Origin of the sequence: Chromobacterium sphagni (genome assembly GCF_001855555.1) — a bacterium.
Classification (GTDB): Bacteria; Pseudomonadota; Gammaproteobacteria; order Burkholderiales; family Chromobacteriaceae; genus Chromobacterium; species Chromobacterium sphagni.
This window is the reverse complement of sequence record NZ_MKCT01000083.1, coordinates 57,672-150,180: the sequence shown is the minus strand read 5'-3', so window position 1 is coordinate 150,180 and position 92,509 is coordinate 57,672. Positions and strand designations below refer to the sequence as shown.

The 92,509-nt window shown below is 65.1% G+C and carries 76 protein-coding genes and 3 pseudogenes (1 of these 79 running past the window's edge); 49 read left to right on the top strand and 30 right to left on the bottom strand.

What is annotated here, in order from left to right; all coding sequences use genetic code 11:
- The 6 genes from BI344_RS21725 to BI344_RS21700 all read left to right on the top strand — a co-directional run.
- Positions 1 to 319 (top strand): carbohydrate porin (locus tag BI344_RS21725; protein WP_139167109.1); only part of this gene is annotated, 319 nt, incomplete at its 5' end.
- Positions 320 to 375: 56 nt separating this feature from the next.
- The gene (locus BI344_RS21720) at positions 376 to 1,500 is read left to right on the top strand and encodes an NHL repeat-containing protein (RefSeq protein WP_071114875.1); all 1,125 of its coding nucleotides are present in this window, start codon (positions 376 to 378) and stop codon (positions 1,498 to 1,500) included.
- Positions 1,497 to 2,777 (top strand): iron uptake transporter deferrochelatase/peroxidase subunit, encoded by a 1,281-nt coding sequence (gene efeB / locus BI344_RS21715; protein ID WP_071114874.1) that lies wholly within the window; start codon positions 1,497 to 1,499, stop codon positions 2,775 to 2,777. The genes BI344_RS21720 and efeB overlap by 4 nt, the downstream gene beginning before the upstream one ends.
- A gap of 48 nt (positions 2,778 to 2,825) precedes the next feature.
- Entirely contained in the window at positions 2,826 to 3,827 is a 1,002-nt protein-coding gene (locus tag BI344_RS23495; RefSeq protein WP_071114873.1) for an iron ABC transporter substrate-binding protein, read from the top strand.
- On the top strand, positions 3,828 to 5,414 hold the full coding sequence (locus BI344_RS23490) for an ABC transporter permease (protein ID WP_095210856.1): 1,587 nt from the start codon (positions 3,828 to 3,830) through the stop codon (positions 5,412 to 5,414).
- A 31-nt stretch (positions 5,415 to 5,445) separates the two neighbouring features.
- The gene (locus tag BI344_RS21700) at positions 5,446 to 6,573 is read left to right on the top strand and encodes an ABC transporter ATP-binding protein (protein ID WP_071114872.1); all 1,128 of its coding nucleotides are present in this window, start codon (positions 5,446 to 5,448) and stop codon (positions 6,571 to 6,573) included.
- A gap of 65 nt (positions 6,574 to 6,638) precedes the next feature.
- Here BI344_RS21700 and BI344_RS21695 read toward each other — a convergent pair whose 3' ends face one another.
- Positions 6,639 to 9,272 (bottom strand): family 20 glycosylhydrolase, encoded by a 2,634-nt coding sequence (locus tag BI344_RS21695; protein WP_071114871.1) that lies wholly within the window; start codon positions 9,270 to 9,272, stop codon positions 6,639 to 6,641.
- Between the two features lie 580 nt (positions 9,273 to 9,852).
- On the opposite strand from BI344_RS21695, the gene BI344_RS21690 reads away from it, so the two are divergent.
- From BI344_RS21690 to BI344_RS21670, 5 genes are all read left to right on the top strand, one after another.
- Positions 9,853 to 10,977 (top strand): isochorismate synthase, encoded by a 1,125-nt coding sequence (locus BI344_RS21690; RefSeq protein ID WP_241499434.1) that lies wholly within the window; start codon positions 9,853 to 9,855, stop codon positions 10,975 to 10,977.
- Positions 10,974 to 12,578, top strand: a complete 1,605-nt coding sequence (locus tag BI344_RS21685) for a (2,3-dihydroxybenzoyl)adenylate synthase (protein ID WP_071114870.1) — start codon at positions 10,974 to 10,976, stop codon at positions 12,576 to 12,578. The genes BI344_RS21690 and BI344_RS21685 overlap by 4 nt, the downstream gene beginning before the upstream one ends.
- A 7-nt stretch (positions 12,579 to 12,585) precedes the next feature.
- Positions 12,586 to 13,467: an isochorismatase gene (locus tag BI344_RS21680; protein ID WP_071114869.1), complete on the top strand. Its 882-nt coding sequence runs from the start codon at positions 12,586 to 12,588 to the stop codon at positions 13,465 to 13,467.
- A gap of 3 nt (positions 13,468 to 13,470) precedes the next feature.
- Positions 13,471 to 14,232 carry a 2,3-dihydro-2,3-dihydroxybenzoate dehydrogenase gene (gene dhbA / locus BI344_RS21675; RefSeq protein WP_071114868.1) on the top strand — a complete coding sequence of 254 codons (762 nt, stop codon included), beginning with the start codon at positions 13,471 to 13,473 and terminating at the stop codon, positions 14,230 to 14,232.
- Positions 14,233 to 14,374: 142 nt separating this feature from the next.
- Positions 14,375 to 15,481, top strand: a complete 1,107-nt coding sequence (locus tag BI344_RS21670) for a 3-deoxy-7-phosphoheptulonate synthase (RefSeq protein WP_083370331.1) — start codon at positions 14,375 to 14,377, stop codon at positions 15,479 to 15,481.
- A gap of 44 nt (positions 15,482 to 15,525) precedes the next feature.
- On the opposite strand, the gene BI344_RS21665 is transcribed toward BI344_RS21670, so the two are convergent.
- The 8 genes and pseudogenes from BI344_RS21665 to rimP all read right to left on the bottom strand — a co-directional run bounded on the left by BI344_RS21665 (position 15,526) and on the right by rimP (position 25,427).
- The gene (locus tag BI344_RS21665; protein WP_071114867.1) at positions 15,526 to 15,909 is read right to left on the bottom strand and encodes a hypothetical protein; all 384 of its coding nucleotides are present in this window, start codon (positions 15,907 to 15,909) and stop codon (positions 15,526 to 15,528) included.
- 377 nt (positions 15,910 to 16,286) lie between these two features.
- The gene (gene pnp / locus BI344_RS21660) at positions 16,287 to 18,431 is read right to left on the bottom strand and encodes a polyribonucleotide nucleotidyltransferase (RefSeq protein WP_071114866.1); all 2,145 of its coding nucleotides are present in this window, start codon (positions 18,429 to 18,431) and stop codon (positions 16,287 to 16,289) included.
- Positions 18,432 to 18,626: 195 nt separating this feature from the next.
- A pseudogene (gene rpsO, locus BI344_RS21655) lies at positions 18,627 to 18,895 on the bottom strand (30S ribosomal protein S15).
- A gap of 93 nt (positions 18,896 to 18,988) precedes the next feature.
- Positions 18,989 to 19,912 carry a tRNA pseudouridine(55) synthase TruB gene (truB, locus tag BI344_RS21650; protein WP_071114864.1) on the bottom strand — a complete coding sequence of 308 codons (924 nt, stop codon included), beginning with the start codon at positions 19,910 to 19,912 and terminating at the stop codon, positions 18,989 to 18,991.
- A complete protein-coding gene (rbfA, locus tag BI344_RS21645) occupies positions 19,909 to 20,325 on the bottom strand; it encodes a 30S ribosome-binding factor RbfA (protein ID WP_071114863.1) in 417 nt (138 codons plus the stop codon). The genes truB and rbfA overlap by 4 nt, the downstream gene beginning before the upstream one ends.
- 170 nt (positions 20,326 to 20,495) lie before the next feature.
- Complete coding sequence (infB, locus tag BI344_RS21640) at positions 20,496 to 23,432, bottom strand: translation initiation factor IF-2 (RefSeq protein ID WP_071114862.1); 2,937 nt, start codon at positions 23,430 to 23,432, stop codon at positions 20,496 to 20,498.
- A 39-nt stretch (positions 23,433 to 23,471) separates the two neighbouring features.
- A complete protein-coding gene (gene nusA, locus BI344_RS21635) occupies positions 23,472 to 24,950 on the bottom strand; it encodes a transcription termination factor NusA (protein ID WP_071114861.1) in 1,479 nt (492 codons plus the stop codon).
- 51 nt (positions 24,951 to 25,001) lie between these two features.
- Positions 25,002 to 25,427 carry a ribosome maturation factor RimP gene (gene rimP, locus BI344_RS21630; protein ID WP_071114860.1) on the bottom strand — a complete coding sequence of 142 codons (426 nt, stop codon included), beginning with the start codon at positions 25,425 to 25,427 and terminating at the stop codon, positions 25,002 to 25,004.
- Positions 25,428 to 25,732: 305 nt separating this feature from the next.
- Between rimP and BI344_RS21625 the strand changes: the two genes are divergently transcribed.
- The 5 genes from BI344_RS21625 (at position 25,733) to BI344_RS21605 (ending at position 30,909) form a co-directional block, all read left to right on the top strand.
- On the top strand, positions 25,733 to 27,412 hold the full coding sequence (locus tag BI344_RS21625; protein ID WP_071114859.1) for a long-chain-fatty-acid--CoA ligase: 1,680 nt from the start codon (positions 25,733 to 25,735) through the stop codon (positions 27,410 to 27,412).
- A 112-nt stretch (positions 27,413 to 27,524) separates the two neighbouring features.
- Positions 27,525 to 28,655 (top strand): PilT/PilU family type 4a pilus ATPase, encoded by a 1,131-nt coding sequence (locus tag BI344_RS21620; RefSeq protein ID WP_071114858.1) that lies wholly within the window; start codon positions 27,525 to 27,527, stop codon positions 28,653 to 28,655.
- Positions 28,656 to 28,663: 8 nt separating this feature from the next.
- Positions 28,664 to 29,014, top strand: a complete 351-nt coding sequence (locus BI344_RS21615; RefSeq protein WP_071114857.1) for an ArsC family reductase — start codon at positions 28,664 to 28,666, stop codon at positions 29,012 to 29,014.
- The gene (dapE, locus tag BI344_RS21610; RefSeq protein WP_071114856.1) at positions 29,011 to 30,144 is read left to right on the top strand and encodes a succinyl-diaminopimelate desuccinylase; all 1,134 of its coding nucleotides are present in this window, start codon (positions 29,011 to 29,013) and stop codon (positions 30,142 to 30,144) included. The genes BI344_RS21615 and dapE overlap by 4 nt, the downstream gene beginning before the upstream one ends.
- A gap of 135 nt (positions 30,145 to 30,279) precedes the next feature.
- Positions 30,280 to 30,909 (top strand): MarC family protein, encoded by a 630-nt coding sequence (locus BI344_RS21605; protein WP_071114855.1) that lies wholly within the window; start codon positions 30,280 to 30,282, stop codon positions 30,907 to 30,909.
- Positions 30,910 to 30,915: 6 nt separating this feature from the next.
- Here BI344_RS21605 and BI344_RS21600 read toward each other — a convergent pair whose 3' ends face one another.
- Positions 30,916 to 31,266 (bottom strand): DUF4180 domain-containing protein, encoded by a 351-nt coding sequence (locus BI344_RS21600; RefSeq protein WP_071114854.1) that lies wholly within the window; start codon positions 31,264 to 31,266, stop codon positions 30,916 to 30,918.
- 217 nt (positions 31,267 to 31,483) lie between these two features.
- On the opposite strand from BI344_RS21600, the gene BI344_RS25930 reads away from it, so the two are divergent.
- Complete coding sequence (locus tag BI344_RS25930; RefSeq protein WP_277620473.1) at positions 31,484 to 32,797, top strand: methyl-accepting chemotaxis protein; 1,314 nt, start codon at positions 31,484 to 31,486, stop codon at positions 32,795 to 32,797.
- Positions 32,798 to 32,856: 59 nt separating this feature from the next.
- Here BI344_RS25930 and BI344_RS21590 read toward each other — a convergent pair whose 3' ends face one another.
- Complete coding sequence (locus tag BI344_RS21590; RefSeq protein WP_071114852.1) at positions 32,857 to 33,396, bottom strand: hypothetical protein; 540 nt, start codon at positions 33,394 to 33,396, stop codon at positions 32,857 to 32,859.
- Between the two features lie 288 nt (positions 33,397 to 33,684).
- Between BI344_RS21590 and ccoG the strand changes: the two genes are divergently transcribed.
- Together ccoG and BI344_RS21580 are read left to right on the top strand one after the other, a co-directional pair.
- Complete coding sequence (ccoG, locus tag BI344_RS21585) at positions 33,685 to 35,025, top strand: cytochrome c oxidase accessory protein CcoG (RefSeq protein ID WP_071114881.1); 1,341 nt, start codon at positions 33,685 to 33,687, stop codon at positions 35,023 to 35,025.
- 20 nt (positions 35,026 to 35,045) lie between these two features.
- The gene (locus tag BI344_RS21580) at positions 35,046 to 36,428 is read left to right on the top strand and encodes an aminotransferase-like domain-containing protein (RefSeq protein ID WP_071114851.1); all 1,383 of its coding nucleotides are present in this window, start codon (positions 35,046 to 35,048) and stop codon (positions 36,426 to 36,428) included.
- Positions 36,429 to 36,469: 41 nt separating this feature from the next.
- On the opposite strand, the gene BI344_RS21575 is transcribed toward BI344_RS21580, so the two are convergent.
- Positions 36,470 to 37,807, bottom strand: a complete 1,338-nt coding sequence (locus BI344_RS21575) for a glutamine synthetase family protein (RefSeq protein ID WP_071114850.1) — start codon at positions 37,805 to 37,807, stop codon at positions 36,470 to 36,472.
- Positions 37,808 to 38,170: 363 nt separating this feature from the next.
- Here BI344_RS21575 and BI344_RS21570 point away from each other — a divergent pair, with 363 nt between their 5' ends.
- The 8 genes from BI344_RS21570 (at position 38,171) to BI344_RS21535 (ending at position 51,464) form a co-directional block, all read left to right on the top strand.
- Positions 38,171 to 41,476 (top strand): DUF748 domain-containing protein, encoded by a 3,306-nt coding sequence (locus tag BI344_RS21570; RefSeq protein WP_071114849.1) that lies wholly within the window; start codon positions 38,171 to 38,173, stop codon positions 41,474 to 41,476.
- A 165-nt stretch (positions 41,477 to 41,641) separates the two neighbouring features.
- On the top strand, positions 41,642 to 44,497 hold the full coding sequence (locus tag BI344_RS21565) for an adenosylcobalamin-dependent ribonucleoside-diphosphate reductase (protein WP_071114848.1): 2,856 nt from the start codon (positions 41,642 to 41,644) through the stop codon (positions 44,495 to 44,497).
- A gap of 886 nt (positions 44,498 to 45,383) precedes the next feature.
- Positions 45,384 to 45,569 (top strand): hypothetical protein, encoded by a 186-nt coding sequence (locus BI344_RS24195; RefSeq protein ID WP_139167108.1) that lies wholly within the window; start codon positions 45,384 to 45,386, stop codon positions 45,567 to 45,569.
- Positions 45,570 to 45,648: 79 nt separating this feature from the next.
- Positions 45,649 to 46,650 carry a thiaminase II/PqqC family protein gene (locus BI344_RS21555; RefSeq protein WP_071114846.1) on the top strand — a complete coding sequence of 334 codons (1,002 nt, stop codon included), beginning with the start codon at positions 45,649 to 45,651 and terminating at the stop codon, positions 46,648 to 46,650.
- Positions 46,647 to 47,660 carry an iron-containing redox enzyme family protein gene (locus BI344_RS21550; RefSeq protein WP_071114845.1) on the top strand — a complete coding sequence of 338 codons (1,014 nt, stop codon included), beginning with the start codon at positions 46,647 to 46,649 and terminating at the stop codon, positions 47,658 to 47,660. The genes BI344_RS21555 and BI344_RS21550 overlap by 4 nt, the downstream gene beginning before the upstream one ends.
- Positions 47,657 to 49,006: an aspartate aminotransferase family protein gene (locus BI344_RS21545; protein WP_071114844.1), complete on the top strand. Its 1,350-nt coding sequence runs from the start codon at positions 47,657 to 47,659 to the stop codon at positions 49,004 to 49,006. Before BI344_RS21550 ends, BI344_RS21545 begins: the two co-directional genes overlap by 4 nt.
- Before the next feature lie 48 nt (positions 49,007 to 49,054).
- Entirely contained in the window at positions 49,055 to 50,539 is a 1,485-nt protein-coding gene (locus BI344_RS21540) for an aldehyde dehydrogenase family protein (protein ID WP_071114843.1), read from the top strand.
- 1 nt (position 50,540) lies between these two features.
- Positions 50,541 to 51,464, top strand: coding sequence for a hypothetical protein (locus BI344_RS21535; protein ID WP_071114842.1), 924 nt, complete (start codon positions 50,541 to 50,543; stop codon positions 51,462 to 51,464).
- 29 nt (positions 51,465 to 51,493) lie between these two features.
- Here BI344_RS21535 and BI344_RS21530 read toward each other — a convergent pair whose 3' ends face one another.
- Both BI344_RS21530 and BI344_RS21525 read right to left on the bottom strand, forming a co-directional pair.
- Positions 51,494 to 52,066 (bottom strand): peroxiredoxin, encoded by a 573-nt coding sequence (locus tag BI344_RS21530; RefSeq protein WP_071114880.1) that lies wholly within the window; start codon positions 52,064 to 52,066, stop codon positions 51,494 to 51,496.
- Between the two features lie 178 nt (positions 52,067 to 52,244).
- Positions 52,245 to 53,171 (bottom strand): LysR family transcriptional regulator, encoded by a 927-nt coding sequence (locus BI344_RS21525; protein ID WP_071114841.1) that lies wholly within the window; start codon positions 53,169 to 53,171, stop codon positions 52,245 to 52,247.
- 96 nt (positions 53,172 to 53,267) lie between these two features.
- Here BI344_RS21525 and BI344_RS21520 point away from each other — a divergent pair, with 96 nt between their 5' ends.
- On the top strand, positions 53,268 to 54,281 hold the full coding sequence (locus BI344_RS21520; RefSeq protein ID WP_071114840.1) for an MBL fold metallo-hydrolase: 1,014 nt from the start codon (positions 53,268 to 53,270) through the stop codon (positions 54,279 to 54,281).
- 63 nt (positions 54,282 to 54,344) lie between these two features.
- On the opposite strand, the gene BI344_RS21515 is transcribed toward BI344_RS21520, so the two are convergent.
- Both BI344_RS21515 and BI344_RS24190 read right to left on the bottom strand, forming a co-directional pair.
- Positions 54,345 to 54,905 (bottom strand): murein L,D-transpeptidase catalytic domain-containing protein, encoded by a 561-nt coding sequence (locus tag BI344_RS21515; RefSeq protein ID WP_071114839.1) that lies wholly within the window; start codon positions 54,903 to 54,905, stop codon positions 54,345 to 54,347.
- 44 nt (positions 54,906 to 54,949) lie between these two features.
- On the bottom strand, positions 54,950 to 55,240 hold the full coding sequence (locus BI344_RS24190) for a hypothetical protein (protein WP_139167107.1): 291 nt from the start codon (positions 55,238 to 55,240) through the stop codon (positions 54,950 to 54,952).
- Between the two features lie 230 nt (positions 55,241 to 55,470).
- Here BI344_RS24190 and BI344_RS21510 point away from each other — a divergent pair, with 230 nt between their 5' ends.
- Positions 55,471 to 56,550: an MBL fold metallo-hydrolase gene (locus BI344_RS21510; RefSeq protein WP_241499433.1), complete on the top strand. Its 1,080-nt coding sequence runs from the start codon at positions 55,471 to 55,473 to the stop codon at positions 56,548 to 56,550.
- Between the two features lie 269 nt (positions 56,551 to 56,819).
- On the top strand, positions 56,820 to 58,166 hold the full coding sequence (locus BI344_RS21505; RefSeq protein ID WP_071114837.1) for a chitinase: 1,347 nt from the start codon (positions 56,820 to 56,822) through the stop codon (positions 58,164 to 58,166).
- A gap of 123 nt (positions 58,167 to 58,289) precedes the next feature.
- Here BI344_RS21505 and BI344_RS25580 read toward each other — a convergent pair whose 3' ends face one another.
- The 4 genes from BI344_RS25580 to aptA form a co-directional block, all read right to left on the bottom strand.
- Positions 58,290 to 58,442 carry an SRPBCC family protein gene (locus BI344_RS25580; protein ID WP_239690876.1) on the bottom strand — a complete coding sequence of 51 codons (153 nt, stop codon included), beginning with the start codon at positions 58,440 to 58,442 and terminating at the stop codon, positions 58,290 to 58,292.
- Between the two features lie 174 nt (positions 58,443 to 58,616).
- A complete protein-coding gene (locus tag BI344_RS21495; protein WP_083370330.1) occupies positions 58,617 to 59,201 on the bottom strand; it encodes a GNAT family N-acetyltransferase in 585 nt (194 codons plus the stop codon).
- 114 nt (positions 59,202 to 59,315) lie between these two features.
- Entirely contained in the window at positions 59,316 to 60,809 is a 1,494-nt protein-coding gene (locus BI344_RS21490) for a CoA-acylating methylmalonate-semialdehyde dehydrogenase (protein ID WP_071114836.1), read from the bottom strand.
- A 42-nt stretch (positions 60,810 to 60,851) separates the two neighbouring features.
- Positions 60,852 to 62,195, bottom strand: a complete 1,344-nt coding sequence (gene aptA / locus BI344_RS21485; RefSeq protein WP_071114835.1) for an omega-aminotransferase AptA — start codon at positions 62,193 to 62,195, stop codon at positions 60,852 to 60,854.
- 101 nt (positions 62,196 to 62,296) lie between these two features.
- Between aptA and BI344_RS21480 the strand changes: the two genes are divergently transcribed.
- On the top strand, positions 62,297 to 63,211 hold the full coding sequence (locus tag BI344_RS21480) for a LysR family transcriptional regulator (protein ID WP_071114834.1): 915 nt from the start codon (positions 62,297 to 62,299) through the stop codon (positions 63,209 to 63,211).
- A gap of 37 nt (positions 63,212 to 63,248) precedes the next feature.
- Here the strand turns inward: BI344_RS21480 and BI344_RS21475 are convergent, their stop codons facing one another.
- The 3 genes and pseudogenes from BI344_RS21475 to BI344_RS21465 form a co-directional block, all read right to left on the bottom strand.
- Positions 63,249 to 63,605, bottom strand: coding sequence for a DUF1304 domain-containing protein (locus tag BI344_RS21475; RefSeq protein WP_071114833.1), 357 nt, complete (start codon positions 63,603 to 63,605; stop codon positions 63,249 to 63,251).
- A gap of 70 nt (positions 63,606 to 63,675) precedes the next feature.
- Positions 63,676 to 64,143 (bottom strand): GNAT family N-acetyltransferase, encoded by a 468-nt coding sequence (locus tag BI344_RS21470; protein WP_071114832.1) that lies wholly within the window; start codon positions 64,141 to 64,143, stop codon positions 63,676 to 63,678.
- Positions 64,144 to 64,336: 193 nt separating this feature from the next.
- Positions 64,337 to 64,753, bottom strand: a pseudogene (locus BI344_RS21465) (NADPH-dependent FMN reductase).
- Here BI344_RS21465 and BI344_RS26230 point away from each other — a divergent pair.
- From BI344_RS26230 to BI344_RS21435, 6 genes and pseudogenes are all read left to right on the top strand, one after another.
- Entirely contained in the window at positions 64,703 to 65,104 is a 402-nt protein-coding gene (locus tag BI344_RS26230) for a MarR family winged helix-turn-helix transcriptional regulator (protein ID WP_083370329.1), read from the top strand. The pseudogene BI344_RS21465 and the gene BI344_RS26230 sit on opposite strands and share 51 nt — an antisense overlap.
- A 162-nt stretch (positions 65,105 to 65,266) precedes the next feature.
- Positions 65,267 to 65,778, top strand: a pseudogene (locus BI344_RS25925) (methylated-DNA--[protein]-cysteine S-methyltransferase).
- A gap of 339 nt (positions 65,779 to 66,117) precedes the next feature.
- Positions 66,118 to 67,845, top strand: coding sequence for an ABC-F family ATP-binding cassette domain-containing protein (locus tag BI344_RS21450; RefSeq protein WP_071114829.1), 1,728 nt, complete (start codon positions 66,118 to 66,120; stop codon positions 67,843 to 67,845).
- A gap of 168 nt (positions 67,846 to 68,013) precedes the next feature.
- On the top strand, positions 68,014 to 68,298 hold the full coding sequence (locus BI344_RS21445; RefSeq protein ID WP_071114828.1) for a hypothetical protein: 285 nt from the start codon (positions 68,014 to 68,016) through the stop codon (positions 68,296 to 68,298).
- Complete coding sequence (locus BI344_RS21440) at positions 68,291 to 69,196, top strand: sensor histidine kinase (RefSeq protein ID WP_071114827.1); 906 nt, start codon at positions 68,291 to 68,293, stop codon at positions 69,194 to 69,196. The genes BI344_RS21445 and BI344_RS21440 overlap by 8 nt, the downstream gene beginning before the upstream one ends.
- Before the next feature lie 29 nt (positions 69,197 to 69,225).
- Positions 69,226 to 69,978, top strand: a complete 753-nt coding sequence (locus BI344_RS21435; protein ID WP_071114826.1) for a LytR/AlgR family response regulator transcription factor — start codon at positions 69,226 to 69,228, stop codon at positions 69,976 to 69,978.
- Positions 69,979 to 69,981: 3 nt separating this feature from the next.
- On the opposite strand, the gene BI344_RS21430 is transcribed toward BI344_RS21435, so the two are convergent.
- From BI344_RS21430 to BI344_RS21400, 7 genes are all read right to left on the bottom strand, one after another.
- Positions 69,982 to 71,631, bottom strand: a complete 1,650-nt coding sequence (locus tag BI344_RS21430) for a methyl-accepting chemotaxis protein (RefSeq protein WP_071114825.1) — start codon at positions 71,629 to 71,631, stop codon at positions 69,982 to 69,984.
- A 203-nt stretch (positions 71,632 to 71,834) separates the two neighbouring features.
- Complete coding sequence (locus tag BI344_RS21425) at positions 71,835 to 72,269, bottom strand: GNAT family N-acetyltransferase (RefSeq protein WP_071114878.1); 435 nt, start codon at positions 72,267 to 72,269, stop codon at positions 71,835 to 71,837.
- Positions 72,270 to 72,297: 28 nt separating this feature from the next.
- Positions 72,298 to 73,911, bottom strand: a complete 1,614-nt coding sequence (gene ggt / locus BI344_RS21420) for a gamma-glutamyltransferase (protein WP_277620474.1) — start codon at positions 73,909 to 73,911, stop codon at positions 72,298 to 72,300.
- Between the two features lie 194 nt (positions 73,912 to 74,105).
- Positions 74,106 to 74,849: a copper homeostasis protein CutC gene (locus BI344_RS21415; RefSeq protein WP_071114823.1), complete on the bottom strand. Its 744-nt coding sequence runs from the start codon at positions 74,847 to 74,849 to the stop codon at positions 74,106 to 74,108.
- 170 nt (positions 74,850 to 75,019) lie between these two features.
- Positions 75,020 to 75,799, bottom strand: a complete 780-nt coding sequence (pflA, locus tag BI344_RS21410) for a pyruvate formate-lyase-activating protein (RefSeq protein ID WP_071114822.1) — start codon at positions 75,797 to 75,799, stop codon at positions 75,020 to 75,022.
- A 109-nt stretch (positions 75,800 to 75,908) separates the two neighbouring features.
- On the bottom strand, positions 75,909 to 78,236 hold the full coding sequence (gene pflB, locus BI344_RS21405) for a formate C-acetyltransferase (protein ID WP_071114821.1): 2,328 nt from the start codon (positions 78,234 to 78,236) through the stop codon (positions 75,909 to 75,911).
- Positions 78,237 to 78,503: 267 nt separating this feature from the next.
- The gene (locus BI344_RS21400; protein ID WP_071114820.1) at positions 78,504 to 79,286 is read right to left on the bottom strand and encodes a formate/nitrite transporter family protein; all 783 of its coding nucleotides are present in this window, start codon (positions 79,284 to 79,286) and stop codon (positions 78,504 to 78,506) included.
- Between the two features lie 1,106 nt (positions 79,287 to 80,392).
- Here BI344_RS21400 and BI344_RS21395 point away from each other — a divergent pair.
- From BI344_RS21395 to BI344_RS21340, 12 genes are all read left to right on the top strand, one after another.
- The gene (locus BI344_RS21395; protein ID WP_071114819.1) at positions 80,393 to 81,691 is read left to right on the top strand and encodes an HAAAP family serine/threonine permease; all 1,299 of its coding nucleotides are present in this window, start codon (positions 80,393 to 80,395) and stop codon (positions 81,689 to 81,691) included.
- A 68-nt stretch (positions 81,692 to 81,759) separates the two neighbouring features.
- A complete protein-coding gene (locus BI344_RS21390; protein ID WP_071114818.1) occupies positions 81,760 to 83,169 on the top strand; it encodes an L-serine ammonia-lyase in 1,410 nt (469 codons plus the stop codon).
- A 601-nt stretch (positions 83,170 to 83,770) separates the two neighbouring features.
- Entirely contained in the window at positions 83,771 to 84,823 is a 1,053-nt protein-coding gene (locus BI344_RS21385; protein ID WP_071114817.1) for a Gfo/Idh/MocA family protein, read from the top strand.
- 40 nt (positions 84,824 to 84,863) lie between these two features.
- Entirely contained in the window at positions 84,864 to 85,979 is a 1,116-nt protein-coding gene (locus BI344_RS21380) for a DegT/DnrJ/EryC1/StrS family aminotransferase (RefSeq protein WP_071114816.1), read from the top strand.
- Positions 85,976 to 86,491 (top strand): NUDIX hydrolase, encoded by a 516-nt coding sequence (locus tag BI344_RS21375; RefSeq protein WP_071114815.1) that lies wholly within the window; start codon positions 85,976 to 85,978, stop codon positions 86,489 to 86,491. Before BI344_RS21380 ends, BI344_RS21375 begins: the two co-directional genes overlap by 4 nt.
- Positions 86,488 to 87,591 (top strand): DegT/DnrJ/EryC1/StrS family aminotransferase, encoded by a 1,104-nt coding sequence (locus BI344_RS21370; protein WP_071114814.1) that lies wholly within the window; start codon positions 86,488 to 86,490, stop codon positions 87,589 to 87,591. The genes BI344_RS21375 and BI344_RS21370 overlap by 4 nt, the downstream gene beginning before the upstream one ends.
- Entirely contained in the window at positions 87,572 to 88,927 is a 1,356-nt protein-coding gene (locus BI344_RS21365; RefSeq protein WP_071114813.1) for an NAD(P)/FAD-dependent oxidoreductase, read from the top strand. Before BI344_RS21370 ends, BI344_RS21365 begins: the two co-directional genes overlap by 20 nt.
- Positions 88,924 to 89,634, top strand: coding sequence for an HAD family hydrolase (locus tag BI344_RS21360; protein WP_071114812.1), 711 nt, complete (start codon positions 88,924 to 88,926; stop codon positions 89,632 to 89,634). The genes BI344_RS21365 and BI344_RS21360 overlap by 4 nt, the downstream gene beginning before the upstream one ends.
- Positions 89,631 to 90,746, top strand: coding sequence for a fatty acid desaturase family protein (locus tag BI344_RS21355; protein ID WP_071114811.1), 1,116 nt, complete (start codon positions 89,631 to 89,633; stop codon positions 90,744 to 90,746). Before BI344_RS21360 ends, BI344_RS21355 begins: the two co-directional genes overlap by 4 nt.
- Positions 90,739 to 91,641: an S-methyl-5'-thioadenosine phosphorylase gene (mtnP, locus tag BI344_RS21350; protein ID WP_071114810.1), complete on the top strand. Its 903-nt coding sequence runs from the start codon at positions 90,739 to 90,741 to the stop codon at positions 91,639 to 91,641. Before BI344_RS21355 ends, mtnP begins: the two co-directional genes overlap by 8 nt.
- 19 nt (positions 91,642 to 91,660) lie before the next feature.
- Entirely contained in the window at positions 91,661 to 92,257 is a 597-nt protein-coding gene (gene nudK, locus BI344_RS21345; protein WP_071114809.1) for a GDP-mannose pyrophosphatase NudK, read from the top strand.
- A 27-nt stretch (positions 92,258 to 92,284) separates the two neighbouring features.
- A protein-coding gene (locus BI344_RS21340; RefSeq protein ID WP_071114808.1) for an MFS transporter crosses the window boundary here: on the top strand, positions 92,285 to 92,509 show its 5' end (the start). 957 nt of this gene lie beyond the right edge of the window; only the first 225 of its 1,182 coding nucleotides appear in the window; its start codon is at positions 92,285 to 92,287; the stop codon falls past the right edge of the window.

The following is a 92,509-nucleotide window of genomic DNA, read 5'->3' as shown; positions in this document are numbered from 1 at the left end:
CCTGACCGCGCCGTTCGCCGGCCGCGACAATGACACCGTCGGCCTGGCGGTCGGCTACGTCAAGGTGGGCAACCATGCCGCCGGCGCCGATGCCGACGCCGGCGTGTCGATAGGCAATCTGGCCTACCCGGTGCGCAGCGACGAAACCCAGATCGAAGCCACCTACATCTACCAGCTGACCCCTTGGTGGCAATGGCAGGCCGATCTGCAATACGTGCGCAATGTCGGCGCCGGCGCGGTATCGCCCAACGACCCCACCAGCACCCAGCGCATCCCCAATAACTGGGTAGTGGGCCTGAAGACCACCATCACCTTCTGACCATAAAATACCGACTGGCCGGACCGAAGCGTCCGGCCATAATGGAGAGTGTAAAGATGAAGCGGAACTTCTCGCATCGCGGCCTCGCCGCAGCGGCCATCGCCGCCATGCTGGCGCTGACTGGCGCGGCTCACGCCGACGGCAACTTCCTGTCCGGCATCAGACGCCACACCATCCTCACCAACACCGTGCCCGACAACGGCGACCAGAACCCCTACGCCATCGCGGTGTCGCCGGTCAGCGCCGGCAAGCTCAAAGCGGGCGACGTGCTGGTGGACAATTTCAACAACGCCGCCAACCTGCAGGGCCTGGGCAGCACCATCGTCGACTACCATCCGGACAGCAAGCAGATGTCGCTGTTCGCGCAGCTCCCGCGCACGCTGCAGCAGTGTCCGGGCGGCGTCGGCCTGTCCACCGCGATGACGGTGCTCAAGAGCGGCTGGGTGATAGTCGGCAGCACGCCCAGCAACGACGGCACCACCGACACCAAGGGCGCCGGCTGCCTGATGGTGCTGGACTCGTCCGGCAAGCTGGTCGACGTTTGGGCCGGCGCCGACATCAACAACCCATGGGGCAATATGGCGGTGATAGACAAGGGCGACAAGGCCACGCTGTTTGTCAGCAACTCCGGCTTCGGCGTCGGCAGCTCCAAGGGCACGCCGCCGGTGGTGAGCCTGGCCACCGTGCTGCGGCTGGAGCTGGACATCCCCGCCGGCCAGGCGCCCAAGATCGTCAGCCGCACCGTGGTGGCCAGCGGCTTCGGCGAGCAGGCCGACAAGGGCGTGTTCCTGATCGGCCCCACTGGCCTGGCCTACGGCAAGGACGACAAGCTCTTCGTATCCGACGCGTTGAACAACCGCATCAGCGAAATCTGGGACGCTACCACCCGCACCACCAGCGCCGGCATCGGCCGCACCCTGACCCACGACGGCCTGCTGCTGCGCCCGCTGGCGATGACCACCACGCCACAAGGCCATCTGCTGGTCACCAACGGCTCCAACGGCAAGGTAGTGGAGATCGACCCGGCCACTGGCGAACAACTGGCGGCGCGCTGGATCGACGCCAACAAGGCGCAGACCCCGCCCGGCAACGGCGACCTGTTCGGCATCGCCATGACGCCGGAAGGCGATGGCTTCTACTTCGTCACCGACGACAACAATAATCTGGTATTGGCAAAATGACAGACCGCAACAAGCCGAAACAACCATCGCGGCGCGGCTTCCTCAAAGGCGGGGGCGCGCTGGCGCTAGCCGGCTGGCTGGGCGGCGGCAAGGCGCTGGCGGCCGCTCAGGCCAAGCGCGCCAAAGCGGCGGCGAGCGACCACGAGCCCTTCGACGGCCCGCACCAGAGCGGCATCCTGACGCCGCAGCAGCAGAACAGCTACTTCGCCGCCTTCGATCTGCAAACCAGCAAGCGCGAGGACGTCATCGCGCTGCTGAAAACCTGGACCGAGGCCGCCCGGCGCATGAGCCAGGGCCTGCCCGCGCGCGCGCTGAGCGGCCAGAACGACAAGGCGCCGCTGGACTCCGGCGAAGCGGTGGGCCTTGCCACCGCCCGCCTCACCCTCACCTTCGGCTTCGGCCCAGGCCTGTTCAGCAAGGACGGCGTCGACCGCTACGGCCTGGCGTCGCGCCGGCCGGAAGCGCTGGTGGACCTGCCCAAATTCAACGGCGACCAGTTGGTGCCAGAGAAGAGCGGCGGCGATCTGTCGATCCAGGCCTGCGCCGACGATCCGCAAGTGGCTTTCCACGCGGTGCGCCAGCTGGCCGCCATCACCGACGGCATCGCCAGCGTGCGCTGGGTGCAGACCGGCTTCGCCAGCGGCGCGCCCGGCGGCGGCACTCCGCGCAACCTGATGGGCTTCAAGGACGGCACCAACAACCCGTCCACCAAGGACCCGGCGCTGATGAACCAGTTCGTCTGGGTCGGCGACGAGGGCGGCTGGATGAAGAACGGCAGCTATATGGTGGTGCGCCGCATCCGCATCGCGCTGGAGCACTGGGACAAGACCGAACTGGGCTTCCAGCAGGAAGTGGTGGGCCGCTACAAGGACAGCGGCGCGCCGCTGGGCCAGAAGCGCGAGTTCGAGCCGATGAGGCTGGACGCGGTGGACAAAGAAGGCAATCCGGTGATACCGGACACCGCCCACTCGCGCGTGGCCTCGCCGCAGGAGAACGACGGCGCCCGCATCCTGCGCCGCGCCTACTCCTACAACGACGGCGCCAACTTCTACGCCGAGCGCTGGCCGCCATGGCGCCAGGGCGTCGAGTACGACGCGGGCCTGTTCTTCATCGCCTACCAGCGCGACCCCCGCACCGGCTTCATCCGCATCAACAAGAAGCTGGCGAGCATGGACATGATGAACCAGTACATCACCCATGTCGGCAGTGCTGTCTTCGCTTGTCCGGCAGGCGCGCGCCCCGGCGGCTATATCGGCGAAGCCCTGTTCAACAACTGAGAAATCCAACCGGGGCGCCGCCAGGCGGCGTCCACATAGGGAGCAATGATGAAACGCACACTGATTTCCGCCCTGCTGGCCGGCACCGTGCTGGCCGCCAGCCAGCTGGCCGGCGCCGCCAGCCTGATCCTTTACAACGCCCAGCACCCGCAAACCATCAAGCTGCTGACCGACGACTTCGAAAAAATGAGCGGCGTCGGCGTCAAGATCCGTTCCGGAGAAGGCCCGGAACTGTCGGCCCAGCTGCTGGCCGAAGGCAAGGCCTCGCCGGCCGACGTCTATTTCGCCTCCAACTCGCCGGAACTGATGCTGCTGGAAAACCGGCAGATGCTGGCCAAGCTGCCGGCAGCCACCCTGTCGCCGATTCCGGCGCGCTACAGCTCGCCGCAGGGCGAATGGGTGGGCGTGATGGCGCGCGAGAACGTGCTGGTGTTCAACACCAAGCTGGCCGCCGCCGGCCAGATGCCCGCCAGCCTACTGGACCTGGCCAAGCCGCAATGGAAGGGCAAGCTGGCGATCGCTCCGTCCGACGGCGACTTCCTGCCGCTGGTCAGCGCTGTGCGCGCGCTGAAGGGCGAAGCGGCGACCCTGGCCTGGCTGAAGGGCCTGCGCGACAACTCGCAGACCTTCGACGACAACGAGGGCGTGGTAGCGGCGGTGAACCGCGGCGGCGTGGCGGTGGGCGTCATCAACAACTACTACTGGACCCGCCTGCAGGTGGAGCTGGGCAGCAAGGGCATGCACAGCCAGCTGTACCACTTCGCCAACGCCGACGTCGGCGCGCTGGTCAACGTATCCGGCGCCGGCATCCTGAAAACCTCGCGCAACCCGGAAGCGGCGCAGAAATTCCTGGCCTACCTGGTAAGCCCGCGCGCGCAGCAACTGATCGCCAAGAGCAACATCACCTTTGAATACCCGCTGCTGCCCAGCGTGGCGCCGGCGCCGCAGCTGAAGCCCTTCAGCCAGCTGACGCCGCCGCCGCTGGACATGCAGAAGCTGGGCGACGACAGCCAGTCGGCCAAGCTGCTGCGCCAGGCCGGATTGCTGTAAATGGATGCCGCCACCTTGCGCCTGGCCGCCGGCGGGCGGCGGCCTTGGGGCCTGCTGGCCGGCGCCGCCGCGGTGGCGGCGCTGGTGCTGCTGCCGCTGGCCTTCACGCTGTGGCAGGCGCTGACCTACGGCGGGCAGGAAGCCGCCGACCTGCTGTTGCGCCCCATCGTCGCCCGGCTGGCCGGCAACACCCTGCTGATCGTCGTCGCCAGCACCCTCAGCTGCGCGCTGGCCGGCACCGCCTCGGCCTGGTTCGTCGAACGCACCCGCCTGCCCGGCCACAAGCTGTGGGCGCTCTTGTGCGTGGTGCCGTTGGCCATCCCGCCCTTCATCACCAGCTTCGCCTGGGTGTCGATCAGCGCCGACCTGCAAGGCTTCTGGGGTGCCTGGCTGGTGCTGACCACCGCCTACACCCCGCTGGTCTACCTGCCGGTGTCGGCGATGCTGCGCAATATGGATCCGGCGCTGGAGGAAACCGCGCGCGCACTGGGCCTGGGACCGTGGGCCTGTTTCGGCCGGGTGGCGCTGCCGCAACTCAAGCCCGCGCTGCTGGGCGGCATGCTGCTGGTGGCGCTGTCGTCGCTGTCCGAGTTCGGCGCCTTCATGCTGCTGCACTTCCATACTTTCACCACCGAAATCTACGCCGAATACCGCGCCAGCTTCGACAGCGCCGGCGCCTCGCTGCTGGCCAGCGTACTGATGCTGCTGGGCGTGGTATGCCTGCTGGCCGAGCTGCGCGTGCGCGGCGACGCCCGCTACCAGCGGCTGGACCGCGGCGCGCGCCGCGCCGCTCAGCGGATCGAACTGGGCTGGAAGCGCTGGCCGGTGCTGGCAGGGTTGCTGCTGCAAACCGCCGCCACCCTGCTGGCCCCAATCGCCACCATCCTGTACTGGACGCTGCAACCGGGCGCGGACGCGGTGACGCCGGCCGAGGTGTCGCCGCAGCTGTTGTTGTCCGCCACCTTGTCCTCGTTGGAGCTTGGCCTGTCCGGCGCGGCACTCACCACGCTGCTGGCGCTGCCGCTGGGCTATCTGCTGGCGCGCCACCCCGGCCGTCTGGCCCACCTGCTGGAGCGGGTGGTGTATCTGGCGCAGGGCGTGCCCGGCATCGTCATCGCGCTGGCGCTGGTGAACCTGGCCATCCAGTGGCTGCGCCCGCTGTACCAGAGCGCGCTGATGCTGGTGCTGGCCTACGCCGTCATGTTTCTGCCGCTGGCGCTGGTCAGCGTGCGCAGCGCGCTGCTGCAGGCGGAAAGCCGGCTGGAGGAGTTGGCGCGCTCGCTGGGCCTCAACTGGTGGCAGGCTCTGTGGCGGGTGGTGCTGCCGCTTGCCGGCCCTGGCCTGGGCGCGGCGGCCAGCCTGGTGTTCATCTCCATCGTCACCGAACTGACCGCCACCCTGCTGCTCTCGCCGATCGGCACCGAAACGCTGGCCACCCAGGTCTGGGCCGACACCGCCGCGCTGGCCTTCGCCGCCGCAGCGCCCTACGCCGCCATCCTGATCGCCCTGTCGCTGTGCTCCACCTGGCTGCTGATGTCGCTGCTGGGACGCGGCGCGGTGCTGGGCGGCGGCGCCCACCACGAATAGCGGCGCGCTTGCCATTACGCTGGAAAACATCATGTCAGAATTGAAAATCGCCGGACTCGGCAAACACTTCGGCAAACAGCGGGTGCTGGACAACATCACCCTGGACGTCGGGCAGGGTTCGCTGCTGGCACTGCTGGGGCCGTCCGGCAGCGGCAAGACCACGCTGCTGCGACTATTGTGCGGCTTCGAACGCTGCGACGGCGGCAGCATCCACATCGGCGGCCGCCTGGTCAGCAGCCCCGATGTCCATCTGCCGCCGGAGCATCGCCATATCGGCTACGTGCCGCAGGAGGGCGCGCTGTTCCCGCACCTGTCGGTCGCCGACAACATCGTGTTCGGCCTGCCGCGGGCCGAGCGGCGGCAACGCCACCGCGTGGCCGAGCTGCTGGAAATGGTGGGCCTGCCGGCGAGCTTCGCCGAACGCGCGCCGCAACAATTGTCCGGCGGCCAGCAGCAACGGGTGGCGCTGGCGCGCGCGCTGGCGCCCAAGCCGGCGCTGGTGCTGCTGGACGAGCCGTTTTCGGCGCTGGACGCCGCGCTGCGCGGCGAAACCCGCCAGGCGGTGGCGGCGGCGCTGGACGCCAGCAACACCACCGCGCTGATGGTCACCCACGATCAGGCCGAGGCGCTGACCATGGGCAGCCAGGTGGCGGTGCTGTGGCAGGGCCGGCTGTTGCAGGTGGCCAGTCCGCAAACGCTGTACCAGCGCCCGGCCAGCGCCGCGCTGGCCGATTTCGTCGGCGACGCCATCCTGCTGCCGGGCGAGGCCGGGAACGGCGAAGCGCTGTGCCTGCTTGGCCGCCTACCCTTGCTCGACGATATGCCGCAAGGGGCGGTCAACGTGCTGCTGCGCCCGGAGCAGATATGCCTGCAGCCGGCAGGCGGCAGCGCTCCGCAGGCGGAGGTGATCGACGTCAGCTACTACGGCCACGACGCCAGCGTGCGGCTGATGCTGGCGGACGGCAGCCTGCTGGCGGCGCGGGTGCCCGGCCATCGCAGTCCGCAGCCGGGTCAGCGGGTGTCCTTGAGCGTGGAAGGCGCGGTGGCTTGTTTCGCCGCCCCGCAGCAGGCGCAGGAGGCAAGCGGCGGCCGCGGCGGCCTTCCTGCCGGCGCCACCCGGCTGCAGCACAGTCCGGCGCTGTTCCGCCACGGCAGCTGACAGCCGCCTGCCCATGACAACAGCCCGCCGGCATGCCGGCGGGCTGTTGTCATTTCCAGCCGAAATCAGTTGCCCAGCGTCTCCACCCGGCTGCCGCGCCTGCCATCCTGGCTGACGCCGCGCCAGTAGCGCGCCTGCACCTGCTGGCCGGGCGAATAGAACTGCCAGCTGCGGCCATCATAAGAGTACTCCAGCCGCGCGCCGGGCCATTCGGTGGCGGTCGCCAATCCGTTCGGACCGGACAGCCCCGCCGGCAGCGGCAAGCGGTAGGCTATGCCGGCCCGCTCCAGCTTGGGAGCCTCTCGCCAGCCCAGCACCGCGGCGAACTGCTGCCAGTCGCGGTTCAACGCGTCCTTGTCCACCAGGTGGGTGACGCCCAGCTGGTAGGTTTCCCCCACCGTGTACGGCCGCTCCCAGCCGGCCTTGTGCCAGGCTCTTTCGGCCAGCGCCAGCAGGCGCGGATAGACCATGGTTTCAAACTCCTGGTCGGTGCGCATCACCTCGGTCCAAGCCTGGCCCTGGATGCCGGCGTACTGCGCCGGCGCGGCGGAGCTGCTCACCGCGAACGGCTGACCCTGGCGGTCCGGCATCACTTCGGCGTTTTGCGGCAGATTGTCCGGCGCGAAGCTGAACACCTTGTAACTGTCGGTATCGCGCGACGCCCAGTAATAGCCGTGCTCGCGCGGGTTCAGCTCGTAGGGGAAATCGAAGTAAAGGTAGTCCGGCAACGCCAGCACCGTCTTGAAGCCCTTGGCGGCGTAACCGTTTACCGCCTGAGCGGCGCCCCAGTACAAGGTGTCCCATTCGGTGACCATGGTGTTGCGGGTGGCGAAGTCGGCGGATGAGGCCGCCCCGCTGACGCCGTCCTGCCATGCCGCCATGGTGGCGATGCCCTGATTGGCCACGATGCGACTGGCCTCGCGCGCGAAATTGAGCGGCAAGTCGGCCACGCTCTTCAGCTGTCCTTTGGCGATCATCGCCTGGCAGGCCGACGAGCGCCCCCAAGGCTGGTCCTGCTCCGCCATCCTCACCTTGCCCTTGCCGGGATCGCCGCCGCTGACATCCTGGAAGCCGGGCCCCAGCAGGATGTTCTTCGCCTCGTCGCCGCCGAAGTGCCAGGTTGCCAGCGGCTGGCCGGCGTCGCGGTGCATCGACGCCACCTCGGACACCAGCTTGGCGACAAAGCGCTGGCTGCCCGGCACGCAGGGGTTCAGATAGGTATGGCGGTCATAGAACTGCACCGACAGCGTGTTGGACTGGTCCTGTGGGTCCAGCAGCCGGTATTCGGCCGCCGCCTGCGGCTGGCCCTGCGCCAGCAGCTTGCGGTAGCGCGCCTCCATAGCCACCACCGCGGCGCGGGCGTGCGCCGGCATGTCGAACTCCGGAATCACCTCGATGAAACGCGCCTGGGCGTAACTCACCAGCGAGATGTAATCGGCGCGGGTGAAATAGCCGCCGCCGGACTGGTTGGCCGGGCCGGAGCCCAGCTGCGGCACCAGGCATTGGGTTTCCGTCAGGTCGTGGCAGCGCCGCGCGCCGACGTCGGTCAGCTCCGGCAGGCCGGGAATCTGCAGCCGCCAGCCTTCGTCGTCGGACAGGTGCAGGTGCAGCTTGTTGAGCTTGTAGGCCGCCATCTGGTCTATCAGGCGGCGTACCGTGGACGGTTGCTTGAAGTTGCGCGCCACATCGGCCATGAAGCCGCGGTGGGCATAGCGCGGCGCGTCTTCCGCCGTCATCCAGCGCACCTGGCCGCCGCCCTGCGGCAGCAGGCCCAGCAGTGTCTGCACGCCGTAGAACACGCCGGCGGCGTCGAAGCCTTCCACTTTCACGCCATGCTGGCCGATCAACAAACGGTAGCCGCCGGACACGGCGATATCGGCCGGCAAGCGGGCGCCGACCACGCCGCCGGACACGCCGATGCCGTCGCCGCGCAGGCCAAGTTGCGCCGCGCGCTGCTCCAGCGCCTCCCGCTGCGCCGGGCTGACGCCGGACAGGTTCAGGCTGAGGCCGCGGACCAGCAGCTCCCCGCCGCCCAGCTGCTGGCGCCGCACCGCCGGAATCACGCGGTTGGCCACTTGCGCGGCGGAAAGCTGCGCGCCGCGCTGGCTGAAGCTGTGGTAGCGCTGCGCCATATTCATCAGCGGCCGCAATTCACCGGCCGGATTCTTCCAGTTGTCCCCCGTCAACGGCAGCAGATAACTGGCGTCGTCGCTGCTGTTGTGCTGCAGCACCGCCGGCGCTTGGCCATCCACCACCACATAGGGACGCGGCAGCACGTCGCTCTCCTGCAGGATCCAGTATTCGTCTATCAGCGGCAGCTCCAGCGTTTGGCCTGGAGCCAGGCCCTGGAAACTGGCGGTCGGGGTAATCTGGTACAGGTCGCCGGTGATGCGGCGGATGGCGAAGTCCGGCGTATCCAGCTTGAGGATGCGGCGGATGCTGTGCAGGTACAAGCTCCAGCCGCCGCCAGCCGGCACCGCCTGCCCGCCCTTGTTCTCCAGGATCAGCCGGCCCTTCAGGCAGGACGCCCAATCCGCGCCCAGATCGGAACACGGCGCGCCCGCCGCCGCTCCCTTGTTGCTATCCACCGCCACCCGCATGAACAGACTCTGGCCCAGTTGGCCGGCATCCGGCGCCGCCCAACTGCCGGCCGACCACGCCGCCAGCACCACCATGCCCAACAATCGCTTCACGCCCATCAGCCGCTCCCTTGTTATCTCAACGCGCCATGAGGCCGGAACCGGCGCCCCGCGCCGCCCGACTGGAATCTTCAACGCTGCGCCCGACTCGAGGCGCGCAGGTGAAATTGGTATTTAATTGGTATGTCAATTGGCGCGCAAGAGGTACTGCCAATTAGGACTGCTGCAATGCAAATCATTGCGCGGCGGACTTGCCGGCATAGGCGAATGCGGATAGAAGCCTCCCTCTGCGCGCGGACATCGCGGGCTGCGGTTGCCCGTCGATGAAGCCGCGCGGCAATCCCTCCGCCCCGCACATGATGCGCGGGCGTGCAGGTCCATCGCCACCGCCGGATACAACCAGCCTTCCATGGCATGCGATGCGGTCACATCCAAGCCAAGCATGCCAGTCGATGTATTCATACCGCAACAAAACACTTTCCCAATACAACAAAAGCATATGCGCGGTCATTTTACCGTTGACATAACGGTGTCCAGAATATAATTTAAATGATAATTATTATCATTATCATTCATGGAGCAAGCCATGCATACTCGGTCGACGACGCCCGGCAGTACCGGGGAAGATGAATTTTATTTCATGTCGTCCCACCTCAGCCTGAAGGCCAGCGGCGTCCACGTCCGCGTCCGCACACCGGCCAGGGATGGGATCAGCGCGAGCGGCGCATTCTCGCGCGAAGTGGCCGAGGCTTTCGCGCGCGCGCGCGCCGACGGAATCCATAATCCGGTGCTGATGGGCGCGATTCCGTTCGACATGGACAAGCCTTCCGAATTGTTCATTCCGCGCCGGCTCGCCTTTTTCGACCGCAGCGAGCGCCTGGGCGCGGCTGCGCAGCGGACCGGCGCCAGCGCCCAGGTGGTGAGCGCGCGCAGCATCCCGGACGAGCGGGACTTCAAGGCCGCGGTCGGCAAGGCCATCGCCCATTTCCAGCTGGGCGAAATCCGCAAGGCGGTGCTGTCGCGGGTGCTGGAAGTTGACTTCGCCCAGCCGGTATCGGCGCAAGCCATATTCGATTCGGTGTGCGCGCAGAACCCCAACGGCTACCAGTTCCAGCTGCCGGTGGAGGGCTGCGGCCAACTGGTAGGCGTCAGCCCGGAACTGCTGTTGCGAAAGAGCGGCGCCAATGTCCGCACCTTCCCGCTGGCAGGCTCGGCCAAACGGCAGAGCGATGCCGAAGCCGACGCCGCCGCCAGCGCCCAGCTGCTGGATTCGGCCAAGGACCATTACGAGCACAGCCTGGTGATAGACGAGATCCGCAGCGTGCTGGCGCCGCATTGCGCCGAGCTGTCGATCCCGGCCGCGCCGTCGCTGCTGGGCACCCGCGCCATGTGGCACCTGGGCAGCCCGATAGACGGCCTGCTGGCCGATCCGGCCATGCCCGTCCTGCAACTGGCCTGCCGGCTGCACCCCACCCCTGCGATATGCGGCTTTCCCACCCAGGCTTCGCGCCAACTGATACGCCAGATCGAGCCATTCGAGCGCGGCGTGTTCAGCGGCATGGTGGGCTGGTGCAACGAGCAGGGAGATGGCGAATGGGCGGTGACGATACGCTGCGCCACAGTCGACCGGCAGCGGGCGCGCCTGTTCGCCGGCGCGGGCATCGTCGCGGCCTCCACACCGGATGCCGAGTGGGCGGAAACCGAAGCCAAGCTGGCCACCATGCTGAGAGCCTTCGGCCTGGCCGGCGCGGAGGCGGTGGCATGAGCATTCCCTTCACGCCCTGGCCACCGGAACTGGCGGCGCGCTACCGCGCCGCCGGCTACTGGACCGACCTGCCGATGACCGAGATGCTGGCGCGCCAATGCCGGCTGCAAGCCGACGCCCCGGCAGTCTTCTGCGGCGAGCGCAGCATCAGCTATGCCGAACTCGACCGCCGGTCCGACAACCTGGCCGCCTGGCTGCTGGCGCGCGGCGTCGCCCGCCACGACACCGCGCTGGTGCAGTTGCCCAATGTCGCCGAGTTCTACATCGCGCTATTCGCCCTGTTCAAGATAGGCGCGGCGCCGGTCAATGCGCTGTTCAGCCACCAGAAGCTGGAGCTGTCGGCCTATGCCCGCCAGATCCAGCCCAAGCTGTTGATCGCCGACCGCCGCCACCCGCTGTTCGGCAACGACGTGATGGCGGACGAACTGGCCGCGATCTCGCCGGCGCTGAACGTGCGCCTGTTCGCCAACGACACGCTGGAGGCCGTCCTGGAGCAGGACGGCGGCGGCCTGCCGGCCGAGGCCGGCCCCAGTCGCGCCGACGAAGTCGCCCTCTTCCAATTGTCCGGCGGCAGCACCGGCACGCCCAAGCTGATTCCGCGCACCCACAACGACTACTACTACAGCGTGCGCCGCAGCGCAGACATCTGCGAACTCGGCCCGCACACCCGCTTCCTGTGCGCGCTGCCGGCGCCGCACAACTTCCCGATCAGCTCTCCCGGCGCGCTGGGCGTGTTCCATGCCGGCGGCGCGGTGGTGCTGGCGTCCAGTCCGGAGCCACTGTCCTGCTTCGCACTGATCGAAAAACACCAGGTGGACATCGCCGCCCTGGTTCCGCCGGCGGTGGCGCTGTGGCTGCAGGCCGCGCCCGGCAGGGAACCGCAGCTCGCCAGCCTGAAACTGCTGCAGGTGGGCGGCGCCAGCTTCGCCGAAGCCACCGCGCGCCAGGTGCCGGCGGTGCTGGGCTGCCGCCTGCAACAGGTGTTCGGCATGGCCGAGGGGCTGGTCAACTACACCCGCCTCGACGACGGCGACGACATCGTATTCGGCTGCCAGGGCCGGCCGATGAGCGACGCCGACGAGGTGAAGGTGCTGGACGAGGCCGGCCACCCGGTGCCGCCGGGCGCGCCCGGCATGCTGGCGACCCGCGGCCCCTACACCTTCCGCGGCTACTACCAGGCCCCGGAACACAACCAGCGGGTATTCGACAACGAAGGCTTCTACTACTCGGGCGACGTGGTGGTGGCCGACGAGCGCGGCTATCTGCGCGTGGCGGGCCGGGTGAAGGACCAGATCAACCGCGGCGGCGAGAAGATCGCCGCCGAAGAAGTGGAACACCTGTTGCTGCAACACCCGCAGGTGGCGCAAGCCGCGCTGGTGGCGATGCCCGATGCGCTACTGGGGGAGAAAAGCTGCGCTTTCATCGTGCCGCGCGCCGATGAGCTCAAGCCGATGACCCTGCGCCGCTTCCTGCGCGAGCAGGGCGTGGCCGACTACAAGCTGCCGGACAAATTCGAACTGGTGACCAGCTTGCCGCTGACCCATGTCGGCAAGATAGACAAACAAACGCTGCGCCGGCAACTGGCCGCGGCAGGAGCCTGAATTCCATATGAGCATCCCTACTCTCAACGCCTACCCGCTGCCGCAGGCAGCGGACTTCCCCGCCAACAAGACCGCCTGGACAGTCGAACCGGCGCGCGCGGCATTGCTGATCCACGACATGCAGCGCTACTTCCTCGCCTTCTACGGCGAGGACAGCCCGCTGGTAGCCGCGCTGGTCGCCAAGGTTGACGCCCTGCGGCGCTGGGCCGACAGCCACGGCGTGCCGGTGGTGTACACCGCGCAGCCGACCGAGCAAGACCCGCGAGACCGCGCGCTGCTCAACGACATGTGGGGGCCGGGCCTGACCCGCGCCGATCCGGCCTTGCAGCAGGTGACCCCGGCGCTGGCGCCGCGCCCGGACGACATCGTGCTGGTGAAGTGGCGCTACAGCGCCTTCCAGCGCAGCGACTTGCAGCAACGGATGAAGGATTGGGGCCGCGACCAGCTGGTGATCTGCGGCGTGTACGCGCACATCGGCTGCATGATGACCGCCTGCGACGCCTTCATGCGCGACATCCAGGCCTTCATGGTGGGCGACGCGGTAGCGGACTTCAGCGAGGAAGAGCACTGGATGGCGCTGCGTTACGTGGCCACCCGCTGCGGCGCGGTGATCTCCGCCGCCGACCTGGCACCTGCCGCCGCCCCGGCGCTGGACCGCGCATGGCTGAAAGCCCAGGTGCTGGCGGTGCTGGAGGATGGCGATGACAGCCTGGCCGGCGACGACAACCTGCTGGACTACGGCCTGGACTCGATACGGGTGATGGCGCTGGTATCGCAATGGCAGGCGCTGGGACTGACCATCCATTTCGAAGACCTGGCGCGCGCGCCCTCGCTGGACGGCTGGTGGGCGGTGATCGCCGCTCAGCGCCCGGAAGCCGAGGAGGCGTAAGCCATGCGAAGTCTGGATTTCAACGGCCAATGCGTATGGGTGACCGGCGCGGCCCAGGGCATAGGCCACGAAGTGGCGCGCCGCTTTGTCGAGGCCGGCGCGCGGGTGATCGCCCTCGACTGGCAATTCCCGGCCGAGGCCGAACAGGGCGCGTTGCGCTCGCTGCCGCTGGATATCCGCGACGCCGCGGCGGTGGCGGCGTTGTGCGCTCGGCTGGCCGGTGAGCAGTCGCTGCCGGACGTGCTGGTGAACGCCGCCGGCGTGCTGCGGCTGGGCGCGCTGGACGCGCTGTCGCCGGACGACTGGCAGCAATGCCTGGCGGTGAATGTCAGCGGGCCGTTCTACCTGCTGCGCGAACTGCTGCCGCACTTCAAGGCGCAGCGGCGCGGCGCCATCGTCAACGTGGCCTCCAACGCCGCCCATGTGCCGCGCATGGAGATGGCGGCCTACGGCGCCTCCAAAGCGGCGATGGCCAGCCTCAGCCACAACGCCGCGCTGGAGCTGGCGCCCTATGGCGTGCGCTGCAATGTGGTGTCGCCGGGCTCCACCGACACACCGATGCTACGCGGCATGTGGCAAGACGAGAACGGCGCGGCGCGCACCATCGCCGGCAAGCCGGAGGCCTACCGCCTGGGCATTCCGCTGGGCAAGCTGGCCACCGTCGCCGATATTGCCGGCGTGGTGCTGTTCCTGGCTTCCGACCTGGCCGGACACGTCACCATGCAGGACGTGGTGGTGGACGGCGGCGCCACGCTGGCAGCCTGAGCATGCGGCCGTCGCAGGAGCGGCGGCCCTGGCGGCCGCCAGGCGCGCAACCGCCCTGTCACCCATTCCGGGACCGGCCCATGCCGGTCCGGCCGCACGCGCGGGCCGAACCCGCTGCGCGGATCCTCCCGTGGAGAACATCATGACTACGCTTGCCAGGCTGGAAGACAGCCAACGCACGCCCGAACCTGCCCATCCCGTTCCACTCGCCTGCCAGGCCGACTATGGCGCCATGGCCACGCCGGCCGAACTGCTGCGCCGCCTGCCGCAGACCGAGCGCGCCAGCGCCGCCGTCCACTCCGGACGCGCGGCGGTGAAACAGGTAATCGCCGGCCAAGACCCGCGCTGGCTGGTTGTCGTCGGCCCCTGCTCCATCCACGACCCACGCGCCGGCCTGGACTACGCCGCCCGCCTGGCCGAACTAGCGGCCGAAGTGGACGACACCCTGCTGATCGTGATGCGCGCCTACTTCGAAAAGCCGCGCACCAGCGTGGGCTGGAAAGGCCTGGTCAACGATCCCTATATGGACGACAGCTGCTGCGTGGACGAGGGCATGCACATCGCCCGCCGCTTCCTGCTGGCGGCGAGCGAGCTGGGCCTGCCGCTGGCCGGCGAGGCGCTGGACCCGCTGTCGCCGCTGTATCTGGCCGATCTCTACAGCTGGACCGCCATCGGCGCGCGCACCACCGAATCGCAGATCCACCGCGAACTGGCCTCCAGCCTGGACAGCGTGGTGGGCTTCAAAAACAGCACCGACGGCTCGCTGGGCGCCGCGCTCAACGCCATCGTCTCCGCCAGCAGCCCGCACGCCTTTCTCGGCATGGGCCGGGACGGCCGGATCACGGTGGTCAATAGCCGCGGCAATCCGCATTGCCACCTGGTGCTGCGCGGCGGCGGCGGCCGGCCCAACTACGACTCGGTCAGCATCGAGCTGGCCGAACAAGCGCTGAAGAAGCACGACATCCCGCCCGCCATCATGGTGGACTGCGCCCATGGCAATTCGTGGAAAAAGCACGACAAGCAGCCGCTGGTGCTGGCCGACGTGGTCGGACAGATCGTCCACGGCAACCGCGGCATACGCGGCATCATGCTGGAGAGCTTCATCGAGCCTGGCAATCAGCCGATACCGGCCGATCTGTCCGAGCTACGCTATGGCTGCTCGGTGACCGACCCATGCGTGGATTGGGACACCACGGCGCGCATCCTGTGCGAAGCACGCAGGCAGCTGAGGCCATTGCTGGAACATTGAATCCTATCAAACGGGCAAGCCTGAGAGCCTGCCCGCGCTAGGAGCTAATACGCAGGCGTACAGTTCGGCCCCGTCCACCGCCCATCGCTGTTCAGCGTCACACCGGGATCCTGCATCCGGCAATCTGGCAGTTTGGCCTTACTATCCGTGGTAGTGGGAATGACGATAACGGTGGTGGCGGCAGGTGCGGCAGGCTGGGCTGCTGGTTGATGCATCTGTTTCTGCGCTTCTTCCATGCGCGCGCGCATGTCTTGCTCGCGTTTGTCAGACTGCTTCATCATGCATTTGGCGAAACTATCCGTGCCGGGCTGGAAGCCGTAACCGGCACAGGCGTTTTGATCCATCGCGCGTAATTCTTCCGGACTGGCGCAGGCAGTCAGCGCCAGAGCGGCGCTGGCGATGGCGATCAACAGGGGCAGGATTCTCATCTACCGGTTTCTCCATGGCTGAACGGTGATCTAGGGGCGCAAGCTTTGCAAACTTGTCTTCCTATCTATAGAAGCCAGGTTTTTTTTTTGCAACCGCTCCCCTGGCCGAGCCGGCCATTGCGGCGATTTGAACAGGCCAGATCAGATGGCCTATCCCGCATGTTCATGCGCAATGCTTACCGGCAATGCCCCTTAAGCAGCCTTGGCTTAGCATGCGTTCTTTTGCCAATGAGCTAGCAGGTGCGCGGGCAAGGCCTGATAGCCTGATAGCCTGCCCGCCCTACCGGGCTAATCGAAATATAAGCATGTTAAATGCAAAAACCCCCGCCAAGGCGGGGGTTGTCGTCTTTCGTCCGACTGCGAAGGGGCGAAAAAGTTTACTGGGTCTTCAGACCGAAGGAGTCGGCGGTCGCCTGGGCGGTTTTGGCTTCCTCTTCCAGCAGGGCCTTGATCGACAGGCGGATGCGGCCGCGGTCGTCCATTTCGATGGCCTTGACCTTGACCACTTGGCCTTCCTTCAGGTAGTCGGCCACGTTCTTGATGCGCTCGTTGGCGATCTGCGAAATGTGGACCAGGCCATCCTTGCCCGGCAGGATGGAAACGATGGCGCCGACGTTGTTGTCGAGGATCTTGACCACGGTGCCTTCGTACACCTTGCCCACTTCCACTTCAACGGTGATCTCTTCGATGCGCTTCTTGGCCGCTTCCGCGCCCTCGTTGCTGATCGAAGCGATGGTGATGGTGCCGTCTTCCTCGATATTGATCTCGCAGCCGGTATCCTTGGTGATGGAGCGGATGGTTTCGCCGCCCTTGCCGATCACTTCGCGGATCTTTTCCGGATTGATCTTCATCACGTACAGGCGCGGAGCGTGGGCTGACAGCTCTTGCGGGCCGTCAACGGCTTCCTTCATCAGGCCCAGAATGTGCAGACGGCCTTCCTTGGCCTGGTCCAGCGCAACCTGCATGATGTCCTTGGTGATGCCCTGGATCTTGATGTCCATCTGCAGCGCGGTGATGCCCGAGGCGGAACCGGCTACCTTGAAGTCCATGTCGCCCAGGTGGTCTTCGTCGCCCAGGATGTCGGTCAGCACCGCGAAGCGGTTGCCTTCCAGGATCAGGCCCATGGCGATGCCGGCGACGTGCGCCTTCAGCGGCACGCCGGCGGACAGCAGCGACAGGCAGCCGCCGCAGACCGAAGCCATCGAGGAGGAGCCGTTGGATTCGGTGATTTCCGAAACCACGCGCATCGAGTAGCCAAACTCGTCTTCCGGCGGCAGCACCGCTACCAGCGCGCGCTTGGCCAGGCGGCCGTGGCCGATTTCGCGGCGCTTCGGCGGGCCCATGCGGCCGGCTTCGCCGGTGGAGTACGGCGGGAAGTTGTAGTGCAGCATGAAGCGTTCGGTGTATTCGCCGGCCAGCGCGTCGATGATCTGCTCGTCCTGCTTGGTGCCCAGCGTGGTCACCACCATGGCCTGGGTTTCGCCGCGGGTAAACAACGCGGAACCGTGGGTGCGCGGCAGCACGTTGTTGCTGATGCTGATCGGGCGCACGGTGCGGGTGTCGCGGCCATCGATGCGCGCTTCGCCTGCCAGGATCTGGCCGCGGACGATTTCAGCTTCCAGACCCTTGAAGATGCCCTTGATCTCGTTGGCCAGCAGAGTGTCGGTGGTTTCGTTGATCAGCGCAGCCTTGACGTCAGCCCAGGCTTCGTTGATGACAACGGTGCGGGCTTGCTTCTGGCGCAGGCGGAAGGCGGCGGCGAGCTTCTCGCCGGCGATGCCGCGCACCTGGGCGATCAGCTCTTCGTTGGCGACCGGAGCAGCCCAGTCGAACATCACCGGATTCACTTCGTCGGCCAGTTCGTTGATGGCCCGGATCGCGGCCTGCATCTGGTCGTGGCCGAACACCACGGCGCCCAGCATCACGGCTTCGGACAGTTCCTTGGCTTCGGATTCCACCATCAGCACGGCGCGCTGGGTGCCGGCAACCACCAGGTCCATCGCCGAGGTGGCCAGTTCGGACTTGGTCGGGTTCAGCACGTATTCGCCGTTAACGTAACCGACGCGGGCAGCGCCGATCGGGCCGGCGAACGGCAAGCCGGAGATGGCCAGCGCGGCGGAAGCGCCGATCATCGCCGGAATGTCGGAATCCACTTCCGGATTCAGCGACATCACGGTGGCTACGATCTGCACGTCATGGTAGAAGCCTTCCGGGAACAGCGGGCGGATCGGACGGTCGATCAGGCGGCTGGTCAGCACTTCTTTTTCCGACTGCTTGCCTTCGCGCTTGAAGAAGCCGCCCGGGATCTTGCCGGCGGCGTAGGTGCGCTCCAGGTAGTCGACGGTCAGCGGGAAGAAGTCCTGACCCGGCTTGACGTTCTTGCCGCCAACCACGGTCACCAGCACAACGGTGTCTTCTACGGATACGATGACGGAACCGGATGCCTGGCGGGCGATTTCGCCGGTTTCCAGAGTGACGGTGTGACGGCCATACTGGAACGATTTAGTAATTTTGTTGAACACGAGGGTTTCCCTATCTTGAGTTCGATTATCAAAACACGCGAGCCGGAAAAAACAACGGGAACCCCTAAAAATTCTGACCTGCCGGTTAGATCGGAATTTTTAGAGGCTCCCCCCGTTGTTACGACAATATAACTCGCGTTACTGCCGGTATGAAAAAGTCGCAGCAAGCTGCGACTTTTTCAGAACCGTTGCCGATTACTTGCGCAGGCCCAGACGAGCGATCAGCGCGCGGTAAGCGTCAGCGTCGGTGCTCTTCAGGTAGTCCAGCAGACGGCGACGACGGCTAACCATCTTCAGCAGACCACGACGGCTGTGGTGGTCCTTGGTGTTGGCCTTGAAGTGGGGGTCAGGTCGTTGATGCGTGCGGTCAGCAGGGCAACTTGCACTTCGGACGAACCAGTGTCGCCTTCGGCACGTTGGAAGCTTTTAACGATTTCTGCTTTTTGTTCGGCGGTCATTGCCATTTGGATTACTCCAGTTTCATTAGGGGGTTTGAAAACCCGACAAGTGCGGCGAGCAGGAAAACCAACCCATTCCACACTCCGGTAGTGTGCCGCTCAGGACGTTGCCGCCTGGGTGGCCAGGAGCCGGATCGGATGCAGGCGACCATCGTCGCGCGCCTCGCCCAGCCCCATGAAGCTCCGGGTGGATGCATGATAAACCCGGAAGCGCTGCATTTTCTCACACTTTTCGGCAAAAAGCACGGGTTGCCCATTCATGAACTTGCCGATCTCGCCGTCGGCCAACTCGGTCTGCGGCAGATGCCTGACCAGCACGTCCGCAGGCATCAGCAAAGCCTCGCGCGCCGCCATCTCCAACCCTTCCAGGCCGGCCAGCGTATGCGCCTCGCCCAGGCTGAAACCACCGGTGGCGGTGCGGCGCAGGCCGATCAAATGAGCGCCGCAACCGAGCGTCTCGCCGATGTCACAGGCCAGCGTGCGGATATAAGTGCCCTTGCTGCACACCACGTCGATCACCGCGGTGTCGCCGTCCAGGCTGATCAACTCCAGCTGGTGTATCGTTACCCGGCGCGCTTCGCGTTCTATCTCTATCCCGGCGCGGGCGTACTCATACAACGGCTTGCCCTGATGCTTCAACGCCGAATACATCGGCGGCACCTGGCTGATCTCGCCGCGGAAGCCTTCCATCGCCACCAACAGCGCATCGCGGTCGAACACGGCCGGCCGCTCCGACACCACCTCGCCCTCGACATCGCCGGTGGTGGTCACCACGCCGAACTTCACCGTGGCGCGGTAGCCCTTGTCGGCATCCAGCAGATAAGACGAAAACTTGGTGGCCTCGCCCAGGCATACCGGCAGCAGGCCGGTGGCCAGCGGATCCAGCACGCCGGTATGGCCGGCCTTGGCGGCGTTCAGCAGCCAACGCGCCTTCTGCAACGCATTGTTGCTGGAAATGTCGTAGGGTTTGTCTATCAGCAGCACCCCGTCGATCAGGCGCTTGGTGCTGCGCGGCTTGCTCATTCCTTGCCGCCTTCGCCGGCCTCTTCATCAGGCGCCGCGGCACCGAATTTCTCCGCGTCTTCGCGCGCCACCTGGTTGATCAGGCTGGTCAGATGCATGCCGCGCTCCACCGATTCGTCGTAGACGAAATGCAGCTGCGGCATGCTGAACATCTTGATACTGCGGCCCAGCTCGTTGCGCAGATAGCCGGCGGAGCTTTCCAGCGCCTCTTGGGTGGCTTCGCGGGTGGATTCCACCATCACGGTGTAATACACCTTGGCGTGCGAGTAATCGCGGGTCACTTCCACCTGGGTGATGGTGATCCAGCCCGCGCGCGGGTCCTTCAAGCCGGTGCGGGTCAGTTCGGCCAGCTCGCGCTGGATCTGCTCGGACACGCGGTCGGCACGGGAGAAACCTTTTTTGGCTTTTGCCATGTCACTTCCAATTCTGTTCTATCACGGCCGGCAAGGCCGCTTCAGCCACGAATCCCGGCAAAGCGCACGCGCGGCGGCATGCGCTTTGCGGGTTTCCGCAGCAGCAATATGAAAAAAGGCGAGCGCCAGCCGACCTTTCGGCCGACCGGCACCCGCCCCTGACGTTCCTGTTACAGGGAACGCGCGACTTCCACGATTTCGAACGCTTCCAGCTGGTCGCCTTCCTGGATGTCGTTGAAGTTCTTCAGCATCAGGCCGCATTCGTAGCCCTGCTTCACTTCCTTCACGTCGTCCTTGAAGCGCTTCAGCGATTCCAGTTCGCCGGTGTGCACCACCACGTGATTGCGGATCAGACGGACCGAAGCCGTGCGCTTGATCATGCCGTCGGTCACCATGCAACCTGCGATGTTGCCAACCTTGGACACCGAAATCACCTGACGGATCTCGACGGTACCCAGGATCTGTTCCTTCTTCTCCGGAGCCAGCATGCCGGACAGCGCGGCCTTCACCTCGTCCACCGCATCGTAGATGATGCTGTAGTAGCGGATGTCGACGCCTTCGTTCTCGGCCAGCTTGCGCGCGGCGGCGTCGGAGCGGGTATTGAAGCCGATCACGATGGCCTTGGACGCGATCGCCAGGTTGATGTCCGATTCCGAGATGCCACCCACGCCGGAGTGCAGGATGCTGACGCGCACTTCGTCGGTGGACAGCTTCTGCAGGCTGCCGGCCAGCGCTTCGTACGAACCTTGCACGTCGGCCTTGATGATCAGCGACAAGGTCTGCACTTCGCCTTCGGTCATCTGGGCGAACATGTTCTCCAGCTTGGAAGCCTGCTGCTTGGCCAGACGCACGTCACGGAACTTGCCGGCGCGGAACAGGGCGATTTCACGCGCCTTCTTCTCGTCGGCCAGAACCATGGTGTCTTCGCCGGCTTGCGGCACGTCGGACAGGCCCAGGATTTCCACCGGGATCGCCGGACCCGCCGAGTCGATCGGCTTGCCGTTTTCGTCCATCATGGCGCGGACGCGGCCGAAGGCGGTGCCGGCCAGTACCACGTCGCCCTTCTTCAGGGTGCCGGACTGAACCAGCAGCGTCGCCACCGGACCGCGGCCCTTGTCGAGTCGGGCCTCGACGATGATGCCCTTGGCCATGGTATCCACCGGAGCCTTCAGCTCCAGCACTTCAGCCTGCAACAGGATGGCTTCCAGCAGCCCGTCGATATTGGTGCCCATCTTGGCGGACACTTCGACGAACTGGGTGTCGCCGCCCCAGTCTTCCGGCACCACTTCGTGCGATACCAGTTCCTGGCGGATGCGTTCGACGTTGGCGCCGATCTTGTCGATCTTGTTGACCGCAACCACGATAGGCACCTTGGCGGCCTTGGCGTGGTGGATCGCCTCGATCGTTTGCGGCATCACGCCGTCGTCGGCAGCCACCACCAGCACGACGATGTCGGTGGCCTTGGCGCCGCGGGCGCGCATCGCGGTAAACGCTTCGTGACCCGGGGTATCCAGGAAGGTGATCATGCCGCGCGGGGTTTCCACGTGGTAGGCGCCGATGTGCTGGGTAATGCCGCCGGCTTCGCCCGCCGCAACCTTGGCGCGGCGGATGTAGTCCAGCAACGAGGTCTTGCCGTGGTCGACGTGGCCCATCACGGTCACCACCGGGGAACGCGATTTTTCCACCACTTCGATGGTCTCGCCTCCGGTCACTTCCAGGTAGGCTTCCGGATCGTCCGCCTGCGCGGCCTTCGGCTTGTGGCCCATTTCCTCCACGACGATCATCGCGGTTTCCTGGTCCAGCACCTGGTTGATGGTAACCATCATGCCCATCTTCATCAGCGTCTTGATCACTTCCACGGCCTTGACGGCCATGCGGTGAGCCAGTTCCGCCACGGTGATGGTTTCCGGCACCAGAACTTCATGCACGATGGGTTCGGTCGGGGTCTGGAAAGCATGCTGGTTGTTGCCTTGCTTATGCTTGCCCTTGCCGCCGCGCGACTTCCAGTCGCTGCCGGCATCGCCGCCCTTGGTCTTCAGACCGCGGCCGCCCTTCTTGTTGTCGTCCCAACGGTCGCCGCCCTTCTTGCCGCCGCCCTTCTTGGCGTCCGGACGGCCGGCAACGGTAGCCGGAACCACCGGAGCGCCGGGCACGCCAGGCGCAGCCGGACGCGGACCACGGTTGTCGCCTGCCGGGCGCGGGCCGCGATTGTCGCCGGCGCCTGCCGGACGCGGACCGCGATTATCGCCTGCCGGACGCGGACCGCGATTGTCGCCTGCGCCTGCCGGGCGCGGGCCGCGATTGTCGCCTGCGCCTGCCGGACGCGGGCCGCGGTTGTCACCCGCCGGGCGCGGGCCGCGATTGTCGCCTGCCGGGCGCGGGCCGCGATTGTCGCCTGCCGGACGCGGACCGCGCTCGTCGCGCTGTTCGCGCGGCTGCTCACGCGGCGGTTCCGGAGCGCGCGGCGCCTCGACCACCGGCGCCGGCTGCGATGCGGCCAGCTTGGCGGCCTGACGGCGCTCTTCGCGTTCGATCTTTTCGCGCATCAGCTCTTGCTGGCGGGCGCGGAATGCCACCTGGCGCTTTTCCTCGGCTTCGCGCGAAGCGATTTCTTCCGGCGACAGAATGGAGGCCACGGTGCGGACTGCCGGAGCCGGCTTCGGCTCGGGCTTGGACTCAACCTTGGGCTCCGGCTTCGGTTCCGGCTTGGCCTCAACCTTAGGTTCCGGCTTCGGCTCGGGCTTCGGTTCCGACTTGGCTTCCACCTTGGGCTCGGCTTTCGGTTCGGCCTTGGCCTCTACCGGGGCGGCGGCCTTAGGCGCGTCTTCCGGACGGGCAACCACGCGCTTCTTGCGGGTTTCCACCGTCACGGTGCCGCCGTCGGCCTTCTTCACTTCGGAAGTGGACTTGCGGGTCAGAGTGATATTGGAGTCCTCGCGCGCGCCATGCGAACGCTTCAGGTAGTCCAGGAGCTGGGACTTGTCTTGCGCCGACAGCGTGTCTTCCGGCGAGCGCTTGCTCACTCCGGCTGCCTTCAGCTGCTCCAGCAGGCGTTCCGGCGAGAGATTCATCTCACCGGCAAATTGTTTTACATTCGTCAAAACCATGCGTCTTCCCAAATTCCGTAAATACTTCCCGAGAAAGCCTTACTGGTTAAACCAGTGTTCGCGCGCCTTCATGATGATTGCGCGTGCAGCTTCCGCTTCCATGCCGGTCATGTCCACCAGATCGTCAACGGCCAGGTCGGCCAGATCGTCGCGGGTGGCCACACCGCCTGCGGCCAGCTTGCGAACCAGCTCGGCATCCAGGCCTTCAACGTCCTTCAGGTCGTCGGATACATTTTCAACCTGCTCTTCGGACGCGATGGCCTGCGTCAGGAGCGCATCACGGGCGCGGCTACGCAGCTCGCCCACCAGCTCCTCGTTGAAGCCTTCGATTTCCAGCATTTCTTCCAGCGGCACATAGGCCACTTCTTCCAGCGCGGCAAAACCTTCGCTGACCAGCTTGGCGGCGACATCCTCGTCGATGCCCAGCGCGCCGGCGAACAACTGACGCAAGGCGGCGTCTTCTGCCTGGTGCTTCTCTTCCGCCTCGGTCACGGTCATGATGTTCAGGTACCAGCCGGTCAACTCCGCAGCCAGCTTGACGTTCTGGCCGCTACGGCCGATCGCCAGCGCCAGCTGCTCTTCCTCGACGATCACGTCCATACTGTGATTGTCTTCGTCCACCATGATCCGGCTCACTTCAGCCGGCGACAACGCGTTGATCACGAACTGCGCCGGTTCCGGCGCCCACAGCACGATGTCGACGCGTTCGCCCGCCAACTCCTGGGTCACGGCCTGTACGCGGGAACCGCGCATGCCGATGCAGGTGCCTTGCGGATCGATGCGGGCGTCGTTGGCCTTGACGGCGATCTTGGCGCGCATGCCCGGGTCGCGCACAGCAGCGCGGATTTCCAGCATGCCCTCGTCGATCTCCGGCACTTCCAGCTCGAACAGCTTGGCCAGAAATTCCGGCGCGGTGCGCGACAGGATCAGCTGCGGGCCGCGACCCTGACGATCGATGCGCAACAGGTAGGCCTTGACGCGGTCGCCCACGCGCAGGTTTTCCTTCGGAATCATCTGGTCGCGCGGCAGCACCGCTTCCAGCTTACCGCACTCGACGATGGCATTGCCGCGCTCGATGCGCTTGATGGTGCCGATCACCAGGTGCTCGCGACGCTGCAGGAAGTCGTTGAGGAGCTGCTCGCGCTCGGCGTCGCGAATGCGCTGCAGGATCACCTGCTTGGCAGTTTGCGCGCCGATGCGGCCGAACTCCACCGCCTCCATCGCTTCTTCGATGACGGCGCCGACGTCGACCCGCGGATCACGCTGGCGGGCGTCGGTCAGACCGATTTCCTTGCTTTCGAACTCCAGCAGGTCATCCTCGACCACCGTCCAACAGCGGAAGGTCTGGTGCTGACCGGTGTGGCGGTCGATCTCGACGCGCACATCCATCTCGTCATCGGTAAACTTCTTTTTGGTTGCCGAAGCAAGCGCCATCTCAAGGGCGGAAAACACCACATCCTTGCTGACATTCTTTTCGCTCGCCAGGGCATCCACCAGCAACAAAATCTCGCGACTCATGCATTCCTCTCCGAATTTTGTCCTTTTACGTGGCCTAGTGCCGTCCCGACCTCAAAACTCAGGCTCAATCCTGGCCTTGTCGATATTGGCAAACGGTATCACCACGATGCGGCCATCCACCTCAAGCTTCACGGAGCCATCCTCGACCCCGGCAAGACGACCGGTAAATTTCTTCTGCTGCTCGATCGGCATGCGCGTCTTGACCTTGGCGAGCTGACCAGCGAAACGGACAAAATCGGCTTCCTTCTTCAGAGGACGATCCAGACCCGGCGAAGACACTTCCAGCCGCTCGTAGTCCACGTTCTCGACCATGAAGAGTCGAGTGAGGTGATTGCTCACCAGCACGCAGTCTTCCACGGTGATGCCACCGGGCTTGTCGATAAATACGCGAAAACCGCCACCCGGGGTTATTTCAAAATCGACCAACTCGTAGCCGAAACCCTGCAGGGTGTTTTCCAGCAGCAAACGAACATCCATTGCTTTTTCCACAAATAAAAAATGGGCGAAACGCCCATCCCTAACCGCTGCGATTGTAACCTATTTCCAAAGAAAAGAAAACCTTGTGCCCCGCCCTGCCGCCAGGCCGCGCTACGGCTATGCCAGACAATTTTTGCGAGACGATTTCAGTTACGGTACATTACCGCGAATCAAACTCAAGTTTGAGCGCAGCGGCCTCGGCCGCCAAGACAACGACTAAAAACAGCGACACGCTAAACCGATTCGCCGCCGGCCGCGCCGGGGCGATGCTCGCTAAAACCCGCACGACGGAGAAACCCGGATTTATGGATAAGGTGTGGCTTAAAAACTACCAGGCTGGGGTTGCCCACGAAATCGACATCAATCAGTTCCAGTCGGTAACCGAGGTGTTCGACCGCAGCGTCAAGAAATTCAGCGACCGGCCGGCGATGGCCTGCATGGGCAAGGTGCTCAGCTATGCCGAACTGGACGCCCTCAGCGGCCAGTTCGCGTCCTTCCTGCAGCACCGGCTGGGCCTCAAGAAGGGCGACCGCGTGGCGGTGATGATGCCCAATCTGCTGCAGTACCCGATCACGGTGTTCGGCACGCTGCGCGCCGGCGGCGTGGTGGTCAACGTCAATCCGCTGTACACCCCGCGCGAGCTGGAGCACCAGTTGAAGGACGCCGGCGCCGAAACCATCGTCATCCTGGAGAACTTCGCCGGCGTGCTGGAGCAGGTGCTGCCGCGCACTCAGGTCAAGAACGTGGTGATCGCCTCCATCGGCGACATGCTGGGCTTCCCCAAGCGCCAGTTGGTGAACTTCGTGGTGCGCAAGGTGAAGAAGATGGTGCCGCCATGGCACCTCCCCGGCCACATCTCCTTCAACGACGCCCTGGCCAGCGGCAGCCGGCAACCATATAAGACGATGGCGCTCACCCACGATGACATCGCCTTCCTTCAATACACCGGCGGCACCACCGGCGTGGCCAAGGGCGCCGAGCTGTTGCACAGGAACATCGTCGCCAACATGCTGCAGGCCAGCGCCTGGGTGAAACCGCTGATCCGCGAGGGTCAGGAAGTGATCGTCACCGCGCTGCCGCTGTACCATATCTTCTCGCTGACCGCCAACCTGATGGTGTTCACCGAAATGGGCGCGATGAACCTGCTGATCACCAATCCGCGCGACATCTCCGGCTTCATCAAGGAAATGAGGAAATACCCGGTCACCTGCATCACCGGGGTCAACACGCTGTTCAACGCGCTGCTGAACCACCCGGAATTCGCCAAGCTGGACTTCTCCACCTGGCGGCTGACGCTGGGCGGCGGCATGGCGGTGCAGAAGACGGTGGCGGACAAGTGGAAGGCGGTCACCGGCGTGACGCTGGCCGAAGCCTACGGCCTGACCGAAACCAGCCCGGCCGCCTGCATCAACCCGATGGACCTGAAGGCATACAACGGCACCATCGGCCTGCCGATCTCGTCCACCGACATCGAGATCCGCGACGCCGAAGGCAAGCCCGTGCCGCAAGGCGAGCAAGGCGAACTGTGCATCCGCGGTCCGCAGGTGATGCGCGGCTACTGGCAGCGTCCGGACGAAACCGCCAAGGTGCTGGGCGCCGACGGCTTCCTCGCCACCGGCGACATGGCGATGCTGACGCCGGAAGGCTTCGTCAAGCTGGTGGACCGCAAGAAGGACATGATCCTAGTGTCCGGCTTCAACGTCTATCCCAACGAGATCGAGGACGTGGTGGCCAGCCACCCGGACGTGCTGGAAGTGGCCTGCATCGGCGTGCCGGACGACAAGTCCGGCGAAGTGGTGAAGATATTCGTGGTGAAGAAGAACCCAGCCCTCACCGACAAGGACATCATCCGCCACTGCCGCGAAAACCTTACCGGCTACAAGGTGCCCAAGCTGGTGGAATTCCGCAGCGAGCTGCCCAAGACCAACGTCGGCAAAATCCTGCGCCGCGCGCTGCGCGACCAGGAAACCGCCAAACAGGCCTGACGCCGGTACGCCATGCCACCCCAACCGCCGCGCATCCCGCCGGCGGTTTTTTTCTTGCCGCGGCGGCTACACTGTAGCCAGTACCACGCCAACCGGCACAGGAGCGCCACCGATGCTGATGCTGCCCTTCTTCAAACTGATGGCCGAACGCAAGGCCAGCGATCTGTTCATGACCAGCTTCTCGCCGCCGATGCTGAAGCTGGACGGCGAGCTGCAGCCGGTCAACGACAAGCCCCTCACCCCGGACATGGTCAAGCAGTTGGCCTACAGCCTGATGAGCGAGGCGGAAATCGCGGCCTTCGAGCATGAGCGCGAGATGAATCTTGGCCACCCGGTCCCGGGCCTGGGCAGCTTCCGCATCAACATCTTCTGGCAGCGCGGCTCGGTGGGCATGGTAGTGCGCTACATCCTGCCCAGCATCCCTTCGCTGGAGCAGCTGCAGTTGCCGCCGATGCTGGCGGAACTGGTCAAGCAGAAGCGCGGCCTGGTGCTGGTGGTGGGCTCCACCGGCTCCGGCAAGAGCTCCACCGTGGCGGCCATGCTGCAGACACGCAACCAAACCATGAAAGGCCACATCCTCACCGTCGAGGACCCGATCGAATTCCTCTACCGCCACGACAAGTCCATCGTCAACCAGCGCGAAGTCGGCTTCGACACCCTGTCCTACGCCCGCGCGCTGAAGAACGCGATGCGCGAGGCGCCGGACGTGCTGATGATAGGCGAGATCCGCGATCCGGAGACCATGGGCCACGCCATCACCTACGCCCAGTCCGGCCACCTGTGCCTGTCCACGCTGCACGGCAACAACAGCTACCACATGCTGAACCGGGTAATCAATTTCTTCCCGCCCGAAGCCCGCGGCATGCTGCTGACGGACCTGTCGGCCTCGCTGCGCGCCGTGATTTCGCAACGGTTGGTGCAGACGCTGGACGGCGGCCGGGTGCCGGCGATCGAACTGATGATCAACACGCCGCACATTTCGGAGTTGATTCGGGGCGGAGAGATAGACAAAATCAAGGAAGCCATCGAAAACAGCATGAGCGATGGCTCGCAGACCTTCGAACAGGCGCTGTTCCAATTGTACAAGAGCGGACGCATCAGCCTGGACGAGGCGCTGAAAAACGCCGACTCGCCGACCAATCTGTACTGGCTGATCAACCAGGCCAAGGACGGCGCCAAGGGCAAGCCCAAACCTGGCCCCGACAGCGCGGCCAACTTCGACAGCATCAAACTGGACCTGTAACCCACCCGATGATTACCCTGTACGGCATTCCCAACTGCAGCACCGTGAAAAAAGCCCGCCAATGGCTGGCCGACAACGGCATTGACTACCACTTCCACGACTTCAAGAAACAAGGCATAGACGCCGAACGCCTGCAGGCCTGGACCCAGCAGGTGCCGCTGGCCAAGCTGCTCAACCGCCAGGGCACCACTTGGCGCGCGCTGGCGGACGACAGCAAGGCCGCGGCCGACGACGCCGCCGGCGCCATCGCGCTGATGCAGGACAAGCCGTCGGTGATCAAGCGCCCGGTGCTGGACCTGGACGGCAAGGTCGGCGTCGGCTTCAGCGAAGCCGACTGGACGGAGCGCTTCGGCCTATGAGCGCGACACTGGATCTCGCCCGCGAACTGATCCGCCGCGACTCCGTCACCCCGCGCGACGAAGGCTGCCAGACGCTGATGATCGCGCGGCTGGAAGCGCTGGGCTTCAAGGTGGAGAAGATGCGCCATGGCGACGTCGACAATTTCTGGGCGCGCCGCGGCGACGCGGCTCCGCTGTTCTGCTTCGCCGGCCATACCGACGTGGTGCCCACCGGTCCGCTGGATAAATGGGACAGCCCGCCGTTCGAGCCCACGGTGCGGGGCGGCCTGCTGTACGGCCGCGGCGCCGCGGACATGAAAGCGTCGCTGGCGGCCTTCGTCACCGCCTGCGAGCGCTTCGTCGCCGCGCATCCGGACCACCGCGGCTCGCTGGCGCTGCTGGTCACCTCGGACGAGGAAGGCGTGGCGCTGGACGGCACCGTCAAGGTGGTGGAAGCGCTGGAGGCGCGCGGCGAAAGCATAGACTACTGCATCGTCGGAGAGCCGACCTCGGAACAACAACTGGGCGACACCATCAAGAACGGCCGCCGCGGCTCGCTGTCCGGCCGCTTGATCGTCCACGGCATCCAGGGCCACATCGCCTATCCGCAACTGGCGAAGAACCCCATCCACCTGATGGCGCCGGCGCTGGCGGAACTGGCCGCCACCCACTGGGACGCCGGCAACGACTTCTTCCCGCCCACCAGCTGGCAAGTGTCCAACATCCAGGCCGGCACCGGCGCCACCAACGTCATTCCCGGCCAGTGCGAGCTGCAGTTCAACTTCCGCTTCTCGCCGGAAAGCACGGCGGAAGCGCTGAAGGAAAGGGTGTACCGGATACTGGACACGCATGGATTGAGCTACGAGCTGCACTGGCAGTTGTCCGGCCAGCCGTTCATCACCCCGCCGGGCGCGCTGACGCGATCGCTGGGCCAGGCCATCGCCGAAACCTCCGGCGCGCAAGCGGCGCTGTCCACCAGCGGCGGCACTTCGGACGGCCGTTTCATCAAGCGCGTCGCGCGCGAGCTGGTGGAATTCGGCCCGATCAACGCCACCATCCACAAGCTGAACGAGTGTGTGGCGGTGGACGACATCGAACCGTTGTCCGACATTTACCAGCGCACGCTGGAGCTGCTGCTGGCCAAGGCATGATCGCCTCGGCTTCGCTATGCTGAAACCGGCAGGGATGCCGGTTTTTTCATGGCCGCGCGGCGCTGGCGCAGCCGTGGTGGTTTGCGTCCCCAGGCTGAATGTGCCCGACAACGCTAACAGGTAAGCTCCGCATCCATGGAAATCGAAATCGCCAAAATCTTCATCGCCCTCCTGGTGCTGGTCAACCCGCTGGGCGCCATTCCCATCTTCATCAGCCTGACGCCAAACGCCAGCCAGGAGGAGCGCCAGAAAATCGCCAAGACCACCGCCATCTCGGTGGCGGTGGTGCTGTGTCTGTTCGCGGTGGTGGGCGAGACGCTGCTGCGCTTGCTCGGCATCAGCATCGGTTCGTTCCAGGTGGGTGGCGGCATTCTGCTGATGCTGATCGCCATCGCGCTGATGAACGCCAAGCCCGGCCCGACCAAAACGACCAAGCAGGAGCGCGAGGAAGCCGGCCACAAGAGCAATATCGCAGTAGTGCCGATGGCCATCCCGCTGATGACCGGCCCCGGCACCATTTCCACCGTGATCATCTACGCCACCACCGCACACTCCTGGGTGCAGGTAGCGTATCTGCTGATCAGCGGCCTCCTGGTGGCGGTCACCTGCTACGGCGCGCTGGTGCTGGCCACGCCGCTGACCCGGCTGCTGGGCCAGACCGGCATCAACATCGTCAACCGGGTGATGGGCATGCTGCTGGCGGCGGTGTCGGTCGAAATCATCGTCGACGGCGTCTACCGGCTGTTCCCGCAACTGACGCGCTGAACACCGTCACTCCAGCTCCAGCCAGGCCAGCGCCTGCTCCCGCGCATCGAACAGGCGCGAATGGCGGGCGCGCCTGGCCTCGCGCAGATGCTCGGCGTAGCGTTTTCCGCATTGCGCGTCCCTCCACGCCGCCTCGGTGCGCAGCCGGTAGTTCCGCAGCATCTGCAGCAGCTCGCCGGCGAAACAGGTATCGAAAGCGAAAAAAGCGGCCGGCAAGGCCGGCGCGTCCAACAGCAGGCGACAGCTGCCGCGCTCGGCGCAGGCCGCCACCAGATCGGTCGCCCGGCGGGGGCCGTCCAACGACGATAGGCACTCCACCACATCCATCTCCTGCCATTGCAGAACTTGGCAATCCATGCGCTCTCCTTCCCGTTAAACCGCCGCCCCGTCGCGCTCCCACTCCGTTGCAATCAAAGGAATAGGCCAACCTCCTAAGTACATTCCCGCCGATTCGCCGCTTGACTAAACCGCTCCGTTTTTTATAAACCGAATAAGCGAAAACAAACTTTTTCTTCTCGACCATCCCTATCCCGCGAGGATGCCATCGATGTTCAATCAAAAACTGAAATCCGATTTGAATCATGCCCTACTCCAGCTGGAAAACCAAAAAAGCGTGCTGGACGCGCTGGACCGGTCGATGGCCATCATAGAATTCAGCCCGGATGGCATCATCCTCTCCGCCAATGCCAATTTCGAAGAAACCATGGGCTATACCGCCGACGAAATCATCGGCAAGCACCACAGGATATTCTGCCAGCCGCAGTTCGCCGCCAGCCAGGAATACCAGGCCTTCTGGCAGATATTGCGGACTGGGGGCTTCATCAAGGATCAGTTCAAGCGCATCGCCAAGGATGGCCGCACCGTGTGGCTGGAAGCCAGCTACAACCCTATCCGCGACAATAGAGACCAGGTGGTCAAGGTGATCAAGTTCGCGCTGGACGTCACCCAGGAAGTCAAACTCGCCCATGAGGCGAGAAATATCATGAAGGCGGTCGAGCGCTCGATGGCCGCTATCGAATTCACGCCGGACGGCATCATACTGACCGCCAACGCCAACTTCCTCGACGCCACCGGCTACACCGCCGAGGAAATCATCGGCAAGCATCACCGAATCTTCTGCCCCCCCGATTTCGTGCGCAGCCCCGCCTATGAACACTTGTGGAAGCAGCTGAAACAAGGCGTATTCGTCGCCGGCCGGTTCGAGCGCCTCCACAAGTCCGGCCGGCCGGTCTGGCTGGAGGCCAGCTACAATCCGGTCTTCGATGACGAGGGCGTGGTATTCAAGGTCATCAAGTTCGCCGCCGACATCTCCGATCAGGAAACCGCGCGGCAACAGGATCTGCGCCTGGTGCAGGAAGCTCATCGGCTGTCCGCGGCGTCGGACAGCGCCTCCAACGACGGCCAGCAGGTGATCCGGGACACCATCCGGGCGATGAGCGTGATCGCCGACAGCGCGGGACAGTCGGCGCGACTGATAGAAGATCTGGAACAGAAAACCAATCGCATCACCACCATCGTCAACACCATCCATGAAATCGCCGACCAGACCAATCTGCTGGCGCTGAACGCGGCGATCGAGGCGGCGCGCGCCGGCGAGCAGGGCCGCGGCTTCGCGGTGGTGGCCGACGAGGTGCGCAAGCTGGCCGAACGCACCAGTTCCTCCACCAAGGAGGTGACGGAGATGATAGACGACATCAAGAACGGCACCGGCAACGCCACCGACAGCATCCATGAAATGCTGGTCAAGGCCCAGTTGGGCGAAGAGCACGCCAGCGAGGCCAGCACGTCGATAGACGAGATACGCGCCAGCACTTTGCAGCTGGCCGACGTGGTCAACCACTTCTCCGCGGTGCAGGCCTACTCGACGCAGCCGCCGCGGGAAAGCTAGCGGCCAGGCTTATTCGCCACCGCTCAGCCGCTGGCATCCGTCCGAGATGGCCGTGACCGTCAAACCTTCATAAACAGCGCGCCGTACACGGCAAGCAGCAGCATGCCGCCGCCCAGCGCGATGGCGGCGATGTTCCAGCCGCTGAGCCTGTCGTTGCGCCGGTGCTCCGGCGCCAGCGCCTCGTTGATGCGGCAAACCGCTATCTGCGCCGGCAGCAGGCAGGCGATGGCGGCGTAGCAGACCAACCAGTAAGGCTCGGGCAGCTTCCACAGCATGCTGATGATGATCCAGCCCGCCGACAACGGTCCCGCCGGCAGATCTCCGGCGCCGGCATCGCGCGCGGCATCGCGGATCCGGCTTAGCAGCGCGTAGCAGAAGAAATAGCCAAACACCGCGCGCCAGAAAGGCCAGATGTCGCTCCCCTCCCGCAGTTTGACCAACTGCCAGTTGCGGTAGAACCAGTACATTTCGTACAACCCCAGCGTGCACAGGGACAGGATCAGGAATTTCCGCGGCGACACGGCGAAAAACAACGGCGCCTGGTCATCCCCGATTTCCCGCTCCGGCCCCTCTGCCGGCTGGTCATTGATATAGATCATAAAACTTCCATTCCGGTCAAAAGCGATGCGCGGTGGAAATATATCATGCCGGATCATGCCCACGTCGTCCGCTGCCGCGGGAAAGCCATGGCGTGCGGCGAATCGCGGCGAAAATCCGCATGCAAAACAGTTGCTTGAGGAGACAATCCTTCAGGACAGCGCTCCGGCCAGGCGCCCTCTGTTGGTATACAGCCTCATCTGTATATATATTTTCACAATTATCTGTGCATTGTTTGTACTGATATCCGGCAGTACAAATGGCCCATCCTTCATAGTGCGATGGCGGCCATGTCCAAGCTCGAAACCAAACCGATCAAGATCTACCCCCGTCTGACCAGCGGGCGATTCAACAATCTGCGTGTATCGATGGTGGTGTTGACGCAGCTGGTATTCTTCGGCCTGCCCTGGCTGCAGTGGAACGGCCGCCAGGCGGTGCATTTCAATCTGGCGGAGCATCACTTCCTGATTTTCGGCATCAGCCTGTGGCCACAGGATTTCATCTATCTAGCCGCGCTCTTGGTGGTGTGCGCGCTGGGCCTGTTCTTGTGGACCACGCTGGCTGGCCGGCTGTGGTGCGGCTACAGCTGCCCGCAAACCGTGTACACGCAGATCATGATCTGGATAGAGCGGCTGGTGCTGGGCGACCACAACGCCCGCCGCAAGCTGGACGCCGCTCCGGGCAGCCTGGCCAAATACGGCAAGAAAGGCCTGTGCCAGCTATTGATGGGCGCGTTCTCGCTGTGGACCGGGCTGACTTTCGTCGGCTACTTCACTCCGATGCGCGAGCTGGCAGCATTCAATATGGGACCGTGGGACCTGTTCTGGACGCTGTTCTACGCCGGCTTCACCTGGCTGCTGGCCGGCGTGCTGCGCGAGAAGGTATGCCTGCACATGTGCCCGTACGCCCGCTTCCAGGGCGCGATGTTCGACGACCACACCCTGGTCATCTCCTATGACGCCAAACGCGGCGAGCCCCGCGGCAAGCAGCAGGCGCGCAGCCAGGCCCCGGTCAAGGGCTGCATAGACTGCGGCATCTGCGTGCAGGTGTGCCCGACCGGCATCGACATCCGCGACGGCCTGCAATACGAGTGCATAGGTTGCGCCGCCTGTATCGACGCCTGCGATCAGGTAATGGACAAGATCCAGGCGCCGCGCGGGCTGATCAGCTACACCAGCGCCCAGGCGCAGCAGGGCAAGCCGGCACCGGCGCAATCGCTGCACCGCCCGCGCATCGTCGTCTACTCCTGCCTGTTGGCCGGCATCATCACCCTGTCCACCACCGCGCTGGTCTTGAAGAAGCCGTTCAAGGTAGACGTGCTGCGCGACCGCTCCAGCCTGGTGGAACAGACCGACGACGGCCTGCTGCAGAACCGCTACAACCTGCGCCTGATCAACACCACCGAGCAAGCCCAACGCTACAGCCTGGCCGTGGAGGGCCTGCCCGGCATCAAGCTGGACCAGCCGGCCCAGATCGTTACGGTCAAACCGGCGCAAACCGAGACCGTGGCGGTACGGGTGCAGGCCGAGCCGGAACACGCCACCCGCGGCGCGCACCCGATTTACTTCGTGATACGCTCGCTGGGGGATGACATCACCATCAAGGAAAAGTCCAGCTTCATCGGAGAATGAGGCGGACGGGAAATGAACACATGAACAAGACCGGGCAATTGAGCCAACGTTTCCGCCACGCGATAGAACAGGGCCACCTGCGCGCCGGCGACCGCATGCCCTCGCTGCGCAAGGTATGCCAGGACCACAAGATCAGCATCACCACCGCGCAGCGCGCCTATGCCGAGCTGGAAAAACTGGGATTGATCGAATCGCTGCCGCGCTCCGGCTTCCGGGTGCTGGCGCGCAGCGCCATCCTGCCCAGCAACCTGCCCTTGCACAGCGACGGCAGCGGCATCCGCATCGAACACCTGACCAGCGCGCTGCCCATGCCCTGGGGCTGCCCCTACATGAACCCGGCGCTGATCAACACCACCCCGCTCAGCCGGGCGCTGACCCGCGCGCTGCGGGACTACCGCTACGCGCTGTCCGGCAACGGCAGCACCGGCTACGAGGGCCTGCGGCGCGAATTGACCTTGCGCTACCTGGCGCAAGGCGTGGAGCTGGACGGCGACGAGCTGCTGGTGACCTGCGGCGGCATGGAGGCGCTCAGCCTGGCGATACGGGCGGTGACCAAGCTGTCCGGCAGCGCGGCGATGCTGGTGCTGACGCCGGCCTTCCCGGCGCTGTTCGACCAGTTGGAACAACTGGGCATCGCCGTCCACACGCTGGCCACCCCGCCCGGCCAAGCGCTAGATCTGGAACGGCTGGAGCAGTTGATCGTCCAGCACCAGCCGGCCGGGATTCTGGCGATGGCCAATTTCCAGCACCCCACCGGCCTGACCATGAGCGACGCCGACAAGGAAGCGCTGCTGGCGCTGGCGGACCGGCACCGCCTGCCCATCATCGAGGACGACACCTACCGCGAACTGTATTTCGGCGAAAGCGCACCGCTGCCCTTGAAGGCCTACGACCAGCGCGGCAGCGTGCTGTACTGTTCGTCGTTCAGCAAATCGCTGGCGCCGGGCTACCGCGTCGGCTGGATCGCCGCCGGCCGCTACCGCGACAGCATCCTCGGCCTCAAGCTGTGCAGCTCGCTGTCCACTCCGCTGCCCAGCCAGATGGCGCTGTCGCGGCTGCTGGCCGGCGGCCATCACGAGGATATGCTGAGCCTGCTGCGCAGCCGGCTGCAGGCCAACTGGCTGGCGATGCGGCAACAGCTGGCCTGCCATCTGCCGGCGGGCACCCGGCTGATCACGCCGCAAGGCGGCTACTTCCTGTGGCTGGAATTGCCCGAGGGCATGGACTGCCGCCGCCAATTGCCGCAGGCGATGCAACAAGGCATACACTTTGCGCCGGCGCCGCTGTTCTTCCAGGACAACCAGCCGCGGCTGAACGCGATGCGGCTCAACTTCAGCTTCTACGACCCGCTGCAACAACACAACGGCGTGGCGATGCTGACCGAGGTACTGGCCGGCGGCTGAAGCGCCACCCGCCCGCGCTCGCGGGCGGATCGCCTGCCCCGTCACACATGCAACAGCAGAAACCGTCGCTCCCACGGGCTGATCACATCGAAATACTCGCGGTACTCCGCCTCCTTGATCGCCGCGTAAGTCTCGACGAAATGCTCGCCGAACAGCTCCGCCAACGGCTTGCAGCGCAGCAGCGTGTCGACCGCGTCGTCCAGATGGCGCGGCAGCTGATGCGGCTGCTCGTAGGCGCTGCCGGACAGGGGATCGGACGGCTGGATCTTCTCCCGCATGCCCAGATAGCCGCAAGCCAGGCTAGCGGCCATCGCCAGGTAGGGATTGACGTCCACCCCGGCCAGCCGGTTCTCCACGCGCCGCGCTTCCGGCCCGGAATGCGGCACCCGGAGACCGCAGGTGCGGTTGTCGTAACCCCAGGACAGGTTGATCGGCGCCGAAGTGTAGCGGCTGAGGCGGCGGTAGGAGTTCACATACGGCGCGAAGAACGGCATCGCCGCCGGCAGATAGCGCTGCAGGCCGCCGATGAAGTGCAGGAAGGCCGGCGACGGGTTGCCGTCGGCCTGACTGAAGATATTGCGGCCGTCGGCGTCCACCACGCTTTGGTGCAGGTGCATGGCGCTGCCGGGCTGACCCTGCATCGGCTTGGCCATGAAGGTGGCGTACATATTGTTGCGGATGGCCACTTCGCGCACCGTGCGCTTGAACAGGAACACCTGGTCGGCCAACTCCAGCGGATCGCCGTGGTCCAGGTTGATCTCCATCTGCGCAGTGCCCATCTCGTGAATCAGCGTGTCCAGCGCCAGGCCCTGCGCCTCGCACCAGTCGTACATCACGTCGAAGATGTCGTCGTATTCGTTGACCGCGTCGATGGAAAAGCTTTGCATGCCGGCTTCGGTGCGGCGGGTGCGGCCCACCGGCGGCCTGAGCGGCATGTCCTCGTCCGGCTGGATTTCCACCAGGTAGAACTCCATCTCCGGCGCGATCACCGCTTTCCAGCCCTTGTCTTCATATAGCTTCAGGATGCGCTTGAGCACATTGCGCGGCGCCAGGTCCACCGCCTGGCCGGCAAAGGAATAGCAGTCATGGATGATCTGGGCGGTGGGCTCTTTGTTCCATGGCACCGGACGCAAGGTGCTGGCATCCGGGATCAGCTTCATGTCCGGGTCGGCCACCGAGGTGAAATCGCGGTCCGGGTAGTCGCCGGTCACCGTCATCGACAGCACCGCCTCCGGCAGGCGCAGCCCCTCGGCGGGATTGTATTTGTGGCGCGGCACGATCTTGCCGCGGGCGAGGCCGGTCATGTCCGGGATCAGACACTCCACCTCGGTGATGCGATGTTCGTCCAGCCATTGATTGATTGCATTGGCACTATCCATTGAAGCCTCTGTCTTTAAGTATGGGTTCCGGAACTGCCCAGCAGCCGGGCCGGGTTGGCCAGGGTGTGGGGCCGCCTGGCTTGAAGCAGGAATAGGCAGCGGTCCGCCAGCAGCGGCGTGGCCGCAGCTGTTGAAAATAAGATGAATGACCGGCGTGGCCGGTGGCTTTGTTGCAAGATAATCAACCTTTCGTGATAAAAATTTGGCAAATTTTGCGTTCAATATCTTGAACACCTGACCATCCTAGCCAGCAGTCGCCAGCCGCCGCAACGGTCGCATGCCATTCCGCTGTCAACTTTGGTCAACAATAGGACAAACAATGCAACAGGACGGCGCGCCCAAAGTGTATTAGAATTAAGCGATATGAATACCCATGTTCCGGCCGAAGCTGCCACACCCTCCCCCTCTCCCCGCAAACCCCGCCGCTGGCTGCGCTGGCTAACCATCGCCATCGCGCTGCTATTGGCGTTCTGGGCTTTTCTCGGCTTGCTGGCCCCGCGGCTGCTGCAACAGGCCGTCGCCGACTGGGCAAAGAAGCATGGCCGCCAGCTCAGCATCCAGCAGGTGCGCATCACGCCATGGAGCATGGAGCTGACGCTGGACGGCCTGGCCCTGCGCGAAGGCAACGGCAACCCGCTGTTCCTCGCCCGCCGCGTCTACCTGAACGCCGACGCCTACGCGCTGCTGCTGGGACGCTGGCAAGCCAGCGAATTCACGCTGGACAGCCCGAAGCTGTGGCTGGAACGCGGAGCGGACGGCCAATGGAACTGGGAAAAACTGGCGGCGGACCTGTCCGGCCCGCCCAAACTGGAAGACGGCTCGGCGCCGGAAAAGTTGCCGCGGCTGAAAATCACCGCGCTCAATCTGCGCGACGGCCAGGTCCGGCTGAACGATCATAACGACGGCAAGCATGAGCGTTTCCGCCTGATGCCGATCAACCTCAGCCTGACCGACCTGTCCACGCTGGCGGAAAACGGCCGCTACGCGCTGCACGCCGAGCTGGAAGGCGGCGGCCGCTTCGACTGGAAAGGCAGCATGCGGCTGCAGCCGCTGCAATCGAGCGGCGAGGCCAGCATGCAGGGCCTGCCGCTGGCGTCGATCTGGGACTACGTCCGCCCCTATTTCTCGGTGGAAAAACCGCAAGGCGCATTGTCGGTCTATGCCCGCTACCAGTTTGAGATGAACGGCAGCAGGCCGGACCTCACCATCTCCCCCCTCAGCGCCAGCCTCAAACAGCTGACGCTGCGCGCGCCCGGCGGCGGCGGCGAGTTGCATCTGCCCGAACTGAAAGTGGAAGGCGGCGCATTGGACCTGTCCCGCTCGCTGCTGACCATCGCCAAGGTGGAGCTGAACCAGGGCCGGGTCAGCGCCGGCCGCGACGCCAACGGCGGGGTGGACTGGCTGCGGGCGCTGCCCTCCGCCCAGCCGGCAAAACCCGCGGCCAAACCGGCCCAGCCCTCGCCCTGGCTGGTCAAGGTGGACAGCCTCCGCTTCAATCGATGGCACGGCGAATGGCGCGACGGCGTTTACCTCAAGCCGATGCAGCTGCAAACCGACATGCCGCAGCTGCAAGCCAGGATATCGCTCAGCCCGGAACACGGCCTGCAGCTGAACGACCTGGGCCTGAGCCTGGCCAATCTCAAGCTGGGCGCGGCCGGCGGCCCTCCCTGGCTGACGCTGGCAGACGCCGAGTTGGCCCCGTCGCTGATCGACCTTAAACTCCGGCAATTGAAACCGGGCGATGTCACGCTGCGCGGCATGCAACTGGCGCTGCAGCGCGAGCGCAACGGCCAGCTGCAGTTGCAGCAACTGCTGGCTCAGCGCCCGCAAAAAGCCGTCAAGACGGACAAAACCGACAAGGCGGCAGCCTGGAAGCTGTCCTACCCGGCAATCAAGCTGGAAGACAGCGGGCTGAGCTGGCGCGATCTGGCGCTGCCCAAGCCGCTGACGCTGGGCGTGGACCAGTTATCCGGCCTGCTGGCCACCCAGGATGGCCAGCAACTGGGGCTGGACCTGAACGGACGGATGGGCAACGGCCGCCTGGCCGTCAAGCTGGATCTGAATCCGGACCAGCAGTCCGTCCATGGCCGCATCCGGCTTGACGCGCTGCCCATCGCCCCGCTGGCACCATACGCGCTGTCCGGCACGCCGCTCAAACTCTCCGGCGGCGCGCTATCCACCGACCTGCAGCTGCACGCCGCCTCCGCTACGCAATGGAAGCTGGCCGGCCAACTGAAACTAGCCAAGATGGCGCTGCAGGAGCCGGGCGAGGCGCTGCCGCTGCTGGGCTGGAATAATCTGAGCCTCAGCCGGCTGCAGGTGCAAGGCATGCCGCTGAAAGTGAACATCAACGACGTGCGGCTGGACCAGCCGCGCGCCCGACTGATCCTCGATCCGCAGCGCCGCCTCAACTGGCAGCAGATCTTCGCCAGCCGCATCCCGCCGGTCAAACCGGCCGGCAGCGGCAAAGCGGCCCCGCTGCCGCAAGTGGACGTGCACAGCATCCACGTGCAGAACGGCGCGGTGGAATTCGCCGACCACGGCATGACCCCGGATTTCGCCACCCGCATGCACCATCTGCGCGGCAGCATCCAGAACCTGTCCACCCGCGCCGGCGGCCGCGGTCGCATCACGCTGGACGGCGCGGTGGACCAATACGGTGAAGTGAAGGTGCGCGGCGCGCTGTCGCCGCTGTCTCCCACCGACAGCACCGACATCCGTCTGGACTTCCACAACCTGGCGCTGAACAACCTCAACCCCTATTCGATGAATTTCGCCGGCTGGCAGGTGAAGGACGGCCGCTTGTCGCTGGAGCTGCGCTATCTGCTGGAGCACCGCCAGCTCAAGGGCGAAAACCGCATCGTGATCGACTCGATCCAGCTGGGAGACGAGCTGAAAGGCGACAAGTCGCCCCATCTGCCCTTGCGGCTGGCGGTGGCGCTGCTGGAAGACAGCAACGGCCGCATCGACCTGGACCTGCCGGTCGCCGGCAGCCTGGACGATCCGCAATTCAGCTACGGCCAGGTGATATGGAAGGCCTTCGTCAACATCGTCACCAAGGTGGTCACCGCGCCGTTCCGCGCGCTGGGCGCGCTGTTGGGCGGCGACGGCTTCGACGACATCCGCTTCGTCGCCGGCGAGGCCCATGTCAGCCCGCCAGAGCGCGAGAAGCTGGACAAGGTGGCGGGATTGATGGCCAAGCGGCCCAAGATGCAGCTGGCGATCTCCGGCGGCTACGCGTCTGACGAGGATGGCAAGCAGCTGGCGCGCGCCCGCATCGACTCCGCCGTGCTGGCCGCCGCCGGCCACGCGCCGATGGACGACGAGCCGCTGCCGTCACTGGACCTGAAGGACGCGCAGACCCAGTCCGCGATCAAAACCGTCTACGGCCAGCGCATCGGCCGGCTCAAGCTGCTGGGCCACACGCTGAAGCCGGGCGGCCCGTCCGGCGAGGCCTTGGCCAAGCTGTTGCGCGACGAGATGCTGGCGGCCGAAAAAGTGAGCCAGGCCGACCTGGTGAAACTGGCCGAACTACGCGGCGCCAACGCCCGCAAGGTGATGCTGCGCCATGCGCCCGACCTCGCCGAGCGGGTGACGCTGGACGCGCCGCAAAAGACCTCGGCCAACCGCGACGGCGTGGAACTGGCGGTGAAAATCACCGCCAAGTAAGCGTAGGCCCGACCGTGACCGCGCTATAATCAAAGCGGCACAAACACAATACTTGCGCTTTAAATGGCAACGGCGTAACAACATATAGTGTGCTACGCCGTTTTTTCATGCCGATTCGGACATGCCGCCGTCGTCGAACACCGCATCAGTAAGGATGAGCGCTCCATGCAGCAGGAAAACATCGCCGCCATGGCGGAGCAGGACATCTCACGCGAGGTGTTGCTGGAAAAATACGCCAAGAACGGCGAACAAAGCGTCAGCGAAGTCCGCCGCCGCGTCGCCCGCGCGCTGGCGGCATTGGAAAAAGACCCGGCCCGCTTCGAGCCGCTGTTTTTCGAAGCGCTGGACCACGGCTTCATCCCCGGCGGCCGCATCAATTCCGCCGCCGGCACCGACCTCAGGGCCACGCTGATCAACTGCTTCGTGCAGCCGGTGGGCGATTCGGTGTCGGAGACCGAGGACGGCAAGGTTGGCATCTACCAGGCCTTGCTGCAGGCGGCGGAAACCATGCGCCGCGGCGGCGGCGTCGGCTACAACTTCTCGCGCATCCGCCCCAGGGGTGCGCGGGTGAAGGGCACCGACAGCCGCGCCTCCGGCCCGGTGTCGTATATGCGGGTGTTCGACCGCAGCTGCGAGACGGTGGAATCGGCCGGCGCGCGCCGCGGCGCGCAGATGGGCGTGCTGGACATCAGCCACCCTGACGTGGAGGCCTTCATCCACGCCAAGGACCAGGGCGACCTGAAAAACTTCAACATCTCAGTCGGCGTGTCCGACGCCTTCATGCAGGCGGTGGAAGCCGACGCCGACTGGCAGCTGACCCACGCGGTGGAGCCGGCCTCCAGCGCCTTTCCGGACAGCTTCCAGCGCGAGGACGGCCTATGGGTGTACCGCAGCGTGCGCGCCCGCGAGCTGTGGCGGCAGATCATGGCCTCCACCTACGACCACGCCGAGCCCGGCGTGCTGTTCATGACCCGCATCAATCAGGACAACAACCTGTCCTATTGCGAGGTGATAGAGTCCACCAACCCCTGCGGCGAACAGCCGCTGCCGGACTACGGCTGCTGCGACCTGGGATCGATCAACCTCGCCCGCCACGTGCGCGCGCCGTTCGGCGACAAGGCCCATTTCGACTTCAAATCGTTCGAGAAAGTGGTGCGCACCTCGATCCGGATGCTGGACAATGTGCTGGACCTGACCGTGTGGCCCTTGCCTGAGCAGCAGCGCGAGGCGATGAACAAGCGCCGCGTCGGCCTGGGCTTCACCGGCCTTGGCGACGCTTTGATCATGCTGAAGATACGCTACGACAGCGAGGAAGGCCGCCGCTTCGCCGCCCGCATCGCAGAAAGCATGCGCGACGCCGCCTACGACGCCTCGGTTGACCTCGCCGTAGAAAAAGGCCCCTTCCCCCTGTTCGACGCCGACCAATACCTGGCCGCGCCGCACTGCGCCAGCCGACTGCCGGACAAGATCCAGGCCAGGATACGCAAACACGGCATCCGCAATTCGCATCTGCTGTCCATCGCCCCCACCGGCACCATCTCGCTGGCCTTCGCCGACAACGCCTCCAACGGCATCGAGCCGCCGTTCTCCTGGTTCTACACCCGCAAGAAGCGGATGGCCGACGGCAGCCAGCAGGAATACCTGGTGGAAGACCACGCCTACCGCGTGTGGCGGATGCAGGGCGGCGATACCGCCCGCCTGCCCGACTACTTCGTCTCGGCGCTGGAGATGAGCGCGCTCGACCACATGCGGATGGTGGCCGCCGTCGCCCCCTATGTCGACACCGCCATCTCCAAAACCGTCAACGTCCCGGCCGACTATCCGTTCGAGGACTTCGAAACCCTGTACCTGGAAGCCTGGCGCGCCGGCCTGAAGGGCATCACCACCTACCGCCCCAACAATGTGCTGGGCTCGGTGCTGTCGGTGGAGCCGGCCCAGATCGCCGCCGCGCCGCAAGACCTGTCCGGCAGCGGCGACGGCGACCCGGACCGCCGCGTCACCCTCAACACCGCGCCCACGCCGGCCTTGTCCAGCCTGAAATGGCCGAACCGTCCCAAGCTGAAGGAGGGCAACCCGTCGTGGACCTTCATGGTGGAAGGCGACGCCGGCCACTTCGCCGTGGTGGTCGGCCATATGGAAAACGGCCGCGCCACGCCGTTCGAATGCTGGGTCAACGCCACCGAGGTGCAGCGCGGCCTGTCCGCCATCGCCAAGACGCTGTCGATGGACATGCGCTGCCGCGACCGCGCCTGGCTGGCGGCCAAACTGGACGCGCTGTCGCGCACCAACGGCGACAAGCGCTACCAGTTCCAGCTGGGCGACAGAACCGTCCACGCCACCTCCGCCGCCGCCGCGCTGGGCCAGGTGGTGCGCCACCGCGTCGAGCAGTTGGGCGCGCTGACCCTGGAAGCCGGCGAAGCCACGCCGGTGATGGACGCGCTGTTCGCGCGCAAGGAGCCGAAATCCGGCAGCGACGGCACCATGAGCTGGTCGGTGGACGTGGTCAACCCGCAAACCGGCGACGACTTCGTGCTGTTCATCAAGGAGCTGATCCTGCCCAACGGCAAGCGCCGGCCGTACTCGGTGTGGCTGGCCGGCGCCTATCCGCGCGAGCTGGACGGCCTGTGCAAGATGCTGAGCCTGGACATGCGGGTGATAGACCCGGCCTGGATAGGCCTGAAACTGCGCAAGCTGTTGAACTACGCCGAACCGCAAGGCGACTTCTTCGCCCGCATCCCCAGCCTGGAAAAGTCGCAGAGCTGGCCGTCCACCGTCGCCTATCTAGCCCGCCTGACCATCCACCGCTACGCGATGCTGGGCGTGCTCACCGAAGAAGGCGTGCCGGTGGAGGAAATGGGGGTGATGGCGCCGGAGCAGAGCGACCTGTTCGCCATGGAAGCAGCCGCGCCGCTGAAACCGCTGGCCGGCAAGCCTTGCCCGGAATGCGGCAACCACGCGCTGATCAAGAAGGACGGCTGCGAGTTCTGCACCGCCTGCGGCCACGTGGGGGCCTGCGGCTGAGCCTGCCGTCCGGCTGATGCGCGGCAGTTCGCATCGCCTTGCGTAAAGATTCTGGCATCGCAAGATGCCAGAGCCTGCTGCTTGGCCGCCAATCGCTCAATATTCGCCATCTTGAGCCGCTTGCTGCGGACATGCCACGCTGCGCTTTTTGGAGCGACGGCGCCGCGCGGCATCCACGGGTGAACCTGCCGCGATCCACAAGCCGGACCGGAAACCGCCGCCACCCAAAAGACTCTCCGGAATGGACGCGCTACCGTAGACATGGCCGCCCGCCACGACAATCCCGCGTGACCTCGCTCGGATTTTCGTAGGCTGGTCATGCCATTTTCGCATAGACGGCCGCCGCAGGGCGCCAAGCAGATTGAATAGGCGATGGCTTGACCGCCAAGCCGGCTCTTGGCTGCGCTCAGGCAGCTCGACATGAAAAACTGTCTTAATTACCAGCATGACGTCGCAAAATCACCGAGCCCGCCTTCGCGCCGGTCTTGGCCTTGAAGGCCCCAGGGCCATCCCCCCAGACGCTTCACGTCATGCCGCGCGGTTTGGCGACAGCCCTCCAGCCACACGCTGTAGTGGGGTCCGCGACGCGTGGCATCTGGATTCCCCACTGGATGGGCGGCGCGGGAATCGCCGGCCTCAGGATCAATCGGCGGCATGGCCTGCGCCGATCCGGCAGACCCGCGCCGCGGTCGGGGCAAAATCCCAGCCAATTACCATCCAAATGATTACAAATTAATTCCCTTGACATTTTTCGCCCCACCTCTATCACTCAATTGCAGTAGCAGCGCCCGGCGGGCTCGCATGCCAAATGCAAACGAACCTCCCGCCCGATTCACCTACGGCTTAGCCGTTCTTCCGCAACATAGCCTTTTTCAAAGGAGTTGCCATGACAGACCCCGTACGCAAGCCTCTGGACGAAAAAGAAGTCCTGATCCACGTCCCCAAGGGAACCTCCAGCCATGTTCGGATCGTGGAAAGCGATCCGGAAAAACTGGGTAACGAGATCACCGTTCAGGTGAGCAAGAAGCGGCCAACCAGCGCGCTCTCGGTTGTTGGCGTGATTGTCAAGTAAGTCGGCCGCGCGGGTGGGCGGGCAGTCCGCTTGCCCGCCTGCTTCCTCTTCTTGCCAAGCCAACTTGCCGGGAACCATCATGTCAACCACTGAACTGCCGCTGCTGCGCGCCGATGCGCGGCTGAACATCGTCGGCCAGGCGCTGGAAGTGGAAATCGAAGACACCGTGTTCACCCTGTCCGGGTCTTCGCCCGCCCGGCTACAGCAGGCGATGGCCTCGCTGAACGGGCTGACCGACATCCACACTGCCGGCAGGATCAGCGGCCTGGCGGCTGACACGCTGCGCGCCATCGTCGACCAGCTGACCGAGCTGGGCGCGCTGCATCAGGGCCGCGCGCGCGTCGACTCCGCCGTAGAACCGCAAGCTTTCGCCGCCGCCTGCCGCCGCCTGTACTCCCACTGGAAGCCCCGGCTGTTCTCCCACCCATTGTGGCGGGGCCTCACTGCGGGCAGCCTGCCACGGCCGGTATTCATCGGCTGGGTCATCGAGTCCTGGTTCTTCATCGAGAATGTGATGGACAGGCTGCCGATGGCGATCGCCCACACCGAGAACCGCGCCATCCGCGCCATTTTCTCCCAGCACTTCGTCGAGGAATGGGATCACTACGCCTTCTTCGAACATTCGCTGGATGCGCTGGATATCGGTCCCGAGCTGCGGGCGCAGCTGCAACCACTGCCTTCCACCCGCGCCATCCAGAACCTGATGCGGGCGGCGGCGCGGCGCGACTGCCTGCGCTATGCCGCCTGCTCGGGATTTCTGGAGTCTACCGGACGCGACCGTGAAGCCGCACACCTGTTCTTCGACCAGATTGCCCGGTTTTATGACGGCGACCAGCGAGCGGCGGTGCAGCCGATGGCCGACCACGCGCTGCTGGACGAGGATTACGGCCATGGAGATTTTGTGGAAAAAGTGGTGCGGCTGACCGGGCCGATTCCGCTGGAACGCGCTCTGGCCGCGCTGCGCGATGCCTACGCGCTGGTCGAGACGCTGGAAATGTGGTCGGACGACATCCTCAAGTTCTACCAATCCGCCGACGCCTTTCCGTTGCGGGCGCTGCGCATATACAGGGGAAGGGCATGACGATCGCCCAGCGCCGTTACTTGCTGTCGCCCATCTGCCGGGCGCTGCCCGCGGACACTAGCGTGCTGATTTCCTGCCGCGAGGAGGAGATTCTGCTGGAAAGCCTGCTGGCGCCGCAGATCGCTGCGGTGATTCAAGCGCTGCGCCAGCCCGGCTGCCCGGCCGAGCTGCTTGCACAGCAAGGCATTCACACTAGCCAATTGCTGGAGCCGGCATTGCAGGCGCTGCTGGAATCCGACTTGCTGCTCGACCTTGAGCGCGCCGCCGCCGCCGCCAGTCACGCCGAGCTCGCCGCCGCCTTGCAGGCGGAAGCGCGCTTCTGGGCCAAGCCAATCTTCGAGCAACCGTTCTGGGACAGCGTATTGTCCGGCGCATGCAGCCCATCGCAAATTCTGGGCTGGGGAGTCGAGTTTTATCATTTCGTCGATGCTGCCAACGATTACATGCCGCTCGGCGTGGCCCACACTCGCGAAATGCGCCAACTGCGCAATCCGATCGCCAGCCATTACGTCGAGGAGATGAGCCACGGCGGCATCTTCCTGGAGGGTTTGGCGCGCTGCCATCTCGACCCGGCCTCGATCCAGGCCGCTCCGCCGCTGCCCCATACCCGCGCGCTGATCAACCAGCTGGTCGAATACGCCTACGAAGGCGAACTGGCCTACACCGCCAGCTTCGCGATCATGCAGCCGGGACTGGCGCCGCAGTCGCTGGCGGTGCTGGACGAATTCTACAGCCGGCTCCGCGCGTGCTATCCATACGCGGCCGGCATGTTCGACGCCTTTCAGCGTCATGCCAGCCTGGACGTGGCGCTGGGCCATGACAGCACGGTGTTCATGCGGCTGTGCCGCGAGGCGCCGCTGCTCTCGCCCGTTCAACTGCGGCGCGTCCGCAGCGTGATGCGCGGCGTCGCCGAGTCGTTCATCCTGTTCTTCGAAGGCATCTTCAGCTACTACGGCCACGCCGAGGGCTTCGCCCCGCGCCGCGCGCTGCAACTGGAAGGGTTGCTATGAGGCAGACAAGCGAGGCGGAACAGGCGCTGCTGGAACGCTATCGCCGCGCCCGGCCGGACGGCCGGGTCTGGCGCGCTGGCGGCAACCCGCTGGCCGGCGGCAGCGGCCATGACAGCTGGCGGCTGGAGCCATATCCGGTAGTGTTCGAGCGCGCGCGGGACATCTACAAATGGGATGTGGACGGCCGACGCTATCTGGACCTGTGGATGGGCCACGGCGCCCTGCTGTTTGGCAACGCCCACCCGGCGGTGGTTGCCGCCGTCTCCCGGCAGATGGAGCAGGGACAGCACCTGGGCGGCGTCCACCGCCTGCATTTCGCCTGGGCGGAACGCATACGCGATTATTTCCCCTCCTGCGAACAGGTGCGCTTCACCGCTTCCGGATCCGAGGCCGCGCAGTTGGCGCTGAGGGTCGCGCGGGTCGCCACCGGCCGCAGCCGCATCGTCCGGGTCGATGGCCACTTCCACGGCTGGTTCGACGACTGCCTGGCTCACATGCTGCCGGCCGCCGCGGCCGGCTTCAATCCTGGGGTGGAAGACCACGTCGGCATTATTCCTCCGCTGGATCTGGCCGCGACGGAGGAGGAATTGGCAGTGGGCGACGTGGCGGCGCTGATATTGGAGCCTGGCGGCGGCAGCTCCGGCAGCCTGGCCTGGTCAGCCGAACACCTGTCCGCGCTGCGCGCTCTGTGCGACCGTTATGGCAGCCTGCTTATTTTCGACGAAGTCATCAGCGGCTTCCGCTACCATCTGGGCGGCGTGCAGGCCATGAGCCGGGTGCGCCCCGACCTGACCTTGCTGGCGAAAATCGCCGCCGGCGGCATGCCCGGCGCGCTGGTCGGCGGCTGCGCCGAACTGATGTCTGTATTCGACAGCCGCCGGCTGATACACAGCGGCACCTTCAACGGCTGCCCGATCACCGCGGCGGCTGCGCTGGCCACACTGGAGCTGATCGGCGACGGCGAGCCGCTAACGCGGGCCAACCAGGCCGCCGCAGACCTGACCCGGTCGATCAACGCCGCCGCCGAAGCGGCGGGAGTGGATGTCGGCGCCTACGCGCAAAGCTCGATCTTCCACCTGGTGATAGGCGCCCGCGCCAGGGACCTGTCCATCTCACCCGGCACCGCCATGGTGCAGTTGGCGGCGCAGCATGCGCCGCAACACCGGCTGCTGCGCATGGCCCTGCTGCTGGAAGGCGTGGACTGCCACGCCAACCACGGCTGGCTGTCGGCGCGGCACTCGCGCGCCAGTCTGGACGAAGCCGCGAATGCCTTTTCCCGCGCCTTCGAACACCTGCGCGGCATCCCCGCCTTCACCCTCAACGCTTGCCACAACGCCATGCAGTAACCGCCCACCCCCGCAATTCGACCCAGGCCCCGTCAAAGGAACTCCGCCATGAGCGAACGCATACTTGCCGAACTGATAGACGGCGCCTTATCGCCGCAACAACAGCCGCAACTGTTCGCCACTTACAATCCGGCCGGCGGCGCCCTGCTGGGGCTGGCGCCAGCGGCGGACGCCGCGCGAGTGGCCGCTGCCGTCGCCGCCGCCCGCAACGCTTTCGACGATGGCCGCTGGAGCGGCCTGCCCGCCGCCCACCGCGCCGACCTGCTGCTGTCCCTGGCCGACCAGCTAGAAGCCAATCTCGATGCGCTATCGCGCGCGGAAACCGCCGACACCGGCATGCTGCTGAGCATGACCTCGCAAGGGCACCTGCCGCGCGCCATCGCGCACTGCCGCTATTTCGCCGCGGAATGCCAGCGGCTGGCCGGCGAATGCTTCGCGATGGACAATGCCTACTGGCAGATCGTGCAGCGCGAACCCTTGGGCGTCGTCGCCATCCTGGCGCCATGGAACGCGCCGCTGGCCGTCGCCACCATCAATCTGGCGGCGGCGCTGGCCATGGGCAACACCGTGGTGCTCAAGAGCTCGGAGCGCGCACCCTTCACCCTATCGCTGCTGGCCGAGTTGATCGCCGCGCTGGACTTCCCCGCCGGCGTGGTCAACATCATCCATGGCCCCGGCTCCCCCACCGGCCAAGCGCTGGCGCGCAACCCGCAACTGGACGGATTGTGCTTCGTCGGCGGCGCCGACGCCGCCCGGGACATCGCCGCGCAGCCTGTCAGCGCATTCCGGCGCACGCTGTACGAACTGGGCGGCAAATCCCCGACCATCGTGCTGGCCGACGCCGATCTGGACGCTGCGGTGGACGGCGCGATGCTGGCCGCGTTTGCCAGCAACGGCGAAGTCTGCACCGCAGGTTCTCGCTTGCTGCTGCAACAGGACATCAAGGACGCCTTCCTCGACCGCTTCGTCGCGCGCGTGCGCCGTTTGCGCATCGGCGACCCCTGCGATCCCTTGAGCGAAATCGGCCCGATGATAGACGAAGCCCATTTGTGGACGATAGAACGCCATCTGGAAACCGCGCGACAAGAGGGCGGCCGCCTGCTCTGCGGCGGCCTGCGCCCCAAGGATCTGGATGGAAGCTATCTGCAACCGGCGGTGCTCGACGGCGTCGCCCCCCAAATGAGCCTGTTCCGCCAGGAAGTCTTCGGCCCGGTGGTGGCCGTTACGTCGTTCCGCACGGCCGAACAGGCGGTAGCGCTGGCCAACGCCAGCGACTACGGCCTGGCCGCTACGGTGTGGTGCGCCGACGCCGCCAAGGGGCTGCGCCTGGCGCGCCAGCTGCGCACCGGCGTGGTCGCGGTCAACAGCCCGGTCATCCGCGATGTGCGCGCGCCGTTCGGCGGCCGCGGCGCCAGCGGCCTGGGACGGGTAGGCGGACGCTGGAGCATGGAGCAATACAGCGAGCTGAAAACCTTTAGCCTGCCGCTGGATGGCTACGCATTGCCGCGCCTTGGCGCGGGGGGAACCGGATAAGATGGCATCCGTCTGGATACTGGGACCCCACGTCGGATACCGCCGCCAGGCCCGCTCGCTGGTGATTGACACCCCGCAATGGCGGTTGAGCATAGCCGACGCCCCAGCGGCTCTCGACCTTGGGCTGGCATCGCTGGAGAACGGCATGGCCGCGGTCGACAGCGGCTTGCCCCGCCTACTGCAACAACGGCTGCAGCAATGCGACGCGCTGCATTCGCTGCCGGCCCGTCCAGAAGGCGTAGACGGCTTTCTCGATGGCTTCCTTGCCTTGTGCGACAGCTGGGCGCTGGGCGTTTTCGCTTCGCCGTTCTGGCCGCGCTTTATGGCCGGCCAGGCTACCGCCGGCGAGGTGTTCGGCTTTCTCGGCCAGCTTTACCACCGCACCGCCGGCGCCGACCTGCACAACCGCTGCGCCTGCGAAAACTGCCAACTGCCGGCCTTGCGCCCCCACCTGCTGCGGCATTACCAGGAGGAACAAGGCCATGCGGCGATGATTGCCGACGGCCTGCGTCGCTGCGGCGCGCCGGGCTGCCAGGCGGTGGACACCCCGGCGCTGGCCAGCACTCGGCGGCTGATTGCGCTAATGGTGTCGCTCAGTCGTTGGCCGGCAGCCTATCTGGGTTGCTACGGCATCTTCCACGCCCCGGCCACCATACGCGACGCCGCAGCGTTGCGACGGCAGTTCGCCGGTTTCGCGCAGTTGTATCCTTTTGCGGCACCGGGCTTCGACGCAGTATGCCGCCACGCGCAGCTGGACTACCGGCTGGGACATGAGGAAATCATGCTGGCGCGCTGGCTGCGCGAGCAAGGCCCGCCCGACGGCGAGTTCGTGCTGGGAGCGCTGCGCGGCGCCCGTTGCGCGGCGGCCGCCTTCCGCGCCATTTTCGACGAGTTGTTCACGCTTCGGCCGCAAGCCGCCAGCTAGCGCGCGGCGGACATATGCGGCATGAATAGCTACGCCGGCTCCTGGCGGAGCCAAGCCAGCATTTCGGCTGCGTTGCCGTCCGGCGGAAACACCGGGTAACGGACGCGGACAATGCGGCCATCCTGCACCAGCCAGCTCATGCGCTTGAGCAGCGTCTGTCCGGCCACTTCCAGCGTGGGCAGCGACAACGCGCGCGCCAGCTGCAAGCGCTCGTCGCTGAGAATGGGAAACGGCAACCCCAGCCGGGCAACCAATTCCTGCTGATATGCGCGGCTCTGGGTGGACAGGCCAAAAATGCGGCAACCGAGCGCCTGAAACTCCCCGGCCAGCGCCTGGTAGCCCTTGGTCTGCGGCGTGCAGCCGCGCGCGCCGGCGATCTCGTTCCAATATTCCACCAAGGCTGGAACGCCGGGTTGCCCGGTTCGTGGGTAGATGAACACCACGCTGCGCCCTGACAATGCGGAAAGATCGACCATGCTGCCGTCGGTAGCCGGCAGCGCCAGCGGCGGCAACGAGCGGGCCCGCAGATGATCGGCGGCGCCATCGTCGCGCGGTGCCGGCAAGTTGTCCGGTAGCAGATCCAGATTATTGATTGTCGCCATCCGCATCCCCCGGTTTTCTGGCTCAATATCCCGTTCTAGCAGAATGACGCGCCGCGTGCCTTGAACTTCCAGAGCGCGGCCGCGGAACAGGCCGGCGGGCCGCGCCCCTTAGGAGAGCAGGTTACCCGCGCCGGCCGCGCCGCCGGAACCGGCATGTCCTCGCGACAGCCGCCTCTCCTCAAGCCACCATCTCCAAGGCCAACCCGGCAATCACCCCGCGCAGCCATTCCAGCGCCGGATCGCGGTCCTTGGCCGCATGCCAGAACATGGCGATTTCAAAAGTCGGAACCGGCAGCGGCAGCGGGTAGGCGCGCAAACTCTGGCAATCGGCCCAATGTCTGGCTAGCGCGGCCGGCACCGTAGCCAGCGCCGGCACTTCGCGCAGCAGGCTGGGCAAGGCGCTGAATTGCTGCGTGATGTACTGCACCCGCCGCTGCAGGCCCTGTTCCGCCAGCAACTGGTCGATGCCGCTCTGGAAGGCGCCGCGGTAGGTGACCAGCAGATGGGGATGCGCAATGTAGTCCGGTAGCGACAGTCCGCCGTCAAACCGCAACTGCGCCGCGTGGTGCACGCAGCTGAAGCCCATTCTTGCCAGCGGCTGGCTGCGCATCCAACCCGGCTCGGCCAGCAGCGTGGCGATGCCCAGCTCCATTTCATGCCGCTCCAGCATGGCCGCGCCCTGGAAGGGGTCGGTAGCCTTGACCGCGATGCGCATCCCCGGCGCCTGGCGGCGCAGTTCGGCGAACACCCGCGGCATCAGCCAGATTTCCACCCAGTCCGGCATCGCCAGCGTGAAGGTGCGCTCGGCGCGGGCCGGATCGAATCCGGCCGGCTGGAACAGCGCGGCTTGCACGCCCTGCAGGGCTGGCAGCAGGCTGGCCTCCAGCTGCAAGGCTCTGACGGTGGGCTCCATGCCGCCTGCGGTGCGCACCAGCAGCTCGTCGTCGAACAGGTTGCGCAACCGCGCCAGCGCGCCGCTCACCGCCGGCTGCCCGAGGTAAAGCTGCTCGGCGGCGCGCGAGACGCTGCGCTCGCGCATCAACACCAAAAAGGCCACCAACAGATTGAGATCGACCCCCCTGAAATCTCTTTCGCTGATAGTCATTATCTTTCCAATCGATTTGAGCGATATGACCGCGTATTGGAACATACAGTCAAGCCCAGCGGCAAATCGCCGCAGACATACCAGACAGGAGCCATCATGAAACTCAGCCGAAAAATGCAAACCCTCGCCGCCAGCCTGGCGCTGGCCCTGGCTACCGCCACCACCACGCTGCTGCCCGCCTTCCCCAGTTACGCGGCGGCGCCGCAAGTTCGCGTCCAGGCGCCCGGCTATTACCGGATGATGCTGGGCCAATTCGAGGTCACCGCCGTCTCGGACGGCACGGTGAAAGTCGCGCTGGACAAGCTGCTCAGCGGCGAGGAACCGCAACAAATCCGCCGCCTGCTGGAAAACGGCTTCCAAAAGCCGGACCAGGCGGAAACCTCGATCAACACCTTCCTGATCAATACCGGCGGCAAACTGCTGCTGGTGGACAGCGGCGCCGGCCAGCTGTTCGGCGCCAACGTAGCCGGCCGGCTGCAGCAAAACCTCCGCGCCGCCGGCTACCGTCCCGAAGACATCGACGCGGTGCTGCTCACCCATGTCCACCTCGACCATTCCGGCGGCCTCTCCGCGGCCGGCAAGCGGATGTTCCCCAACGCCGACATCTATCTGAGCCGGAACGAGGCCGACTTCTGGCTGAATCCGGCCAACAAGGCCAAAGTGGACGGACCGCGCGCGTCCGGCTTCGACCAGCGCCAGGGCTTCGACCAGGCGCAGGCTTCGCTGGCGCCCTACCTGGCGGCCGGCAAGGTGAAAACCTTCGAGCCTGGCGTCGAGCTGTTCCCCGGCATCCGCGCCATCGCCACCCCCGGCCACACCCCGGGCCATGTCTTCTACGAGGCGAGCAGCGACGGCGCCCGCATGCAGTTCTGGGGCGACGCCGTGCACGCCCAGCAGGCGCAGTTCGCGCATCCGGAAATCGCCATCGATTTCGACGTCGACTCCGCAAGCGCAATCGAACAGCGGCGCAAGGCCTTTGCCGATGCCGCCGCCCACGGCTACTGGGTGGCCGCCGCGCACATCGCCTTCCCCGGCATCGGCCACGTGCGCAGCGACGCCGACGCTTTTGCCTGGGAGCCGGCCAATTACAGCCTGGAACGACTCAACTGAGGCCTGGCTGCGAAAAGGCCCTGGAAAACTTCCAGGGCCTTTTTGTCCGGAGCAAGGCGGAGTTCAGTGGTGGGAGCAGATGCAGTTGATATAGGAGCCGCCCTGCAACATATTGATCAGCCCGGTGCTGTACTGCAAGTCCACTGCCAGACTGCCGTCCGAGCGGCCCAATATGCCGTGCTCGCGGATATACTGCTGCGAAACATAGGGCGCGCCATGCATGACGATATTGCGCGGCCTCATATTGGCGTTGCCGCGCTCCAGTCCATCCAGCCACAGCGACAGACCCTGGCTGCCGAAATAGGTCTCCGAAGCCCGGCACACGCCCAGGCAGGAGGCGTCGGAACCGGCTTCGTTGGAAAAGGTGTTGGCGCGCATCAGGTTGGCGTCGGCGTCCTTGCCGCGACCGTGGGCCACCAGAAAGCGCTGAGTGCTGTTTTCCAGCGTATCGAATACGAACAGGCGCTCCTCGGTGGAGGGCAGCGCAAAATCCACCACGGCCCAATACATCAGGCTGGCTCGAGGATGCATGCTTTTTTGCACGGCGACCATATCCAGCACGGCGGAATCCGGCAGCCCTTCGCTGCGGCACAAGTGCAGCAATATTTCTTCTATCGCATTCACGATGCGATTCCTTCCATTTGGCCCATAGCCCCCGCCATTCAATCTCAATGCAAATCAAGCCACAACCATTGCCAACCCGACTCTTCCGCCATTATTTCGGCAATAAAAAATGCCCAGCGGCTATTCAGCAATTCCAATCCGGCTTTGATTGTAGGCAAGCGTCCCCCGCACTGCAAGACAGCTAAAACCGGCGGATTACATATAAAAACAAACACTTGATTAGAAATACCGCGTCGAACCCAAAAGAAAATATTCGGAATGCCATTCACCGCAATGAAAATCATCCAGCGTCTTTCTTCGCCGCCATCACCATAAAAATGCCAAATGGAATTCATGGCAATCCAACGACAAGCCGGCAGATTGGAAACCGGCATCGCAGGGCAAACAGACGACGGACTTGACTCTCGCCCGATCAGCCTCAACTAGTATGGATATTGAAGAGGACAGATTCCGGCTCGGCGTCGCGGACCGGCTGACCTTTTTTCACCCCGCCCACGCGGCGAGAACTGGCGAGAACGGAATGAAATCGCTTGGCAAAAAACCCGCAGGCCTGCGCCTGGAAAGAATGAAGTCCTCCCCTCTCTGGACGGACAAGGGCTTTCGCAATCTGCACCCGATCGCGCCCGGTCTGCGCGACCCCAATGTCCAGATGCCCTCGCTGCGCGACTTCCTCTGCGGCGGCGACCGCCGCGTGCCAAGCGGGCCGCTGCCGGCGCACAATCCCCTGGACGATTGGCGCAAGCTGCCCGGTTCCGGCCTGCGCGCCACCTGGCTGGGGCATTCCACGGTATTGCTGGAGATAGACGGCCTGCGGGTGCTGACCGATCCGGTATGGGGGCCGCGCGCCTCGCCCTCCCGGCTGGCCGGGCCCAAGCGCTTCCAGCCGGTGCCGGTGCCACTGCGCCAGATGCCGCCCATCGATCTGGTGCTGGTTTCGCACGACCACTACGACCACCTGGACTACCCGACCATACGCGAGTTGGCCAAGCGCGACGTTCCCTTCGTCACTTCGCTGGGCGTCGGCGCCCACCTTGAGGCCTTCGGCGTGGCGCCGCAGCGTATCACCGAGCTGGACTGGTGGGAAAGCTACCGCCACCCGACTGCCGACCTGACCGTAACGGCAACGCCGTCGCAGCACTTTTCCGGGCGCGGCCTGAAGGACCGCAACGCCACGCTATGGTCGTCGCTGGCCATCCGCACCCCTCGCCACTCGGTGTTCTTCAGCGGCGACACCGGCCTCACCGACGAATTCGCCGTCATCCGCGACAGGCTGGGCGCGTTCGACCTGGTAATGCTGGAAGTCGGCGCCTACCACCCGGCCTGGGGCGACATCCACCTCGGCCCCGACAATGCGCTGAAGGCGCTGGACCTGCTGGGCGGCGGCGCCTTCCTGCCGGTGCACTGGGGCACCTTCAATCTGGCGATGCACGCCTGGGACCAGCCGGCGGAAACCTTGCTCAGCCTCAGCGCCCAGCGCAATGTCCAATTGCTGATGCCCCGCCTGGGCGAAGCCGTCGAACCGTCCCACGCGGACAAGGCGACGCCGTGGTGGCGCGAAGTCGATACGGTAGCCATCGCGCCCGCCGTCGCAGAAACGGATGCCGCCCCCTCCCCGCCCAAGTCCATGCCCTGGCCGCTGGACTGAGCGGAATGGACGGCAGGCGCCGCCTGCCGTCTTTCTGCCCGCCCCCCATCCCAGAACGTCCTCCGATTGCCGCCAGCATCTATCGATACGGCAGCCGATGCGCACGGTTTGCGACACATCAAAAGATAGCATCTGTTTTCTATTGAGTTTTTACTCCAGATGGGTATATTTAGCATTTGCTGACAAATGTCGGCAAATTTATAAACCATTCACTGCGCAAACCAGGCCGCCATGCCGAGCTTGCTGCGCACCGCCGGAGGAAATTCGTGATGAAAACCCTAGCCTCTATCACCACCCTGGCCGCCGCGCTGGCGGCCCTTGCCAGCCCCGGCGCGCAAGCCCGCGCGTTCGCCCCCTATGTCGACGTCACCCTGTGGCCGACGCCGCAGATAGACAAGATAGGCGTCAACCAGGGCATCCAGCAGTTCACGCTGGCCTTCGTCGTCGCCAAGGGCGGTTGCAGTCCATCATGGGGCGGCGTGCTCGCCATTCCCGGCAGCGCAGCCGACCAGCAGCTCTCGGCCATCAAGAGCGGCATCGACAACTTCCGCGCCAAGGGCGGCGAAGTGATGGTGTCCTTCGGCGGCGCCAACGGCACCCCGCTGCAACAGGCCTGCACCAACAACGCCAGCCTGCAGGCGGCCTACCAGACCGTGCTGGACACCTATCAACTGAGCCGCATCGATTTCGATATCGAAGGCGGAGCTCAGACCGACGCCGCCGCCAATCAGCGCAACTTCTCGGTAGTGGCGGCGCTGCAGAAGAGCTACAAGGCCAAGGGCAAGACGCTGCATGTGTCGCTGACCCTGCCGGCCATGCCCTTCGGCCTGACCCAGGACGGCCAGAACGTGCTGAACTCGGCGCTGGGCAACGGCGTGGCGCTGGACGCGGTCAACATCATGGCGATGGACTACGGCCAGAACAATCCGAACATGGGTTTGGCGGCCAAGCAGGCGGCGCAGGCCTTGTACACCCAGCTGGACGCCGCCTACAAGGCGCACGGCCAGACGCTGACCGACGCCCAGCTGTGGCAAAAGGTGGGCGTGACGCCTATGGTGGGCCTGAACGACACCCAGCCGGAAACCTTCACCGTGGCCAACGCCAGCGATCTCTACGGCATGGCCAACAGCAACGGCATCGGCCTGCTGTCGATGTGGTCGATCAGCCGCGACAAGTCTTGCCCCAACAACGGCCACTATGTCGACGCGCAGTGTTCCGGCATCGTGCAGATGCCTTACGCCTTCAGCAATGTGTTCAAGGGCTTCAAGGACCACTGGGGCAGCGGCGTCACCCAGGACCCCAGCTACGGCGGCGGCGACACCGGCGGCGGCGGCCCGGTCAACGGCCAGCCTTGGTCGACCGGCCAGGTCTACAACGCCGGCAATACCGTGAGCTACGCCGGCGCCAGCTGGAAGGCGCAATGGTGGACCCAGGGCGATACCCCGGGCCAGGCGGCGGTATGGCAGCAGCAAGGCGGCGGCCTGCAAGCGTGGTCGGCCAGCACGGCCTACTCCGGCGGCGCTTGCGTCAGCTACCAGGGCGGCAAGTACTGCGCCAAGTGGTGGACGCAGGGCAATGTGCCCAGCGCCGGCGCCCCGTGGGCGCCGGCCAACTGAGCGCGCCGCGCAACGACGAAGCCGGGCGCCATGCCCGGCTTTTTCCCGCCCGCCTCAGCCCGGGATGTCCGGCTCCGCCAGCGCCGCCAACTGGCACAGCGACTGCTGCCAGCCCAGCTAGCACTACTCTGCCGGAATCGCGTCCGGAATCCCCTCCTGCACGATGCCAAGCTCGGCGCCGCACGATGCTGGCGTCAGCATGACGGTGGCGGTCATGCTGCCGGACAGATCAGGATCGTCGAAGCTGTTGGCGTAGCGGATGCGTTCGCCCGCCACCAGCTCCAGCTAGGCGCCGGCAGGAGAAAAGCGCGGTAGATCCGTTCGGGCGGCGCGCGCAGCACGCGGTGCAGACATATGGTGTGGGACATGGCGGCTCCTTGTCGCGGGAAGACATCAGGGAACCACCCCGCCGTAGCACACCGGCATGGCCTTGCCGCCGGGCGGCCGCGCTCAATCCCGCGCCAGACTCAGTTCCATCTGCCAGTCGAACGGCTCCCGCTCCAACTGGGCCGGATGCAGCCAGCGCGCCGGCTCGCAGCCGCAGCGCTCGTAGAACGCCACGGTTTCTATCGCAGAATGCGAGGAGACATACAGCCTGCCTGCGCCCAGCTCCCGTCCGCCGGCGGCGCAGGCCTGCAGCAGCGCGCGGCCCAGTCCCCGGCCGCGCCAGCTCCGCGCCACCTGCAACTCCGTCAGCTGCAGATAGTCGCCTTCCGGCCCCAGCCGTTCGGGAGCGATGGCGGCGAAACCGGCCAGCCGCCCTTGCAGCCTGGCCTCCAGCACCAGTCCGCGCGCGGCGATGCGCGCCAGTTCCCGACACAGCCCGCGCCTCTCCTCATTCGACCAGTCGTCGACGAAGGGCTCCGCCAGCGCCAGCCTGCCGCCTCCGGGCGCGGCGCGGTACACCAGGTCCACCAGCTGGCGCCGCTCGAAGCCGTCCAGCCAATCCGGCGCGATGTCCTGCGGCTTCAGGCGGCGGATCGGCCAGTGTTGTTTCTGCATGGGTTCGCAATCTTTCAGGGTGGCGTCGGGCATCGGTTCGGCTGGCGTTTTTTGCCTGATAGGGACAGTTGGCGATTATCTTCCGCCGGAGCCCAAGATGACACTGGCAGGCAAGTCGCCCCGCCCGGTGCGGGCGGGGTCTCAGGCTTACAGGCTGGGGAAGGCGAACTGCGAGGCCTCGCGGCTGGCGCTTTGCGGCCAGCGCTGGGTCACCGCCTTGCGCCGGGTGTAGAAGCGCACGCCGTCCGGGCCGTAGGCGTGCAAGTCGCCGAACAGCGACCGTTTCCAGCCGCCGAAGCTGTGGTAGGCCACCGGCACCGGCAGCGGCACGTTGATGCCCACCATGCCCACCTCTATCTCATCGGCGAACCGCCGCGCCGCCTCGCCGTCGCGGGTGAAGAGGCAGGTGCCGTTGCCGTACTCGTGGGCGTTGATCAGCGCGATGGCCTGCTGCAGGCTGCCCACCCGCAGCACGCACAGCACCGGCCCGAAGATTTCTTCGCGGTAGATGCGCATGTCCGGCGTGACATGGTCGAACAGGCAGCCGCCCAGGAAGAAGCCGTCCTCATGGCCCGCCACCCGGATGCCGCGGCCGTCCACAAGCAGCTTGGCTCCGGCGGCGACCCCGTCCGCGACATAGCCGCTTACCTTGTCCAGGTGGGCGCGCGTCACCAGCGGCCCCATGTCCAGGCCCGGCGAGGTGCCCGGCCCCACCTTCAAGGCCTTGATCTGGGGAAGCAGCCGCGCCACCAAGGCGTCCGCCGTCTGCTCCCCTACGCACACCGCCACGGAAATGGCCATGCAGCGCTCGCCGCAGGAACCATAGGCCGCTCCCATCAGCGCGCTGGCGGCGTTGTCCAGATCGGCGTCCGACAGGATCACCGCGTGGTTCTTGGCGCCGCCCAAGGCCTGCACCCGCTTGCCGCGCCTGCCGCCTTCGGCGTAGATATACTCGGCCACCGGCGTGGAGCCGACAAAGCTGATCGCCTTGATTTCCGGCGAGGCCAGCAGCGCGTCCACCGCTTCCTTGTCGCCGTGCACCACGTTGAGCACGCCCTTGGGCAGGCCGGCTTCGTGCAGCAGGCGGGCGATGTGCAGCGTCGAGCTGGGGTCGCGCTCCGACGGCTTGAGAATGAAGGTGTTGCCGCAGGCGATGGCCAGCGGGTACATCCACAGCGGCACCATCGCCGGGAAGTTGAACGGGGTGATGCCTGCCACCACGCCCAAGGGCTGGGAATCGCTCCAGGCGTCGATGCTGGGGCCGACATTGCGGCTGTACTCGCCCTTGAGGATGTCCGGCGCGGCGCAGGCGTACTCCACGTTCTCGATGCCGCGCTTCAGTTCGCCGGCCGCGTCCTCCAGCGTCTTGCCGTGTTCCCGGCTGATCAGCGCGGCGATTTCCCGCTCGTCCCGCTCCAGCAGCTGCTTGAAGCGGAACAGGACCTGGGCGCGCTTGGCCGCCGGAGTGTTGCGCCAGGCCGGGAAGGCCACCTGGGCGGCGGCGATGGCCTGCGCCACGGTGCCGGCGTCGGCCAGCGCCAGTTGGTGGATGATTTCGCCGGTGGAAGGGTTGTAGACCGGCGCGGCGCGGCTGCCGCCGCCTTGCAGTTCGCCGTCGATCAGATGTTTCAGTGTGCTCATGGTGCTTGTCTTTCAGAAACGGGTATTCAGGGAATGGCTCGCTCAGCCCAACTGACGGATGGCTTCGCCTACCGCGTCGAACAGGCTGTCCAGCTCCCGCGGCGTGGCGGTGAAAGGCGGGCCGAACTGCAGCGCATCGCCGCCGCAGCGCACATAGAAGCCCTTGCGCCACAAATGCATCGCCGCCTCGAACGGCCGCGCGATGGCGTCGCCGTCGCGCGCGGCCAGCTGGATGGCGCCGGCCAGGCCGCAGTTGCGGATGTCGGCGACCTGCGGCAAGCCCTTCAGGCCATGGATGCCGCGCTCGAAATGCGGCGCGAGTTCCGCCGCGCGCGCCACCAGGTTTTCGTTTTCCAGCAGGTCCAGCGCCGCCAGCGCCGCGGCGCAAGCCACCGGATGGGCGGAATAGGTGTAGCCATGGGTGAACTCCACCGCGTATTCCGGCGTGCGCTGCGCCATGAAGGTGTCGTATATCTCGCCGCTAGCCACCACCGCGCCCATAGGCAACGCGCCGTTGGTCAGCTGCTTGGCCAGGTTCATGATGTCCGGCGTCACGCCGAAATAGTCGGCGCCGAACAGCGCGCCGGTTCGGCCGAAGCCGGTGATGACTTCATCGAAGATCAGCAGGATGCCGTGCTGGTCGCAGATTTCGCGCAGCCGCTTGAGATAGCCCTGCGGCGGCACGATCACCCCGGCGGAGCCCGCCATCGGCTCCACGATCACGGCGGCGATATTGCTGGCATCGTGCAGCTCGATCAGCCGCAACAGGTCGTCGGCCAGCTCCGCGCCGTTTTCCGGCAGGCCGCGGCTGAAGGCGTTGGCCGGCAGCAGCGTGTGCGGCAGGTGGTCGGCATCCATCAGCGGGCCGTACAGCTTGCGGTTGCCGTTGATGCCCCCGAGGCTGGTGCCGGCGATGTTGACACCATGGTAGCCGCGGGCGCGGCCTATCAGCTTGGTCTTGGAGGCCTGGCCCTTCAGCCGCCAGTAGGCGCGCGCCATCTTCACCGCGGTGTCGGCGCATTCCGATCCGGAATTGGTGAAGAACACATGATCCAGTCCGGCCGGCGCCATGCCGGCGATGCGCTGCGCCAGCTTGAACGACAGCGGGTGGCCGAACTGGAAACCCGGCGAGTAGTCCAGCGTCGACAGCTGGCGGTAGGCCGCTTCTGCGATCTCCTGGCGGCTGTGGCCGGCGCCGCAGCACCACAGGCCGGACAGGCTGTCGAAAATCCGCCGGCCGTCGGCGTCGGTCAGGTAGTTTCCCTCGCCGGCGACGATCAGGCGCGGATCCTGCTGGAAATTGCGGTTGGCGGTAAACGGCATCCAGTGCGCGCGCAGATCGAGGTCGGCAAGCTCAAAAGGGGTGCGGGTGGTTTGGGGGTTCATCGCAGGGCACCTGTGGCAGGAGTATGGCCACAGCATGCGCCGGACATTGAGTGAGTTAAATGCTATCTTTCTTATGTTCAGATTCAATTTAACTTAACTATATGAACCGCAAACCGGCGCTGGGCCAGGTCAGCGATTTCGAGATCCGGCTGCTCAGGCTGTTCCGCACCGTGGCCGAATGCGGCGGCTTCTCCGCCGCCGAAGGCGTGCTGGGCATCAGCCGCTCCGCCATCAGCCTGCAGATGGGCGATCTGGAAAAACGGCTGGGCATCCGGCTGTGCCAGCGCGGCCGCGCCGGCTTCTCCCTCACCGACGAGGGCCGCGAAGTGCTGCGCGCCAGCCACACGCTGCTGGCCGCGCTGGAGGACTTCCGCGGCGAGGTGAACCTGCTGCACCGCCAGTTGCGCGGCGAATTAAGCATAGGCATCGTCAACAACCTGGTGACGCTGCCCAGGATGCGCATCACCCAGGCGCTGCGCGCGCTGAGCCAGCAAGGCCCCGACGTGCGCGTCAACATCGGCATGATGACGCCCAGCGACATCGAAACCGGCCTGCTGGACGGCCAGTTGCACGCCGGCGTGGTGCCGCTGATCCAGCCCCTGTCCGGGCTGGACTACCTGCCCTTGTACGACGAGCGCTCGCTGTTGTACTGCAGCCGCGAGCATCCGCTGTTTGGCCGCGCCGACAGCGCCATCGCCGACGCGGACCTCACCGATGCCGATGCGGTAGCCCCCATCTACCGGCTGCCGCCGGAAGCGCAAGCGCAGCAACAGCGGCTCCACGCCACCGCCACCGCGACCGACCGCGAAGGCATCGCCTTCCTGATTCTCACCGGCCGCTACATCGGCTACTTGCCCGACCACTTCGCCGCCGGCTGGGTGGCGCAGGACATGCTGCGCCCGCTGCTGCCGCAGCAATACCGCTACGACGTGCCGCTGGCGCTGGCCACCCGCAAGGGGAGGCGCGCCAATCTGGTGCTGGAGAGCTTTTTGCGTGAACTGGAGGCGACGGGATAGGCAGGCCGCGCACGGCAAGGAGAAACCGTTCAGCCGTTCAGGCCAGCCACAGCAGCGCCAGGCCTATCGCCGCCGGCAGCGCCTGGATATACAGGATTTTCAGGCTGGCGGTGGCCGCGCCGTACACGCCCGCCGCCAGCACGCACAGCAGGAAAAACGCCTTGATCTGCGCGCCCGCCGCTCCCTGGCTCAACCCCCACAGCAAACCCGCCGCCAAAAAACCGTTGTAAAGACCCTGGTTGGCCGCCAGCGCCTTGGTCGCCCGCGCCTGCTCCGGCGTCATGCCGAATACCCTGAGCCCCAGCGGCTTGTCCCACCAAAACATCTCCAGCGCCAAAAAATAAACATGCAGCAACGCGACCAGCGCGATGACGGCATCAGCGGCGAAAGTCATCCATCGTCCTTAGTCATGGCGGTTTAGACAGAACCCGGCCGGCCGCGCGCCCAGCCATCCGCGCATGCGTTCACGCCGGTTGCCATTCCATATACTTGTCCGACGCGGAAAAGCCCGCCGACAGGTACAGGGACTGGCCATCCTCGGTGGCATGCAGCCAAACCTTGGCATAGCCCTTTTCCCCGGCGTGCGCCATCGCTTCGCGCAGAATGGCCTGCGCCAAGCCCTGCCGCCGCTGTTCCGGCAGGGTGTACATATTCAGCAGGTAGGCCTCCTTGCCGGCCGCATTGCCCGGATAGGGCGGTCGGGCAAACACCACCAACGACCCCAGCGCCACTACCCGTCCCGCCCTATCGGCCACCCAGGTGGCGCAGTCGTCGCTGTCGAAAGCCTGCTGAAAGTAGTCTCTGGTGACTTGCAACATCTCAGCGTCTGGTCGGCAGCCGTTCAAATCGACCGCATCGTCGAACAAGCGCATTCGCAGTTGCACGATTTGGTCCAGATCCCGGGCAAGCGCCCGGCGAATGATCGTGTCCATCAGTGGGAGCCCTGGCGTCAAACCGCCCGGTCGGCGGCTGATTGGGATGAATTTTCAGACATCGCCCATGCAGCCGATGTCGCCAAACAAGTCAAAGCGCCACAGTACGCCCGCTGCTCCAGCCCGTCAGCATCATCGATCAACCGGCTGCGGACCGGCATCGGGCAATGCCGCCCAACGCAAGCCCTTTGGCTCAAGCGCCCTCGTTCAGCAGCAGGCTGGCCAGTTCGTCGAACGCCTGCTCGACGGTCGCGGCTTGCCCGGCGAATTCACGGCCCGCTTCGAGCTGGCCGCTGCGCATCGCCTCCTCCGACAACTCAAGGGCAGGCATCGTCGCCGCGACGCGCATCTTGAGGCCGTCGGCCACCTGCCTGAGCTGGGCAGCGCACTTGCCGCCGCCATGCCCGCCGTAGCTCGCGATCACAGCCGGCTTGCCGGGCCATTCGCGGTATAGGTGATCCAGCGCGTTTTTCAATGCCGCCGGTTAGCCCCAGTTGTATTGCGGCGTGACGAAGACGAATCCATCCGCTCCGGCGATTTTCTCGCTCCAGGCCAGCGCATGCTCGCTGGAGTAGACCCCCTGCGCCGGAATGCCGGGCTCGTCCGCCATCGGCAGCTGCGGGAGGCCGGCGTTTCGCTCGACCGCGCGCTCTTTCCCCTGATTGCGCGCCTCGGCGCGGTAGGGCCGATGGGCGTGATGGAGCTTGCCGAGCACGCGGGACGCGACCACACGACAATCAGCCGGCAACTGGCCGCGCTGGAACGGCAGGGCTTGATCGAACGGCGGAGCAGCGCTCAAGACCGGTGGGCGCGCGAAGCCATCCTGACCGGGGATAGCTGGCGCGTGGCGCAGCGCATCGCGGAGGCGCGCGCAGGCTGCTGGGCCAACTGCTCGCCAGCGGGGATGCTGCGGAGTGCGCAGGTTTTGCCCGACTGGCCCGGACAATGGCCGATGGCATGAAAAGCATGCGCGAGAGCGAGCCCGGGGCAGCCGCGCCAGGACGCGCCCGCGGCCAAGCTACGCAAAACGCCAACATCCAAATAGAATGGCTGGATGCCGCATCGAGCCGTCGCACATGCCGCCAATCCTATAGCCACACCTCTCGCCCAACGAAACTGAATCATGAAAACCACCCACGCCGCCTGCCATGGCCTGCTGGACACCCGCTTCGGCCCGGCCGCCGCCTGGCTGGATGCCGACGGCGCGCTGCTGAGGCTGCTGTTCAACCCCGCGCCGGAGCAACTGGCCGAACACGCCGGCCGCCGCGACGACGCCGCGCTGCATTCAGTAGCGCGCCAACTGGCGGAATACCAGGCCGGCCAGCGCCAGGGCTTCAACCTGGCGCTGGCGCCAGCCGGCACGCCGTTCCAGCAACAGGTATGGGCGGCGCTACGGCGCATTCCATACGGCAGCACAGTCAGCTACGGCGAACTGGCCTTGCAACTGGCCACCCTGGCGGCGCACGGGCGGTGGGCCGCGCCAATGCCACCAATCCGATCGCGCTGATCGTGCCCTGCCACCGCGTGCTGGGCGCCGACGGCAGCCTCACCGGTTATGCCGGCGGCCTGCCGCTGAAGGCCGCGCTGCTGCGCTTCGAACTGGAACACAGCGCCCCGCCCGGCCTGTTCGCCTGACCGGCGCGGGCATCGCGCGGATGGCCGCAAGGGTGCCAGGGCCGCGCGGCAGCAGCAGGCCCCCTGTTCAAGCCCGCCGGCCGCCGGCTATACTGCGCGGCCTGGTTTCCCCTCTGATAAAGAAAGGAGGTAAATATGGTTCTGTTTGCGCGCCCAAAAATGTTGGCTCGCCTTTATGGCACATTTGCCTGCTCTTGCCTGCCGTCCATCGCGCTGCGATAAGCGGGTTCGAGCCAAGCCGCGCTCCCCATTTCCAAGAGTTCCTTCTCGACTCACCCGTTGTCGCCAGCGCTCCTGTTGACAGGGACAGACACGTCCCGCGCATAAGCGAGCAAGAGCATGACAACCCTGATTTCCGCGCTTTCCCTCCATCTGGACGCCGGCCATGGCCCGCTGTTCCAAGACCTTTCCTTTACCGTGAAACTGGGCGACCGCATCGGCCTGATCGGTCACAACGGCTGCGGCAAAAGCAGTTTGCTGGGCCTGCTGGCCGGCAGCCGCGAAGCCGATGCCGGCGCGGTGCAATACGCCGGCCAGTGCCGGCTGCAGCATGTCGAGCAGCATCTACCGCCGCGGCTGGCGGGCATCAGCGCGCGCCAGGCGCTGCTGGAAGCCGAACCGCGCCAGCATTGGCGGGTGGACAGCCTGCTGGCTGAACTGGAGCTGGAACAACAGGCCGACACCCTGGTGGCCAGCCTCAGCGGCGGCCAGCACACCCGGCTGCTGCTGGGCCGAGCCGTGTTGCGGCAGCCCAATATGCTGCTGCTGGACGAACCCAGCAACCACCTGGACCTGCCGTCCCTGCTGTGGCTGGAAGACTTCCTGCGCCGCTGGCAGGGCGGCTTCATCCTGGTGTCGCACGATCCTCGCCTGCTGGACAACGCCACCGGCAAAAGCTGGATTCTGCGCGACCGCCGGCTGTACAGCTTCGAATTGCCCTGCAGCCAAGCGCTGGCGGCGCTGGCCGAGATGGACTCGGCCGCCCAGGCCCGCCATGCCGGCGAGCAAAAGGAAATCGACCGCATCGCCGCCAGCAGCAAACGGCTGGCGATCTGGGGCCGCGAACACGACAACGAAAAGCTGGTGCGCAAGGCCAAGTCGATGCAAAAGCGCGTCGACCGGCTTAAGGACGAGCAGACCTTCGTCAGCAGCGGCAGTCCCTGGAAGCTGCAGTTGCAAGGTCAGGCGCTGGCCGCCGACAGCCTGATACGCCTGGATGGCCTAAAGGTGCGCGCCGCGCCGGAACAACCGGCGCTGTTCGATACCGGCGAATTGTGGCTGCGTCCGGGCGACCGGGTGGCGCTGCTGGGCGCCAACGGTGCCGGCAAGTCGTCGCTGCTGCGCCAATGCTGGAGCGATGTGCAACGGGGCGAGGCCGGCCCCGGCTGGGGTTGGCATCCGGCGGCGCGCATCGCCTATTACGACCAGTCGCTGCGCCAGCTGGACGACCGGGCCACGCTGAGCGACGCCATTTACCCGCTTGCGCCGCTGCCCGACAGCGTCCGCCGCCAGGCGCTGATCAATGCCGGCTTCGCCTACCCGCGCCACGGCCAAACCGTGGCCAGCCTCAGCGGCGGCGAGCGCGCGCGGCTGCTGTTTCTGGCCTTGTCGCTGGCCAGCCACCATCTGCTGTGGCTGGACGAGCCCACCAACCACCTGGACCTGGAAGGCAAGCGCGACTTGGCCGAGGCGTTGGCGGGCTTCGCCGGCGGCGTGCTGCTGGTATCGCACGACCGCGAGTTGATAGAACGCGGCTGCAACCGTTTCTGGGCGGTGCGCGATGGCAGCCTGCAGGAATGGCCGGATGCCGAAAGCGCCTATGCCAGCCTGTTTCGCGCGTCGCTTCAGGCCGATGCAGACCTGCCGCCGCGGCAAGGCATAGCGACGCAAGCGCCGCCCGCCGCGGCCGAGCCGCCAACTCAGGCCGAGGCGCAATGGCTGCGCTGGTGCCAGCTGGAAGCCCTGCTGGCGGCGGACCAGGCGCGCCGGCCCAAGCACCAGAAACCGCAGTTGCAACAGCAATGGCGACAGGAGATGGCGCTACTGGAGCGGGAGCTGGGCTTATAAGCGCCCAACGGCGGATGGCGGCGGATCGCTCTGCCGGGCGTTCCGCCGCCCGCCCATCCCGTCAACCGCCATTTCATCCATCGCTTCGTCCATTCCGTCGCAATCCGCTGTCGCCGCGCATGGCCGCCTCCTACAGTCAGGACACACGCACCAACACGGGAGAATCACATGGACCAGCAAAAACACGCGGAAGCGCTGACCGGCCTCGAGGCCGCCAAGCACAAGATAGCCATCTACTGGCAGCTGTATGTAGACTGGCTGGCGGAAATCGGCTGGGGGCGGCTGGCGCTGCTGGCGCTGTTGACCATCATCGCCTGCGGCATACTGGTTCTGCCGGGCCTGGCCGCCTGGCTGATACTGGTTTCCATCTTCGTCAAAATCTTTGTCCGTCCGCGCCGCCCGCCGCTGGCGCTGCCGGGCAAGCCATCGGAGCGGGAGGCGCATCATGAATAGGCCAAGCCACGCCGAAGCGCTGGACGGGCTGGAATCGCTCCGCCAGAAGGCAAGCGTCTACTGGTGGCTGTTTTTCGACTGGGTGGCGCAGGTGAGCTGGGGCCGGCTGGCCCTGATCAGCCTGCTGGCCATGATCATGGGCGGCATCGTCGGCGTTCATGAGCTCACGGTGGTGCTGATCCTGACAGCCATCCTCACCAAGGTGCTGGCCGGCGGCAAGCAAAGGGCGGAGCAGCGCGCCGAGCAGGCGGTGGCGCGCACGGAGCAGGCCGAGAAGCAGGCCGAGGTGGAGGCGCTGCAGCGGCAGTTGGCGGAATCCCGCATCGGCGCGCTGCAGTCGCAGATCGAACCGCACTTCCTGTTCAACACGCTGTCCTCGGTCTGCCAGTTGATGGAAACCGCGCCGGAGCGCGCGCTCGCCATGCAGAAGGCGCTGATCCGCTACCTGCGCTCCTCGCTGCCCCAGTGGCGCGAGTCGCCGGGCGAAACCAGCCTGGCCCAGCAGCTGGAACTGTCGCGCGCCTTTCTCGACATCATGCAGCTGCGGATGGAGGAACGTCTGCAGGTGAGGCTGGAGGTGCCGGAATCGCTGCTGCAGGCCCGCTTTCCGGTGATGATGCTGCAAACCCTGGTGGAAAACGCCATCAAGCACGGGCTGGAGCCCAAGGCCGATGGCGGCGTCGTCGCGGTGAAGGCCAAGGTGCTGGACGGCAGGCTGCGGCTGACGGTGTGCGACGACGGCGTCGGCTTCCCGGAACAACCCGGCCAGGGCATGGGGCTGGCCAATATCCGCGAGCGGCTGGCGCTGCTGTACGGCGAAGCGGCCGAGCTACTGCTGGAAGTGCGGCCGGAAGGCGGCACCCGCGCCACCATCGCGCTGCCATTCGCGCTGACCTGACCCTTACCGCAATCGACAGGATATCCGGAATGACCTCACTCACCGCCTTGATCGCCGACGATGAACGCCTGATGCGCGAACAACTGCGAATGGCGCTGCAAAGAGTATGGCCCGAGCTGCAAGTCGTGGCCGGGGCGCGCGACGGCGCCGAAGCGGTGGCGCTGGCGCGCCGCCACCGCCCGGACCTGGTGTTTCTCGACATCACCATGCCGGTGCAAAGCGGCATCGCCGCCGCGGTGGAGCTGAATGGCGAATACCCGGTGGTATTCGTCACCGCCTACGACCAGTACGCGGTCAAGGCCTTCGAGGAAGGGGCGATAGACTATCTGCTCAAGCCGGTGGACGACGACAGGCTGGAGCGCACCCGCCAGCGCTGGCGGCAAAGGCAGATTTCGCTGCCGGCGCAATGGCAGGCCACACTGCAGCAGTTGGGCCGCCAGCTGGAAAAACCGGATTATCTGCGCTGGATACGCGCCTCGGTCGGCAACAGCCTCAGGATGATCAGCACCGGAGAAGTGCTGTTCTTCCAGTCGGACGAGAAATACACCCGGGTGCAGACCGCCGGTTGCGAGGCTCTGATCCGCATGACCATCAAGGAGCTGCTGCCGCGGCTGGATCCGGACGAATTCTGGCAGGTGCACCGCGCCACCCTGGTGCGGGTGGACGCCATCGAGCAGGTGCGCCGCGACGATGGCCAGCGCGGCATGCTGCTGCAATTGCGCGGCCATCCGCAGCCGCTGGAGGTGAGCCGCGGCTACGCCCACCTGTTCCAGCGCATGTAGCCGTCAATCCAGCTTGAAAGCCATGGTGGTCTGCTGCAGCTGCTCCGCCACCATCGCCAATTCGCGGGTGGCCTGCGAGAACACATCCACCGCGATGCCGTTTTCCTTGGACATCTGGGCGATGGCCTCCACCCGCCCGGCCAGTTCGGTGCTGGCCTGGCGCTGCTCGCGCATCGCCGAGGCGATTTCGCCGATGGCGTTCACCACTTCCGCCGCGCTGGACTCCACCGTGCTGATGGTGGCCGACGCGTTCTCCGCCGCCACCACCACGTCGGCCACGATCTGCCGGCTGCTGCGCATGCCGTCCACCGCCTCGCGCGCGCCCTCCTGGATCTTGCCTATCATCTGGGTGATCTCGGTGGCGGAGCCGGTGGTGCGCTCGGCCAGCTTGCGCACCTCGTCGGCCACCACCGCGAAGCCGCGGCCCTGCTCGCCGGCGCGCGCCGCCTCGATCGCCGCGTTCAGCGCCAGCAGATTGGTCTGATCGGCCACATCCTTGATCACGGTGGCGATGCTGCCGATCTGCTGCGCCTGATCGGACAGCGACTCCAGGCTGTCGGCCGAACGGGTGACGCTCTCATTCACCTTCTTCACCTGCACCGTGGAATCCTGCACGTCGCGGTTGCCGGCCTTGGCCTGATGGCCGGCCTGGCTGGCCTGCTCGTTGGCCTGGCCGGCATTGCTGGAGCACAGGTCGATGCTGACCGTCAGTTCCTCGATCGAGGCCGCCGCGCTGGAAGTGGCGTTGACCTGCTGGCCGATGCTGGCGCTGACCTGCTCGGTCGACGCCGCCAGTTGCTCGGAGGTGGCGGCGACATTGGTGGCCGCGCGCATGATCTCGCCCACGGTCTTGCGCAGCCGCTGCTGGGTATCGGCCAGCGACTGCATCATGCCGGCGATCTCGTCCTTGCCCAGCGGGCGGATTTCGCCGTTCAGGTCGCCGGTGCCTATCCGCACCATCGCCTCGCCGGCGGTTTTCAGGCTGCCGATGATGCCGTTCTGGATCGCCAGCCCCAGGCCGGTCAACAGCACCAGCCCCACCACCAGCACCGAGATGGCCATGGCGCGCACGCGCTGGTACTGCGCCTGGGCGTCGTCCAGCGCCTTGTCGGCCAGCTTGATGTTGATGTTGGACAGCTCGGTCAGGATGTCGTCGGCGGCGGTGAACAACGGCCGGCACTCCTTGGCCATGATGGCCAGCGCCTTCTTGTTGTTCTCGCCGTTGCCGGTGTCGGTGTAGCTCAGCTCGCGCACTTTCTTGCACGGCGCGTTCATCGCCTCCCAGGCGGCGTCGAAGCGCTTGAGCGCGTCCACCTCCGGCGGCGTCAGCTCGGTCTTGCGGTATTGATCGAGGAAGCCCTTCATATTGGCCTCGAACTTGTCGCGGTTGACCTGCACCTGGTCCATCACCGGCTTTTCGCTCTCGGCGATATAGCGGTAGTCGGCGCGGCTGACATAGCTCGCCTGTTTGCCGGCCTGGCCCAGCCAGTACACCGGTTTCAGCATATTGTCGTGCATGTCGGTGGTCAGTTGGAACATGCCGCTGGTGCCCATGATGCCGTTGATGCCGATGATCAGGGCCGCGGCGATGCCGAGGAGAATCAGACCGAAGATTTTGGCCCGGATGCTGAATTGGGCAAGCAGATATGTCACGGTACGCTCCAGCCACTTAAGGTAGATTTACCTAAGTGTTTTAGTTGAAGCTAGAACCAATCACCAAGCATTACTTGCCCGGATTTTCTCTTGCCGAATGAAAGCGGCGCGGCATGGCGAGCCACGCCGTTCTCCAGCGCGATTGAGCGTTGGCCGCGCTGGAACCCGCCCTGTCTAGCGGCGGCCAGCCGCCCGGCAAGCGCTCAAGCTGGCTCAGCCTCGAAACGCTTGTGGTAGAACACCCGGCTGTGGCCGGGCGGGTAGTCGGCCAGTTCGGCGAAGCGCTGGTAGCCCAGTCCCTCGTAAAACGCCGGTGCCTGGAAAGTGAAGGTGTCCACCCAGGCCCCGACGCAGCCGCGGGCGCGGGCTTCCGCCTCCGCCTGCTCCATCAGGCGGCGGCCCAGCCCCTGGCCGCGCGCGGCGGCCGGCGCCGCCAGCAACTGGACATACAGCCAGCCAAAATTGGTATAGCCCCACAGGCCGCCGGCCACCTGGCCCTCCTCATCTTCCAGCCGGATCACCAGCGGCCGGTGATGGCTTGGCCCCGCCTGCCCTTCGTTGTACTGCGCCAGCGGCGCGACGATCTGCGCCAACACCGCGTCATCCGCCACATCGGTCAAAACTGCCCTGAACGGCATGCCGCCCTCCATCTCTCGCTGATTTTCCTTATTTCACCACGATGCCCACCCCGCGGCCGCGCGGATCGGAGGCGGTTTCCGCGACCTCGCCATCCACCCTCACCGCCTGGATGTCGCCCATCCGCCAGCCCTGGTCCCTCAGCGCGTAACCCATGGCCTTCAACTCATCCGCCGCCGCGCCGGTCAGCGGCGCGTAATCCTCGTAGAAGATGGTGTCCTTGGGCAGCAACTGGTGATGAACGCGCTGCGCCGCCACCGCCTGGGCCAGCGGCATATTGAAGTCATACAGATTGTTCAGCACCTGGAAGATGGAGGTAAAGATGCGCGAGCCGCCGGGCGTGCCTATCGCCAACGTGACCTTGCCGTCGCGGGTGACGATGGTGGGCGCCATCGACGACAGCATGCGCTTGCCGGGCTGGATCGCGTTGGCGTCCTTGCCCACCACGCCGAAGGCGTTGGCCACGCCCGGCTTGGCGCTGAAATCGTCCATCTGGTCGTTGAGCAGGAAGCCGGCGCCCTGCACCACCACGCCGCTGCCAAAGTCGAAATTCAGCGTGTAGGTGTTGGCCACCGCATTGCCCCAGCGGTCGACAATGGAGAAGTGGGTGGTCTGACGCGTTTCCAGGCCGGGCCTGACGTCCGGCGTGGCCGAGATCGCCAGCGGATTGATCTCGGCGGCGCGGCGCGCCAGGTAAGCCGGGTCGGTCAGCTCGGCCAGCGGCACCTTGGCGAAGTCCGGATCGCCCAGGTAGTCGGCGCGGTCGGCGAACACCCGCTTTTCTATCTCGGCCAGCAGGTGAATGTAGCGGGCGGAGTTATGCGCGACGCCGGCGAAATCGGCGGCGCGGTCCTGCTTGATCGCCAGCAGCTGCCAGAGCGCGATGCCGCCGGAGCTGGGCGGCGGCGCGGTGTAGATGATGTTGCCGCGCCAGCCCATGCTGATCGGCTCGCGCCAGCGCGCGCGGTAGTCGTTGAGATCGTCGGCGCCGATCAGGCCGTTGTCGCGCTTCATTTGCGCCACCAGCAGTTGGGCGGTCTTGCCCTGGTAGAAGTCAGCCGCGCCGTAGCGCGCGATGCGCTTCAGGGTGGCGGCCAGTTCCGGCTGGCGGAAAGTCTCGCCGGACTTGAGCTTGCCGAAATATCTGGCGAAATTGGTCTTGCCGGCAAACAGCCTCACTGCCTCGCCGCGGTACTGGTATTGCTTGGGCGCCGCGGTGAAGCCATGCTCGGCGTAGCCTATCGCCGGCGCCAACAGCTGCTGCCACCTGAGCTTGCCGAAGCGCTGGTGCGCCTGCCACATCCCCATCACCGTGCCCGGCACCCCGGCGGCGCGCGCGCCGACCAAGCTCAGATTCGGAACCACCTGGCCCTTGTCGTCCAGATACATGTTCCGGCTGGCGGCCTTAGGCGCGGTTTCGCGGTAGTCGAGGAAATACGGCTTGCCGCCCTGGTACAGCGTCATGAAGCCGCCGCCGCCGATATTGCCGGCCTCCGGATAGGTGACGGCCAGCGTGAAGGCGGCGGCCACCGCGGCGTCCACCGCATTGCCGCCGTCCTTGAGGATTTGCGCCGCCACCGCGGCGCCGTATTGATCGGGCGCGGCGACGGCGGCCTGGCCGGCCAGCGCCTGGCTGCTGACGATGAGCAGGCAGCAACTGCTGGCGGCGATATGGAACCAGCGCGCGGGGGACGGGCAGACATGGCTTCTCCTCCAGTTTCAGGCGGACGGTTTTATTCTTATGACATTTATTGCGTAAATATTCCAGGCTTTTTGACTATCTCGGTCGCAGCAATCGGCGCCGCCTGTCCGCTCAACGCGGCGCATAGGCGCGGAGACTACGCCGCCGCGCCGTTTCGCAGCAGCCGGCGCACCTCCTCTGTCGAGGTTTCCTGCCACGCGTATTCGTCGGTCCCCGGCGCCCCCATGCCAAGCCCGGGCTGGCGGTATCGCATGCGGCTTTCAATGCCTGCCCGCGCCGAGGCGTGAAACTCCCGGCAGCCGGTCAGCCGCCGCAACTCGGCGATATTGTCGGCCCGCACTCCGGCGCCGGGCATCACCGCCAGCCGCTCGCCGGCCTGTTCGCGCAGCTGCCGCAGCAGAGCCGCGCCCTGCAGCGCGGACGGCGCCTGGCCGGATGACAGCAAGCGACGGCAACCGGCGGCGATCACCTCCTCCAGCGCTTGCGCGGGATCGCGAGCCATGTCGAAGGCGCGGTGGAAGGTCGCCGCCAGCGGGCCGGCCAGCGCCAGCAGTTGGCGGGTGCGCGCAACGTCGACATCGCCATCGGCGCCGAGCAGGCCCAGCACCACCCCGTCCATGCCCAGCCGCCGGCACTGTTCAATGTCGCGCGCCATCAGCTCGCACTCCAGCTCAGAATAGAGAAAATCGCCGCCGCGCGGCCGGATCAGCACGTGCAGATCGATATCCAGCTTTTCCCGCGCCAGCGCCAGCATGCCGTAGGAAGGCGTGGTGCCGCCCTCCGGCAGGTTGTCGCACAGCTCGACCCGCTGCGCGCCGCCTTTCTGCGCCGCCAGCGCCGAGGCCAGCGAGCCGGCGCAGACTTCCAAAATCATCGTCATCTATCGCTCAGCCTTTCTGATTTCAAAACCATCGGGGGGACGGACCTCGCCTGCGTCCTCGCCATCCGAATCACGCGCCGCCACCAATGACCCGGCACAGACAAACGCCGCCCGCCCGGTTCAGGGCTAGCGGCATTTTTCAATAGCGGCAAGACGGCATCGCGCCCGCCTCAGGTCACCTTCATCCCGCGGCTGGCGAACAGCGCGCGCGCATGCGCCACCTGCTCCGCAGTCGGAATCGGCGTATCGGCCAGCTGGTACTCCACGCCCAGCTGCGCCCACTTGTCCTTGCCCAGCTGATGGAAGGGCAGCACTTCCAGCCGCTCCACCACATCGCCCAGCTCCGCGACGAAATCCGCCAGTTTTTCGATGTCGGCGTCGCCGTCGGTGACGCCCGGCACCAGCACATAGCGTATCCACATCTTCTTGCGCAGACGCTGCAGGCGCCGGGCGAAATCCAGCGTCGGCTGCAAGGGCTGGCCGGTGAGGGCCTGGTATTTGTCGGGGTCGGAATGCTTGATGTCCAGCATCACCAGATCGACATCGTCGAACCATGCGTCCGCCACGCGCTCGTGCAGGAAACCCTGGGTGTCCAGCGCGGTGTGCAGGCCATAGCGTTGCTTGATCTGGTGGAACAGCTCGCCGACGAACTCATGCTGCATCAAAGGCTCGCCGCCCGAGATGGTGACGCCGCCGGCAAACTTCAAAAAGCGCGCGTAGGAGGAGACTTCGGACAGCGCCTGCTCCACCGTCACCTGGCGGCCATTGTGCAGCTTCCAGGTGTCCGGATTGTGGCAATACAGGCAGCGGAACTGACAGCCCGAGGTGAAAAAGACAAAACGCATGCCGGGGCCGTCCACGCCGGCGCCGCTCTCGGTGGAGTGCAGATAGCCTATGGTTTCGGCGTTAAGGGATGCTTCGGTGTGGTCAGCGGCAATAGGTGGGGTCATGCCGTATCTCCGGTGAATCTTGTGAAAAGCGGGGCGTTCCTGTCGAACGGCCCCGCCATTGATGCATGAAGCGCGGGCAAGCCCTGCGGCCTGCCCGCCCTACGGCAGCTTACATCTTGCCGTGGAAGGTGCGGTTGAGCACGTCCAGCTGCTGCTCGCGCGTCAGCTTGACGAAGTTCACCGCATAGCCCGACACGCGGATGGTCAGCTGCGGGTACTTCTCCGGGTGCTCCATCGCGTCCAGCAAGGTTTCGCGCTTGAACACGTTGACGTTGACGTGGAAGCCGCCGCCGGCGATCTTGCGTTCGCCTTCGCAATCGAACGGCGTGCACTCGGCGGTCGAGAACGAGGTCGGATTGGCCGAGGCGAAACCGTCCAGGCAGTTGGCCAGGTTGGCGATGCGCTCTTCTGCGGTATGGCCCAATGCGTCCGGCGTGGCGGAGGCGGTCCAGCTGATGCCGTCCAGCGCCGAATCGTAAGGCAGCTTGGCCACCGAGGCGCCGGCGGCGACAAAGCCCTTCACGTCGCGGCCGTTCATCGGATTGGCGCCCGGGGAGAACGGTTCACCGGCGCGACGGCCGTCCGGGGTGTTGCCGGTTTTCTTGCCGTACACCACGTTGGAGGTGATGGTCAGCACCGATTGGGTCGGCTTGGAGTCGCGGTAGAAGTACGGCTGGGCCTTGATCTTGTTCATGAAGGACTGGGTCAGCCATACCGCAATGTCGTCGACGCGGTCGTCGTTGTTGCCGAACGCCGGGTATTCGCCTTCGATCTTGTAATCCACCGCCAGGCCGTCTTCGTTGCGGATGATGTGCACCTTGGCGAACTTGACGGCGGACAGCGAGTCGGCGGCCACCGACAGGCCGGCGATGCCGCAAGCCATGGTGCGGATGATGTCGCGGTCGTGCAGCGCCATTTCGATGCGCTCGTAGGCGTACTTGTCGTGCATGTAGTGGATGCAGTTCAGCGCCTTGACGTAAGTGGCGGCCAGCCAGTCCATCATTTTCTCGAACTTGGGCATCAGCTCTTCATAGGTCAGCACGTCGCCGGTAATAGGCTCGAAGCCGCGGGCCACCACCGCGCCGCTCTTCTCGTCGCGGCCGCCGTTGATCGCGTACAGCATCGCCTTGGCCAGGTTGGCGCGGGCGCCGAAGAACTGCATCTGCTTGCCGATCTTCATCGCCGACACGCAGCAGGCGATGCCGTAATCGTCGCCCCAGTACGGCAGCATCAGATCGTCGTTTTCGTACTGGATGGCGCTGGTGTCGATGGACACCTTGGCGCAGAAGTTCTTGAAGCCTTGCGGGAATTTCACCGACCACAGCACGGTCAGGTTCGGTTCCGGCGCCGGGCCCAGGTTATACAGGGTGTTGAGGAAGCGGAAGCTGTTCTTGGTGACCAGGGTACGGCCGTCTTCGCCCATGCCGCCAATGGCTTCGGTCACCCAGGTCGGGTCGCCGGAGAACAGTTGATCGTATTCCGGAGTGCGTAGGAAGCGGACGATACGCAGCTTGATCACCAGATCGTCGATCATTTCCTGCGCTTGCTCTTCGGTCAGCGCGCCGGCGGCGATATCGCGCTCGATGTACACGTCGAGGAAGGTGGACACGCGGCCGAAGGACATCGCGGCGCCGTTCTGTTCCTTAACAGCGGCCAGGTAAGCGAAGTAAACCCACTGGATGGCTTCGCGGGCATTGGCCGCCGGGCGGCTGATGTCGTAGCCGTACTTGGCGGCCATCTGGCGCAGTTCGTCCAGGGCGCGGAACTGTTCCGACAGCTCTTCGCGCTGGCGCATCACTTCGTCGGTGAAAGCCACGTCGTTCAGTTCGGCGAACAGCTGCTGGCGCTCCTTACGCAGAAAGTCGGTGCCGTACAGCGCCACGCGGCGGTAGTCGCCGATGATGCGGCCGCGGCCGTAGGCGTCCGGCAGGCCGGTGATCACGCCGGACTTGCGGCAAGCCATGATTTCCGGGGTATAGACATCGAACACGCCCTGGTTGTGGCTCTTGCGATATTTTTCCCAGACCTCCTTGATCACCGGGTCGATCTTGAAGCCGAAGGCTTCCAGGCCGTTCTCCACCATGCGCAGGCCGCCGTTGGGCATGATGGCGCGCTTGAGCGGCGCGTCGGTCTGCAGGCCGACGATCACTTCATTGGCCTGGTCGATGTAGCCGGCGTCGTGCGCGGTGATGGAGGAGGCGCGGTCGGCGGACACATCCAGCACGCCCTTGGCGCGCTCCTCCTTCAGCAGCACGCCCAGCGTATCCCACAACTTCCTGGTGCGCGGAGTGGCGTCGGCCAGGAAGCTGTCGTCGCCTTCGTACGGCTTGTAGTTCAGCTGGATGAAGTTGCGAACGTCTACCTTGCTCTGCCAGTCGCCGGCGGCGAAATCACGCCAGGGGTTGGCTTGTGCAGCGTCGTGAGTCAGGGCGTCCATATGGTGCCTCCTTCTTGGCTAAGTCCAGTAATGTGTTGGATATTGAAACCATGTTACATTCGGAATCGAAAATCCCGTTTGATCTTCATCAAGCCGCGCCGGCTTCCACCCGACTTTCCATACTGCGCCGCAGCAAACTCAGCAGCAAAAATAATGAATTTTTATCAACCGCTTATATAAAAATCGGCCTAAAAATCACACACCGTGCCGACTACATTCGAAAACGAACACCCACGGTTTACAAATCCAGCCTAACCATACCTTCGGTCAGACCGCCCGCAGCGTGTGGCGTTCCAGGCGGAACACCACCAGGCCCACGCCGATGGCGCCGCCGACGATATTGCCCAGCGTGGCCGGAATCATATTGTGCAGGATATCGGCCCACTCCAGCCCCTCCATGCCCTGCAGCTTGGCCAGCGCGAAGAAGGCCATGTTGGCGATGCTGTGCTCGAAACCGGAAAAGAAGAACACAAACACCAGCAGCATGATGATCAGCAGGCGCGCCGCCTCGCTGCTCATCCGCATCGGCACCCACACCGCCAGGCAAATCACCCAGTTGCACAATACGCCCTTCCAGAAGATTTCCAGCGCTTCGGCGTGCACCTTGTGCTGCACCACATTGAACAGCAGATGGTCCTGCGGCAGCGCGCCCATGCCGCCGGCGCCGGCCAGCACCGCGACGAAGGCCAGCACGCCCAGCAGATTGCCCAGGTAGACCATCGCCCAGCTGCGCAGCAGATTGCACACCCGGCAGCGGCCGCTGAGGGCGCCCACGGTGAAATACATCACATTACTGGTGAACAGCTCCACCTTGCAGACAATGATGCTGACCAGCGCCACGCCGAAGAAGCCGGCGGTGGCGATGTAGTAGCCGGGCGCGCCGGCGGCGAGGAACACCTGGCCCAGCTTGAGGCTGACCATCAGCACCGCGGCGATCAGCGCGCCGGCCATGGCGGCGCTGAGCAGGTAGCGACCCGGCTCGCTGCGCAGCACCTGCTGCTTGCAGGCGGCCTCGTCGACCACGTAGGCGAGAGTGGAAGAATGGCTCATTTCGTTTCATCTCTTTATATAGGAAAGCGTGGGCCAGGATGCGCAAGCGATTCCCCGACAACGGGCAACCATTCGCATGCCTTGCAAATTAGGAAAATTTTATGTTCGTTTTCGTAAATTTGTGTTTGATAACAATCAACACAAGCCCGTCTTCCCAATCGGTATAAAACCGCTCGCAACTGCCTGACATCCGAGTCAATGGCCGGCCATGACCGCATGTCTCCCGGCACAAACGCCTGACAGCCCCCGTACCCGGACGTCGGCCTGCGTCGCGCCGGCAAGTCGGCCAGGCTCTGGCGGCATCAGCCATGATCGTTTCGGCCGCGCCGCTTTCGTCAATTTGCTGAAGATTCCAATTCGAAAAATATAATGTTCATTTGAAAGGATTTATTTTCACATACGAACAAATATGCTTCAAGTATGCTCGCTATCAATCCAACTTCGAACAAATTCCAACAACCGCAAGACCGCCGCCACACCCGCTCCACGCCACCCGCGCGCCGGATAGACCACAGCATCCGGCCAAGAAGCATAGTCTTTACGTTTCAATCAGATGCAGTCCGTTTACAGAGATGCCCCATGCATTGACAAATCGCGCGCAGACGCCTCCACCCGCCACGGCAAACCAGCCACTCTCCGGCCTTCCCCCTCGCTTCCGGCAAACTCCACGTTAAAGCAAAAACTCCAATATGGAACGATCACCGAAGACCATTCTCACCGTCTGTAAATTTTCACTAGCAGCAATAAATTAAAAATTTCATGCCATTAAATATAAAATTAAACCAATATAAATTCATTAAAGGCACAAAGTTGCCAATATATTCCATATTCATTCAGGCGATGCGCAAAAAATCCACCCGAATCCATGTTCGCTTGTTCGTTTAGATACAAATTTAACTTGATTAGAATCAACTGATGTTCTTAAATGTGTACCTTGTTAATTACAAAGCACTTACGATGAGCAGCAAGTCAGCCGGACAAGGTTCGATCCGCTCACTCGAACCCCGGCAAGCACCAAGCTTCTCCTCGATGGCCAGCAGCCGCAAACGGCGGCGGGAAATCGAACCCGGTAATTGCAAAAACTTGTCTTAAGAAGGCACCACATCATGTCTCAAGCCATTGCTTCAACCGCACCGCGATCCGGCTCCTCCGGCTGGACCAAGCATGACACCGTCTGGATGCTCGGCCTGTACGGCACCGCCATCGGCGCCGGCGTCCTCTTTCTCCCGATCAACGCCGGCATCGGCGGCCTGTGGCCGCTGATGCTGATGGCCATCCTGGCCCTGCCGCTGACCTTCTTCGCCCACCGCGGCCTCACCCGCTTCGTGCTGTCCGGCAGCAAGGAAGGCGCGGACATCACCGAGGTGGTGGAAGAGCACTTCGGCCTTACCGCCGGCAAGCTGATCACGCTGCTGTATTTCTTCGCCATCTACCCTATCCTGCTGATGTACAGCGTGGCCATCACCAACACGGTGCTGTCCTTCCTCAACAACCAGCTGCACATCGAAGTCGGCAACGGCCTCGCGACCCGCGCGGTGTTCTCTCTGGCATTGATCCTGGGCCTGATGTCCATCGTCCGCCTGGGCGGAGCGGTGATCGTCAAGGCGATGAGCATCCTGGTTTACCCGTTCGTGGTCGTGCTGATGCTGCTGGCGCTATACCTGATCCCGCAGTGGAACAGCTCCGCCATCCAGCACGCCGGCAGCTTGTCCGACGCCCTGTCCAGCGGCGCCTTCTACAAGACGCTGTGGCTGGCCATCCCGGTGATGGTGTTCTCGTTCAACCACTCGCCCATCATCTCGTCCTTTTCGGTGGACCAGCGCAAGCTGCACGGCGCGGAAGCCGAGCAGGAATCCAGCCGCGTGCTGATCCGTGCCCACAGCATGATGGTGGTGACCGTGATGTTCTTCGTGTTCAGCTGCGTGTTCAGCCTGAGCCCGGCCGATCTCGCCGCCGCCAAGGCGCAGAACATCTCCATCCTGTCCTACCTGGCCAACCACTTCCAGAACCCGGTGATCGAATGGGTTGCGCCCATCATCGCCATGGTGGCCATCAGCAAGTCCTTCCTGGGACACTACCTGGGCGCCAAGGAAGGCTTCAACGGCCTGGTGATCAAGCAGCTGCGCCAGCGCGGCAAGACCATCGCCTCCGCCAAGCTAGATCGCTGCACCGCCGTGTTCATGATCGTCACCTGCTGGATCATCGCCACCATCAACCCGTCCATCCTGGGCATGATTGAAACCCTGGGCGGCCCGGTGATTGCCATGCTGCTGTTCCTGATGCCGATGTACGCCATCAAGAAAATTCCGGCGATGAAGAAATACGCCGGCGCGCCCAGCAACCTCTTTGTGGTGCTGATCGGCCTGATCGCCATCTCCGCCATCTTCTACGATCTGATCGCCTGATCGTCAGCCCGCCCGGCCGCCCCAGGCCGGGCCTCCCCTCCCCCCTTCAGCATCAAAGAGGTAGCATCATGTTCAGCATGAGTGATATCTACAAAATCGGCGTAGGCCCCTCCAGCTCCCACACCGTCGGCCCGATGAAGGCCGGCCACCAGTTTCTCGGCGCGCTCAAGGAAACCGGCAAGTTCAACCAGGTTGGCCGCGTGCACGTGGACTGCTACGGCTCGCTCGCCCTCACCGGCAAGGGCCACTGCACCGACCACGCCATCATCCTGGGCCTGGCCGGCAACCTGCCGGACACCGTGGATCCGGAGCACAGCGCCGCCGTCATCGGCGACGTGGAAAAAACCGCCCAGCTGACGCTGGGCCGCACCCAGCAGCGCGTCGCCTTCGGCATGGACTTCCATACCGCCAACCTGCCGCTGCACGAAAACGGCATGCAGATCCACGCTTTCGTCGGCGACGACTGCGTGCTGACCAAAACCTATTACTCGATCGGCGGCGGCTTCATCGTCGACGAGGAGCACTTCAATCAATCCAGTTGCAGCGACGTGCCAGTGCCTTACCACTTTGTCACCGCCCAGCAGCTGATGGACATGTGCGAGGAAACCGGCCTGTCCATCGCCGCGCTGGTGATGGAAAACGAAAAGGCCTTCCACGACGCCAAGGACACTCAGGCCCACTTCGCCCGCGTCTGGGAAGTGATGAAGAGCAGCATGGAGCGCGGCATGCGCACCGAGGGCAACCTGCCCGGCCCGATGCGCATCCCGCGCCGCGCGCCGGCGCTGCACCGCATGCTGACCAGTTCCTTGCAGGTGGCCAACGACCCGCTGTCGGTGATGGACTGGGTCAATATGTACGCGATGGCGATGTCGGAAGAAAACGCCGCCGGCGGCCGGGTGGTCACCGCGCCAACCAACGGCGCCTGCGGTGTGGTGCCGGCGGTGCTGGCCTACTACAACCATTTCATCCAGCCGCTGGACGACGACAGCTGCCTGCGCTTCTTCCTGTCCTCCGGCGCCGTCGGCTGCCTGTTCAAGCTCAACGCCTCCATCTCCGGCGCCGAAGTGGGCTGCCAGGGCGAGATAGGCGTGGCCTGTTCGATGGCCGCAGCCGGCCTGGCCGAGCTGATGGGCGGCAGCCCGTCGCAAGTGTGCATGGCGGCCGAAATCGCCATGGAGCACAACCTGGGCCTGACCTGCGACCCGGTGGGCGGCCAGGTGCAGATCCCCTGCATCGAGCGCAACGCCATCGCCGCGGTGAAGGCGATCAACGCCGCCCGCATGGCGCTGCACCGCGCCAGCTCGCCCAAGGTGTCGCTGGACAAGGTGATCGCCGCCATGTACGAAACCGGCAAGGACATGGACGCCAAGTATCGCGAAACCTCCTGCGGCGGCCTGGCCCTGCAGATCGTATCCAAAGACAAGGAAGTGCCCAGCCAGGCGATACGCTGGGTGAACGACGCTCAACAAGTCGCCTGACGCCAAACCGTCTCGCCGTAGCAACGCCGTCCGGCCAAATCCGGCGGCGTTTTTTCATACTGCAGACCATGCGAACGTCGATTGCATGACCACAAACTTACCATGGTGAAAACAGTACTATGGGGCAGTGCCGATCAACGATCTCCGCCGCCATTTTCTGCTGTATCTAAAATGGCCTCACCCGGCAAAGCCGTACTTTCCGGGCATTGCCACTGTAATCACTGCCTCGTTTCTCGGTTTTCTACCTCGCCGTACACGTTCATACCTGTCTGATTTGTCAGTGTTCCGATGTAATTTATACGCATGAGAACATACTCAAAGCCGACAAATCGCATGCCTCCAGCCTCTTTCTCCAAGGCCATACCGCCTTTCAGGCCCTGCTTCTGGTGTTGCGCTTCACGCAAAAGACCATTGTCAATAAATTATTTAAAATACATTCAAATTGAATTGATCATCGCCAAGGTATAGCTTTCCCTTTGCAATCCGCTGTCAATTGGTAACAAGTATTGACAAATTTTGAGCAAGAACTGCCGTCAAACCATTGTCGCCATTCGCCTTGCGGCGATGCCACTCGACGCGGCACAGCATATGGAGAAACACGATGAGCTTGATCAAAGTTGGCCTCGTCGGCATCGGCGCGCAAATGCAGGAAAACCTGCTCCCCTCACTGCTGCAGATGCAGGACTTGCGAATCACCGCAGCCTGCGACAGCAATCTGGATCGCGCCTTGCAGATCCGCCGCTATCTCTCGGACACACCGGTGTTCGACAATGTCCCGGCCATGCTGGACACGATGCAGCTGGATGCGGTGATCATGGCCGGTCCGCCGCAGCTGCATTACGAAATGGGCTTGCTCGCCATGCGCAAGGGCGTGCATGTCTTCGTGGAAAAGCCGCCGTGCGCGACACTGGAGGAGCTGGAAACATTGATAGACGCGGCGCGCCACAGCAAGGTGGTCGCCGGGGTGGGCATGAACTTCAAGTTTGCCCGCCCGGTCAGCCAACTGCGCGAAATGACCAAAGCGGAAGAATTCGGCGACATCCTGCACATCCAGCTCAACCACTACGCCAACAAGCCGCGCGCGCCGCTGTGGGGGCTGGACTCCACGCTGCGCTCTTTTCTTCTAGCCCAGGCCATCCATACCATCGACCTGGCGGTTACCTTCGGCAAGGGCGAACTGCAAAAAGTGCAATCCAGCGTGCAGCGCCACGACGACGCGCTGATCGTCAAGGTGGAAATGGCCTTCTCCTCCGGCGCCACCGCCAGCCTGCTGGCCGGCACCACTTTTCCCTACTTCGAATTCGACATGAAGCTTGTCAGCAGCAGTTCCACGCTGGTGGAACTGGACAATCTGTGGAACATCACCCTGCACGAACCGGAACACGCCACCCGTCCCACCGGCGCGGCCAAACGCTGGCGCGGCGCCTGGCAGCCCGGGCCGCTGGACTCAGGCTATGAACGCAGCGGCTATCACGGCGAATTGCACCAGTTCTTCGAGGCCATGCGCAAACCGCAACGCTACGAAGCGGACTTCGCCAGCCTGCTGCCGACATACCACGTCATCGAGGAAATCTGCGCCAACGATGCCGCGGCCCAAGGCAAACAGAATATCCAGAGCAAGATCCGCACCGGAATCGAATCGCTGTCGCTGTGACCAACCCGCACACCGCCAAGCCCGCCAGGAGCCCGCAACCATGACCGATACCACCCTCACAGCGCCGGCAGCCAGCCGCGTCATTTCCGACAAATACCGCCCCAGCTACCCGGATGATCTGGGCGCGCTGGAACAGGCGCTGCGCGGCGCCTTGTCCGGCACCAGCGACACCGTGGCGGCTTACGAACAGGCGCTGGCAGCCTGGTTCGACTCCCGGGATGCCGTCGCTGTGTCTTCCGGCGGCGCCGCCTTGAGCGTCGCCTTATATGCCGCCGGCGTGCGGCCGGGAGACGACGTGCTGCTGACGCCCAGCAGTCCCTTGTGCACCGTCTACCCCATCATCGCCGCCGGCGCCAATCCGGTATTCGTAGACACCCGCCGCCACGGCTTCGGCGCGGACCCGGCATCGGTGCGCGAGCGCATCGGCGCCCGTGCCCGCGCCATCATAGACATTCCGATGTGGGGCTATCCGACGGAGGTCGACCAGCTCAAGCAACAGGCGGAGCAGGCCGGTGTGCGCCTGATCCTAGACCTGGCCCATTCGCACGGCACCACCCTGCACGGCAAGCCGCTGTCCCATTACGGACACCTGTCCTGCTTCAGCACGCATGAGCGCAAGCCGCTAGCAACCGGCGAAGGCGGCTTCATCCTGACCGACGACCCGGAACTGGCTAAACACTGCCGCGACTACAGCCGTTTCGGCAACCTCAACGGCGTCGATTTTGGCCTCAACTACAAGCTGGCCGCTCTGCCGGCTGCGTTGGGACACAGCCGGCTGGCCACGCTGACAGAACAGATTGACCGTCGCCGCTCCAACGCGCGCCGCTTCCTGCAAGGGCTGCGCCATCCCAAGGTACACGAGAAACAGATCATAGCCGGCGGCAACCCCAACTACTATTTCCTGAATCTGGAACTGGGCTTCGCCGACAACCGCGCCTTCATCGACTATCTGGACGAGCGCGGCATTCCGTCCGACATCAAGCGCTACGGCTGCAAGGCGCTTTACCAATTTCCGGCGCTCAAGCAATACCGGCTCGACTGCCCCAATGCGGAAGCGCTGCTCGCCGGCATGACCACCATCCCGGTTCATCCCGCGATCAGCGAGCAGGACCTGGATTACATGGCCAGTTGTATCAACCTTTACGAGGCGCCATGATCAGCATCGATTCCAGCCGCGCCAGCCTGGACAAACACTTCACGGCCTCGGCCTTCGTGCTGAATCCGCACCGCGAAGTGTTGTTGATCCATCACCGCAAGCTGGGGGTCTGGCTCTATCCGGGCGGCCACGTCGAGCGTCACGAAACGCCGGACGAAACCGCGCTGCGCGAAGTGCGTGAGGAAACCGGCATCCAGGCGGCGCTCCTGGGCGAGCGAGACCTCGCGCTCGCCGATACCGAGGCCGATGTCAGCGTGCTGCACCGACCCTACCAGGTGCTCTGCGAATACATAGCTGATCCGCGCGAACCTCACTACCACCTGGATTTGATCTATCTGTGCGCCAGTATGGCGCGCGGCTGCCCGCCGCAGCGGGAGGCTGCCGAAGCCGGCTTTTTCGCCCGGCATCAGTTGGACGAATTGCGCATGTTCCCAAACTTCCGGCGCATGCTGGAGCGCCTGTTCGACGAACAGGCGGTTTGGGATGCGGTTATTCAAGGAGCAGACCGATGAGCACTTCCACGCTTGCGCGCCGCGCCATCGCGGAAACCTGCGCGCACGACACCGCGGACGATCTGCCGGAACTGGCCCGCGCGCTGCGCAGCGGGCTGACCGGCACCTCGGACATCGTGGCCGAATACGAAGCGGCGCTGGCGCGGCTGTACGACATCCCGCACGTGATCGCCGTATCGTCTGGCGCCGCGTCGGTGAATGCCGCGCTGGCCGGCCTGGACTTCGCGACCGGCGACGAAGTGATACTGGCGCCGACCTGTCCGATCTGCACCGTGCTGCCCATCCTGGCGCTGGGCCTGGTCCCCGTATTCTGCGATGTGGCGCCCGACAGCTTCGGTCTGGACCATGACGATCTGCTGCGCTGCATCGGCCCGCGCACTTGCGCGGTGATAGAAGTGCCGATGTGGGGCTACCCGGTCCGCTCCGACCTCAGCTGGGAGCTGCTGCGCAGACGCGGCATACCGCTGATTCAGGACCTGGCGCACTGCCACCTGACCCGGCTGAACGGTTCCTGGCTGGCGCGCATCGGCGACATCTGCTGTTTCAGCACCCATGACTGCAAATTCATGTCCACCGGCGAAGGCGGCTTCGTGATGACGCGCGACCGTAAGCGGGCGGAGCGTATTCGCGCCTATACCCGTTTCGGCAATCTGAGCGGCGAGACCGTAGGCATCAACCTCAAGCTTGGAGGCTTGCAGGCCGCGTTGGGCCTGGCGCGTTCGCGGCAACTGGAAACCCACCTCGCCGCGCGGCTTCGCAATCGCCGACGGCTGCTGGCGGCGCTGGATAATCCGGCTTTCCGCGAATTGCCGATCCCCGATCAGGGCGAAGCCAACGGCTACGCCCTGATGCTGCAAGCCGTGGCGCACGATGGCCGCCAACTGGTGCGCTACCAGATGGAACGCGGCATTCCTTCCGACATCGGCAAGTACGACAACCAGCCGCTGTTCCAGCTGCCGATGCTCGCGCGCTACCGGCGCGACTGCCCGAACGCGGCCAGCTTGTTGCGCTCGCTAACCACGGTGCCGCTGCATCCGGACCTGAGCGAAGACGACCTGGACTACATCGCGAGGACACTGAATGACTACACCCCGCTTTAGCGGCGGCCACGCCGTGGTGATCGGCGGCAGCGTCGCCGGCTGCCTGGCCGCCGCGGTGCTGGCCAAACGCTTTGAACAGGTGACCGTGGTGGAAAAGGGCGACTTCCACGACGAGACCGGCCCGCGCCAGAGCGTGCCGCAGGAACACCATGTCCATCTGCTGCTGCAGCGCGGAAAAGAAATCATGGAAGACATATTCCCCGGTTTTCTGCGCGAGCTGGAGCTGGCCGGCGCACAGATCGCCGACCTGGGGCATGACGTCAAATGGTATCAGGCCGGCCTGTGGAAAAACCGCTATCGCAGCGGCATCCATGCCCACTATTGCAGCCGCCGCCTGATCGACAACCAGTTGCGCCGCCGCATCGCGCTGCTGCCGCGGGTGACCGTGCTGGCGCGCACCCACGTGGAAAAATTGTGCATCAGCCGGCGTGACGGCGTGCCGACGGTATCCGGCGTCATGCTGCGGCAGGACGATGGCGAGCGCCGGCTGGCTGCGGACCTGGTGGTGGATGCCAGCGGACGCGGCACCAGGACGCCGGGCTGGCTGGAAGCGGCCGGCCTCGGGAGCGTGGAGAAAAGCGTGGTCAAAACCGACCTCGGCTACGCCTCCCGCATCTATCGCCGCCGACCGGAGTTCGCCTCCCGCTGGCAAGTGCTGCTGGTGCTGGCCACGCCACCGCGGCAACGCGCCATGGGCGTGATCAGCCCGATAGAGGGCGACCGCTGGATGGTGACCACCGGCGGCTGGTTCGGCCACTATCCGGACCGCGACCCGGAAGCCTTTCTGCACGCGCTGGCCAAGCTGCCGGTGCCGGACATCCATCAAGTGATACGCGAGGCGGAACCACTGTCCGAGGTAGCGGTGTTACGCATGCCCGGCAGCCAGCGCCGCCACTACGACCGGCTGCCGGTCTGGCCGGATGGCCTGCTGGTGGCCGGCGATGCGCTGGGCAGCATGAATCCGCTCTACAGCCAGGGCATGACGCTGTGCGCGCTGGAGGTGGAATGCATCGATCGCCACCTGGAGCGGACGCTGGATGGATCGCTGCCCTTCCGCGACTTGCAGGAAAAGCTGTGCCGGGTGCTGGACCCGGCTTGGCAGATGGCCGTGACCGAGGACCTGCGCTTCCCGGAAACCGAGGGCAAGCGCAATTGGCACACCCGCTTCCACCACTGGTACGGCGCCGGTCTCGCACGGCTGTCGGCGCGCCACCGCGGCGCGCTGGAGCTCCAGATCGGCGTCAGCAACCTGATCACCGACCCGGCCCGCCTGTACGCTCCGGCCATCGTCTCGCGCATCCTGCTCGACTCCGCCCTGCCCGGGGGAAATCCATGACCACGCCGCCCCTGCCCGATCTCGCCGGCATCGAACATCTGGTTTTCGACTGGAACGGCACGCTGATCGACGACATCGAACTGGCAGTCGCCGCGGTGAACCGCTGCTGCGAACGCTTTCAGGTGCCGCCGGTTACCCGCGAGCGCTACCGCCGCGACTTCGGCTTCCCCATCGCCGATTTCTACGCCAGGCTGGGGTTCGACTTCGCGCGCAACTCCTTCGCCGAGATCGTCGCGGTCTATCTGGGGCACTTCGACGCCCACGTCGGGCATTGCCGACTCCATGCCGGCGCAAGCGAGCTATTGGACTGGGCCGATGCCCGCGGCATCGGCGCGTCGGTGCTATCGGCCTCGCAACGCGACGTGCTGCTGCAAACACTGGAATCCAAACGCCTGCTCCACCGCTTCGAACACGTAGTCGGCCTGGATCATAGCCATGCCAACAGCAAACTCGAAGAGGCCCGGCAGTTGCAACAGCGGCTGAGGCGCCCCGCCGCCAGCACGCTGTTCGTCGGCGACACCCTGCACGACTGGGAGGTGGCCAGCCAGGTCGGATGGCGCGTGCTGCTGCTGGACACCGGCCATCAGGACCATACGCGCCTGCAAAGCAGCGGCGCCGCCATCTGCACCGGCCTTGGGCAATTGCATGCGGCGCTGTCCGCGACCACAGCCTCGGCCATGCCGGCCGGGGCGGGAGACTCTCCATGAACCATAGTTACCTGCAAGCGCTGCTGGCCGTGCTAGCGTGTTCGTTGACGATGCGGGCCATCGTGGCCTTATATTACCGCGACAGCAAACCGGTGATGCGCCGGCTGCGGCTGCTGCCCCGCATCAGCGACAATCCCGAAACCTACTACCGTCCACTCGACGCCTGGCTGGCGCCGCTGCCCTTCATCTGGACCTGGTTGGACATCGTGGCCGCCATCATGCTGGCCACCCTGGCCGACTCACCGTTGCTCTGGACCTTTGTCGTGCTGTGGAGCGGCGGCCGGATGCGGGCCTTGCAAGAATTCGGCCACAACGCGGTCCACTTCGCCCTCTGCCCCTCCCACGCCTGGCAATGGTGGCTGAGCGACATCTTCTATCAGTTCCCGGTGTTCAAGCGCGACATGCATAGCCGCCACAAGACCCATGGCGACCATCACCGCAAACCCAACCATCCCGAGCACGATCCCAACCGCGCCCGGGTATTCGCCGGCGGCTACGAGGCCGGGCTGTCGCCATACGCCTTCGTCGCGCGCCTGTTCTACCCGCTAAGCCCGGCCGGCTTCAGAAACAACGTCGCCACCATGCTTCGCAACAGCCTGCTCAACCATTCTCGGCTCACCGCGCTGGCCCGCTGCGCCACCTTGCTGGCCATCGGCCTGTTGCTGTACGGGATAGGCGGCTGGCAGGGTCTGATCTTTGGCTGGTGGCTGCCGCTATTGACCAGCTATCCGGTGTTCGCCTGGATTTCCCTGCTGACCGAGCACCGCTGGCTGATTGAAGGCTTCCCGCAGGAGCGACTGGAACTGGAATACCTGATGGGCAGGCCGACCGACTACTTCGGCATCGCCGGCTGGCTGGTGAGAGTCTTCATCGCGCCCACATCCGACGCCTATCACCTGGCCCATTCGCTTTACCCCGGCGTGCGCTGGAACTACCTGCCCGCCATCGACAGGCACCTGAAAATCAACGAGCCGCGCTACAGCGACAACGCCAGCGAAGGGTTGTTTTTCCAACGCGGCAACGCGCCGTCGGCGCTGTCCGAGCTGCGCGAACGGCTGGTTTCCCCATCCGTGACGGCCCATTTATCCACCCAAGGGGTGCACCATGACTGATACATCCGGCAAAACCATTCCTCGCATAGGCATTATCGGCGGCAGCGGCTTCCAGCAATTGCTGGGCCTCACCGACGCGCAAGCCATCCATTGCGACACCGCCTTCGGCCAGCCCTCGTCCGCGGTGACCACCGGCTACCTAGCCGGCGTGCCGGTAGCCTTCCTGCAGCGCCACGGTCCCGGCCATACCATTCCGCCCGCGGCCATCAACGCCAAAGCCAATATCGCGGCCCTGCGCAGCGTGGGCTGCAAGCAGATACTGTCGATGAGCGCAGTGGGCAGCCTGAGCGCCGAGGTGCCACCCGGCCATTTCGTGCTGGTCGACCAGTTCATCGACCGCACCCTGATGCGCGACAAGACCTTCTTCGGCCCGGGCCTGGTAGGACACGTGCCATTCAGCGATCCGGTATGCGGCCGCATGCGCCAGGCGCTGGCGGAAAGCGCCGCCGCCGCCGGGGTTGCCGCGCGCGACGGCGGCACCTACATCGTCATGGAAGGCCCGCAATTCTCCACCCGCGCCGAATCCATGCTCTACCGCCAATGGGGCGGCAACGTGATCGGCATGACCGCCATGCCGGAAGCCAAGCTGGCGCGCGAGGCCGAGCTCTGTTACGCGCTGGTGGCCATTCCTACCGATTTCGATTGCTGGCATCAGTCGCACGAGGCCGTGAACGCCGCGATGGTCTCCGAACGGATGGCGCAAATCGGCGCCAGCGCGCGCCGCCTGGTCGAGGAGGCGGTGAAACGCCTCGGCAGCCACGACGGCGACTGTCGCTGCGGCTGCGACCGCGCGCTGGAAACCGCGGTGATGACCGCCCCGGCACTGCGCGACCCGGACATGCTCGCCCGCCTGCTGACCGTGGCGCCCAACGCCACCCATCTCCTCCCCCGCTGACCAACCCTGGAGCCCTGATTTGACCGCCACACTTTCCACCAGCGACCGCATCCGCATACATCGTACCGAGGTGCTGTCCGACGACTGGTACGTACTGCGCAAGACCACCTTCGACTACCAGCTCCGCAACGGCGTCTGGCAGACGATCTCGCGCGAAACCTATGACCGCGGCAACGGCGCCACCATCCTGCTGTACAACCGCGCGCAACAAACCGTGATCCTCACCCGGCAATTCCGCTTCCCGGCCTTCGTCAACGGCCACGACGGCATGCTGATCGAAACCTGCGCCGGACTGCTGGACCAGGACGATCCGGAAACCTGCATCCGCAAGGAAACCGAGGAGGAGACCGGCTACCGCATCGACAAGGTGCGCAAGGTATTCGAAGCCTTCATGAGCCCGGGCTCGGTCACCGAACGGCTGTTCTTCTTCGTCGGCGAATATCAGCCGCGGGACAAGGTGGCGGACGGCGGCGGCATCGCAACCGAGGGTGAGGAGGTGGAAGTGCTGGAGCTGCCGTTATCCCAGGCGCTGGCGATGTTGGACAGCGGCGAAATCGCCGACGGCAAGACCATCATGCTGCTGCAGTACGCGCAGCTGCATCGGCTGCTGGATTGAGGCCGGAATCGACATTGGAGACCGCCTGTGGATCAAGCCGAACGTCCTGCGTCCCATCCGTTCCACCGCGATGGCCCCACCTGGTTTCTCTATCTGGTGCTGGCGGTCTTCGGCTTCCAGCAGTCGGTGCTAGGGTCGGTGCTGCCCTTCCTGCGCCAGGAGTTGGGCTTCGACACCATCCGGGTCGGCTGGCACTTCACATGGTACGCGGCCGGACTGGTGGCTTCCGGGCTGCTGGCCGGCCAGTTGCTG

Coding starts and splice junctions, on each gene's coding strand:
- BI344_RS21720 (WP_071114875.1), top strand. CDS start 376: ATGAAGCGGAACTTCTCGCATCGCGGCCTCGCCGCAGCGGCCATCGCC.
- efeB (WP_071114874.1), top strand. CDS start 1,497: ATGACAGACCGCAACAAGCCGAAACAACCATCGCGGCGCGGCTTCCTC.
- BI344_RS23495 (WP_071114873.1), top strand. CDS start 2,826: ATGAAACGCACACTGATTTCCGCCCTGCTGGCCGGCACCGTGCTGGCC.
- BI344_RS23490 (WP_095210856.1), top strand. CDS start 3,828: ATGGATGCCGCCACCTTGCGCCTGGCCGCCGGCGGGCGGCGGCCTTGG.
- BI344_RS21700 (WP_071114872.1), top strand. CDS start 5,446: ATGTCAGAATTGAAAATCGCCGGACTCGGCAAACACTTCGGCAAACAG.
- BI344_RS21695 (WP_071114871.1), bottom strand. CDS start 9,272: ATGGGCGTGAAGCGATTGTTGGGCATGGTGGTGCTGGCGGCGTGGTCG.
- BI344_RS21690 (WP_241499434.1), top strand. CDS start 9,853: ATGTCGTCCCACCTCAGCCTGAAGGCCAGCGGCGTCCACGTCCGCGTC.
- BI344_RS21685 (WP_071114870.1), top strand. CDS start 10,974: ATGAGCATTCCCTTCACGCCCTGGCCACCGGAACTGGCGGCGCGCTAC.
- BI344_RS21680 (WP_071114869.1), top strand. CDS start 12,586: ATGAGCATCCCTACTCTCAACGCCTACCCGCTGCCGCAGGCAGCGGAC.
- dhbA (WP_071114868.1), top strand. CDS start 13,471: ATGCGAAGTCTGGATTTCAACGGCCAATGCGTATGGGTGACCGGCGCG.
- BI344_RS21670 (WP_083370331.1), top strand. CDS start 14,375: ATGACTACGCTTGCCAGGCTGGAAGACAGCCAACGCACGCCCGAACCT.
- BI344_RS21665 (WP_071114867.1), bottom strand. CDS start 15,909: ATGAGAATCCTGCCCCTGTTGATCGCCATCGCCAGCGCCGCTCTGGCG.
- truB (WP_071114864.1), bottom strand. CDS start 19,912: ATGAGCAAGCCGCGCAGCACCAAGCGCCTGATCGACGGGGTGCTGCTG.
- rbfA (WP_071114863.1), bottom strand. CDS start 20,325: ATGGCAAAAGCCAAAAAAGGTTTCTCCCGTGCCGACCGCGTGTCCGAG.
- infB (WP_071114862.1), bottom strand. CDS start 23,432: ATGGTTTTGACGAATGTAAAACAATTTGCCGGTGAGATGAATCTCTCG.
- nusA (WP_071114861.1), bottom strand. CDS start 24,950: ATGAGTCGCGAGATTTTGTTGCTGGTGGATGCCCTGGCGAGCGAAAAG.
- rimP (WP_071114860.1), bottom strand. CDS start 25,427: ATGGATGTTCGTTTGCTGCTGGAAAACACCCTGCAGGGTTTCGGCTAC.
- BI344_RS21625 (WP_071114859.1), top strand. CDS start 25,733: ATGGATAAGGTGTGGCTTAAAAACTACCAGGCTGGGGTTGCCCACGAA.
- BI344_RS21620 (WP_071114858.1), top strand. CDS start 27,525: ATGCTGATGCTGCCCTTCTTCAAACTGATGGCCGAACGCAAGGCCAGC.
- BI344_RS21615 (WP_071114857.1), top strand. CDS start 28,664: ATGATTACCCTGTACGGCATTCCCAACTGCAGCACCGTGAAAAAAGCC.
- dapE (WP_071114856.1), top strand. CDS start 29,011: ATGAGCGCGACACTGGATCTCGCCCGCGAACTGATCCGCCGCGACTCC.
- BI344_RS21605 (WP_071114855.1), top strand. CDS start 30,280: ATGGAAATCGAAATCGCCAAAATCTTCATCGCCCTCCTGGTGCTGGTC.
- BI344_RS21600 (WP_071114854.1), bottom strand. CDS start 31,266: ATGGATTGCCAAGTTCTGCAATGGCAGGAGATGGATGTGGTGGAGTGC.
- BI344_RS21590 (WP_071114852.1), bottom strand. CDS start 33,396: ATGATCTATATCAATGACCAGCCGGCAGAGGGGCCGGAGCGGGAAATC.
- ccoG (WP_071114881.1), top strand. CDS start 33,685: ATGTCCAAGCTCGAAACCAAACCGATCAAGATCTACCCCCGTCTGACC.
- BI344_RS21580 (WP_071114851.1), top strand. CDS start 35,046: ATGAACAAGACCGGGCAATTGAGCCAACGTTTCCGCCACGCGATAGAA.
- BI344_RS21575 (WP_071114850.1), bottom strand. CDS start 37,807: ATGGATAGTGCCAATGCAATCAATCAATGGCTGGACGAACATCGCATC.
- BI344_RS21570 (WP_071114849.1), top strand. CDS start 38,171: ATGAATACCCATGTTCCGGCCGAAGCTGCCACACCCTCCCCCTCTCCC.
- BI344_RS21565 (WP_071114848.1), top strand. CDS start 41,642: ATGCAGCAGGAAAACATCGCCGCCATGGCGGAGCAGGACATCTCACGC.
- BI344_RS24195 (WP_139167108.1), top strand. CDS start 45,384: ATGACAGACCCCGTACGCAAGCCTCTGGACGAAAAAGAAGTCCTGATC.
- BI344_RS21555 (WP_071114846.1), top strand. CDS start 45,649: ATGTCAACCACTGAACTGCCGCTGCTGCGCGCCGATGCGCGGCTGAAC.
- BI344_RS21550 (WP_071114845.1), top strand. CDS start 46,647: ATGACGATCGCCCAGCGCCGTTACTTGCTGTCGCCCATCTGCCGGGCG.
- BI344_RS21545 (WP_071114844.1), top strand. CDS start 47,657: ATGAGGCAGACAAGCGAGGCGGAACAGGCGCTGCTGGAACGCTATCGC.
- BI344_RS21540 (WP_071114843.1), top strand. CDS start 49,055: ATGAGCGAACGCATACTTGCCGAACTGATAGACGGCGCCTTATCGCCG.
- BI344_RS21535 (WP_071114842.1), top strand. CDS start 50,541: ATGGCATCCGTCTGGATACTGGGACCCCACGTCGGATACCGCCGCCAG.
- BI344_RS21530 (WP_071114880.1), bottom strand. CDS start 52,066: ATGGCGACAATCAATAATCTGGATCTGCTACCGGACAACTTGCCGGCA.
- BI344_RS21525 (WP_071114841.1), bottom strand. CDS start 53,171: ATGACTATCAGCGAAAGAGATTTCAGGGGGGTCGATCTCAATCTGTTG.
- BI344_RS21520 (WP_071114840.1), top strand. CDS start 53,268: ATGAAACTCAGCCGAAAAATGCAAACCCTCGCCGCCAGCCTGGCGCTG.
- BI344_RS24190 (WP_139167107.1), bottom strand. CDS start 55,240: ATGAATTCCATTTGGCATTTTTATGGTGATGGCGGCGAAGAAAGACGC.
- BI344_RS21510 (WP_241499433.1), top strand. CDS start 55,471: ATGAAGTCCTCCCCTCTCTGGACGGACAAGGGCTTTCGCAATCTGCAC.
- BI344_RS21505 (WP_071114837.1), top strand. CDS start 56,820: ATGAAAACCCTAGCCTCTATCACCACCCTGGCCGCCGCGCTGGCGGCC.
- BI344_RS21495 (WP_083370330.1), bottom strand. CDS start 59,201: ATGCCCGACGCCACCCTGAAAGATTGCGAACCCATGCAGAAACAACAC.
- BI344_RS21490 (WP_071114836.1), bottom strand. CDS start 60,809: ATGAGCACACTGAAACATCTGATCGACGGCGAACTGCAAGGCGGCGGC.
- aptA (WP_071114835.1), bottom strand. CDS start 62,195: ATGAACCCCCAAACCACCCGCACCCCTTTTGAGCTTGCCGACCTCGAT.
- BI344_RS21480 (WP_071114834.1), top strand. CDS start 62,297: ATGAACCGCAAACCGGCGCTGGGCCAGGTCAGCGATTTCGAGATCCGG.
- BI344_RS21475 (WP_071114833.1), bottom strand. CDS start 63,605: ATGACTTTCGCCGCTGATGCCGTCATCGCGCTGGTCGCGTTGCTGCAT.
- BI344_RS21470 (WP_071114832.1), bottom strand. CDS start 64,143: ATGGACACGATCATTCGCCGGGCGCTTGCCCGGGATCTGGACCAAATC.
- BI344_RS26230 (WP_083370329.1), top strand. CDS start 64,703: ATGCTCGCTGGAGTAGACCCCCTGCGCCGGAATGCCGGGCTCGTCCGC.
- BI344_RS21450 (WP_071114829.1), top strand. CDS start 66,118: ATGACAACCCTGATTTCCGCGCTTTCCCTCCATCTGGACGCCGGCCAT.
- BI344_RS21445 (WP_071114828.1), top strand. CDS start 68,014: ATGGACCAGCAAAAACACGCGGAAGCGCTGACCGGCCTCGAGGCCGCC.
- BI344_RS21440 (WP_071114827.1), top strand. CDS start 68,291: ATGAATAGGCCAAGCCACGCCGAAGCGCTGGACGGGCTGGAATCGCTC.
- BI344_RS21435 (WP_071114826.1), top strand. CDS start 69,226: ATGACCTCACTCACCGCCTTGATCGCCGACGATGAACGCCTGATGCGC.
- BI344_RS21425 (WP_071114878.1), bottom strand. CDS start 72,269: ATGCCGTTCAGGGCAGTTTTGACCGATGTGGCGGATGACGCGGTGTTG.
- BI344_RS21415 (WP_071114823.1), bottom strand. CDS start 74,849: ATGACGATGATTTTGGAAGTCTGCGCCGGCTCGCTGGCCTCGGCGCTG.
- pflA (WP_071114822.1), bottom strand. CDS start 75,799: ATGACCCCACCTATTGCCGCTGACCACACCGAAGCATCCCTTAACGCC.
- pflB (WP_071114821.1), bottom strand. CDS start 78,236: ATGGACGCCCTGACTCACGACGCTGCACAAGCCAACCCCTGGCGTGAT.
- BI344_RS21400 (WP_071114820.1), bottom strand. CDS start 79,286: ATGAGCCATTCTTCCACTCTCGCCTACGTGGTCGACGAGGCCGCCTGC.
- BI344_RS21395 (WP_071114819.1), top strand. CDS start 80,393: ATGTCTCAAGCCATTGCTTCAACCGCACCGCGATCCGGCTCCTCCGGC.
- BI344_RS21390 (WP_071114818.1), top strand. CDS start 81,760: ATGTTCAGCATGAGTGATATCTACAAAATCGGCGTAGGCCCCTCCAGC.
- BI344_RS21385 (WP_071114817.1), top strand. CDS start 83,771: ATGAGCTTGATCAAAGTTGGCCTCGTCGGCATCGGCGCGCAAATGCAG.
- BI344_RS21380 (WP_071114816.1), top strand. CDS start 84,864: ATGACCGATACCACCCTCACAGCGCCGGCAGCCAGCCGCGTCATTTCC.
- BI344_RS21375 (WP_071114815.1), top strand. CDS start 85,976: ATGATCAGCATCGATTCCAGCCGCGCCAGCCTGGACAAACACTTCACG.
- BI344_RS21370 (WP_071114814.1), top strand. CDS start 86,488: ATGAGCACTTCCACGCTTGCGCGCCGCGCCATCGCGGAAACCTGCGCG.
- BI344_RS21365 (WP_071114813.1), top strand. CDS start 87,572: ATGACTACACCCCGCTTTAGCGGCGGCCACGCCGTGGTGATCGGCGGC.
- BI344_RS21360 (WP_071114812.1), top strand. CDS start 88,924: ATGACCACGCCGCCCCTGCCCGATCTCGCCGGCATCGAACATCTGGTT.
- BI344_RS21355 (WP_071114811.1), top strand. CDS start 89,631: ATGAACCATAGTTACCTGCAAGCGCTGCTGGCCGTGCTAGCGTGTTCG.
- mtnP (WP_071114810.1), top strand. CDS start 90,739: ATGACTGATACATCCGGCAAAACCATTCCTCGCATAGGCATTATCGGC.